This is a genomic window from Pseudomonas sp. PAGU 2196 (assembly GCF_022179005.1).
In the GTDB taxonomy this organism is placed as follows: Bacteria; Pseudomonadota; Gammaproteobacteria; order Pseudomonadales; family Pseudomonadaceae; genus Aquipseudomonas; species Aquipseudomonas kermanshahensis.
Genome location: NZ_BNTL01000017.1, coordinates 1 through 103,292, shown reverse-complemented (window position 1 = coordinate 103,292; position 103,292 = coordinate 1). Strand labels below are relative to the sequence as shown.

At 60.0% G+C, this 103,292-nt stretch carries 83 protein-coding genes, 2 tRNA genes, 1 other RNA gene and 3 pseudogenes; 51 read left to right on the top strand and 38 right to left on the bottom strand.

Annotated elements, in window-relative coordinates; translation table 11 throughout:
* The first annotated feature begins 501 nt into the window (after positions 1 to 501).
* Positions 502 to 1,902, top strand: coding sequence for a GABA permease (gene gabP / locus MFF34_RS16775; RefSeq protein WP_027595068.1), 1,401 nt, complete (start codon positions 502 to 504; stop codon positions 1,900 to 1,902).
* 99 nt (positions 1,903 to 2,001) lie between these two features.
* Here the strand turns inward: gabP and MFF34_RS16770 are convergent, their stop codons facing one another.
* Positions 2,002 to 2,862, bottom strand: a complete 861-nt coding sequence (locus MFF34_RS16770) for a LysR family transcriptional regulator (RefSeq protein WP_238215362.1) — start codon at positions 2,860 to 2,862, stop codon at positions 2,002 to 2,004.
* Between the two features lie 285 nt (positions 2,863 to 3,147).
* Here MFF34_RS16770 and MFF34_RS16765 point away from each other — a divergent pair, with 285 nt between their 5' ends.
* The 3 genes from MFF34_RS16765 (at position 3,148) to MFF34_RS16755 (ending at position 7,822) form a co-directional block, all read left to right on the top strand.
* Positions 3,148 to 4,689: an MFS transporter gene (locus MFF34_RS16765; RefSeq protein WP_238215360.1), complete on the top strand. Its 1,542-nt coding sequence runs from the start codon at positions 3,148 to 3,150 to the stop codon at positions 4,687 to 4,689.
* Between the two features lie 107 nt (positions 4,690 to 4,796).
* The gene (locus tag MFF34_RS16760; protein WP_238215358.1) at positions 4,797 to 5,264 is read left to right on the top strand and encodes a hypothetical protein; all 468 of its coding nucleotides are present in this window, start codon (positions 4,797 to 4,799) and stop codon (positions 5,262 to 5,264) included.
* Positions 5,265 to 5,428: 164 nt separating this feature from the next.
* Positions 5,429 to 7,822, top strand: coding sequence for a TonB-dependent siderophore receptor (locus tag MFF34_RS16755; RefSeq protein WP_238215356.1), 2,394 nt, complete (start codon positions 5,429 to 5,431; stop codon positions 7,820 to 7,822).
* A 94-nt stretch (positions 7,823 to 7,916) separates the two neighbouring features.
* On the opposite strand, the gene MFF34_RS16750 is transcribed toward MFF34_RS16755, so the two are convergent.
* The 3 genes and pseudogenes from MFF34_RS16750 to MFF34_RS16740 form a co-directional block, all read right to left on the bottom strand.
* The gene (locus MFF34_RS16750) at positions 7,917 to 9,770 is read right to left on the bottom strand and encodes a 3'-5' exonuclease (RefSeq protein WP_238215354.1); all 1,854 of its coding nucleotides are present in this window, start codon (positions 9,768 to 9,770) and stop codon (positions 7,917 to 7,919) included.
* Positions 9,771 to 10,223: 453 nt separating this feature from the next.
* The gene (locus tag MFF34_RS16745) at positions 10,224 to 12,092 is read right to left on the bottom strand and encodes a DUF2075 domain-containing protein (protein ID WP_238215352.1); all 1,869 of its coding nucleotides are present in this window, start codon (positions 12,090 to 12,092) and stop codon (positions 10,224 to 10,226) included.
* A gap of 24 nt (positions 12,093 to 12,116) precedes the next feature.
* Positions 12,117 to 12,499, bottom strand: a pseudogene (locus tag MFF34_RS16740) (nucleotide pyrophosphohydrolase).
* A 589-nt stretch (positions 12,500 to 13,088) separates the two neighbouring features.
* Here MFF34_RS16740 and MFF34_RS16735 point away from each other — a divergent pair.
* Positions 13,089 to 14,141, top strand: coding sequence for a DNA cytosine methyltransferase (locus MFF34_RS16735; RefSeq protein ID WP_238215350.1), 1,053 nt, complete (start codon positions 13,089 to 13,091; stop codon positions 14,139 to 14,141).
* A 410-nt stretch (positions 14,142 to 14,551) separates the two neighbouring features.
* On the opposite strand, the gene MFF34_RS16730 is transcribed toward MFF34_RS16735, so the two are convergent.
* Both MFF34_RS16730 and MFF34_RS16725 read right to left on the bottom strand, forming a co-directional pair.
* The gene (locus tag MFF34_RS16730; protein ID WP_012312617.1) at positions 14,552 to 15,289 is read right to left on the bottom strand and encodes an MAE_28990/MAE_18760 family HEPN-like nuclease; all 738 of its coding nucleotides are present in this window, start codon (positions 15,287 to 15,289) and stop codon (positions 14,552 to 14,554) included.
* The gene (locus MFF34_RS16725; RefSeq protein ID WP_238215348.1) at positions 15,276 to 16,379 is read right to left on the bottom strand and encodes a DUF262 domain-containing protein; all 1,104 of its coding nucleotides are present in this window, start codon (positions 16,377 to 16,379) and stop codon (positions 15,276 to 15,278) included. The genes MFF34_RS16730 and MFF34_RS16725 overlap by 14 nt, the downstream gene beginning before the upstream one ends.
* Before the next feature lie 714 nt (positions 16,380 to 17,093).
* Between MFF34_RS16725 and MFF34_RS16720 the strand changes: the two genes are divergently transcribed.
* Positions 17,094 to 17,342 (top strand): DNA cytosine methyltransferase, encoded by a 249-nt coding sequence (locus MFF34_RS16720; RefSeq protein ID WP_238215365.1) that lies wholly within the window; start codon positions 17,094 to 17,096, stop codon positions 17,340 to 17,342.
* On the opposite strand, the gene MFF34_RS16715 is transcribed toward MFF34_RS16720, so the two are convergent.
* A complete protein-coding gene (locus MFF34_RS16715) occupies positions 17,281 to 17,718 on the bottom strand; it encodes a very short patch repair endonuclease (protein WP_238215347.1) in 438 nt (145 codons plus the stop codon). The two genes, MFF34_RS16720 and MFF34_RS16715, sit on opposite strands and share 62 nt — an antisense overlap.
* Before the next feature lie 83 nt (positions 17,719 to 17,801).
* Between MFF34_RS16715 and MFF34_RS16710 the strand changes: the two genes are divergently transcribed.
* Positions 17,802 to 19,823 carry an ATP-binding protein gene (locus MFF34_RS16710; RefSeq protein WP_238215336.1) on the top strand — a complete coding sequence of 674 codons (2,022 nt, stop codon included), beginning with the start codon at positions 17,802 to 17,804 and terminating at the stop codon, positions 19,821 to 19,823.
* A gap of 405 nt (positions 19,824 to 20,228) precedes the next feature.
* Here MFF34_RS16710 and MFF34_RS16705 read toward each other — a convergent pair whose 3' ends face one another.
* From MFF34_RS16705 to MFF34_RS16680, 6 genes and pseudogenes are all read right to left on the bottom strand, one after another.
* Positions 20,229 to 21,353 carry an MrcB family domain-containing protein gene (locus MFF34_RS16705; RefSeq protein ID WP_238215334.1) on the bottom strand — a complete coding sequence of 375 codons (1,125 nt, stop codon included), beginning with the start codon at positions 21,351 to 21,353 and terminating at the stop codon, positions 20,229 to 20,231.
* Between the two features lie 258 nt (positions 21,354 to 21,611).
* Positions 21,612 to 21,887: a hypothetical protein gene (locus MFF34_RS16700; RefSeq protein ID WP_238215332.1), complete on the bottom strand. Its 276-nt coding sequence runs from the start codon at positions 21,885 to 21,887 to the stop codon at positions 21,612 to 21,614.
* Positions 21,884 to 22,863: pseudogene (locus MFF34_RS16695) on the bottom strand (integrase domain-containing protein). The gene MFF34_RS16700 and the pseudogene MFF34_RS16695 overlap by 4 nt, the downstream one beginning before the upstream one ends.
* A gap of 946 nt (positions 22,864 to 23,809) precedes the next feature.
* A pseudogene (locus MFF34_RS16690) lies at positions 23,810 to 25,077 on the bottom strand (integrase domain-containing protein).
* A 187-nt stretch (positions 25,078 to 25,264) separates the two neighbouring features.
* Positions 25,265 to 25,656, bottom strand: a transfer-messenger RNA (tmRNA) gene (gene ssrA, locus MFF34_RS16685).
* A gap of 97 nt (positions 25,657 to 25,753) precedes the next feature.
* Positions 25,754 to 26,035 carry a hypothetical protein gene (locus MFF34_RS16680; protein WP_027595050.1) on the bottom strand — a complete coding sequence of 94 codons (282 nt, stop codon included), beginning with the start codon at positions 26,033 to 26,035 and terminating at the stop codon, positions 25,754 to 25,756.
* Between the two features lie 420 nt (positions 26,036 to 26,455).
* Here MFF34_RS16680 and MFF34_RS16675 point away from each other — a divergent pair, with 420 nt between their 5' ends.
* Positions 26,456 to 26,704, top strand: a complete 249-nt coding sequence (locus MFF34_RS16675) for a hypothetical protein (protein ID WP_238215330.1) — start codon at positions 26,456 to 26,458, stop codon at positions 26,702 to 26,704.
* 307 nt (positions 26,705 to 27,011) lie between these two features.
* Here MFF34_RS16675 and MFF34_RS16670 read toward each other — a convergent pair whose 3' ends face one another.
* The 3 genes from MFF34_RS16670 to MFF34_RS16660 form a co-directional block, all read right to left on the bottom strand.
* Positions 27,012 to 29,822 carry an FAD-binding and (Fe-S)-binding domain-containing protein gene (locus MFF34_RS16670; RefSeq protein WP_238215328.1) on the bottom strand — a complete coding sequence of 937 codons (2,811 nt, stop codon included), beginning with the start codon at positions 29,820 to 29,822 and terminating at the stop codon, positions 27,012 to 27,014.
* 77 nt (positions 29,823 to 29,899) lie between these two features.
* Complete coding sequence (gene lldD, locus MFF34_RS16665; protein ID WP_238215326.1) at positions 29,900 to 31,045, bottom strand: FMN-dependent L-lactate dehydrogenase LldD; 1,146 nt, start codon at positions 31,043 to 31,045, stop codon at positions 29,900 to 29,902.
* A gap of 63 nt (positions 31,046 to 31,108) precedes the next feature.
* Positions 31,109 to 32,779 (bottom strand): lactate permease LctP family transporter, encoded by a 1,671-nt coding sequence (locus MFF34_RS16660; RefSeq protein WP_238215323.1) that lies wholly within the window; start codon positions 32,777 to 32,779, stop codon positions 31,109 to 31,111.
* A gap of 254 nt (positions 32,780 to 33,033) precedes the next feature.
* On the opposite strand from MFF34_RS16660, the gene MFF34_RS16655 reads away from it, so the two are divergent.
* Entirely contained in the window at positions 33,034 to 33,774 is a 741-nt protein-coding gene (locus MFF34_RS16655) for an FCD domain-containing protein (RefSeq protein WP_238215318.1), read from the top strand.
* 7 nt (positions 33,775 to 33,781) lie between these two features.
* Here MFF34_RS16655 and smpB read toward each other — a convergent pair whose 3' ends face one another.
* The gene (smpB, locus tag MFF34_RS16650; protein ID WP_012312633.1) at positions 33,782 to 34,264 is read right to left on the bottom strand and encodes an SsrA-binding protein SmpB; all 483 of its coding nucleotides are present in this window, start codon (positions 34,262 to 34,264) and stop codon (positions 33,782 to 33,784) included.
* A gap of 163 nt (positions 34,265 to 34,427) precedes the next feature.
* On the opposite strand from smpB, the gene MFF34_RS16645 reads away from it, so the two are divergent.
* Positions 34,428 to 34,862 (top strand): type II toxin-antitoxin system RatA family toxin, encoded by a 435-nt coding sequence (locus MFF34_RS16645; RefSeq protein ID WP_027595044.1) that lies wholly within the window; start codon positions 34,428 to 34,430, stop codon positions 34,860 to 34,862.
* 57 nt (positions 34,863 to 34,919) lie between these two features.
* Here MFF34_RS16645 and bamE read toward each other — a convergent pair whose 3' ends face one another.
* Positions 34,920 to 35,453: an outer membrane protein assembly factor BamE gene (gene bamE, locus MFF34_RS16640; protein ID WP_238215316.1), complete on the bottom strand. Its 534-nt coding sequence runs from the start codon at positions 35,451 to 35,453 to the stop codon at positions 34,920 to 34,922.
* 97 nt (positions 35,454 to 35,550) lie between these two features.
* On the opposite strand from bamE, the gene fur reads away from it, so the two are divergent.
* Complete coding sequence (gene fur, locus MFF34_RS16635) at positions 35,551 to 35,955, top strand: ferric iron uptake transcriptional regulator (RefSeq protein ID WP_016391775.1); 405 nt, start codon at positions 35,551 to 35,553, stop codon at positions 35,953 to 35,955.
* Between the two features lie 70 nt (positions 35,956 to 36,025).
* Here fur and recN read toward each other — a convergent pair whose 3' ends face one another.
* Positions 36,026 to 37,699, bottom strand: coding sequence for a DNA repair protein RecN (gene recN, locus MFF34_RS16630; protein ID WP_027595041.1), 1,674 nt, complete (start codon positions 37,697 to 37,699; stop codon positions 36,026 to 36,028).
* 193 nt (positions 37,700 to 37,892) lie between these two features.
* On the opposite strand from recN, the gene grpE reads away from it, so the two are divergent.
* From grpE to MFF34_RS16590, 8 genes are all read left to right on the top strand, one after another.
* A complete protein-coding gene (gene grpE, locus MFF34_RS16625) occupies positions 37,893 to 38,447 on the top strand; it encodes a nucleotide exchange factor GrpE (RefSeq protein WP_238215314.1) in 555 nt (184 codons plus the stop codon).
* A gap of 101 nt (positions 38,448 to 38,548) precedes the next feature.
* Positions 38,549 to 40,474 carry a molecular chaperone DnaK gene (gene dnaK / locus MFF34_RS16620; protein ID WP_099430482.1) on the top strand — a complete coding sequence of 642 codons (1,926 nt, stop codon included), beginning with the start codon at positions 38,549 to 38,551 and terminating at the stop codon, positions 40,472 to 40,474.
* Between the two features lie 197 nt (positions 40,475 to 40,671).
* Positions 40,672 to 41,802 carry a molecular chaperone DnaJ gene (gene dnaJ / locus MFF34_RS16615; RefSeq protein ID WP_027595038.1) on the top strand — a complete coding sequence of 377 codons (1,131 nt, stop codon included), beginning with the start codon at positions 40,672 to 40,674 and terminating at the stop codon, positions 41,800 to 41,802.
* Between the two features lie 13 nt (positions 41,803 to 41,815).
* Positions 41,816 to 42,619 (top strand): 4-hydroxy-tetrahydrodipicolinate reductase, encoded by an 804-nt coding sequence (gene dapB, locus MFF34_RS16610; RefSeq protein WP_238215313.1) that lies wholly within the window; start codon positions 41,816 to 41,818, stop codon positions 42,617 to 42,619.
* Positions 42,620 to 42,942: 323 nt separating this feature from the next.
* On the top strand, positions 42,943 to 44,079 hold the full coding sequence (gene carA / locus MFF34_RS16605; protein WP_238215309.1) for a glutamine-hydrolyzing carbamoyl-phosphate synthase small subunit: 1,137 nt from the start codon (positions 42,943 to 42,945) through the stop codon (positions 44,077 to 44,079).
* Positions 44,080 to 44,185: 106 nt separating this feature from the next.
* Positions 44,186 to 47,407, top strand: a complete 3,222-nt coding sequence (carB, locus tag MFF34_RS16600; RefSeq protein WP_099430479.1) for a carbamoyl-phosphate synthase large subunit — start codon at positions 44,186 to 44,188, stop codon at positions 47,405 to 47,407.
* Positions 47,404 to 47,886, top strand: a complete 483-nt coding sequence (gene greA / locus MFF34_RS16595; protein ID WP_008098898.1) for a transcription elongation factor GreA — start codon at positions 47,404 to 47,406, stop codon at positions 47,884 to 47,886. The genes carB and greA overlap by 4 nt, the downstream gene beginning before the upstream one ends.
* Positions 47,864 to 48,313, top strand: coding sequence for an MFS transporter (locus MFF34_RS16590; RefSeq protein WP_081717511.1), 450 nt, complete (start codon positions 47,864 to 47,866; stop codon positions 48,311 to 48,313). Before greA ends, MFF34_RS16590 begins: the two co-directional genes overlap by 23 nt.
* A gap of 12 nt (positions 48,314 to 48,325) precedes the next feature.
* On the opposite strand, the gene MFF34_RS16585 is transcribed toward MFF34_RS16590, so the two are convergent.
* On the bottom strand, positions 48,326 to 48,634 hold the full coding sequence (locus MFF34_RS16585; RefSeq protein WP_027595032.1) for a YhbY family RNA-binding protein: 309 nt from the start codon (positions 48,632 to 48,634) through the stop codon (positions 48,326 to 48,328).
* Between the two features lie 102 nt (positions 48,635 to 48,736).
* Between MFF34_RS16585 and rlmE the strand changes: the two genes are divergently transcribed.
* The 16 genes from rlmE to MFF34_RS16505 all read left to right on the top strand — a co-directional run bounded on the left by rlmE (position 48,737) and on the right by MFF34_RS16505 (position 64,696).
* Complete coding sequence (gene rlmE, locus MFF34_RS16580; RefSeq protein WP_027595031.1) at positions 48,737 to 49,363, top strand: 23S rRNA (uridine(2552)-2'-O)-methyltransferase RlmE; 627 nt, start codon at positions 48,737 to 48,739, stop codon at positions 49,361 to 49,363.
* 203 nt (positions 49,364 to 49,566) lie between these two features.
* A complete protein-coding gene (gene ftsH, locus MFF34_RS16575) occupies positions 49,567 to 51,471 on the top strand; it encodes an ATP-dependent zinc metalloprotease FtsH (RefSeq protein WP_027595030.1) in 1,905 nt (634 codons plus the stop codon).
* 8 nt (positions 51,472 to 51,479) lie between these two features.
* Complete coding sequence (gene folP / locus MFF34_RS16570) at positions 51,480 to 52,331, top strand: dihydropteroate synthase (protein ID WP_027595029.1); 852 nt, start codon at positions 51,480 to 51,482, stop codon at positions 52,329 to 52,331.
* Between the two features lie 16 nt (positions 52,332 to 52,347).
* On the top strand, positions 52,348 to 53,688 hold the full coding sequence (glmM, locus tag MFF34_RS16565; RefSeq protein ID WP_027595028.1) for a phosphoglucosamine mutase: 1,341 nt from the start codon (positions 52,348 to 52,350) through the stop codon (positions 53,686 to 53,688).
* Between the two features lie 65 nt (positions 53,689 to 53,753).
* Positions 53,754 to 54,509 (top strand): triose-phosphate isomerase, encoded by a 756-nt coding sequence (tpiA, locus tag MFF34_RS16560; protein WP_027595027.1) that lies wholly within the window; start codon positions 53,754 to 53,756, stop codon positions 54,507 to 54,509.
* Positions 54,510 to 54,513: 4 nt separating this feature from the next.
* The gene (gene secG, locus MFF34_RS16555; protein WP_238215306.1) at positions 54,514 to 54,909 is read left to right on the top strand and encodes a preprotein translocase subunit SecG; all 396 of its coding nucleotides are present in this window, start codon (positions 54,514 to 54,516) and stop codon (positions 54,907 to 54,909) included.
* A 20-nt stretch (positions 54,910 to 54,929) separates the two neighbouring features.
* A tRNA-Leu gene (locus tag MFF34_RS16550) sits at positions 54,930 to 55,015 on the top strand.
* Between the two features lie 99 nt (positions 55,016 to 55,114).
* Positions 55,115 to 55,191 (top strand) — tRNA-Met (locus MFF34_RS16545).
* Positions 55,192 to 55,321: 130 nt separating this feature from the next.
* The gene (gene rimP, locus MFF34_RS16540; protein WP_033694237.1) at positions 55,322 to 55,780 is read left to right on the top strand and encodes a ribosome maturation factor RimP; all 459 of its coding nucleotides are present in this window, start codon (positions 55,322 to 55,324) and stop codon (positions 55,778 to 55,780) included.
* Between the two features lie 59 nt (positions 55,781 to 55,839).
* Entirely contained in the window at positions 55,840 to 57,321 is a 1,482-nt protein-coding gene (nusA, locus tag MFF34_RS16535) for a transcription termination factor NusA (RefSeq protein ID WP_238215304.1), read from the top strand.
* Positions 57,322 to 57,348: 27 nt separating this feature from the next.
* Complete coding sequence (infB, locus tag MFF34_RS16530) at positions 57,349 to 59,877, top strand: translation initiation factor IF-2 (RefSeq protein ID WP_027595023.1); 2,529 nt, start codon at positions 57,349 to 57,351, stop codon at positions 59,875 to 59,877.
* Positions 59,878 to 59,993: 116 nt separating this feature from the next.
* Positions 59,994 to 60,392, top strand: a complete 399-nt coding sequence (gene rbfA, locus MFF34_RS16525; RefSeq protein ID WP_027595022.1) for a 30S ribosome-binding factor RbfA — start codon at positions 59,994 to 59,996, stop codon at positions 60,390 to 60,392.
* Positions 60,393 to 60,395: 3 nt separating this feature from the next.
* Entirely contained in the window at positions 60,396 to 61,313 is a 918-nt protein-coding gene (gene truB, locus MFF34_RS16520; RefSeq protein WP_027595021.1) for a tRNA pseudouridine(55) synthase TruB, read from the top strand.
* A 147-nt stretch (positions 61,314 to 61,460) separates the two neighbouring features.
* Positions 61,461 to 61,730, top strand: a complete 270-nt coding sequence (gene rpsO / locus MFF34_RS16515; protein WP_012274241.1) for a 30S ribosomal protein S15 — start codon at positions 61,461 to 61,463, stop codon at positions 61,728 to 61,730.
* Positions 61,731 to 61,977: 247 nt separating this feature from the next.
* Positions 61,978 to 64,083, top strand: coding sequence for a polyribonucleotide nucleotidyltransferase (gene pnp, locus MFF34_RS16510; protein ID WP_027595020.1), 2,106 nt, complete (start codon positions 61,978 to 61,980; stop codon positions 64,081 to 64,083).
* Between the two features lie 262 nt (positions 64,084 to 64,345).
* Positions 64,346 to 64,696, top strand: a complete 351-nt coding sequence (locus MFF34_RS16505) for a BON domain-containing protein (protein WP_238215364.1) — start codon at positions 64,346 to 64,348, stop codon at positions 64,694 to 64,696.
* A gap of 80 nt (positions 64,697 to 64,776) precedes the next feature.
* On the opposite strand, the gene MFF34_RS16500 is transcribed toward MFF34_RS16505, so the two are convergent.
* Positions 64,777 to 65,079 (bottom strand): putative quinol monooxygenase, encoded by a 303-nt coding sequence (locus MFF34_RS16500; RefSeq protein ID WP_027595019.1) that lies wholly within the window; start codon positions 65,077 to 65,079, stop codon positions 64,777 to 64,779.
* Positions 65,080 to 65,139: 60 nt separating this feature from the next.
* On the opposite strand from MFF34_RS16500, the gene MFF34_RS16495 reads away from it, so the two are divergent.
* Positions 65,140 to 65,553 (top strand): VOC family protein, encoded by a 414-nt coding sequence (locus MFF34_RS16495; RefSeq protein WP_027595018.1) that lies wholly within the window; start codon positions 65,140 to 65,142, stop codon positions 65,551 to 65,553.
* Positions 65,554 to 65,682: 129 nt separating this feature from the next.
* On the opposite strand, the gene MFF34_RS16490 is transcribed toward MFF34_RS16495, so the two are convergent.
* The 14 genes from MFF34_RS16490 to dksA form a co-directional block, all read right to left on the bottom strand.
* On the bottom strand, positions 65,683 to 68,613 hold the full coding sequence (locus MFF34_RS16490; protein WP_238215302.1) for a DUF748 domain-containing protein: 2,931 nt from the start codon (positions 68,611 to 68,613) through the stop codon (positions 65,683 to 65,685).
* A 78-nt stretch (positions 68,614 to 68,691) separates the two neighbouring features.
* Positions 68,692 to 69,561, bottom strand: coding sequence for an oxygenase MpaB family protein (locus tag MFF34_RS16485; RefSeq protein ID WP_238215300.1), 870 nt, complete (start codon positions 69,559 to 69,561; stop codon positions 68,692 to 68,694).
* A gap of 41 nt (positions 69,562 to 69,602) precedes the next feature.
* The gene (acs, locus tag MFF34_RS16480) at positions 69,603 to 71,537 is read right to left on the bottom strand and encodes an acetate--CoA ligase (protein ID WP_238215298.1); all 1,935 of its coding nucleotides are present in this window, start codon (positions 71,535 to 71,537) and stop codon (positions 69,603 to 69,605) included.
* Between the two features lie 131 nt (positions 71,538 to 71,668).
* Positions 71,669 to 71,998: a hypothetical protein gene (locus MFF34_RS16475; RefSeq protein ID WP_225935674.1), complete on the bottom strand. Its 330-nt coding sequence runs from the start codon at positions 71,996 to 71,998 to the stop codon at positions 71,669 to 71,671.
* Positions 71,999 to 72,162: 164 nt separating this feature from the next.
* Positions 72,163 to 73,827 carry a glucose-6-phosphate isomerase gene (gene pgi, locus MFF34_RS16470; protein ID WP_238215297.1) on the bottom strand — a complete coding sequence of 555 codons (1,665 nt, stop codon included), beginning with the start codon at positions 73,825 to 73,827 and terminating at the stop codon, positions 72,163 to 72,165.
* Positions 73,828 to 73,971: 144 nt separating this feature from the next.
* A complete protein-coding gene (gene panC, locus MFF34_RS16465; RefSeq protein ID WP_027595013.1) occupies positions 73,972 to 74,835 on the bottom strand; it encodes a pantoate--beta-alanine ligase in 864 nt (287 codons plus the stop codon).
* Positions 74,832 to 75,632, bottom strand: coding sequence for a 3-methyl-2-oxobutanoate hydroxymethyltransferase (gene panB / locus MFF34_RS16460; RefSeq protein ID WP_238215296.1), 801 nt, complete (start codon positions 75,630 to 75,632; stop codon positions 74,832 to 74,834). Before panB ends, panC begins: the two co-directional genes overlap by 4 nt.
* 250 nt (positions 75,633 to 75,882) lie before the next feature.
* A complete protein-coding gene (gene folK / locus MFF34_RS16455; protein WP_027595011.1) occupies positions 75,883 to 76,362 on the bottom strand; it encodes a 2-amino-4-hydroxy-6-hydroxymethyldihydropteridine diphosphokinase in 480 nt (159 codons plus the stop codon).
* Positions 76,359 to 77,747, bottom strand: a complete 1,389-nt coding sequence (locus MFF34_RS16450; RefSeq protein ID WP_027595010.1) for a polynucleotide adenylyltransferase PcnB — start codon at positions 77,745 to 77,747, stop codon at positions 76,359 to 76,361. Before MFF34_RS16450 ends, folK begins: the two co-directional genes overlap by 4 nt.
* A gap of 846 nt (positions 77,748 to 78,593) precedes the next feature.
* Positions 78,594 to 80,033, bottom strand: coding sequence for a sigma-54 dependent transcriptional regulator (locus tag MFF34_RS16445; protein WP_238215295.1), 1,440 nt, complete (start codon positions 80,031 to 80,033; stop codon positions 78,594 to 78,596).
* 4 nt (positions 80,034 to 80,037) lie between these two features.
* Positions 80,038 to 83,013 (bottom strand): sensor histidine kinase, encoded by a 2,976-nt coding sequence (locus MFF34_RS16440; protein WP_027595008.1) that lies wholly within the window; start codon positions 83,011 to 83,013, stop codon positions 80,038 to 80,040.
* Positions 82,997 to 83,173 (bottom strand): hypothetical protein, encoded by a 177-nt coding sequence (locus MFF34_RS16435; protein ID WP_003250005.1) that lies wholly within the window; start codon positions 83,171 to 83,173, stop codon positions 82,997 to 82,999. Before MFF34_RS16435 ends, MFF34_RS16440 begins: the two co-directional genes overlap by 17 nt.
* A 184-nt stretch (positions 83,174 to 83,357) precedes the next feature.
* Positions 83,358 to 84,245 carry a tRNA glutamyl-Q(34) synthetase GluQRS gene (gluQRS, locus tag MFF34_RS16430; RefSeq protein ID WP_238215294.1) on the bottom strand — a complete coding sequence of 296 codons (888 nt, stop codon included), beginning with the start codon at positions 84,243 to 84,245 and terminating at the stop codon, positions 83,358 to 83,360.
* Between the two features lie 63 nt (positions 84,246 to 84,308).
* Positions 84,309 to 84,755 carry an RNA polymerase-binding protein DksA gene (dksA, locus tag MFF34_RS16425; protein WP_027595006.1) on the bottom strand — a complete coding sequence of 149 codons (447 nt, stop codon included), beginning with the start codon at positions 84,753 to 84,755 and terminating at the stop codon, positions 84,309 to 84,311.
* A 210-nt stretch (positions 84,756 to 84,965) separates the two neighbouring features.
* Between dksA and MFF34_RS16420 the strand changes: the two genes are divergently transcribed.
* Together MFF34_RS16420 and sfsA are read left to right on the top strand one after the other, a co-directional pair.
* Positions 84,966 to 86,138, top strand: coding sequence for a pyridoxal phosphate-dependent aminotransferase (locus MFF34_RS16420; RefSeq protein ID WP_238215293.1), 1,173 nt, complete (start codon positions 84,966 to 84,968; stop codon positions 86,136 to 86,138).
* On the top strand, positions 86,138 to 86,851 hold the full coding sequence (gene sfsA / locus MFF34_RS16415) for a DNA/RNA nuclease SfsA (RefSeq protein ID WP_238215292.1): 714 nt from the start codon (positions 86,138 to 86,140) through the stop codon (positions 86,849 to 86,851). The genes MFF34_RS16420 and sfsA overlap by 1 nt, the downstream gene beginning before the upstream one ends.
* Here sfsA and MFF34_RS16410 read toward each other — a convergent pair.
* On the bottom strand, positions 86,841 to 87,158 hold the full coding sequence (locus tag MFF34_RS16410) for a Rieske (2Fe-2S) protein (protein WP_186683304.1): 318 nt from the start codon (positions 87,156 to 87,158) through the stop codon (positions 86,841 to 86,843). The two genes, sfsA and MFF34_RS16410, sit on opposite strands and share 11 nt — an antisense overlap.
* A gap of 149 nt (positions 87,159 to 87,307) precedes the next feature.
* On the opposite strand from MFF34_RS16410, the gene MFF34_RS16405 reads away from it, so the two are divergent.
* From MFF34_RS16405 to MFF34_RS16390, 4 genes are read left to right on the top strand one after another with little or no spacing between them, the layout of a single operon-like run.
* Positions 87,308 to 88,192 carry a hemin ABC transporter substrate-binding protein gene (locus MFF34_RS16405; protein ID WP_085274230.1) on the top strand — a complete coding sequence of 295 codons (885 nt, stop codon included), beginning with the start codon at positions 87,308 to 87,310 and terminating at the stop codon, positions 88,190 to 88,192.
* Positions 88,193 to 88,242: 50 nt separating this feature from the next.
* Positions 88,243 to 89,226, top strand: a complete 984-nt coding sequence (locus MFF34_RS16400; RefSeq protein ID WP_238215363.1) for an iron ABC transporter permease — start codon at positions 88,243 to 88,245, stop codon at positions 89,224 to 89,226.
* A complete protein-coding gene (locus tag MFF34_RS16395) occupies positions 89,226 to 89,993 on the top strand; it encodes a heme ABC transporter ATP-binding protein (protein WP_238215290.1) in 768 nt (255 codons plus the stop codon). The genes MFF34_RS16400 and MFF34_RS16395 overlap by 1 nt, the downstream gene beginning before the upstream one ends.
* Before the next feature lie 12 nt (positions 89,994 to 90,005).
* The gene (locus MFF34_RS16390; protein ID WP_238215288.1) at positions 90,006 to 90,893 is read left to right on the top strand and encodes a ChaN family lipoprotein; all 888 of its coding nucleotides are present in this window, start codon (positions 90,006 to 90,008) and stop codon (positions 90,891 to 90,893) included.
* Between the two features lie 213 nt (positions 90,894 to 91,106).
* Here the strand turns inward: MFF34_RS16390 and MFF34_RS16385 are convergent, their stop codons facing one another.
* Both MFF34_RS16385 and MFF34_RS16380 read right to left on the bottom strand, forming a co-directional pair.
* Positions 91,107 to 91,385, bottom strand: coding sequence for a TfoX/Sxy family protein (locus tag MFF34_RS16385; RefSeq protein ID WP_027594998.1), 279 nt, complete (start codon positions 91,383 to 91,385; stop codon positions 91,107 to 91,109).
* Positions 91,386 to 91,626: 241 nt separating this feature from the next.
* Positions 91,627 to 93,189, bottom strand: coding sequence for a bifunctional aminoglycoside phosphotransferase/ATP-binding protein (locus tag MFF34_RS16380; protein ID WP_027594997.1), 1,563 nt, complete (start codon positions 93,187 to 93,189; stop codon positions 91,627 to 91,629).
* A gap of 116 nt (positions 93,190 to 93,305) precedes the next feature.
* On the opposite strand from MFF34_RS16380, the gene mrcB reads away from it, so the two are divergent.
* The 9 genes from mrcB (at position 93,306) to msrQ (ending at position 103,166) form a co-directional block, all read left to right on the top strand.
* On the top strand, positions 93,306 to 95,627 hold the full coding sequence (mrcB, locus tag MFF34_RS16375) for a penicillin-binding protein 1B (protein ID WP_027594996.1): 2,322 nt from the start codon (positions 93,306 to 93,308) through the stop codon (positions 95,625 to 95,627).
* 15 nt (positions 95,628 to 95,642) lie between these two features.
* On the top strand, positions 95,643 to 96,431 hold the full coding sequence (locus tag MFF34_RS16370) for a tetratricopeptide repeat protein (RefSeq protein ID WP_283236622.1): 789 nt from the start codon (positions 95,643 to 95,645) through the stop codon (positions 96,429 to 96,431).
* On the top strand, positions 96,431 to 96,763 hold the full coding sequence (locus tag MFF34_RS16365; RefSeq protein WP_027594994.1) for a YqcC family protein: 333 nt from the start codon (positions 96,431 to 96,433) through the stop codon (positions 96,761 to 96,763). The genes MFF34_RS16370 and MFF34_RS16365 overlap by 1 nt, the downstream gene beginning before the upstream one ends.
* Positions 96,764 to 97,171: 408 nt before the next feature.
* Entirely contained in the window at positions 97,172 to 98,896 is a 1,725-nt protein-coding gene (locus MFF34_RS16360) for an acetolactate synthase 3 large subunit (RefSeq protein WP_027594993.1), read from the top strand.
* Position 98,897: 1 nt separating this feature from the next.
* A complete protein-coding gene (gene ilvN, locus MFF34_RS16355) occupies positions 98,898 to 99,389 on the top strand; it encodes an acetolactate synthase small subunit (RefSeq protein WP_003250040.1) in 492 nt (163 codons plus the stop codon).
* A gap of 55 nt (positions 99,390 to 99,444) precedes the next feature.
* A complete protein-coding gene (ilvC, locus tag MFF34_RS16350; RefSeq protein ID WP_099455328.1) occupies positions 99,445 to 100,461 on the top strand; it encodes a ketol-acid reductoisomerase in 1,017 nt (338 codons plus the stop codon).
* A gap of 149 nt (positions 100,462 to 100,610) precedes the next feature.
* Positions 100,611 to 101,462, top strand: a complete 852-nt coding sequence (gene pssA, locus MFF34_RS16345) for a CDP-diacylglycerol--serine O-phosphatidyltransferase (protein WP_027594991.1) — start codon at positions 100,611 to 100,613, stop codon at positions 101,460 to 101,462.
* A 79-nt stretch (positions 101,463 to 101,541) separates the two neighbouring features.
* Positions 101,542 to 102,555, top strand: a complete 1,014-nt coding sequence (msrP, locus tag MFF34_RS16340) for a protein-methionine-sulfoxide reductase catalytic subunit MsrP (protein WP_238215285.1) — start codon at positions 101,542 to 101,544, stop codon at positions 102,553 to 102,555.
* The gene (msrQ, locus tag MFF34_RS16335) at positions 102,555 to 103,166 is read left to right on the top strand and encodes a protein-methionine-sulfoxide reductase heme-binding subunit MsrQ (protein ID WP_238215277.1); all 612 of its coding nucleotides are present in this window, start codon (positions 102,555 to 102,557) and stop codon (positions 103,164 to 103,166) included. The genes msrP and msrQ overlap by 1 nt, the downstream gene beginning before the upstream one ends.
* Positions 103,167 to 103,292: the final 126 nt, after the last annotated feature.

Sequence of the window (103,292 nt, the reverse complement as noted above, 5' to 3'; positions counted from 1 at the left end):
TGCGCTGAGCCCTTTCTAGCGCTGCCCAAGCGCCCAACACACCCTCCCTGTAGGAGCAGCCTTGTGCTGCGAAGAGGCCGGTGAACACACAGTGAATCTCTGCTGTGTTCACCGGCCTCTTCGCAGCACAAGGCTGCTCCTACAGTGCATTAATCCAAGCCCTGACGATGCAGCAAGCGTTGCAGGGCGATGCACACCCAAATGAAAAACGATAGCTTCAGACGGCCCGATGGCGCGTTTGGACATGCCAATCGCGACATCTGGCGGGAATGGAAAAGCGTTGTCGTGATCGCACACCTGCGGGACGTTCTCGTGTAATTTTCCTACGCCTTACGGGGCTTAAATGGACCTCGAATTCTGCTGGTGCGTTGCTCTGAATGCGTGCAAAAGGCCAACAACAGCGCGTGAGTGATGTGTCATTCCGATGGACTCTCTAGGAGATAATGTTCGCCTACGCCTGCCCCCGTCCTTCCTTGTGTCAGCAAAAAGAGAACAAGATCAATGAACACCGTGGGATCTGATGGCAACCTTGCACAAGGTTTCAAGCCACGTCATGTAACGATGCTGTCCATCGCGGGCATCATCGGTGCAGGACTATTCGTAGGCTCCGGGCACGCGATTGCCGCGGCCGGGCCAGCCACCCTAATTTCTTACTTCGTGGCCGGCACCCTGGTGGTGCTGGTCATGCGCATGCTCGGCGAAATGGCCGTCGCGCACCCTGATACCGGGTCCTTCTCCACCTACGCCGACCAGGCCATTGGCCGCTGGGCTGGCTACACCATTGGCTGGTTGTACTGGTGGTTCTGGGTGTTGGTCATCCCCATCGAGGCACTGGCGGCGGGGCATGTACTGAACGCCTGGTTCCCGCAGGTGGACAGCTGGATCTTCGCACTGGCCTCGGTGCTGCTGTTGGCAGGTACCAACCTGTTCAGCGTGGCCAAGTACGGTGAGTTCGAGTTCTGGTTCGCGATTCTCAAGGTCACCGCCATCCTTGGCTTCATCGGCCTGGGCTTCGCGGCCTTGATGGGTTGGCTGCCAAACCGTGAAGTCAGCGGTTTGAGCACCTTGGTCGCCGAGCACGGCGGTTTCGCGCCCAAGGGCTGGTCTGCCGTCATCGGTGCCTTCATCACCGTGATGTTCAGCTTCATCGGTACCGAGGCCGTGACCATCGCCGCCTCCGAGTCCAGCGACCCGTCCCGCAACATCGCCAAGGCCACCCGCTCGGTGATCTGGCGGATCAGCACCTTCTACATCCTGTCGATCTTCGTGATCATCTCAGTGGTGCCTTGGAACGATCCGCAATTGGCGGTGGTGGGCTCCTACCAGCGTGCGCTGGAGATCATGAACATCCCCAACGCAGCCTTCATGGTCGACCTGGTGGTGCTGGTGGCTGTTACCAGCTGCATGAACTCGTCGATCTACATTGCCTCGCGGATGATGTATTCGCTGGCCAAGCGCGGTGACGCACCGGCCTTCCTCAACAAGACCTCCAAGGTCGGCGTGCCGCGCTCGGCGGTATTTGGCAGCACCCTGATCGGCGCGGCCATCGCCATCCTCAACTACTTCGCGCCCAAAGGCGTGTTCGAGTTCCTGCTGGCCAGCTCGGGCGCCATCGCCTTGCTGGTGTACATGGTCATCGCCATCTCCCAGCTGCGCATGCGCCGCCGCCTGGAGCGCGAGAACGCCGAACTGAAGTTCCGCATGTGGCTGTTCCCATGGCTGACCTGGGCGGTGATCATCTTCATCGCCGCGGCGCTGGCGGTGATGATGTATACGCCTGAGCACCGGGTGGAAGTGAGCTCGACACTGGGCCTGGCGATCGTGATTTCCTTCCTGGGGATAGTCACATCGCGGGGGCATACGCAGGCAGTGGCGGCGCGGTCGGTGAGGGGATCGGCTTAATCGTCCAAGCCAAAAGTCTCACCCCTGTTCACTTAAGAATGCCGGGGCCGCTCTGCGGCCCCAATACAGGCGATGGGGTGAGACTTTTACTGCGGGGGATCAGCGCATCATCTCGATGTACCTGATCACCGCAGGTGCCTTTTCGAAACGCCGATGAACCAGGCTCAGCCATGAGCTGGCCTGGCAATCGGCGATACGCCGGTAATTCACCTGCGCCAGGCTGATGCGCTGCACGACCGACTCCGGTACCACGGCGATGCCCTGGCCCAACGAAACCAAGGTGATGACCGCGACCAGGCTCCCAGGTTGCGGGCCGAGCCGTGGCACGAAACCACCTTGTGCCGAGACTTCGAGCGTGCCGGAAATCTGCTCGGGGAGGATGAAGGTCTCATTGGCCAGGCGGGATGCCGGGATCTGTGGCAACTCATTGATCCGCGAGTTGGCAGGCAGGGCGAGAACGAAACCTTCCTGGTGCAGGGCGATGGCTTCCAGTTCTTCCGGCAGCTCCATCGGCGAGCGCACGTAGGCGAGGTCGAGCAGGCCATCGCGTACCTGTCCAGGCAACTCCACCATGGGCAGCTCGCGGATGTTCAGGCGTACGTCTGGGTGGCTTTCGCTAAAGCCGGTCACCTGCCGCTGCAGCATGCCCGAATACGCGGCAGAGGCCACATAGCCCATTTCGATACGCCCGCTTTCGCCGCGCCCTGCACGCTGCGCGCCCAGTTGTGCGGCATCGAACTGGCGTACGGCCTGTTCGGCTTCGATCAGCAACGCCTGGCCTGCAGCGGTGAGGTTCACCTCGCGTTGGCTACGCTCGAACAGGCGCACGCCCAGCTCGCGTTCCATGTCCTGGATCTGCCGGCTGAGGGTAGGCGGAGCGATGCCCAACTGTTCTGCGGCACGGGTGAAATGGCCGTGCTGGGCGACGCAGAGGAAGTAGCGGAAATGGCGGATTTCCATGCGGTGTTACCTGCAAGCTAATGACGCGGGCCACTGCGGCTAACAAGCCGTGGGGCTGATGGCGTTAGGGTGAAGACAACACTACAAGGCTGGTGCCATGGCGGCAAAGGTATCGGTGCTGTGAGTGATATTGCCGGGGCCGCTGCGCGCCCCTTCGCAGCACAAGGCTGCTCCTACAGGTACAGCGCAGCACCCAAGGCATGCGCTGCACCTGTAGGAGCAGCCTTGTGCTGCGAAGGGGCGCGCAGCGGCCCCAAAGATCCAGCCCGCCTTCGGAGCCTTGCCATGCCCACGCCCGCTTCCCCGCGCTTCACCCTGCTCACCGCCTCACTGGTCTGCGCCCTGATCATTCTCGACACCAACATCGTCGCCGTCAGCCTGCCCAGCATCGCGCGCGACCTGTCCGGCGCGTTCGCCGATATCGAATGGGTGGTCAGCGCCTACCTGCTGGCCTTCGCCGCCTGCCTACTGCCAGCGGGCAGCCTGGCCGACCGCTTTGGCCGACGCCGCCTGCTGCTGATCGGCCTGGCCGTGTTCGGCATCGCCTCGCTGGCCTGCGGCGCAGCCCCCAGCTTAATGTTCCTCAACCTGGCCAGAGCGGCCAAGGGCATCGGCGCCGCCATGTTGCTGACCTCGGCACTCGCCGCCATCGGCCACCGCTTCCATGAACCCCAGGAACGCCTGCGCGCCTGGGCCTTCTGGGGTGCCTGCATGGGCGCCACCATCACCTTCGCGCCGCTGCTCGGCGGGGTGATCGCCAGCACGCTGGGCTGGCGTTGGATCTTCTACATCAACCTGCCATTGGTGGCGGTGCTGGCCGTGATGGTACTGCGCAGCGTCGAGCCGTCCCACGACAGCGCCGCAGCACGCCTCGACCCTTGGGGTAGCCTGACCTTCGCAGGCAGCCTGGGCTACCTGATCTGGGCAATGATTGACGCCAACCAAGCCGGTTGGGGCAGCGCCCAGACCCTGGCGCGGCTGCTGATCAGCGCATTCCTGTTCGGCCTGTTCATCATGGTCGAACGCAGCCAGACACGGCCGATGATCGACCTGCGGCTGATGCGCAGCGGGCGTTTCGTGGGTGCCCTGTTGGGCATGTTTGGCTATGCGGCCTGTGCCCAGGTGATGATGACCTTGCTGCCGCTCTACCTGCAAAACGGCCTGCAACTGTCGGCCCTGGCGGCGGGGGCGGGGATGCTGCCGTTCGCCGTGGCCATGCTGCTGACACCCCGCCTTGGCATGCGCCTGGCCACTCACCTGAGCCCGGCCCAGGTGTTCGCCCTTGGCCTGTTGCTGGTGGGCGCGGGCAACCTGCTGTGTGCCTGGGCCGCTGGCTACGGCGGCTACAGCGCTTTTGCCCTGGCCAGCGTGGTGCTGGGCGCGGGGGCAGGGCTGCTCAATGGCGACACGCAGAAAAACATCATGGCCTGCGTGCCCCGTGAGCGTACCGGCATGGCCTCGGGGCTGAGCACCACCACGCGCTTCGGCGCGATCGTGCTGGCCATCGGTGTGCTCGGCGGCGTGCTGGCGGCCCGTAGCGGCCAACTGCTGCACGAGGCCATGGCCGCCGTGGCGCCCGCGCATTTGGGCGAGGTTGCCACGATGGCCACGCGCGTTGCCGCGGGCGACCTGCAGGCGGCTTTAGCCGTGCTGGACCCTGGCCTGCGTGAGGCAGTGGCGCCGTTGGCCCGCCAGGCCTTCATCGGAGGGTTTGAAGCCGTGTTGCACGTGGCAGGCGTGGCGGCGCTGCTGTTCGCGGTGCTGGTCGGCGTGTTACTGAGCCGACCCCTGCCGGCCCTGCAGGATGCACGTTTAACTGAAGGCTAGTGATGAGGCCGCGGGCGCAATGCGATTGTTTCTTCTTGACGCGCAACTAATTCAATTGGCAAATGTCATTGACTGCGCGCCAATTCAGACTGAAGAAGGAGCTTCACATGCACAATGACGACGTAACTGCCCCAACCATCGAACTGCCTCCCGGCGTGTTCCCTCCGATGCCAGGTTATACGAATGCAGACCTGCTGTTTGTCATGAACCAGCCCATCGAAGCGCTGCTTGAACAACACAATGTCGACCCTGGCTTGATTCGCGAAACCAGCATAGCCCTGGTCAGCCATGTGTATGCGGTGTTTGAACGAGAAGATGTCGACTACCAAATCGCCACTTGGTATCAGAAGCCCTATGATGAGCCCTCCAAGCGTGCGCGCAGCGTCGAAATCATCTCGGAACAGTTCGGGGTATTTGCAATAAAGGCTGCCGCCGAATCCTTGAAAGGCTCGCCATTGCTGCATCTGGGTAAGGACTTTTATATGACGTTCGTCAGCTTGGCGGGTACTTCCATCAAAGCGCACATTTTGAAGTTGAATGACCGCGACGACGGGGCACAGTCAACGCAGGAATAGGGCGCACGGTAAGCCTGGACGGCGGTGTGGGAGGCTCAATAGCGCGCGTGTGACGTGTGTTGCGCAGAAACCTGAAAATAAATGAGGTGTTTTCTCATTCTCGTTCGGCCTGTAGAGAAGGCCGGAATACAGGCCAGTCTGCCAGCACTCCACGGAGCGAGAAAATGAGTTCGACCCCGGTTCCACAGCGCCACCCCTTGAATCGTGCCCTTCATGGCGCTTTCTTGGGGCTGGTTGTCAGCAGCTATGCCTTGCCGTCGCTTGCGCAACCCTTGGCCACTGATCACAACAACCAACTGCAGCAGTGGAACATCCCGGGGGGCCCGCTGGCGCCGGCGCTCGACCGCTTTGCGCGCCAGGCGGGCATCAGCCTGTCTTACGATGCGCAGAGCATCGGCAACCGCACGACCCAAGGCGTCCAAGGCACGCTCGAGACGTCGGCAGCACTGTCCTCACTGTTGCAGGGGACCGAGTTGCAGCCAGAGCTGCAAGGCCCGAATGCCTACCTGATCATTCCGCAAACCAAGCCTGCCGGCCCGCTTGAACTTGGCGCGACCGAGGACTATCGCCTGGCGCCCGTCATCATCAATGCCAAGGTCAAAGCCAATGCTGATGACGACGCCGACTCGGTGGTCGCCAAAGAGCTGTGGGTGGGTGGCAAAGTCGCGACCAGCATCCTCAACACGCCCGCGTCGGTGTCGGTGGTTACCCGCAAGGAAATGGAGCAGCGCAGCGTCAGCACCACCGAAGAGGCCCTGCTCTACACCCCAGGCGTCATTAGCGACTTCTACGGCTCGGACGACCGCAACGACTACTTCCAGATCCGCGGCTTCCAGGCCACCACCTACCGCGACGGCCTAACCTTGAGCTCGATGCGCGGTGTGCGCGAAGACCCCTACGCCTACGAGCGCATCGAAATTTTGCGCGGCGCCAACTCCACCCTGTTCGGCCCGGCCGACCCCGGTGGCTCGGTCAACTTCGTGACCAAACAGCCCCGCTTCGAGCAGTTCGGCCAGGGCTACGTCACTTACGGCTCCTACGACCATGCCGAGACTGGCATCGATGTTGGCGATGCGCTGAACGACGAAAAAACCGTCGCCGGCCGCTTCACCGCCAAGATGCAGAACAGCGACCGCGAGTACGACCACTCGCAAGACGACAACCGCTTCGTGATGGGTGGCCTGACCTGGGCGCCGACCGACTACACCTCGGCCACCGTGATCCTGGACTACCTGAAAACCGACAGCTCGCCCAACAGCGGTGGCTACCCGCTGGACAAGGAATACGACCGCAGCGATTTTTACGGTGAGCCCAGCTACAACTTCCACAACGTCGAACGCACCAGCCTCAGCGGCAACATCACCCACGACTTCGACAACGGCTTCGTGCTGCGCAGCAACCTGCGTTACAGCGAGCTGAGCGATGACTTCGGCTACGCCTACCTGAGCGACAGCCCTACGCGTGTTGGCACCACGATCCCACGCTACGTGTTTGGTACCGACAGCGATGCCGACCAACTCAACGGCAACTTGATGCTGCAATACGATGCCCAGTTCGAGCACATCGACAGCAGCACCCTGGTGGGCGTGGAGTACCTCGACTCGACCACCAAGCAAAGCTCCGTCTACGGCCTGGCGCCTTCCATCGATATCGCCAACCCAATCTTCACCGGCGTGCCGGGCGATATCTCGCCGTATACCCGCAAAAAGAATGACGCCACGACCAAGGCTGTTTTCCTGCAGCAGAACTTGTCGTTCTACGACCGCGTCATCGCTACCGCAGGTGTGCGTAACGACTCCATGGACCTGTCTAGCAAGGAGTACATCGGCGGCGCCACGAGTGAAAACGACAGCTTCTCCGAAACCTCTTACCGCGGTGCGTTGACCTACATCGTCAACGATGAAGTGTCGACCTATGTGAGCATGGTGGAATCCGTTTCGCCGCCACAGGTTGGCGTTACCCCGCAAACGGGCCGGCAGTACGAAGTGGGCGTGAAGTATTCGCCCATGGGCATGGATGCGTTGTTCTCTGCAGCCGTTTATGACCTGACGCAGGAGAACGTCACCATTGCCGTGGTGTTGCCGAGCGGCATTATCGAGCAGCAGACGGTGGGTGAGTCTCGCGTGCGCGGCCTGGACCTGGAAGCCAAGGCGCAGGTGACGCAAGACATCAGCGTGATCGGGGCTTACTCGTATATGGAGTCTGAAGTGCTGCGTGGGTCGTTGTATGACGGCTCGTCGCTGAAGGGTAAAGAGTTCACTACGGCGCCGAAGCATTCTGCCTCGCTTTGGAGCTACTACAGCATTCCTGATACTGACGTGAGCGTTGGGCTGGGGGCGCGGTATGTGGGCGGGTATTACATGGATGCGGCCAATACCAAGAAAAGCGATGGCACCACGCTGTTTGATGCGGCTTTGAATTACAAGATTGCCAAGGGGACCGACCTTGCGCTGAATGTGAGCAATCTGTTTGATGAGCAGCATGTGGTGGGGTCGGGGACTGCGAACTATTACAACCCGGGGCGGGAGGTTACGGCTAAGTTGAGTTATAGCTGGTAAGGCGATTTCTGGATTGTGAAGTGCCCGCCGTATGGCGGGCACTTACGTTGGCTCCTTCACGCATGGTGAGTGTGGTACTGATTTAAGCAGCTGCCTAAAGGCTGGCTTTTACCTGGGCCACCGCCTCCCCAAGGCGCTCGGTGAACCCCGACTGGCCTTGATGGCTCATCACAAGGCGATCAACTGCCCGTGTCATCGCCACGTACAGCAAGCGCATCTCGTCGGCCTCATCCTCACCTTTTCCTGGCATTTCATGCAGGCGCGGGATCATCACAAAACCAAACTCCAGCCCTTTGCTGGAATGCATGCTGACGACTTTTACCGAGTTTTCGGCATAGAGCTTTGTACGCTGAGAGATCACCCTGGCACTGGTGTAAGGAATACCTGCCGCTTTTAGCGCCTCCTCAACCCAGATGGCTTGACTGGTATGTCGGTAAATCACCGCCATGTCTTCCCAGGCTCTGCCGTTTTCATGTTCTGCCCTTAACCTCATCGCCAGGCACTGTGCTTCTTGTGCTGGCTGAGAGAAGCTTAAAAGCTGTGGCATCTCACCCCGACGCCCCGCACTTTGAGGTGCAAGCACCGGTACATGATCGTCTTCGGCATCACGTGCGCTTAGCAGATCCTTGGAGAATGCATGGGCCACCGAGAGTACTTCTAGGGTGTTGCGGTAATTGGTACGCAGCACCGTGGTCCGGCCAGCGGCCTTGATGCCTACGCTGGCAAAGCTGAACGCCATTTTTGCCGTGCCCGTCGTCTTGCCGCGATAGATGGCTTGAGCGTCGTCATACAGTACCAACAGGTCTTCACGCTCGCGATCCACCTGATGGACGACCAAGCGAAACCACTCGGGTTTAAAGTCGTGCCCTTCGTCAATGAGGATGGCGGCGTATTGCTCTGGGGCTAGGGCGCCGCTTTCCATGTGCCGAAGCACTTCGTCTTCCAATGCTTGAACGAACTTCGCCCCTTTCATTTCAGGAAGACTTAGCTTTGCATTGGTCAGTAAACCGTGGCACCAGGCATGGAAGCCCATGATCGTTACCTTGTGGTCCTGACGGTGCTGCTGCAGTACTTGGCTCAAACGCGCGGCAAGCGTTTTGTTGAAGCACAAGACCAAAACCGGTTTGGTAGCTACGCGAGCTAGGTACAAGCAGCGATAGACCAAGATCATGGTTTTACCGCTACCGGCGACACCGTGGATCACCCGATGGCCATCGCCCATGGAACGTGCCAGCTGCTCTTGCTGAAGGTCCATCACCTTAAGCAGGCTGGGGAGGGGAGCATCTTGTTCACTGAACAACCCGAACTGAGCACGTGCCGGGTTTAACCGAATCTCGGGAAACAGGTGGTAGCGCACTCGGTCAATTTGCTCCGGCTGCAAGTGCACCGGGAACTGATGTACGAGCATCTTGCACACCTGCTGTTCGAATACCGTGCTGTCTGCAGTTTCGTACATTTCGTCTTTGCAGATTACCCGCGTGCCTTCCATCGCTGCGCCGAGCTTCTTTGCATCGAACTCTTTGCGAGTGATCTCGGTGAGGACCACCCCCCAGCTGTACGGCATGATGAGTTTGCCAGGCCGGTAAGCCCCAGCACCTTGGGTTAAGGCGCTGTCTTTTTCCAATGCCTGGACCGTTTCAAAGGCATTTTTGCGGGCTTGGGCCAGCGGGTTGATGACGGTTTTTTCCTGGCCGTCATCGTATTTTTTTACATCGCTGGCCGTCATCGAGATCAGCGAAGTGATTTTCCAGTCTTTGACCTCAAGCACTAGCAGCCCGATTTTGGGGTGCAGGAGGACGAAATCAGGTTGCAGGCCTTTTGGCCCGACTGGCACGTTGAACCAGCACAACCAGTCGTCTGAGAGCTTTTTTTCGAGTCGTTCGGCGAGTCTTTTTTCGCCTGGGGCGTCGAAGCGGCAGGCACTGAGTGCGGGGAAGAGTTGGGCCATATCCTTAGCCTCCATATCCAAAAACGACATGCACGGTAGGATTTATAGCTGCGGGGTGCAATGAAAAAGGTGAGGGGGGCGTGGATTTTTTGGGGAGATGTGGCAGGTTCACTGGGCTAGATACCGGGAGGAAGCGGCGCGAACAAAGGGCTGGAAACACGGTGCGAAAAAGCGAGTCGTGGGGGCTCGTGTCACATCTTTCTTGAGCCGGGGTAATCTGAAACGAGTCGGTATCTATCTGTTTTGTCTAATTAATAATTGATTGGTCAACTTGCTTGGAATACCAGTTGGAACGCAGCGTGGTCTGGATTCCGATGGACGGTGCTTACGTGAGCCGCCCCCAAAAGCGAATTGGGTCCAAATCTATCAGCCAAATGGTCGTGCTGTTGATTGTCGCCCCTGTGCGTACGATGTCCCCACTCGCACGTACAGGAGCTCCTGACAACGATACCGTCAATGATTACCGTGCTGGCTAAGCCGACTCTCGAAGTACTGCGCAGTCTCTTTGTCGGTGCAGTACAGGTAGCAACCCTTCATCCCGCGAGTCATCAGGGTCCGGTACGTATTTTTGATGATCAGGTCTGTTTCACTTTTCGCGAGGGTAGGTTGCTCTTTCATCATTTTTTTCCAGCCGCGAATCGATTTATCGTGCCTGTCGCGCTCATCTGGGGATGTCACGACCTTACCGTCACGTACGACCAGATCTGGTCCGATAATCACCCCGATGTAGTCGACTTCCAAACCTTGGCAGGTATGAATGCAGCCAACCTGCTCAATGGAGTTTTCAGCGATGATCCATAGGCTGCCATCCTGATCCAGATTCCATTGGCGTTTGTAGTCACCAATCACGATATCAGCAGCGGTGGGGTCTTTCTTGCTCAACCAAGGCCAGCAATAGCCCGCGACCACACGAGCTTTGTTCCCGTGGTTTTTCTCGTTGATTGCGTCATGCATCGCCTGAGGTGAGTCGAACACCTTAAACTCGTACTCTTGGGTCTCAAGCGTAGGATTTGCCGTCGAGCGAATGCCTAGCGTGTCATCCAACCATGCCAGGTAACCGTCAGAACCACTGCAGCGAAACTGCGAAGACAGCACGTGCTCTTCAACCACAGCACCCTTGGCTTTCGCAAAGGCGCGAATCGCCTGCTTGCTGCCGATATCGCTCAAGGTTACACGCTGGTCCTCATCAATGAAGAAAATGGAGCATTTCGCTGAGTCAATCAGCTCCTTGATCTGGTTCTCCCCAAGGTTTCCATAAAGCCCGCTTTTCTCATTCAGTCGGTGAGCTTCGTCCACGATGAGCGCATCGAATGTGTTGGGCTCAGTGTCGATGAATGCCCCAGAGCCTGAAAAGAAATTCGAGAAATGGCTGCGCTTGATGGTGCCAACCAGTTTGCTTTCGTAGACCTTGCGAGGGGCAGCATTCTTGGAGACGTATTTGCTCATCAGCTTCAATTCGGTGAGCTTCACCAGCAGATTGATAGCCAGGACAGTTTTCCCGGTGCCCGGCCCACCTTCGATGATCATCACCTTGGGTGCTTGGTCCGAGGCCTCGCTTGCCGCCGCCAGCGCCGACTCAAAAATTGCTTTCTGATCGTCAATCAATACGAACTCGGGTTTGCCTTTCATCAACCCCGCGAGGGCCTCGGCTAGCGCCTTGGACGGGCGAATTTTTCCTTCGGACAGTTCGTAAAGAACCTCTTTGTTGTCGCCATGAGTTATATGCTTTTTCAGGAAGCTTCGGAGTTTACTGAGCTCTTCCGGGCCTTTCAGGAACAGTGGCGCCTTGCTGATGTGGGGCTCGTAGTGAGCCGAATCTATGATGCCGTCGCTGACATAGTTATGAAGGTAGGCACACGGACGGATTTCGATGCTTTTGTCATACACCGCCTCGTTGAAGCCTTCCAACAGCGCTGCATATGACCAAACCTGATAGGACGGGTGAATGGTCTCAATGAGGCCGCCACCCAACGTTGTTTTGACGATGGCGTCTTTGGTTGTGGCGTTGGCCTTGCTCCATTGCTTCAGCTCGATCAGTACGGCCTTTTTTGCCTGGTTTTCGTCGCGACCGGTGAGTAGAAAGTCGATTCGCTTCGACGACTGCGGAATGTGCAATTCAATGGCCAGGCCTGCATCGCTCGGGAGGCCCTCATCTCTAAGGACCTTGGCCATGTACGTCAGGGACCCTTGCCACGACCTGATTTCCGAGGAGCCTACGTTCTTGCCGGTAGCGTCCTTGTAATGCCTGAGGATTACCTCCTCAATGTCATCGTTATCGTTGTCTTTAAGAAATTGCTGTTTGGTCGCAGCGTAAACGATCACGGGTTGTCCTTAGGTGCGTGTTGGTCAGAGTCGGTCGTACTTTTTGCCGTTGCTTCTGGCTTTATCCACGGGGTACTTCTGGCCATTCGAGGCGAGTTTCTGTGTCACGGCTTCGTTGAGGTCAATGCCGAGTACACTGCTCAGGCGAACTAGGTACATCAGTACGTCTGCCAACTCATCCTTGATGGCTTGGCCGATTTCGGGATCTGTTGCGGCGGAGATCGAATCGGCATCGCTCATCCATTGGAAGATTTCGCACAGTTCGCCTACCTCGCCAGTGAGAGCCAGGATGAGATTTTTGGGGGAGTGGAACTGCTGCCAGTCGCGATCATCAGCGAAACGCTGAGGGATGCGGCAAGCTTCGTTATGTCAACCAGTGGCGCGGACGAGCTATCTGAGTCACTCACGGGGCTATCTCTTGGTTATCAGTGAGGGGCAAAGGATCTTTAGGAAATCGGGCTTCGTATTGTAAGACCTTTCGCAATTGACGCAGGCGTTTTGTTTTTTTCCCGCTCACTGTCTGCCAGCCGAATTGCTTGCCAGTATTCGCTATGTCATTTGAGGGGGGAACGTGGGCCGCCTACAGGCGGATTTTCTAGTGCTTGGCGACAGCCTCCGCCGTATCTGGCCTGGCAATTGGCGACAGGATGGTGACTGCCGTGGCGACGCACAGGATTCGTCGAAGACCTATATCGCGACTGATGGCGGCGCCCGGTCTGATTGACGCGGCATCAGGAGTCGAAATTCCGTTTAAATCATTGATTTATATGTGCTTTACATGAGCTTTTGTGGGTTGTATTTCATTGGGTACCCTGGGCTCTACGGAGGTTTTTAGCCCAGGAGATATGTGGGAAAGGGGCTTTGGGGGGCGTCGAGCCCTGCCTTCTGCGCTTCACAGGTTTAGGAGGCCAGCCAAAACCTGTATAAATTTTCAGTGTTTGTGCTCGATCTTTCGCGCCAAACCGGTTAGAATGACCTCCGTTAGGAGGCTTTCCCATGCATACTATTGACGCCGTTGACCTTTTTTGTGGTGCTGGAGGGCTGACTGCAGGTCTGCTCAAAACTGGTATCAGCGTTCGTGCTGGCTACGACATCGATCGCAATTGCGAGTATGCCTATAAGACGAACAACGGCGCAGAATTCGTGGCTGAAAGCGTTGAGTCTGCAAAGGTTGGCGATGTTGCTGCTTGGTATCGAGACGGTCGGGTCAAGCTCTTGGCGGGATGCGCTCCCTGCCAGCCCTTCTCGACCTACAATCAGGGGCGTGATACCAGCACTGATCGCAAGTGGCCGCTTCTGTATTCGTTTGAAGAGCTCATCAAAGGCATTAAGCCAGAGCTTGTCACCATGGAGAACGTCCCTGATGTTACCAAGCACAAGGTATATGTTGACTTTGTAAAGGGGCTGGAGGATGAGGGCTACCATATTTGGGCAGGGACCATCCACTGCATTGACTACGGACTTCCTCAGCAGCGTCGCCGACACGTACTGTTAGCTTCGAAATTTGGTCCAATAGCCATGATTCCGAAGACTCATGCAGGCAAGCCGGTGACAGTGGAACAGGCAATTGGACATTTTCCAAAGCTTGAAGCTGGTGGGTGTGATCCGAAGGATCCTCTGCACCGTGCGGCTACTTTAACTCCAACAAATCTTGAGCGCATCAAACGATCAACGCCAGGCGGTACATGGAAAGATTGGCCAGAGTGGCTGCGCGCACCTTGTCATCGCAAGAGTAGCGGCAAGACTTACCCGAGTGTTTATGGTCGGATGCGCCATGATGAACCCGGGCCGACTATGACGACGTTATGCTATGGATTTGGCAACGGGCGATTCGGTCACTATGATATGAAGCAAAATCGCGCAATCTCTCTTAGAGAGGCTGCAACTTTGCAATCCTTTCCTGAAACTTATCAATTTATGCCGCCTCAGGAAATCACGTTCAAAGCAGTCGGTCGCATGATAGGAAACGCCGTCCCTGTTCGACTAGGTGAAATTATCGGACTGAGTATTCAGCGCCACCTGGAAGAATTTGCTACCGATCGGAAGTAGGGGCAAATTCTCTTCTGAGTCGCAGCTTAAGTGAGCATGAACCTATCGTTTCGCACCTCCAGATGATGATTACTCGTCAGCCCAGCGTCTCAAACTGGGCTGACTTTCTACATCCCATTCTACGTTAGCGTTAAGCTTTTGTATCCAGTAGTATTGGCGAATCTTTGGGGTGGTTGCATATTTGCAGTTCTGATGGTGATGCCAAAAATACTCTTGCACGAATATTATTGATGTGTACTTCATTAGTAGTACATCCAGGCTTCCAGGAAGCGGTTTTTGTGTGGCTTGAATTGGAGTCACATATGATGAAATAAACGTATCGATTTAAGGGCGGGTGCGCGCCCGCCCAAAGTTTTCATAATTCTAGAGCATATTTGTGGGTTTTCCGTCTTTTTCAGTCGTTCTCCAAATTAGGCTGGTAGTGCAGTAGGTGCTGCATATTTCTTCTTTCTCAGATATGAAGAAATCGACCATAGCACGGATCTTAGATATACTGTAGTTTGGTAGTGGACCTTGGAGAGATACTCTGGTGAGGTATCTTGCCCGCACTGTTCAAATGATAGCCTTCCATGAGCCAAAGCATTTCTTTTATCTCTAACGTCTCGAAGTTGGCGCAGAGTTTGACGGCCGTTTAAGTTTGGGTCTGCAGTTTGGAAACCGTACTTTTTAGCTGTCGTTTTAATCTCTGCGCAATCAACATTTCCAGAGAATATTTTTTCTCTATCGTAACCAAGTCTGGTTATAGCAATTTCAATCGGGTGCGTTCTTCCATCTAAAGCTGAGCTATGACTGTCCTTGATGGCACGCTTGAAATGACTAAGTGCAATGTTTTGTAAGTTTCCGCTTAATTGGTCAAAACCCAGGTTGTCGCCATCCACAGCTTTGTGAATCGCGTCAATAGCATTTGTCATAGTCGCTTCCACCAAATTGTAAAGAAGCAAGTAGGTGTTCGCGCGTAAAGTTTTTGTTAGTTCACGCGATAGCTCGGCTCCTGCAATTGGAGCGATTTCGCCGTCAGTTTCACCGGCAAGTGATACAGAACGATTGTTCGCAATTATTTCTATGAAGTCAATGTATCTACTTACCTCGGCGCTTCTTTGCCTGAACAGGTCGTAGAGTTCGACGACAAGAACTTCACTGTTGGTCATACTGGACCTCTCGACCCAGCAGATTATCCCTGACAAAGTGGATTCGATTTACCACTTTTGGCCTGGAGTTGCTTGCATCAGAGCGAGTGAGCGTCTTGAACTCATCACTTGCCAGCCATGCCATTGAAGCCGGAACTAACCCTGGAGCTATTCTTTGAGCAAGGGCTACGCCGACTGAAATTGACTCAAATCGAATTCGAGGTACCGAAGAATTATTGGGCGCTTTCTTGAATCCATGAGGGAAAAATCTTTGAACGAAGTCAAGCATGTTTTCAAATGTTGTGAGGAGCTCCTCCCGGTCGAAATCATGGTTGTTCATATGGTCAAGATATTCATCTAGGAATTCATCGACCCGCTTGTTGAATGCTTCATATCTATGTAGGTAGGCGTAGAATCTAAGTACCATCTCCTCATAGTCGCGATGATTGATTCTTACGTCACTGATAGGGCAGAGCTGTCTGAAACGCAGGCTGGCAGCAGTGTTTCGAACAAAATCAGTGAACGGACCATCCTGTGAGCCGAATCGTTGCTCCATGTCCTTTAATTTTGTTCCGCCAGTGTTGAGGCGGTCGAAGAGCTGGCGGCGCGCCTCTTCATCGACTTCCATTAACTCGATCATTCGCATTGTTTTGCGTCTAAATCTAAGCTGGCGTGAGACTGGGAAATCTTTAAAGTAAAATCCGTTCAACATTGGCAACATTTTCAAATCGTCAAGCTTGAAATCGTTACCTAGAAAACGTACAAGTGTTCTTATTCTTTGCGAGCCGTCAACTATTTCTAAGCGGCCTTCGTTTTCGCCAGTGTGTACATCGGCGACATATAAATATGGTATTGGCAAATTAAGTAATATTGATTCAATAAATCTGCCTTGCTGTTCCTCGCTCCAGACTAGCTCACGCTGATAATCTGGAATGAATAACTCGGCCTTGTCGGTTTCCTCTAGTTTGTCTACATATTTCGATACAATTACTTCGATAGGGTATTCTCTTATGTCGAAGTCTGTTTCTTTTTGCCTCTCGATGATTTGTTTTTCAGCTTCGATTTTTTGTTCGTCGCTAATAAGTGCGAACATTTCTCCCTGCTTTGCCATTAAAATTCCTTATCTGCTGATTGTTGGCCAAGTTGTTAATTGATGTTGCGAGGTTTTTGGTTTGATCCGACTGTGCTGCACCATTGGGTTAAGCTTACACCTTTCGACGGTGTATGAGTTGATAGGGTTCGATAGAACGGTTGCAGGGGGGTGAGCATTCGCTCCTCGGGTAATTTGCTATCCCGGATGCTTCGCAAGGGGCGCCGAGGGATTTCTCGTAATGCCTGCATTCTCTGCAAAACCATCTTCTCGCTGGAAGGCATTTTGCCATTAATGGCGGTGAATGGAAGCCCTTTGCCAGCATGAAAGTCGGTATTTCCGGGGCAGCGAAAACAATTTTTATCCCGCATTCGAGAATACCCGTTACCAGCCGGTAGCGCAGTGATCACTTAAGATTGGACGCCTAAGCCGAATGTGGCATGTCAGCAACCCAGCTTGATTTAACGGCCATTCATGATCTGTCTCCTCTAGCAGTTGAGTCTCATTAATTTCCCCACGTAAGCCCGCCAAGAATGCTGAGTGTTATCAGGGATCAAGGCCCCTGGTACCTGTGGGGATGTCCTCTAACGCGGGACTAGCGGCTCCTTCCGTCCGGGAGCAAGGTAATCTCTTGATCTGGCCTCCTGAGCACCGTTGCCGGTGGGCGGGTGGAAGCTGCATTGGCTCAGGAGACCGGTGCCGCGAGATCCTGAGCCAGGTGTAAGCAGCAATGCGATGACCGGGGCATGCCTGGCTCAGTCAGGTGCGGTCCATTCCTTGAACTGCGGCACCATATCGTTAAGGGACGCGGTCACACTGCAATTGTTTCCCACGGATTACAGATTCATGTCACCGGAAGAAATCACGTTCAAATCCATAGGCCGCATGATTGGCAATGCGGTTCCCGTAAGATTGGGCGAAATCATTGGCCTGAGCATCCAGCGTCACCTTGATGAGCTGGAGCGACTAAAAACACCTTCCTGAGTCGAGCATCCAAGGACATCACGTCCTTGGTCTCACACTCCCAAACGACGACAACTCGCCAGCCCAACTCGCGCAGTTGTTCGGCTTTCCTATTGTCTCGCTCCACATTCGATGCAAATTTCGGTAGCCAGAAATCTTGGCGTGTTTTCGGCGTCGAGGCGTAACGACACCCCGGATGCCGGTGCCAATAACATCCGTGGACGAAAACCACCGTCCTTCGCTTAGGAAGGACGACGTCTGGACTGCCAGGCAGAGACTTCGAATGCAGACGGAATCGAAGCCCCATGCTATGGAGCAGGCGCCTCACGACCAATTCTGGCTGCGTGTGCTCCCGCTTGATCAAACGCATCCGATCGGACGCCGTGAACTGGTTCATAGTGGCTCTTCGCTGCTGAATTGCGGATCCACTTGTGTAACCATGCAGCCAAAGCCAAACGAACACAACAGGGAAAAACAGCAATGGATGCAATAGTCGAAGCGGTTGAGGATCAGGAGTTATTTTTGGAAATCGACCTCAACGTGTTGAATCACCTGGGGATAGGTCTATACAGCAGCACGCCCGCCGTAGTCACCGAGATCGTCGCCAACGCATGGGACGCCGACGCCCATACCGTTACGGTAGACATTCAACAAGACAAGATTATCGTTCAAGACGATGGCCACGGGATGGGGCACGGAGAGCTGCAGGCCCGATTCCTTCGTGTCGGGTATGCCCGCAGAGACCAACCGAAAGGCAATAAAAGCGACACTCTTGACCGCCCGGTGATGGGCCGGAAGGGAATTGGGAAACTGGCGATGTTCTCTCTAGCGGACCAAATCGACATTTGGTCAAAGAAAGCCGGGGGGCCACCTGTCTCCGCTCGAATCAACGTCGAACAACTCAGGAAAGACATTCAGTCAGCCAAGAAATATTCTCTCGAAAAGCTGGACACAGAATATGACTGGGGAGACAAGACCGGAACACGCATCGTTCTTTCGAAGCTAACGGCGGGAACTGATAAAACGGAGAGCTTTCTCCGGCCCCGCATAGCGAGGCGTTTCAGTGTGCTGGGAGATATCCATAAATTTAAAGTGATAATTGATGGACATGAAATCACGACCCAAGATCGCGGGTATCATGCAGACGTCCAGTTCTGGTGGGATTTGGAGGATGAAACCAGGTCAGAGCAAAAGCCTCTACTCAAGAATCTTGCGACCGACGAAGATGGCCAGGAGTGTATAAAGCGCATAAACAAAGTCGTAGTCGTCGAAAACCATGCCTATAACCTCCGAGGCTTCATCGCCACTGTCGCGAAGCCGAAGAGCCTGAAAAAGACAGATGACAACATCAATCAGATCTCACTGTTCGCCAATGGCCGGGTATTCCAAGAGGATATGCTGAAGGACATCGGCAATGCCAAGGTGTTTAACAGCTATATCGTTGGTGAGATTCATGCGGACTTTCTCGATAGGGATGGAACTGACCGGGCAACGGCAAACAGGGAATCGGTGAAAACCGGAGATCCTCTGGTAAGCGCTGTCCGTGCGTGGTTGAAGAATGCTCTTGACGATATTGCGGACCAGTGGGATGACTGGAGACGCCAGCAGAATGTCGATAGCGACGATGAGCGCACCAAGCTGGCGCTGGAAAAATGGTACGCCTCTTTGACGGACGGCCGAGATAGGAAGCTAGCTCAGAAATTGATCACCCCCATCCTGTCGGCTGAGCACTCGAATGATGACACCAAGAACAAGGACATCAAGCGAGACTTGGTACGTAGTGCGATTGTTGGCTTTGAAAAATTACGAATCCGGAAGCAGCTGGACAAACTCGAAAAAGTCACCGATGTATTATCCGTCGAGTTTCAGAGGCTGTTTCTGAATCTCGATAGCGTTGAAGCGACCCATTATCACGAAATCACCCGCTCCAGATTGCAGGTGATTGAAAAATTCGAAAAAGAAATTGCTAATACAGATGCGCTTGAGAAGGTTGCTCAGAACTATTTGTTCGACCACTTGTGGCTACTTGATCCGACATGGGGGCCGGTAGGTGAAAGTAAGGTTATGGAGCAGACTCTCACCAAAGAGTTGAAAAACATTGCGCCTGATAATCCTACCGGTGCACGGATTGATATCGCCTACAGAACTTCGACAGGGCGCCACGTAATTGTGGAGCTGAAGAAACCTGACAAAAGATCGGTAGATGTAGATGACCTTACGAAGCAAGGACGGAAATATCGAGGTGCGGTTACGGAATATCTCCGCAAGCATAGCGATATTGGAGGTCTGAGTGGCCGCAAACCAGCCATCGATGTTGTATTTGTGACCGGCGAACTCCCTAGGACCAGCGACGGAGATGTTCTGGAAATTCTAAGGGTAAACCAAATGCAATCGTTCACTTACGAGGGAATGATCGTGAATGCGCGGAGAGCATATCAGGAGTATTTGGATGCATCGCCGAGTGTTTCCATTATCGATGACATCGTGTCGAATATAACCTGATCATGCGTGCCCTGCCTATGGTCAAATAGGCAGGGTAGCTTTTTTTAGGGTGGATCTGTTTACTGTGTCACCGTCCGCTTTTGGCAGAGGTCGAAAAGGAGACAGGTTTAATTTCTGGACGTGAACGAGTCGCAGATAAATCTATCCCCTTTTTTATGGGGTGAAGTGGATTTTAACTTTGATTTGATGCCGATTAATTGATGTTCCCTTAGCAAGTGGCCTCATACGCTTCTTTTACTCAATTGACTTATCCTTGTGTCATTGTCTAGTCAGATGAGATTCCGGTGGAAACCGTGGCTCTGGGATTATTCTTGATGCCGCTGTTTACTATGATCATTTAAGATGATCAGTTGTGTTTATTTGCTGAGTAAAATTGCAGCCTTGCTCTGTTAGGGTGTTGAATTATTATCTGGGTGTTCGAGTTTGATTTCGGGCGATTGAGCCGTTGGATTTTCGTGATACCTGAAAAGCTATTGGGTCAGAAGTCCACTCATCGATATCCCAGCCGAGTAAAGCCTCAATCTCGCCGCCAGTAGCTGTTGGTTCTCCGTTATCGCGAGAAAGTCTAATTTTTGAAACGATAATTAGGCCGGTTGATCCCTTATGCGCTCGATGGAGGTTTACTTCATTTTTGGTCATTAGCACCGAATCACAGAAGTCACTGGTCGTACCTTTAACCTCGACTAAAAGCTCCTCGCCAGCTCTCTTGGCTAGTATATCAAATGACTTAGTTGCTGAAGTGTCTTGAGATTCATATCCATTTATTGACAGGTGTTTTATTGCCAGTGTCATAGCATGCCGCTCAATTACCTGTCGCTCCTTTGCTGTCAGTCCTCGGCCTTGCTTTCCTGCTCTGTTTCTTAATGGCTTGGCGATTATAGAAATCTCGTCGGCGCTTTGGTCGCCAGGAGATAGGTCTCGTTGTTCAATTTGAGCAAGATAAATTTCGTTTAGACGTTCCGCAGCTCTGAATAATAGTAGGTCAAGATCGGTAGTATTTAATTCTGAGGCGGCAATGCGCTTGGCGAATCCCGTGGCCTTCTCAAATGTTCGCGGAAGTTGTGCTTTGGCACCCAGAAAAATTTTGTCATCAAAAGGGATTAGCGACTTCCATTTCTGCTGAACGATAAGTCTAGCCCATGAGGTTCGTGTCTTAAGTTCATCATCAGATACCGGCCGGAGATCACCTCCGCGCCAGATAGTGCTTCCACACCCTACGGTAATAAAAACAGCGGAGCCGTCTGCTGCAAAGTGAATTACCAGATAGAAACCTTCTCTAGGGGTAGGGGACATTGCCTTAGAGAATATGCGTACCCACGGAGCTTCCGTCTTTCGCCCGATACCATCCGAGCCTTCAACAGCAAGATCATCGAAAACGCTATCGAATGCCTTCCGTAGAGAAGGTAAACGGCTGCGCAACTCCCCCGCAAGTACTGACCGAATGAGATGCCCCCGCTCTTGCATGTCGGGTGTGTTGGATGACGTATACTTGGGCTGCAAGCTGCAAATTTGGCCTAATGTGATTTCCACTAAGAAGCTCCCAGTCTTATGCAAACTACATTCCAGATGCGGAAATCGTGACCAATTTGTGTCCAGGTCGGTGGATTTCCATCAGGGGATAGGAAGTTATCAATTTATTGCTTTCGGTTCATCCTAATAGTGCATAGATAACGAACCGGGTCCGCTTTTACCCAATTGAGATCACCTTCTGGTGCGCATCTGCCTATGGGCTAGGTGTCTGTTCTGGGTTGATTGCTTTAGGTGCCAATTTTGGGGACCAATTCTCTTTCATGGATTGAAAGCCCATGACTTCTTTAGACGTCGAGCAAGGAGCCGGATCGTCAGTCCGTAGTAATACCGGGTTGCCTCACTGTGCTGGCTAATTCGATGTTTGAGGAACCAAGCTACGTGCTTTCTCTGCCAAGCCCAAGGCGTTTCTCGTTGCCAGCGCTCTGCGATTTCAGCCTGGATGATTTTCGCCTGGCGTACATGACGTTGCCGGGTTGCGTGCGAGCCGCTCAACACAGCAGCTAGGAACAACTCCATATCGAATGGCCTACTCATGCGCACCCTCCAATGTAAGCAGCTACAACATCAATCCGACCGTGCCCCAGCTCATAGCTGATCTGCCTCCGGGCCTCACGATCAAGCTTCCTACCTACCTGGCAAAAGTGGCCACCGTTGATAGGCGCGCGGTGTTGGGTGATTTGCTCATAGCGCTCACATGCGTAGGCCGCTCGTAACTCATGGAAACCTTTGAGGTTGTGTGTTTGCAGGATGTCCCGCGCCGGGCGGATGCTTTCTTGCAGAAGATTCAGGTAGCTTTCGTGTGGCGCAATCAGATTGCGGCTACCCGCAGGCGACACCTGCCGTGCAAACTCAAGTGCACTTCGAACATGGTCTCCACCGCAATCCAACGGGGCGCCGAGGCGCCGGCGCGGCCGCCTTTGGCGCCATCCTGGATGTTAATCCTACCTAGATTGCTAGCCTCACGGCTTAACCGTGGAAGGTCAGCCAAGATGGCCTCACGCAAGCGGATGCCTGTGGCTCGCGCCAACAGAACAATCGCGGCAGCCCGCAGCTGATGATGGCGGCAAAGCGCATCGACGATCTGCTTAACCTGTTCGCGGTCTTGGCCTTGCGGCACCGATTGGCGAACCACTGTGCGCTGCATGCCCAGAGCCTTGCTCGGGCTGGACAATTTCACGCACTGATCACCGCGAAGCGCTGCCATGGTCCTGTTAACACTGGATAGCCGATTTTGTGCGGTGCTGACGGCGAGATCACCGCGCTCAACCAAGTCACGCAGATAGGCCGCATAGTCGGCCAACACCTTTCGATCAATGTGCCGCGCATCATTGATACCGGGCCCTTGTTCGGAGCGGCACCATCTGACGAATGCCTGCCACCGATCACAGTGTGCCTTCACCGTGCCGTAGTGGCCGCCGCCGAACATGTCTTTCAACGCCTGCGGCCCTGCATAGCTCAGTTGCCTGCCGTAGCCGAAATTACGGCCATCGCGTCTACCCACCAATGCCATGTCGAATCACCTCATTGCCTGGTCTACGATCTTCGCCCCACGTCATCCCGCCAAGAATGTTGAGTGTTATCAGGGATCAAGGCCCCTGCGGCCTGTGGGGAATGTCCACTACGCGGGACTGGCGGCTCCTTACATCCGGGAGCAAGGGCATCTCATGATCTGGCCTCCCAAACACCGTTGCCGATGGGCGGGTGGAGGCAGCGCTGGCTGACTAAAGCAGCGCCTGAAGATCCTGAGCCAGGTGAACGCAGCAACGCGATGACTGGGGCATGCCTGACTGTCAGTCAGGTGCAGTCCATTCCCTGGTCTGCGGCACCATCATCTGCATGGCTGTTGCTGGTGACATCGGCGTTTGTCACGCCGATTGTCACGAGGAGGAATGCCGCAAAGCCATGTGCGATAAGGGCTGCAGCAGTGGTAGGAGTGCCCGTCTCTTTCCACGGAAAGAGACGGGCACAGGTTGGCGCAATATTCGGCCAAGCGGATAGGTTGCTGCAGGGCAGCGAGGTACGGTGTATCTGGCGCACGAGCGCTATATGTGTATAGAGCATCCATCACATGGGTAGTGACCGGGCGAGCTGCCGAATGCTAATCGCCCTTGGGGAGAACCACCGCGAGAGCGGCGTGACCTTTAAGGTTCGGGTCACCTGGGGTGCTATCATCGACAGCGTTTGCACGGCCAGTTCTACGCCTGTGGATAAACCCGGTCAAGGGACGAAATTCAGCGCTCTTGGGGACTTGAAAAGCGGTTATCCATCGGTGGAATTCCCTGTTAAATCCCGGACAACTTCGTGGCTTATAGCTCTTCAAAGTGAGGTCCATCCAAACAGGGCGGCTTTGCAGCCCTGTTTGGATGGACCCGTGTTCAAAAGCGGATAAGGGAGGCTGCCTCCCCCGAATCTTGAGCGCTCAAATGTTGCTGCTGCCATTCTTGCGCTGTACGGAGCTAGTGGATCGGCACCACGTTCTTGTCTCTGACTTGGCCGTATGCAGAGGCGAGCAGACTGCTGGTGGCGGCCTTCTGGATGTATTCACTCCACCAAGCCATCATCGGACGCCGGCGCTCGATGTAGTCGGCTCGGTTGTAGGCGCTGCGCACCTCATCCTTGTCGACATGCGCCAGTGCGACCTCAATGAGTTCCGGATCCCAGCCATGTTCATTCAAGATGGTGCTGGCCATCGAGCGCATGCCGTGGCTGACCAACCGATCCTGGAACCCCATACGTTTCAACGCCAAGTTGGCAGTCTGACTATTGGCGTGGGTGCGCGGATTTCTATCGGCCGGAAAGACGTATTCGCGATGGCCGCTGTGAGCCTTCAGTGACACCAGCAGTGCGACAGCGTGATCACTCAACGGGATGCTGTGTGGGCGGCGCTTCTTCATCCGCTCCGGTGGGATAGTCCAGACACGCCTTTCAACACGCCTTTCAAAGTCGATGTCTGCCCAGCGAGTAGTCGCCGCCTCGGCGGGGCGAGTCATCGTGTGTAACTGCCATTCGATCAGGCAGCGGGTAGTGCGTTTGAGGCTGGCGTTCGCAATCTCCAGCATGAGCTCGGGGAGCTCTTCGGGCGGAAGCGCAGCCATGTTCTCTTTCTTGGGTTTCTTGAATACTGCCCTGATCCCACTGAGCGGGTTGGCGAAGATCAGGCCAGAGTTTACGCCGTAGGTCATGATCTCGTTTAGCCGCTGGCTGAGACGCTTGACTGTCTCCAGGCTGCCTTTCGCCTCGATGGGGCGGAGCAACGCGATCACCATCGGCGCGGTGATTTTTGCGAGTGGTGTCGTTCTCAAGTCGGGGAATACATGCAGCGTGAGCGACCGCCAAATGTCCTCGGCGTAGGCCGGGGTGACCGAGTCTTTTTTGAGCTCGAACCCGGCGGTGGCCACGTTCTCGAAGGTGTGTTCCGTTTCTGCGCGCTTGGCTTCATTCAACGTATTGCGCTGCACCTTCGGATCAATGCCTTGGGCGAGCAGCTCGCGCGCTTCGACTGCCTTCTTTCGTGCGTTCGCCAGTGACAGTTCGGGATAGGTCCCGAAGCCGATGTTGATGCGCTTTTTGGTCACCGGTTCGCGGTAGTTGAAATTCCACAGCAACGAGCCGTTGCTGCGTACGCGACCTGCAAACCGTGACCGTCCGTGAGGACGTAATCCTTGGACGCGGGTTTGACTCCCTTGAGCTGTCGATCGGAGAGACGGAGGTTTTGAGCAGGCATGAGATTCTCCTCAGGCACTGATTCGGTATTCCAAAGATTAGCACCGGATGAGGTGGAATACCGTCTGGAATACCCGAACGGCTGGAACTCAAAAACTCTCAAAAGACCGCAAAAGCGCTGGAGGCCGCGTTTTTACTGGATCGCAGGCATAAAAAAAGACGTCCGTGGACGTCTTTTTTTGATCATTTGGTGGAGCCGGGGGGATTTGAACCCCCGTCCGCCAGTACTCCGCTGTCGGTACTACATGCTTAGCCGTGTCTACTGATTTAATCCGCAGCCGCCCGACGGGCAGGGTGCTTTGGATGAGTTGGGTAAGTTTTAGTCGCTTTGCCCCCAACGTGCTACACGACGATCCTGTTCTGTATGACAATCATTTCGGGTTTACAGGCATCCCCTGATGATTGCTGGAGCCGAAGCTACCAGGAGAGCGGGCTCAGCTGCTTACGCAGCGAGAGCGTAACCCTCGTAGTTTTCGTCATTGGCAACTATAGAAAGTTGCAACAGTGGATTTACGAGTTCTGTTACCAACTCGGCATGCACCTAGAGTTTCGCTACCGGCGTCGAATCCTAATCGGCCCCACACTAGCTCTAGCTAACGCACCTTACGGCACGTGAGGCGAGTATACGCCATTGCGCGGGCGACGTCGACAGCTGGTCCGGTCGCCCGCAAATGGGGTCACGTACCGCTGCCGCTGCCTTTCTCGGTTTTTTCCAGGCGCTCCAGCACTTTGCTGGTGATGGCGATGCATTCTTTGGTGTCGCCCGAGGCCTGCGCGGCCTTGGCTTTGTCGACGTGCTCGGTCAGGGCTTTGTCCAGGCCTTCGGAGGTGGCGCCGGCGGTGGCCATGCTGTCATCGATCTTTTGCAGGTTGGTGGTGCAGAGGTCGTCGGCGGCAAACACCGGCGATGCCAACAAGGTGGCGGCCGCGAACAGGGCCGATAGCGCGGTACCTTTCATGGGTGTCTCCTTCTAAGGCCTCTGGAAGGTGGGCCTGTTAAGTGGACTGCGCAGATTTGGCATGGGTTCAATCGGGATGCTGGCAGGGCGATATGATGCGGCTGTAGGGGGATTCTGAACTTGAAACTAAATGCTTCGTGGTGGATGGGTTTGGGAATTATCCTACTGGCGCTGCAGCGGTTTCTCTGTTGTCGATGATGGGCGTTGGGGCTAGTTTCCCTGGGTCGCTGAGGTTTGGCGACCGGGTGTGAGAGCCCGGCGATTACATCGTGCCTTTGTTATGGCAGCCGTTCGTGGGCAGGCTTCGGCCTGGCCGGAATCCCGATGTTCGCCGGTCTCTCACCCCGCGTTCGGCTGCCGCCTTCTGTCTGTGAGAGGAAAGAGGGTGACGGCTCCGTTTATGAGCTCGGAGAAATCACCATGAAGAAGATTGTTCCTGATCCACCTAGCCAAACGTCGCCACGTTCGTTCTATACCATCGACAACAAGGTCCCTTCACCGGAGGCGTTGCTGTACGCCATTCAGTTGATGCGCGGGATTGAAGACACGTTGGACGAATACATTTGCGGTAATGCCGGTGAGCCGGGGATCGGCATGCTGGTGAATTCGGTGCATAACGTGCAGATGAGTAGGGCGTTGGCTGAGCTGGTGTTGGGGCGCGAGCCATGATGTTAGTCAGTTGAGGCCAGTGGGGTCGCTGTGCGACCCATCGCAGGCAAGCCAGCTCCTACAGGGGGGCGTGTAGCTTTCAAGGTCAGTGTTAGCCCTGAGGTAGAGGTAATGAGCGGGGCGTTGGCTGGCGCGCGAGCCATGATGTTAGTTAGTTGAGGCCATTGGGGTCGCTGCGCGACCCATCGCAGGCAAGCCAGCTCCCACATGGATAGCACCGGTCTTGAGAGCTGCACAGCCCTGTAGGAGCTGGCTTGCCTGCGATGGGCTGCGCAGCAGCCCCCTTCTACAATGGCCGCACCCGCTTTTAGATTGTGCGCGGTCGGGTGACGCGGTCTACCAGGTACACCAGGCCGTGGTAGTCGATGCCGCTGTGGCTCGACAACCCGATTTCGCAGGTGCGGCTGGTGGAAATGCCTTCGCTGCAATACTGCACCGCATCCTTCAGGCTGCGCAGCGCGTGGGCATTGAGCTCTGGCGTGGTGAAGCCTTTATCACCGGCAAACCCGCAGCAGTGAATACCTTCCGGGATCACCACCTGGTTGCTGCAACGCCGCGCCAGGTCGATCAGCGCTTGGCTTTCGCCCAGGTGCTGGGTGCTACAGGTCACGTGCACGGCCACCGGCTCGTCTTGGGGGGTGAACTCCAGTTTGTCCAGCAGGTGGGTGCGGATGAAGCGCACGGGGTCATACAGGTCCAGGCGGGTGTCGCCCAGGTCTTGCACCAGGCGCAGGGTGCACGGGCTGGTGTCGCAGTAGATCGGGTCGAGGCCGCCGCGGCTGGCGTGCAGCAGGGCGTTGATCAGTTCCTGGCGTTTGTGCTCGGCCTGCTCTGGGTAACCTTTGGAGGCGAACGGCTGGCCGCAGCAGAGGCTGTCGGCGTTGTCGGGGAACACGACTTGGTAACCGGCTTTTTCCAGCAGGGCGCGGGTCTTGTCCAGCAGCGAGCTTTGTTCGCGGTCGGCATAGGCGGGGCCCATCACGCGCGAGACGCAGGCGGCCAAGTACACGACGCGGGGGCGGGCGTCGTTGCTCGCTGGGCCGAAGTCGATGGCGCGCAGCGGCTGGGGCATGGCGGGCGTCCACTGGGGCAGTCGGCCGTTGCTGGCGTTGCTCAGCGATGCGGTCAGGCGGCTTAGGCGTGGGGCGCCGAGCAGCTTGCGGGCGGTGTTGGCGGCGGTGAGGGTGAGGCGGGCGCCATTCAAGGCCGTGTGGAAATGGTCGGCCAGCCAGTCGGCGGTTTTCTCGTGCTCGGCGGCCTGGCTGCGCAGCTTCTTCACCAGCTCGCCGGTGTTGATGCCGACCGGGCAGCGCTGGGCGCACAGGCCGGTGGCGGCGCAGGTGTCGAGGCCTTGGTATTGGTAAGTCTTGAGCAGTGCGCGGGTATCGAGGCCGGCGCGTTTCTTGGCCTGGATATCACGCCACATGACGATGCGCTGGCGTGGGCTGAGGGTCAGGCCTTTGGAGGGGCACACGGGTTCGCAGAAGCCGCACTCGATGCACTTGTCGACGATTTCGTCGGCAGCCGGCAGGGGCTTGAGGTTTTTCAGGTGGATGTCCGGATCGGTGCTCAACACCACGTCGGGGTTGAGGATGCCGTTGGGGTCGAGCAGGCGTTTGAGTGCCCACATCAACTGGTAGGCGTCATGGCCCCACTCCAGTTCCACGAACGGCGCCATGTTGCGCCCGGTGCCGTGCTCGGCCTTCAGCGAGCCACCGAACTCCACGGCCACCAGCTGTGCCACGTCGTCCATGAAGGCTTGGTAACGCGCGACTTCTTCGGGGCTGTTGAAGCCTTGGGTGAAGACGAAGTGCAGGTTGCCCTCCAGGGCATGGCCGAAAATGATCGCCTCGTCATAGTGGTGCTTGTCGAACAGCTGGATCAGGCGGTTGACGCCCTCGGCCAGTTGCTCGACGGGGAAGGTGACGTCTTCGATGATCACTGTGGTGCCGGTCTGGCGCACAGCGCCGACGGCGGGGAAGGTGTCTTTGCGGATTTTCCACAGCTGGTTGTACACCGCTGGGTCTTCGCTGAACTCGACCTTTTGCTCCAGGGGGTAGTCGGCAATCGACGCCATCACGTGGTGCAGTTGTTCGTGCAGCAGCGTCTGGCTGGCGGCGCGGGATTCGATCAGCAGCGCGCAGGCATTGTCTGACAGGCCTTTTACCCACAGGGGCATGCCGGGCATGTTTTGCACCGAGCGCAGGCTGCGGCGGTCGAGCAGTTCGACGGCAGAAACGGGCTGGCGCTTGAGCACGGTTACCGCGCGGCAGCAGCTCTCGACGCTGGGGAACACCAGCAAGGCGCTGGCCTTGTGTGGGTGGTCTGGCACGGTGTCGTAGGTGACGGCGCTGATGAAGCCCAGCGTGCCTTCAGACCCAACCAGCAAGTGCTGCAGGATATCGAGTGGCTGGTCGTAGTCCACCAGCGCATTGAGCGACAGGCCGGTGGTGTTCTTCAGCCGGTACTTGTGGCGGATGCGGTCTGCCAGTTCGGTGTTGGCGCGGGTTTCGCGGCCCAGGCGGGCCAGGGCTTCCAGCAGGTCGGCATGGCTGTGCTCGAAGGCCGCGACGCTGGCCGGGTCTTCGCTGTCCAGGCGGGTGCCGTCGGCCAGTACCAAGCGCAGGCCGGCCAGGGTGTGATAGGTATTTTGCGCAGTGCCGCAGCACATGCCGCTGGCGTTGTTGGCGACGATGCCGCCGATTTTGCTGGCGTTGATCGAGGCGGGGTCTGGGCCGATTTTGCGGCCGTAGGGGGCCAGCCAGGCATTGGCCTGGGCGCCGATGACGCCGGGCTGCAGGCGGATCTGCTCACCCTGGCCGCGGATCTCGCGGCCGTTCCAGTTGTCGCCGAGCACAATCAGTACCGAGTCGCTGATGGCCTGCCCAGAAAGGCTGGTGCCGGCGGCGCGGAAGGTCACCGGCACGCGCTCGCGCTGGGCCAGCTGCAGCAGGCCGACCACTTCGTCTTCAGACTCGACGCGCACCACCAGCTTGGGGATCAGCCGATAGAAGCTGGCATCGGTGCCAAAGGCCAGGGTGGAGGTCGGGTCATCGAAACGGCGTTCGGCAGGTATCAGGCGCTCGACATCACGCAGGAACGCAGCGGGCAGGCTCATGCAATCTCCTCGCGGGGCCACGGCGTCTGGTGCGCCGCGTGCCCCGGTCAATCAGGCGGTGTTTCGTGGGGGCGCGTTCAGGCGCCCAGTTCGCGGACCAGCGAGTCGCGGGTGATTTCGCTGATCGACTTGGCACCGGTCAGTACCATGGCCACGCGCATTTCCTTCTCGAACAGTTCGAGCAGGTTCTTCACCCCGGCTTCGCCATGCACGGCGAGGGCCCACAGGAAGGCGCGGCCGATCAGCACGGTGTCGGCGCCCATGGCGATCATGCGCACCACGTCGAGGCCGCTGCGGATGCCGGAGTCGGCGAGGATCTTCAGGTCGCCTTTCACCGCGTCGGCAATCGCCGGCAGGGCGCGGGCGCTGGACAACACGCCGTCGAGCTGGCGGCCGCCGTGGTTGGACACGACGATGCCGTCGGCACCGAACTTGACCGCGTCGCGGGCATCGTCGGCATCCAGGATGCCCTTGATGATCATCGGGCCTTCCCAGAAGTCGCGGATCCACTCCAGGTCTTTCCAGGAGATCGACGGGTCGAAGTTGTTGCCCAGCCAGCCGATGTAGTCGGCCAGGCCCGTGGGGTTGCCACGGTATTTGGAGATGTTGCCGAGGTCGTGCGGGCGGCCCATCACGCCGACGTCCCACGCCCATTCAGGGTGAGTCATGGCTTGTAGCACGCGGCGCATCGGCCCGTTTTTGCCGCTCATGCCGGAGTGGGCGTCGCGGTAGCGGGCGCCGGGTACGGGCATGTCGACGGTGAACACCAGGGTCTTGACCCCGGCCGCCTTGGCCCGCTCCAGCGCATTGCGCATGAAGCCGCGGTCCTTGAGCACGTACAGCTGGAACCACATCGGCCGGTTGATGGCCGGGGCGACTTCCTCGATCGGGCACACCGACACCGTCGACATTGTGAACGGGATGCCATGGGCTGCGGCGGCGCGTGCGGCCTGGACTTCGCCACGGCGGGCGTACATGCCGGTCAGGCCGACCGGGGCCAGGGCCACGGGCATGCTCAGGGTTTCGTCTAACAGCTGGGTTTCCAGGCTGAGCTCGGACATGTTCTTCAACACGCGCTGGCGCAGGGCGATGCTGGCCAGGTCCGAGACGTTGTGGCGCAACGTGTGCTCGGCGTAGGCGCCGCCGTCGGCGTAGTGGAAGAGGAAGGGGGGCAGCTTGCGTTGGGCCGCGGCGCGATAGTCGGTAGAGGCGGAAATGATCATGGATTCTCGCAGCGTTGCTTGAGGGGAATGCCGGGCGCAGCGTGGCGCCCGGCCCCTTTCACTTTAGTGATGAACCAGCATGCCGGTCAGCCAGTAAGCCTGGATCAGGGTGATCAGGCCCACGATGGTGGCGAAGAACAGGCTGTGCTTGACGGTGAAGCGGAACAGGTCGGATTCCTTGCCTACCAGGCCGGTGGCGGCGCAGGCCACGGCAATGGATTGTGGCGAGATCATCTTGCCGGTCACGCCGCCGCTGGTGTTGGCGGCCACCAGCAGGGTGTCGTTGACCCCGATCTGGTGTGCGGTGGTGGCTTGCAGCGAGCTGAACAGGGCGTTGGACGAGGTGTCCGAGCCTGTCAGGAACACGCCCAGCCAGCCGAGGAACGGCGAGAAGAACGGGAACGCGGCGCCGGTGCCGGCCAGGACCAGGGCCATGGTCGAGGACATGCCCGAGTAGTTGGTGACGAAGGCGAAGGCCAGCACCATGCCGATCGACAGGATGGGCCAGCGCAGTTCCCAGAACGTCTCTTTTAAAGTGGTCAGACCAGTTTTGAAGTTGATCTTGAGCACCGCCATGGAGATCAGCGCCGAGAGGAAGATCGCGGTGCCGGTGGCGGAGATCGGGTCGAGCTTGAACACCGCTGGCATGGCGGTCGGCGCGGCAACGATCGGCGCGGTCTTGATCACCAGTTGGTCAAGGTGCGGGATGGCGAAGTTGAACACGAAGTTGTACATCGCACCGCCTGGCGCGAATGCGGCCTTGAATGGCTTCAAAGTCCAGATGGTGACCAGCACGGTGAGGATCAGGAACGGTGACCAGGCCTTGAAGATCTCGCCGAAGCTGTAAGGGCTTGGCTGGCTGCCGCCGGATTGCACGACGGCGGCGCCGACGCTGCCTTTGGCTTGTGCGAACGAACGCTTGGGCTGCCAGACTTTGAGGAACAGGGTCAGGCAGATCAGGCTGGCCAGGGCCGAGGTGATGTCCGGCAGCTCTGGGCCGATGAAGTTCGAGGTGAAGTACTGGGTAACGGCGAAGCTCAGGCCGGCGACCAGGGCGGCGGGCCAGGTTTCTTTCACGCCGCGCAGGCCGTCCATCATGAACACCAGCCAGAACGGCACGAACAGCGACAGCAGCGGCAGTTGGCGGCCGGTCATGGCGCCAATGTGGAAGGCGTCGATGCCGGTGACCTGGCCGGCCACGATGATCGGGATGCCCAGCGCGCCGAAGGCGACCGGCGCGGTGTTGGCGATCAGGCACAGGCCGGCGGCGTACAGCGGGTTGAAGCCCAGGCCCACCAGCAGTGCGGCAGTGATGGCCACCGGGGCGCCGAAGCCGGCCGCGCCTTCGAGGAAGGCACCGAAGCAGAAGCCGATCAGCAGCACTTGCAGGCGCTGGTCGTCGGTGATCGACAGCACCGAGCTGCGGATCACTTCGAACTGGCCGCTCTTGACCGTGAGTTTGTACAGGAACACCGCGGCAACGATGATCCAGGCAATCGGCCAGAGGCCGTAGAGGAAGCCATAACCCGCGGCGGCGAAGGCCATGTCGACAGGCATCTGGAAGGCGAAGATCGCCACCAGGATCGACAGCGCGAGGGTGATGCTGCCGGCGACGTGGCCTTTGAGGCGGAACACGGCGAGGGCGAGGAAGAAGAACACGATAGGGATGACCGCCGCCAGTGCGGACAGGCCAAGACTACCAAGCGGGCTATAGAGTTGTTGCCAGGTTTGCATATGGGGTGACCCCTAATTGTTGTTGGTCAGCACTGGCATTGGATAATTGGTAAGACCAATTTACAATGTCTGGGCGCTAGGTTAAAAGCGCTGTCGTGGGTGTGTCAATTTGTCCGACACAAAACTTTGGTCGCGTGCCGATGAGTGGGCGTCTGATGGCCTTGGAAAAACCCAGGGTGATGGGTGTGTGCGCGGCGCGGATCGGCGAGAATAGGGCCCCCTGAAATTTGCCGGGGGTTTGTGGAGAGCATGTGATGGTTTTTGATCAGGTCCGCCAACGGCGCCTGTCCGACGACATCGTCGATCGGTTGGAGGGGATGATTCTCGAAGGCACGCTGACCTCGGGCCAGCGCTTGCCGGCTGAGCGCGTTCTGGCCGAACAGTTCGGTGTGTCGCGCCCGTCACTGCGTGAGGCGATTCAGAAGCTGGTGGCCAAGGGGCTGCTGATTAGCCGCCAGGGCGGTGGCAACTTTGTCGCTGAATCGCTGGGGTCGACGTTCAGCGACCCACTGTTGCAGCTGCTTGAGCACAGCCCTGAAGCGCAGCGCGACCTGCTCGAATTTCGCCATACCCTCGAGGCATCCTGCGCGTATTACGCGGCCCAGCGCGCCACCGAGCCTGACCGTGCACGGCTGAAAGAGGCTTTTGACACGCTGCAGGACTGCTACACCCGCGTTGACGAAGTGACCCGGGCAGAGGAGGGTGCCGCTGACGCGCGCTTCCACCTGGCGATAGCCGAGGCCAGCCATAACGCGGTCTTGCTGCATACCATCCGCGGTTTGTTCGACCTGCTAAAGCGGAACGTGGTGACCAATATCGGTGGCATGTACCAGCAGCGGACTGAAACGCGGGACATGCTGATCAGTCAGCACCGGGAGCTGTACCTGGCGATTGTCGAGGGCAGGGCGGAGGAGGCGCGGGAGGTTTCCAGTCGGCACATTTTGTATGTGCAGGAGGTGCTGGAGGAGGCGCACGAAGAGGCCCGAACAGGCTAAAGAAGATCTAGTCTTCCTTGCCCTTGTTACGCACGGCACGCTGCAGCTCGCGGTTGGAATCGCGTTCGCGCACGGTGTCGCGCTTGTCGAATTCCTTCTTGCCCTTGCCAAGCGCGATCTCGCACTTGATCAGGTGCTTGCTCCAGTACAGCGCCAAGGCCACACAGGTGTAGCCTTTCTGCGCCACAGCCGCTTCCACCCGCTCGAGCTCGCGCTTGTTCAGCAGCAGCTTGCGTGAGCGGATAGGGTCGGCGATGACGTGGGTGCTGGCCGTGGTCAGCGGGGTGATGTGGCTGCCGAACAGCCAGGCTTCGCCATCCTTGAGCAGCACGTAGCTGTCGGTCAGGTGCGCCTTGCCGGCCCGCAGGCTCTTTACTTCCCAACCGGACAGGACCAGCCCGGCCTCGAACTTGTGTTCGATGAAGTAATCGTGTCGCGCTTTCTTGTTTTGCGCGATGGTCCCGGTCGGATGTTTCTTTTGTTTAGCCATAGGGGCGGCATTATAGGCAACTCGATGCGTGGTCGGCTATGGGATTTCGGTGTGCTTGAGCCACTGCAATGAATACCGGACAATACAGGCCCTGTCGTAGGTACAGAACCTGCTTTTGGCACGCTGCGAAGCGCCGCCACCCAGCCTTGGAAGTGACGCCTGGATGACTACCCATATTCAACGCTCCGCCCTGCTGCCGTATCCCGCCCAGGCGCTTTACGATCTGGTCAATGACGTGGCCAGCTACCCGCAATTTCTGCCGTGGTGCTCGGCATCGACGGTCATCGAGGCCAGTGACACGCACATGCGCGCCAAGCTGGAGGTTGCCAAAGGTGGCATGAGCCAGCATTTCGTTACGCGCAATGTGCTGGTGCCTGGGCAATCCATCGAAATGAACCTGGAAGAGGGGCCGTTCTCCCAGCTGCACGGTGTGTGGGTGTTCAAGCCGCTGGGCGAGAAGGCCTGCAAGATCAGCCTGGACTTGTCCTTCGATTATGCCGGGCCGTTGGTGCGGGCCACGTTGGGGCCGCTGTTCAACCAGGCCGCCAACACCTTGGTAGATGCCTTCTGCCAGCGCGCCAAGCAGCTCAATAGCTGAGCAGTGGCGCACAAAAAAGCCCGGGCCAAGGCCCGGGCTTTTTTATGATCGCCGCGCTTACTGCGGGGAGGTTTCCAGCGGTGCCGGCGTCGGGACCGGAGTGGTCTCGATGGTGTCGATCTCGCGCTGGATGGATTCTTCCACCGAACCGGGTTTGGCCGGTTTCTCTTCAGGCTGCGGCGTGGCCTGCTCTGGCTGGGCCGCCGGGCTGACCGTGGTGTCGCTGCTGCCACCGAGGATTTCCTGGTCGCGGCTCACACCTGGCATGAAGTCGCCAGACAGGCTGACCAACTGGTCGCTTTCGTTGAAGAAAATGCTCATGCGCTCTTGCTGGCGTTTTCCGCCACCAGGCTGCAGGCTGTACAGGTAGTCCCAACGGTTGGTGTTGAACGTGTCCTGAATCAGGGGGTTGCCCATGATAAACCTTACTTGCCGTCGGGTCATTCCCGGGCGTAATTGGTCTATCATGTCCTGCGTGACGACATTGCCCTGCTGGATGTCGATTTTGTAAACCCCGGGAAACGAGCAACCGGCGAGTGCGAGCAGTCCCACTAGGGTGAGGCTGGTTAGCAAGAGCTTGGTGTTTTGCATCGGTGGGCGACTTCCACTATCTTGGCTGGACAACGTAAACCCCGATCATACCCGTATTAAGAGAAGCTGCGAAGCAGCATCGGCGAGAAAGCTGACCATGGTTGAAAATAGCGAATTACGCAAAGCCGGTCTCAAGGTTACCCTGCCTCGAGTAAAGATCCTTCAGATGCTCGATTCTACCGAGCAGCGTCACATGAGTGCCGAGGATGTCTACAAGGCCTTGATGGAAGCTGGTGAGGACGTCGGCCTGGCCACCGTCTACCGCGTGCTGACCCAGTTCGAAGCGGCGGGTCTGGTGGTTCGCCACAACTTCGACGGCGGTCATGCGGTCTTCGAACTGGCGGATGGCGGTCACCACGACCACATGGTCAACGTGGAGACCAGTGAAGTCATCGAGTTCATGGATGCTGAAATCGAGCGGCGTCAGCGCGAGATCGTGGCCGAGCATGGCTACGAGCTGGTGGACCACAACCTGGTCCTCTATGTGCGTAAGAAAAAGTAACGATTTCGATCGTTATAAATAGCAAAGGCGACCTTCGGGTCGCCTTTGTGCTTTTTGTGTAGGTCAGTCACTAAGCCTTGCCGCTGACTACCATCTTGCGTGCATGTGCCAGGGATTCCTTGGTCAGGTCGATGCCGCCCAGCATGCGCGCTACTTCCTCGACCCGTTCGCGTTTACCCAGGCTGGCCACCGCCGTGTGGGTGGTGTCGCTGTGGCGCACCTTGTGCACGAACAGGTGGTGATGCCCTTGTGCCGCGACCTGCGGCAGGTGGGTTACGGTCAGTACCTGGCCGCGGTCACCCAGCCGGCGCAGCAGTTGGCCGACGATCTCCGCCGTAGGGCCGCCGATGCCGACGTCGACTTCGTCGAACACCAGGGTCGGGATGCGCGAGGTCTGTGCAGTGATCACCTGGATCGCCAGGCTGATGCGTGACAGCTCGCCACCCGAGGCGACCTTGGCCAGGCCTTTGAGTGGCTGGCCGGGGTTGGCGCTCACCAACAGTTCGATCTGCTCGAGGCCGTGGGGCGACAGGTCGTTGCCTTCGTTGGGGGTAAGCTCGATGCAGAAGCGACCACCCGGCATACCCAGGCGTTGGACTTCTTGCTCGACGGCGACCGCCAACTGTTGCGCGGCCTGCTGGCGCAAGGCGCTCAGCTCGCGAGCCCGCTCTTTATAGTGCTGGGCATAGGCGGCCAGCTCTTCGCCCAGGCGCTCGATCGATTCGTCGCTGGCGTTCAAGCCTTCCAGCTCTTCCATCAAGCGCTGCTGCAGATGCGGCAGTTCGGTGGGGTGCACGCGGTGTTTGCGGGCCAGGGTGTAGATAGTGTCGAGGCGCTCTTCCAGGGCCTGCAGGCGCATGGGGTCGGCGTCGAAGTGATCGAGGAAGCGGTTGAGCTCGCCCACGGCTTCTTCGACCTGAATCTGCGCGCTCGCAATCAAGTTGGCGGCTTCGCCCAGTGCCTTGGGTGAATTGGTGGCGGCACCCAGCCGATTGAGGCTGGAGGTGAGGGCGCTGAGCACATTACCCGAGTCGCTCTCGCTGCACTGGTCGATGACCTGGCGGCAGATGCCGAACAGGGCTTCGGCGTTGGTCAGGTTCTTATGTTCCTGCTCCAGCTGTACCAGCTCGTTTTCGCCCAGGCCGAGGTTGTCCAGCTCCTCGAGCTGATAGCTCAACAGCTGGTGGCGGGCGCGTTGCTCGTCACCGGAATTGGACAGGCGCTCCAGCTCCAGGCGGGTCTGGTTCCAGCGCTTGGCGGCCAGTTGCACCTGGCGGGCCAGGTCGATGGCGCCGGCGTATTCGTCCAGCAGGCGCCGATGGGTGTCGGTTTTGAGCAGCGACTGGTGCTCGTGCTGGCTGTGGATGTCGATCAGCAGTTCGCCAAGCGATTTGAGGTCGCTGAGCGGGCAAGGCGTGCCATTGATGTAGCCACGGCTGCGGCCTTCGGCGGTGATCACCCGGCGCAGGATGCACGGGCCGTCATTGTCCAGGTCACGCTCGGCCAGCCAGGTGCTGGCTTCGGGGATGTCTGCCAGGTCGAAGGTGGCGAGGATGTCCGCCTTGTCTGCACCGGGGCGCACCACGCCGCTGTCTGCGCGGTCGCCGAGGGCCAGGCCGAGGGCGTCGAGCATGATCGATTTGCCTGCGCCGGTCTCGCCGGTGATGACGGACATGCCGCGGGCAAGCTCAAGGTCGAGGTGTTCGACGATGGCGTAGTTGTGAATGGACAGGTGCACCAGCATGGGGGCGGCTCCCGAAGGTTCAGGTCTGGTTATTTATACAGTACTTTTTTCCACCCTGACAATGCCCGCTCAGAGATTCTCATGTGGCCCGGAAAACCACGCTGCCCCTTGAAGCTGGTTTTTCCGGCCCCATATAGCCGACAACAAAGGCGAGCCTGGCTCGTAATCCAGAAATTTGCGCAGGAGAGACCCAATGGCTGACGAACAGCTGAATGAGAAAGACCTTAACGTCGAAGAAACCGGTGCAGATGCTGTCGGCGCCCGTGTTCTGGAGCTCGAGGAACAGCTGGCCGCCGCCAAGGATCAGTCGCTGCGCGCTGTTGCCGATTTGCAGAACGTGCGCCGTCGCGCCGAGCAGGATGTCGAGAAGGCCCACAAGTTCGCCCTGGAGAAGTTCTCCAGCGACCTGCTGCCGGTGATCGACAGCCTGGAACTGGCCCTGGCCCACTCCAGCGCCGACGACGAACACGTCAAGCAGATCCGTGAAGGCGTCGAGCTGACCTTGAAGATGTTCCAGGACACCCTCAAGCGCTACAACCTCGAAGCTGTCGACCCGCACGGCCAGCCGTTCAACCCTGAACACCATCAGGCCATGGCCATGCAGGAAAACGGCGAAGTAGAGCCGAACAGCGTGTTGAACGTGTTCCAGAAAGGCTACCTGCTCAACGGCCGCCTGCTGCGCCCCGCCATGGTGGTGGTCAGCAAGGCGCCAAGTGCAGCTCAGCCTTCGATCAACGAAAAGGCTTGAAATCCGCCGGGGCAACCCCATCTAGGTGTCAAGCCTTCAAGTATTACCGCAGTTGGCCAAAGTAGTCGCTGCTACCAAATTCAAGTTTCGGGAGAGTTAACATGGGTAAAATCATCGGTATCGACCTGGGGACCACCAACTCGTGCGTCTCCATCCTGGAAAACGGTAACGTCAAAGTCATCGAAAACGCCGAGGGTGCGCGTACTACCCCTTCGATCGTGGCGTACGCCAACGATGGCGAAATCCTGGTGGGTCAGTCGGCCAAGCGCCAGGCTGTCACCAACCCGCACAACACCCTGTTCGCAGTGAAGCGCCTGATTGGCCGCCGCTTCGAAGAGCAAGTCGTGCAAAAAGACATTCAGCTGGTTCCGTACAAGATCGCCAAGGCTGACAACGGTGACGCCTGGGTTGAAGTCAACGGCCAGAAAATGGCACCGCCGCAAATCAGCGCCGAAGTGCTGAAGAAAATGAAGAAGACCGCCGAAGACTACCTCGGCGAGCCTGTCACCGAAGCGGTCATCACCGTTCCGGCCTACTTCAACGACAGCCAGCGCCAGGCTACCAAAGACGCCGGCCGCATCGCCGGTCTGGACGTCAAACGCATCATCAACGAGCCGACCGCTGCTGCACTGGCGTACGGCATGGACAAGGCCAAGGGCGACCACACTGTCATCGTTTATGACCTGGGTGGCGGTACCTTCGACGTTTCGGTCATCGAAATCGCCGAAGTCGACGGTGAGCACCAGTTCGAAGTACTGGCGACCAACGGTGACACCTTCCTGGGTGGCGAAGACTTCGACATGCTGCTGATCGACTACCTGGTCGAAGAGTTCAAGAAAGAGTCCGGCATGAACCTGAAGGGCGACCCTCTGGCCATGCAGCGTCTGAAAGAAGCCGCGGAAAAGGCCAAGATCGAGCTGTCTTCCGCTCAGTCGACCGACGTCAACCTGCCGTACATCACTGCAGACGCCACCGGTCCTAAGCACCTGAACGTGAAGATCTCCCGCGCCAAGCTGGAGTCGCTGGTAGAAGAGCTGGTGCAGCGCACCATCGAGCCTTGCCGCATCGCGCTGAAAGACGCTGGCATCGACGCCAGCAAGATCGACGACGTGATCCTGGTCGGCGGCCAGACCCGTATGCCGCTGGTACAGAAAACCGTTGCTGATTTCTTCGGCAAGGAAGCACGCAAGGACGTCAACCCGGACGAAGCCGTCGCCATGGGCGCCGCTATCCAGGGTGCCGTTCTGGCCGGTGACGTTAAAGACGTTCTGCTGCTGGACGTCAGCCCGCTGACCCTGGGTATCGAAACCATGGGTGGCGTGATGACCGCGCTGATCGAGAAAAACACCACCATCCCGACCAAGAAGTCGCAGGTGTTCTCGACGGCCGACGACAACCAGGGCGCAGTGACCATTCACGTGCTGCAGGGCGAGCGTAAGCAAGCTTCGCAGAACAAGTCGCTGGGCAAGTTCGACCTGGCTGACATTCCGCCAGCACCGCGTGGTGTTCCGCAGATCGAAGTGACCTTCGACATCGACGCCAACGGCATCCTGCACGTCGGCGCGAAAGACAAGGCCACCGGCAAGACCCAGTCGATCGTGATCAAGGCCAACTCCGGCCTGTCCGACGAAGAAATCGAGAAAATGGTGCGTGACGCCGAGGCCAACGCCGAGGAAGACCGCAAGTTCGAAGAGCTGGCCGGTGCCCGTAACCAGGGTGACGCGCTGGTTCACTCGACCCGCAAGATGGTTGCAGATGCAGGTGACAAGGTCACCGCTGAAGAAAAAACTGCCATCGAAGCTGCCGTCGTTGCCCTGGAAGCCGCTGTAAAAGGCGACGACAAGGCCGCGATCGACGCCAAGGTCGAAGAGCTGTCCAAGGTGTCGGCACCGGTTGCCCAGAAGATGTACGCCGAGCAGTCGGCCGAACAGCCTCAGGGCGGCGCGCAGCAGGCCGAGCCGGAAGCCAAGCACGATGACGTGGTTGACGCCGAGTTCGAAGAAGTAAAAGGCGACGACAAGAAGTAATCGTTGCATGTTGTCGGCCAGCTCACCGGCGGTTGTCGGTGAGCTGGTAGGATGTCGCCGCGCGGGGGCTTGCTCCCGCGTTGGCGTATCTGGAATTCGAGAATTTTTACAGCATCTGTCAGGGCCATTCGTGGTGTTTGGGCAGGTGCTGATGGCGCGGCGCAGATGCCGAACGCCCAACAAGGTGCAAATGACCTATGTCCAAGCGTGATTATTATGAGGTCCTGGGTGTCGAGCGCGGCGCCAGTGAAGCTGACCTGAAAAAGGCCTATCGCCGCCTGGCGATGAAGTTCCACCCGGACCGCAACCCAGGCGACAAAGAGTCGGAAGACAAGTTCAAGGAGGCCAACGAGGCCTACGAAGTACTGTCTGACGCCAGCAAGCGCGCGGCGTTCGACCAGTACGGCCACGCCGGCGTCGACCCAAGCATGGGCGGCGGCGGTGCAGGCTTCGGTGGCGCCAACTTCTCTGACATCTTTGGTGATGTGTTCAGTGACTTCTTCGGTGGCGGCGGCGGCCGTGGCGGTGGTCGTGGTGGTGCCCAGCGTGGCAGCGACCTGCGCTACACCCTGGAGCTGAACCTGGAAGAAGCAGTGCGTGGCACCACGGTCAGTATCCGCGTGCCGACGCTGGTCAATTGCACGCCTTGCGACGGTTCTGGCGCGAAGAAGGGCTCGACCCCGTCGACCTGCCCGACGTGCGGCGGTATTGGCCAAGTGCGTATGCAGCAAGGCTTCTTCTCGGTGCAGCAGACCTGCCCGCGCTGCCATGGCCAGGGCAAGATCATTACCGACCCTTGCAATTCGTGCCATGGCGAAGGCCGTGTCGAGGAATACAAGACGCTGTCGGTCAAGGTGCCGGCAGGTGTCGATACCGGTGACCGCATTCGCCTGTCGGGCGAAGGCGAGGCCGGTACCCACGGTGGCCCGACCGGCGACCTGTACGTGGTGATCAACGTGCGTGAGCACGAGATCTTCCAGCGTGACGGCAAGCACCTGTACTGCGAAGTGCCGATCAGCTATACCGATGCAGCGCTGGGTGGCGAGTTGGAAGTGCCAACCCTCGATGGCCGCGTGAAGCTGAAGATTCCGGAAGGTACCCAGACCGGCAAGCAGTTCCGCTTGCGTGGCAAGGGTGTTGCGCCGGTGCGCGGTGGCGGTGCCGGTGACCTGCTGTGCCGTGTGGCGGTGGAAACCCCGGTCAACCTCAGCCGTCGTCAGCGCGAGCTGCTCGAAGAGCTGCGTGATTCGCTGGAAGGCGACAGCTCCCATTCGCCCAAGGCCAGTGGCTGGTTCGACGGTGTAAAGCGCTTCTTCGGCGATCTCTGACAAGGAAATAGCGATGCGACGTATTGCAGTGATGGGTGCAGCAGGGCGGATGGGCAAGACCCTCATCGAGGCCGTGCAGCAAACGCCAGGAGCCGGGCTGACGGCGGCGATCGATCGCCCTGACAGCTCGCTGGTCGGGGCTGATGCAGGTGAGCTGGCGGCCCTCGGTCGGATCGGCGTGCTGCTGTCCGATGACCTGGCCAAGGTTGCCGACGAATTCGATGTGCTGATCGACTTCACCCACCCTTCGGTAACCCTGAAAAACCTGGCCTTCTGCCGCAAGCATGGCAAGGCAATGATTATCGGCACCACCGGTTTCAGCGTCGAAGAGAAGCAATTGCTGGCTGACGCGGGCAAGGAAATCCCGATCGTGTTCGCCGCCAACTTCAGTGTGGGCGTCAACCTCAGCCTCAAGCTGCTGGACATGGCGGCGCGGGTGCTGGGTGATGATGTCGACATCGAGATCATCGAAGCGCACCACCGTCACAAGGTCGATGCGCCGTCGGGTACTGCGCTGCGCATGGGCGAAGTGGTTGCCAATGCGTTGGGCCGTAACCTGCAGGAAGTGGCGGTGTATGGCCGTGAAGGCCAGACCGGCGCGCGTGATCGCAAGACCATCGGCTTCGCCACCGTGCGTGCCGGTGATGTGGTGGGTGACCACGCTGTGCTGTTCGCCGCTGAAGGCGAGCGCCTGGAGATCACCCACAAAGCGTCGAGCCGCATGACGTTCGCCAAGGGGGCGGTACGTGCCGCGCTGTGGCTGGACGGGCGCGAGCCGGGCCTGTACGACATGCAGGATGTTCTAGGGCTGCACTGATCCTTGCTGTGTTGCTGATGGGCCAATCGCCGGCAAGCCGGCTCCCACAGGGGGGTGCAAGCCTTCGGGTTGGTGCTGACGGGTGGGAGCCGGCTTGCCGGCGATGGGGTGCAAGGCACCCCCTGTCGCAATCATGTGTTTTAGAGGCACATATACGGTAGACCCAAAAAGCACTTTTCTGTAAGCTACAGCTTTAGTGTGTCCACTAAAAGCGCGCAGCGAATTGAATTCAGCACATGAAAGCGGGGTGACGTGTCCATACGTCACTCCGCTTTTTTGCAACCTGCGATCGCCCTTTCATGCTTGATTTACGGGAGGTCTTCTTGACAAAGCCAGCCATACTCGCCCTTGCCGACGGCAGTATTTTTCGCGGTGAAGCCATCGGTGCCGACGGTCAGACCGTTGGTGAGGTGGTGTTCAACACCGCTATGACCGGCTACCAGGAAATCCTTACAGACCCTTCCTACGCCCAGCAAATCGTTACCCTGACCTATCCGCACATCGGCAACACCGGTACTACCCCGGAAGACGCCGAGTCGAACCGTGTCTGGTCTGCCGGCCTGGTCATCCGTGACCTGCCGCTGCTGGCCAGCAACTGGCGTAACACCCAGTCGCTGCCGGACTACCTCAAGGCCAACAACGTCGTCGCCATCGCTGGCATCGACACCCGTCGCCTGACCCGTATCCTGCGTGAAAAGGGCGCTCAGAACGGCTGCATCCTCGCCGGTGACAACATCAGCGAAGAAGCCGCCATCGCCGCCGCCCGCGGCTTCCCAGGCCTCAAGGGCATGGACCTGGCCAAGGTCGTTTCCACCAAAGAGCGCTACGAGTGGCGCTCCAGCGTGTGGGAACTGAAAACCGACAGCCACCCAACCATCGAAGCCTCCGAGCTGCCGTACCACGTGGTCGCCTTCGACTACGGCGTCAAGCTGAACATCCTGCGCATGCTGGTGGCCCGTGGCTGCCGCGTGACCGTGGTGCCTGCCCAGACCCCGGCCAGCGAAGTGCTCGCGCTCAACCCCGATGGCGTGTTCCTGTCCAACGGCCCTGGCGATCCGGAGCCTTGCGACTACGCGATCCAGGCAATCAAGGAAATCCTTGAAACCGAGATCCCGGTGTTCGGCATCTGCCTCGGCCACCAACTGCTGGCCCTGGCCTCCGGCGCCAAGACCGTCAAGATGGGCCACGGCCACCACGGTGCCAACCACCCGGTCCAGGACCTGGACACCGGCGTGGTCATGATCACCAGCCAGAACCACGGTTTCGCCGTCGACGAAGCCACCCTGCCGGGCAGCGTCCGCGCCATCCACAAGTCGCTGTTCGACGGTACCCTGCAGGGCATCGAGCGCACCGACAAGAGCGCGTTCAGCTTCCAGGGCCACCCTGAAGCGAGCCCAGGCCCGACTGACGTCGCGCCACTGTTCGATCGTTTCACCGATGCCATGGCCAAGCGCCGCTGAGCATCCTGCATCAAGGCCCCGGGCCGGCTTGCGCCGCGCCCGGAAGCGCCTGACCCAGATTGTTCAAGACGGCTTGCCGACTGACCCGCGGATTTGAGTGACAACCATGCCAAAACGTACAGACATCAAAAGCATCCTGATTCTCGGCGCTGGCCCGATCGTGATCGGCCAGGCCTGCGAATTCGACTACTCCGGCGCCCAGGCTTGCAAAGCCCTGCGCGAGGAAGGTTTCCGCGTCATCCTGGTGAACTCCAACCCGGCCACCATCATGACCGACCCGGACATGGCCGACGCCACCTACATCGAGCCGATCAAATGGCAGTCGGTGGCCAAGATCATCGAAAAAGAGCGCCCAGACGCGGTGCTGCCGACCATGGGTGGCCAGACCGCGCTGAACTGCGCCCTGGACCTGGAGCGCCATGGCGTTCTGGAAAAGTTCGGCGTAGAGATGATCGGTGCCAACGCCGACACCATCGACAAGGCAGAAGACCGCTCGCGCTTTGACAAGGCGATGAAGGACATCGGCCTGGAGTGCCCGCGCTCCGGTATCGCCCACAGCATGGAAGAGGCCAATGCGGTCCTCGAGAAGCTCGGCTTCCCGTGCATCATCCGTCCGTCGTTCACCATGGGCGGCACCGGTGGTGGTATCGCCTACAACCGTGAAGAGTTCGAAGAAATCTGCGCCCGTGGTCTGGACCTGTCGCCGACCAAAGAGCTGCTGATCGACGAATCGCTGATCGGCTGGAAGGAATACGAGATGGAGGTGGTCCGTGACAAGAAGGACAACTGCATCATCGTCTGCTCGATCGAAAACTTCGACCCGATGGGCGTGCACACCGGTGACTCGATCACCGTTGCTCCAGCGCAGACCCTGACCGACAAGGAATACCAGATCATGCGCAACGCCTCGCTGGCGGTGCTGCGTGAAATCGGTGTTGAAACCGGCGGTTCCAACGTGCAGTTCGGTATCTGCCCGGACACCGGCCGCATGGTCGTGATCGAGATGAACCCGCGCGTATCGCGTTCGTCGGCCCTGGCTTCCAAGGCTACCGGCTTCCCGATCGCCAAAATCGCCGCCAAGCTGGCCGTCGGCTACACCCTCGACGAGCTGCAAAACGACATCACCGGCGGCCGCACCCCGGCGTCGTTCGAGCCGTCTATCGACTACGTCGTCACCAAGCTGCCACGCTTCGCCTTCGAGAAATTCCCGAAAGCCGACGCCCGCCTGACCACCCAGATGAAATCTGTGGGTGAAGTCATGGCCATCGGCCGTACCTTCCAGGAATCCCTGCAGAAAGCCCTGCGCGGCCTGGAAGTCGGTGCCTGCGGCCTGGACCCGAAAGTCGACCTGGCCAGCCCAGAAGCTGCCAGCATCCTCAAGCGCGAACTGACCGTGCCGGGTGCCGAGCGTATCTGGTATGTCGCCGACGCCATGCGTTCGGGCATGACCTGCGAAGAAATCTTTGCCCTGACCGGCATCGACATGTGGTTCCTGGTTCAGATGGAAGACCTGATCAAGGAAGAAGAGAAGGTCAAGACCTTGGCCCTGTCGGCCATCGACAAGAACCTGATGCTGCGCCTCAAGCGCAAAGGCTTCTCGGACCAGCGCCTGGCCGTACTGCTCGGTATCACCGACAAGAACCTGCGTCGCCACCGTCACAAGCTGGAAGTGTTCCCGGTCTACAAGCGCGTCGACACCTGCGCCGCCGAGTTCGCCACCGACACCGCCTACCTGTATTCGACCTACGAGGAAGAGTGCGAGGCCAACCCGTCGACCCGCGACAAGATCATGATCCTGGGTGGCGGCCCTAACCGTATCGGCCAAGGTATCGAGTTCGACTACTGCTGCGTACACGCGGCGCTGGCCCTGCGTGAAGACGGTTACGAGACCATCATGGTCAACTGCAACCCAGAAACCGTCTCCACCGACTACGACACTTCCGACCGCCTGTACTTCGAGCCGCTGACCCTGGAAGACGTGCTGGAAGTCTGCCGCGTCGAGAAGCCGAAAGGCGTCATCGTGCACTACGGCGGCCAAACCCCGCTGAAACTGGCCCGCGCCCTGGAAGAAGCCGGCGTACCGATCATCGGTACCAGCCCGGACGCCATCGACCGTGCCGAAGACCGTGAGCGCTTCCAGCAGATGGTTCAGCGCCTGAACCTGCTGCAGCCGCCAAACGCTACCGTGCGCAGCGAAGAAGAAGCGATCCGCGCTGCGGGCGGCATCGGTTACCCACTGGTCGTGCGCCCGTCGTACGTACTGGGTGGTCGCGCCATGGAAATCGTCTACGAACTGGACGAACTCAAGCGCTACCTGCGTGAAGCGGTACAAGTGTCCAACGACAGCCCGGTGCTGCTCGACCACTTCCTCAACTGCGCCATCGAGATGGACGTGGATGCGGTCTGCGACGGCACCGACGTGGTGATCGGCGCGATCATGCAGCACATCGAGCAGGCGGGTGTTCACTCCGGTGACTCGGCGTGCTCGCTGCCACCGTACTCGCTGCCGGCTCACGTGCAGGACGAAGTACGCGAACAGGTCAAGAAAATGGCCCTGGAGCTGGGCGTAGTCGGCCTGATGAACGTGCAGCTGGCCCTGCAGGGCGACAAGATCTACGTGATCGAAGTCAACCCGCGCGCCTCGCGTACCGTACCGTTCGTCTCCAAGTGCATCGGCACTTCGCTGGCGATGATCGCGGCCCGCGTCATGGCTGGCAAAACCCTGAAAGAGATCGGTTTCACCAAAGAAATCATCCCGAACTTCTACAGCGTCAAGGAAGCCGTCTTCCCGTTCGCCAAGTTCCCAGGGGTTGACCCGATCCTCGGCCCTGAGATGAAATCGACCGGTGAAGTCATGGGCGTCGGTGACAGCTTCGGTGAAGCCTTCGCCAAGGCCCAGATGGGTGCCAGCGAAGTGCTGCCGACCGGCGGTACTGCGTTCATCAGCGTGCGTGACGACGACAAGCCACAAGTGGCTGGCGTTGCCCGCGACCTGATCGCCCTGGGCTTCGAAGTGGTTGCCACTGCCGGCACCGCCAAGGTTATCGAGGCGGCTGGCCTGAAAGTGCGCCGTGTGAACAAGGTGACCGAAGGTCGCCCGCACGTGGTCGACATGATCAAGAACGACGAAGTGTCGCTGATCATCAACACCACCGAAGGCCGTCAGTCGATCGCTGATTCCTACTCGATTCGTCGCAATGCGCTGCAGCACAAGATTTACTGCACCACCACCATTGCGGCCGGTGAAGCCATCTGCGAAGCGTTGAAGTTTGGTCCTGAGAAGACCGTTCGTCGCTTGCAAGATCTGCATGCAGGACTTAAAGCATGAGCATTACCAAGTACCCGATGACCGTCCAGGGCGCTCGCGCCCTGGAAGAAGAGCACCTGTTCCTGAGCAAGACCGAGCGCCCGCGCCTGAGCCAGGCGATTGGTGAGGCGCGCGAGCTGGGCGATCTCAAGGAAAACGCCGAATACCATGCCGCCCGTGAGGAGCAGGGCATGGTCGAGGCGCGTATCCGCGACATCGAAGGCCGCCTGCAGAACTCGGTCGTGATCGACGTGACCACGATCCCTCACACCGGCAAGGTGATTTTCGGCACCACCGTGGTGCTGGCCAACACCGAAACCGATGATGAAGTGACCTACCAGATCGTCGGCGAGGATGAAGCCGACGTGAAACAGGGCAAGCTTTCGAGCGGCGCACCCATTGCCCGTGCCATCATCGGCAAGGAAGAAGGTGATACCGTCGTCGTCAAGACGCCAAGTGGCACGGTCGAGTACGAGATTGTCGAAGTCAAACACATCTGATCGGCGCCTGCGGGCGCCATCCCTTGAAGGGATCCTCTGGCAGCTGGCCCAGGTATTCTGGGTCGGCGGCTTGTGGGTGTTTCATGTGGGGCTGGTGCCCGCGCTCAAGGTCACTGGCCTGGCGCCCCTGCTGGTGCAGGATGTCGCTGGGCAGATTGACCGCTGGTTGATTGGCGTGGCCTTGCTAGGCTTGTTGACCCAGCTGGCGGTATTGGCGAGGGTAGAGGGGCTGTCTGCCTGGTGGCGGCAGTTCCGTGGCCAGATGCTGTTGCTCGGCTTCGGTGCTTGCGTGGGGTATTACACCTTGCGCTACGGCATTTCAGTGGGCGAGCGCTGGCAGATGTTTTGTTTCCTGGTACTGGGCTTTTCCGGCATCGTGCTGGTGGCCCAACCCGTACCGGTCAGGGCGCGCCAGGCGCGCCACTGATCGGAGCCGCTATTATTTGAAGCGGTGGATGTTGGACAGCTGTTTGTTCGGCTGTGGGTTCTTCCGGTAGATCAGCGCTTTCTTGCCGATGGTCTGCACCAGTTCGGCGCGGCCAACCTTGCACAATTCGGCAATGGCGGCGGCACGTTCTTCACGATCTTCGGAGCGAATCTCGACTTTGATCAGTTCATGATCGGCGAGTGCGCGTTCCAGTTCGGCGGCAACGCCTTCGTTAACACCGTTGCCAGCAACGATCAGGACCGGCTTCAGGTCATGACCAATGGACTTGTATTGCTTCTTCTGCTCGTTATTGAGCGGCATAATCTGACCCTTTCCGTCTGATTCTGTAAAATTGACAGGCATTTTACCCGAGGGCCCCTGGCTCCGCCCAGTCAATCACGACGCATATCATCGAGGTGCCCCGTGGTACAACGTTCCAAAAGCAGCGCTAACTGGCTGCGAGAGCATTTTAACGACCCTTTTGTGAAGCAAGCGCAGAAGGATGGCTACCGCTCGCGTGCGAGCTACAAACTGCTTGAGATCCAGGAAAAGGACCGTTTGATCCGTCCTGGCATGAGTGTGATCGACCTCGGCGCAGCCCCGGGTGGCTGGTCGCAGGTGACCAGTCGTCTGATTGGTGGCCAAGGGCGCCTGATCGCCTCCGACATCCTGGAAATGGACTCGATCCCTGACGTTACCTTCATTCAAGGCGACTTCACCCAGGATGCAGTCCTGCAGCAGATTCTCGACGCAGTCGGTGATTCTCACGTAGACCTTGTGATTTCCGACATGGCCCCCAATATGAGTGGTACGCCTGAAGTGGATATGCCGCGCGCCATGTTCCTGTGCGAATTGGCACTGGACCTGGCAACCCGCGTGCTCAAGCCTGGTGGTGACTTCCTCATCAAGATTTTCCAGGGCGAAGGCTTCGACATGTACCTGAAGGACGTGCGCACCAAGTTCGACAAGGTACAGATGCGTAAGCCATCGTCTTCGCGGGATCGTTCGCGTGAGCAGTACCTGCTGGGTAAAGGTTTCAAAGGCGTGTGAAAGGCGTGCCACGGGGTGGTCGATAGTTAATTCCAATCGGCCGCCCCGTCTGTATCGTCCGAACTTCGTGTAGTCTAGGTTTCACAAAGGGTTACAGACGGTGCCTGCGGATGCGTAGGTAATGTAGTAAGTTAGGGCGATGAATATCATGCGAGGCACGGCTGCGTCGTGCGCCGGCCTCAGAGGGTAGCGAATTGAACGACATGGCAAAGAATCTGATCCTGTGGTTGATCATCGCAGCTGTCCTGGTGACAGTGATGAACAACTTCTCCAGCCCTAACGAGCCGCAGACCCTCAACTACTCCGACTTCATCCAGCAGGTTAAAGACGGGAAAGTCGAGCGCGTAACCGTCGACGGCTACATCATTACCGGCAAGCGTGCCGACGGCGACAACTTCAAGACCGTGCGCCCGGCCATTACCGACAACGGCCTGATCGGCGACCTGGTCGACAACCACGTGGTCGTCGAAGGCAAGCAGCCTGAGCAGCAGAGCATCTGGACGCAGTTGCTGGTCGCCAGCTTCCCGATCCTGGTGATCATTGCCGTGTTCATGTTCTTCATGCGCCAGATGCAAGGTGGCGCGGGCGGCAAGGGCGGGCCGATGAGTTTCGGCAAGAGCAAGGCGCGCCTGCTGTCCGAAGACCAGGTCAAGACCACCCTGGCTGACGTCGCCGGTTGCGACGAAGCCAAGGAAGAAGTCGGCGAGCTGGTCGAATTCCTGCGCGACCCGGGCAAGTTCCAGCGCCTCGGCGGTCGTATTCCGCGCGGCGTGCTGATGGTTGGCCCACCCGGTACCGGTAAGACCCTGTTGGCCAAGGCCATCGCAGGTGAGGCGAAAGTGCCGTTCTTCACCATTTCCGGTTCGGACTTCGTCGAAATGTTCGTCGGTGTCGGTGCCAGCCGTGTGCGTGACATGTTCGAGCAGGCCAAGAAGCACGCCCCGTGCATCATCTTCATCGACGAAATCGACGCCGTTGGTCGCCACCGTGGCGCCGGCATGGGCGGTGGTCACGATGAGCGTGAGCAAACCCTCAACCAGTTGCTGGTAGAGATGGACGGCTTCGAAATGAACGATGGCATCATCGTCATTGCCGCCACCAACCGTCCGGACGTACTGGACCCTGCGCTGCTGCGTCCTGGTCGCTTCGACCGTCAGGTCGTTGTGGGCCTGCCAGACATCCGTGGCCGTGAGCAGATTCTTAAAGTACACATGCGCAAGGTGCCGATTGGCGAGAACGTCAACCCGGCGGTCATTGCCCGTGGTACCCCAGGCTTCTCCGGTGCAGACCTGGCCAACCTGGTCAACGAAGCTTCGCTGTTTGCCGCGCGCTCCAACAAGCGCCTGGTCGAAATGAAAGAGTTCGAGCTGGCCAAAGACAAGATCATGATGGGCGCCGAGCGCAAGACCATGGTCATGTCCGAGAAAGAAAAACAGAACACCGCCTACCACGAAGCTGGTCACGCCATCGTCGGTCGTCTGGTGCCTGAGCATGACCCGGTCTACAAAGTGTCGATCATCCCGCGTGGTCGTGCCCTGGGTGTCACCATGTTCCTGCCTGAGGAAGACCGTTACAGCCTGTCCAAGCGCGCGCTGATCAGCCAGATCTGCTCGTTGTACGGCGGCCGTATCGCCGAAGAAATGACCCTGGGCTTCGATGGCGTCACCACCGGTGCCTCCAACGACATCATGCGCGCCAGCCAGATTGCCCGGAACATGGTCACCAAATGGGGCCTTTCCGAGAAACTCGGCCCGCTGATGTATGCCGAAGAAGAGGGCGAGGTGTTCCTCGGCCGTAGCGCCGGCAGCCAGCACGCCAGCGTCTCGGGTGAAACCGCCAAGCTGATCGACTCGGAAGTGCGCAGCATCATCGACCAGTGCTACGCCACGGCCAAGCAACTGCTCACCGACAACCGCGACAAGCTTGATGCCATGGCTGAAGCGCTGATGAAGTACGAGACCATCGACGCCGACCAGATCGACGACATCATGTCGGGTCGCACCCCTCGCGAACCGCGGGATTGGGATGGTGACTCGGCTTCGGGCAACCCTGCAGCTCAGGGTGACCGCCCGGAATCGCCAATCGGCGGCCCAGCGGCTCAACACTAAGGGCATCTATGAGTTCAGTGCAGTACCCAACCCGGTTGCCTTGCGGCAACCGGGTTCTTGATTTGTCGCGTACCCATGTCATGGGTATTCTCAATATCACCCCCGACTCATTCTCCGATGGCGGGCGCTTCAGCCAGCGCGATGCTGCGCTGCGTCATGCCGAAGCCATGGTTGCCGCGGGCGCCACGCTGATCGACATCGGTGGCGAATCGACGCGCCCTGGCGCGCGTGCGGTGTCCGTGATCGAAGAAATCGAACGCGTGGCACCGATGGTCGAGGCGATCAACAGTCGTCTGGACGTGGTCATTTCGGTCGATACCTCCACGCCTGCGGTCATTCGTGAATCCGCACGGCTGGGGGCTGGCCTGATCAACGACGTTCGTGCCCTGGAGCGCGATGGCGCCCTGGATGCGGCTGCGGACACCGGCCTGCCGGTGTGCCTGATGCATATGCGCGGTGAGCCGGGCAATATGCAGGACGACCCGCACTACGATGATGTGACGGCCGACGTAACGCGATATCTTGAACAGCGGATGGCCGCCTGTGCTGCGGCGGGCATCCCTGCAGACAAAATCATTCTTGACCCGGGCTTCGGTTTCGCCAAGACATTGGCGCATAACCTAAGCCTGTTCAAACACATGGAAGCGCTCTATCGCCTTGGGCGCCCACTGCTGGTGGGCGTTTCACGAAAGAGCATGATCGGCCTGACGCTGGATCGTCCGGTCGGCGAGCGTCTGTACGGCAGCCTGGCGCTGGCAGCGTTGGCCATGACCAAGGGCGCGAGCATCCTTCGCGTCCATGATGTGGCCGAAACTGTCGATGTAGTGCGCATGATCGCTGCGGTACAAAACGCCGAATAAGAACATTGGAGCCGCTATGAGCAGAAAATACTTTGGTACCGACGGCATTCGTGGCCGCGTCGGCGAATACCCGATCACGCCGGACTTCATGCTGAAACTCGGCTGGGCCGCTGGCATGGCCTTCCGCAAGCAGGGCCACTGCCGTGTGCTGGTGGGCAAGGACACGCGTATTTCCGGTTACATGTTCGAGTCCGCACTCGAGGCGGGGTTGTCTGCGGCCGGTGCCGACGTGATGCTGCTCGGGCCGATGCCAACGCCGGCCATCGCCTACCTCACGCGTACGTTCCACGCCGAAGCCGGTATCGTCATCAGTGCCTCGCACAACCCGCACGACGACAACGGCATCAAGTTCTTCTCCGGGCAAGGCACCAAGCTGCCTGACGAAGTCGAGTTGATGATCGAGGAATTGCTCGATCAGCCCATGACGGTGGTGGAGTCGAGCAAGCTGGGCAAGGTTTCGCGCATCAACGACGCCGCCGGCCGCTACATCGAGTTCTGCAAGAGCAGCGTGCCCTCCAGCACCAGCTTCGAAGGCCTCAAGCTGGTGGTCGATTGTGCCCATGGTGCCACCTACAAGGTCGCGCCGAGCGTGTTCCGCGAGCTGGGTGCTGACGTTACCATTCTGCATGCTCAGCCAGATGGCCTGAACATCAACGAAGGGTGCGGTTCGACCCATATCGAGTCGCTGCAGGCGGCCGTGCTGGTCGGTCATGCTGACCTGGGCATCGCCTTTGACGGTGACGGCGATCGGGTGCTGATGGTCGACCACACCGGTGCGATCATCGATGGTGACGAACTGCTGTTCATCATCGCGCGTGATCTGCACGACCGCGGCAAGCTGCAGGGCGGGGTAGTGGGTACGCTGATGAGCAACCTGGGCCTTGAGCTTGCGCTCAAGGATCTGGATATCCCGTTTGTGCGGGCCAAGGTCGGCGACCGTTACGTCATGGCCGAACTGCTCGAGCGCGAGTGGCTGATCGGTGGCGAAAACTCCGGGCATGTGGTGTGCTGCAACCACACCACCACCGGTGATGCGATCATTGCCGCGCTGCAGGTGCTGATGGCGCTCAAGCGTCGCGGCGAGACCCTGGCCCAGGCCCGCCAGGCCCTGCGCAAGTGCCCACAGGTGCTGATCAACGTGCGCTACGGGGCAAGCAAGGTCGACCCGCTGGAGCACCCTGCAGTCAAGGAAGCCAGTGCCAAGGTGACCGAGGCGATGGCCGGTCGCGGGCGTGTGTTGCTGCGCAAGTCCGGTACCGAGCCGTTGGTGCGCGTCATGGTCGAAGGCGATGACGAAAGTCAGGTTCGCGCCCATGCCGAAGCGCTGGCGAAACTGGTCGGCGAAGTTTGTGTCTGAAGGCGCTTGCCAGCGCAGATCTGGTTGGGTAAGATCTGCGCCCACTTTGACCGACGAGGTAAAGCATGCGTCGCCCTATGGTAGCTGGTAACTGGAAGATGCACGGTACCCGCGCCAGCGTCGCTGAGCTGACCGAGGGCTTGAGCAATCTCGCCCTGCCGAGCGGAGTGGAAGTCGCGGTGTTTCCGCCGGCCTTGTTCATCAATCAAGTGATTGATGGCCTGGCAGGTAAAGAAATAACTGTCGGCGCACAGAATTCTGCTGTACAACCCGAACAGGGTGCGCTGACCGGCGAAGTTTGTCCGGAACAGCTGGCCGAAGTGGGCTGCAAGTTGGTGTTGGTTGGGCATTCGGAGCGTCGCCAGATCATTGGTGAAACCGACGAAGTGCTTAACCGCAAGTTTGCAGCCGCACAGGCTAAAGGTTTGAAGCCGGTGCTGTGCATAGGGGAAACCCTTGAAGAGCGCGAGGCTGGCAAGACACTCGAAGTTGTCGGGCGTCAACTAAGCAGTATCATCGAAGCGTTCGGTGTTAAGGCTTTTGCCAATGCAGTAATTGCTTATGAGCCTGTATGGGCCATCGGCACTGGCTTAACGGCCACGCCACAGCAGGCTCAGGATGTGCACGCCGCCATCCGTAGTCAGCTGGCGGCAGAAGATGCTGAAGTGGCTGCGAAGGTGCAGCTGCTCTACGGCGGCAGCGTGAAGGCGGCCAATGCGGCCGAACTGTTCGGCATGCCGGATATCGATGGGGGGCTCATTGGTGGAGCGTCCCTGAACGCAGACGAATTCGGTGCAATTTGTCGCGCCGCAGGAAACTGAACAAATGCTGGAAACAGTCATCGTTGTTTTTCATCTGTTGGCAGCGCTGTCGCTAGTAGTGCTGGTACTGTTACAACAGGGTAAAGGTGCGGAAGCAGGTGCATCTTTCGGCGCAGGGGCCTCAAACACTGTGTTCGGAAGCCAAGGTTCTGCAACCTTCCTAAGTAAATTCACTGCAATACTCGCTGCCACTTTCTTTTTGACAGCACTTGGGTTAGGATACTTCGCCAAGGAACAAGCTCACAAGCTGAACCAGGCGGGCCTTCCAGATCCAGCAGTATTGGAAGTGAAAGAGCAGAAGCCGGCAGTAAATGATGATGTACCGGTGCTCCAACAGCAGAAGAGCGAAACCGCCCCTACAACGGGTGATGTACCTCCTCCGGCAGAAGAGCAGAAGTAACGGGTTTCAAATGTAGTATTGCCGAGGTGGTGGAATTGGTAGACACGCAACCTTGAGGTGGTTGTGCCCATAGGGTGTAGGGGTTCGAGTCCCCTTCTCGGTACCAATTGAAGCAAGAGAGCCCGCTTTATGCGGGCTTTCTTGTAGGTGGAGGTCGGATTGACCCAGCACTGGGTTCAGTCTTATACTTTCGCCCCAGCTTTGTCGCGGGGTGGAGCAGCTTGGTAGCTCGTCGGGCTCATAACCCGAAGGTCGTTGGTTCAAATCCAGCCCCCGCAACCAGCTTCAGCGGAGCCCCTTTTCAGGGGCTTTTTGCTAGCCGAACAGTTTTCGGCGTCGTTGTCCAACGGCGCTTTCAGGGATGGGCGCTTCGCCCATTTTTTATTTGCACAGCATGCACGAGGGGGTTCAGGTGTCGAGCAAGCTAGAACAGTTGCAGGCCTTGTTGGCCCCGGTTGTCGAGGGTCTGGGCTATCAGTGCTGGGGGATCGAGTACGTTTCCCAGGGTAAGCATTCGGTACTGCGCATCTACATCGATAAGGAAGACGGGATCCTGGTTGACGACTGCGAAGCGGTCAGCCGTCAGGCCAGCGCCATTCTTGATGTGGAAGATCCGATCAGCAGTGAATATACCCTTGAAGTGTCGTCTCCAGGCATGGATCGCCCGCTGTTCACTCTGGAACAGTTTGCCTCGCATGCCGGCGAACAAGTGAAGATCAAGCTGCGCTCACCCTTCGAGGGTCGTCGTAACTTCCAGGGCCTTCTCCGCGGTGTGGAGGAGCAGGATGTGGTGGTCCAGGTGGACAATCAAGAGTTCCTGTTGCCGATCGACTCGATCGACAAGGCCAATATTATTCCCAGTTTTGACTGAGACGTGCCGGGCCCGGCGGACTATCCGGGCCCAATGGCTTGCGCAAGGCGAGGCGTACGATGAGCAAAGAAGTACTGCTGGTTGTTGAATCGGTATCCAACGAAAAAGGTGTACCGCCCGGCGTCATTTTCGAAGCGCTGGAAGTGGCCCTGGCCACTGCAACCAAAAAACGTTTTGAGGACGAAGTCGACCTGCGTGTGGAAATCAACCGCCACACCGGTAGCTACGAGACCTTCCGTCGCTGGACCGTGGTCGATGAAGCCGATCTTGATGATCCGGCGATCGAGACCTGGTTGAGCAAGATTCACGAGACCCACCCTGAAGCCAAGGTCGGTGACGTGATCGAGGAGAAGATCGAGTCTATCGAGTTCGGTCGTATCGCCGCCCAGACCGCCAAGCAGGTCATCGTGCAGAAGGTCCGTGAGGCCGAGCGCGCCCAGGTGGTCGATGCCTACCGCGAACGCGTGGGTGAGATCATCTCCGGTACCGTCAAAAAAGTTACCCGCGACAACGTCATCGTTGACCTGGGCAACAACGCCGAGGCCTTGTTGGCTCGCGAAGACATCATTCCCCGCGAGACTTTCCGTGTAGGTGTGCGCCTGCGTGCACTGCTCAAGGAAATCCGCACTGAAAACCGTGGCCCTCAGCTGATCCTGTCGCGCACTGCGCCACAGATGCTGATCGAACTGTTCCGCATCGAAGTGCCGGAAATTGCCGAGGGTCTCATTGAAGTCATGGCTGCATCCCGTGATCCGGGGTCGCGAGCCAAGATCGCCGTCCGCTCCAAGGACAAGCGTATCGACCCGCAAGGTGCCTGTATCGGCATGCGCGGTTCGCGCGTCCAAGCCGTATCCGGAGAGTTGGGTGGTGAGCGTGTGGATATCGTCCTCTGGGACGATAACCCGGCGCAGTTCGTCATCAACGCTATGTCGCCGGCTGAAGTCGCGGCGATTATCGTTGACGAGGATGCCCATGCCATGGACATCGCCGTCGCCGAAGACAACCTTGCCCAGGCCATTGGTCGTGGCGGTCAGAACGTTCGTTTGGCCAGTCAGTTGACCGGCTGGACCTTGAACGTGATGACCGAAAAGGACATCCAGGCCAAGCAGCAAGCAGAAACCGGTGACATCCTGCGCAATTTCATCGATGAACTGGAAGTCGACGAGGAGCTGGCCCAAGTGCTGGTCGACGAAGGCTTTACCAGCCTCGAAGAAATTGCCTACGTACCGTTGGAAGAAATGCTCAACATCGATGGCTTTGACGAAGAAATCGTCAATGAGCTCCGCGCTCGAGCCAAGGACCGTTTGTTGACCAAGGCCATCGCTACCGAAGAAAAACTGGCAGACGCCCATCCGGCCGAAGACCTGCTCTCCCTTGAGGGCATGGACAAGGACCTGGCGGCGGAACTGGCGGTGCGCGGCGTGGTTAACCGCGAAGACCTGGCCGAGCAGTCGATTGACGACCTGCTCGACATCGACGGCATCGACGAAGAGCGTGCCGGCAAGTTGATCATGGCCGCCCGAGCCCACTGGTTCGAGTAATTAGGCGCGGCCTGAGGAGAGAAGTGCATGACGCAAGTCACGGTGAAAGAACTGGCCCAAGAGGTCGAGGCACCGGTAGAGCGCCTGCTGCAGCAGATGCGTGAGGCAGGTCTGCCGCACACCGACGCCGGTCAGGTAGTGACCGACAATGAGAAGCAGACCCTGCTGACTCATTTGAAAAGCAGCCACAAGAGCAAGGCGGAAGAGCCGCGCAAGATTACCTTGCAGCGCAAGACCACCAGCACGCTGCGTGTCGCCGGTAGCAAAAGCATCAGCGTAGAAGTACGCAAGAAGAAAGTATTCGTTCAGCGCAGCCCGGAAGAAATTCAGGCTGAGCAAAAACGCGAGCAAGAAGAGCGCCGTGCGGCCGAAAACGCTGCGCGCGACAAGGTTGACGCCGAAGTTCGCCAGCGCAACGAAGAGCAGGCCCGTCGTCACGCTGATGCCGCCCCTGCGGCCCCAGCTGCCAAACCGGCTGCCGCTGCTAGCGCTGCTGCACCTGCCCCGGCACCTGTAGTCGCTGACGCACCTGCATCGGAAGATGCCGCCGCACGTGCCGCCGAACGCAAAAAAGACGAGACCCGTCGCAACGAAAGCCGCACTCGCGATGACGACCGTCGTCGTGGCGAAGCGCCTCGTGTGTCGATCAAGGTCAAGGTCAAGGAAAAGGAAAAGGCGCCGACTCCGCGTGCTGCTCCGCGTACCACCGACGAAGAGAGCGATGGCGCTCGTCGTGGTCGTGGTGGCAAGGGCAAGCTGAAGAAGCGTAATGCTCACGGCTTCCAGAACCCGACCGGCCCCGTCATCCGTGACGTGACCATCGGCGAGACCATCACGGTCTCGGAACTGGCCAACCAGATGTCCGTCAAGGGCGCCGAAGTGGTCAAGTTCATGTTCAAGATGGGCACCCCGGTTACCATCAACCAGGTGCTCGACCAGGAAACCGCTCAGCTGATCGCAGAAGAGCTGGGCCACAAGGTGACCCTGGTCAGCGATACCGCCCTGGAAGACTCCCTGGCCGAATCGCTGAAGTTCGAAGGCCAAACCGAATCGCGTGCCCCGGTCGTTACCGTCATGGGCCACGTTGACCACGGTAAGACCTCGCTGCTCGACTACATCCGTCGTGCCAAGGTTGCTGCTGGCGAAGCCGGCGGTATCACCCAGCACATCGGCGCCTACCACGTGGAAACCGACCGCGGCATGGTCACCTTCCTCGATACCCCGGGCCACGCTGCGTTCACTCAGATGCGTGCTCGTGGTGCCAAGGCGACCGACATCGTCATCCTGGTGGTGGCGGCGGACGACGGCGTGATGCCGCAAACCCGTGAAGCCGTTCAGCATGCCAAGGCTGCTGGCGTCCCACTGGTTGTCGCAGTGAACAAGATCGACAAGCCAGGTGCTGACCTCGACCGCATTCGCAACGAGCTGTCCGTCGAAGGCGTGACCTCCGAGGACTGGGGTGGTGACACGCCGTTCGTCAAGGTTTCGGCCAAGATGGGTACCGGTGTTGACGAACTGCTCGAAGCCGTTCTGTTGCAGGCCGAGATCCTCGAACTGACCGCTACCCCGACCGCTCCAGGTCGTGGTGTCGTCGTCGAATCGCGCCTGGACAAGGGCCGCGGCCCAGTGGCGACCATCCTGGTTCAGGACGGTACGCTGCGTCAGGGCGACATGGTCCTGTGCGGCTCCAACTATGGCCGCGTACGTGCCATGCTCGACGAGAACGGCAAGCCTGTGAAGGAAGCTGGCCCGTCGATCCCGGTCGAGATCCTTGGCCTGGACGGTACCCCGGAAGCCGGTGACGAGCTGTCGGTGGTGGCTGACGAGAAGAAAGCCCGCGAAGTTGCCCTGTTCCGTCAAGGCAAGTACCGCGAGGTCAAGCTGGCCCGTGCTCACGCTGGCAAGCTGGAAAACATCTTCGAGACCATGGGTCAAGAAGAGAAGAAGACCCTCAACATCGTCCTCAAGACCGACGTACGTGGTTCCCTGGAAGCACTGCAGGGTTCGCTCGGCGGCCTGGGCAACGACGAAGTTCAGGTTCGTGTGATCGGTGGCGGCGTAGGTGGTATCACCGAGAGCGACGCCAACCTGGCGCTGGCGTCCAACGCGGTGCTGTTCGGCTTCAACGTGCGTGCCGATGCCGGTGCGCGCAAGATCGTCGAGCAGGAAGGTCTGGATATGCGTTACTACAACGTGATCTACGACATCATCGAAGACGTCAAGAAAGCCCTGACCGGCATGCTCGGCAGCGATGTTCGCGAGAACATCCTGGGTGTCGCCGAAGTACGTGACGTGTTCCGTTCGCCGAAGTTCGGCGCCATCGCTGGCTGTATGGTCATCGAAGGTACCGTGTACCGCAACCGTCCGATCCGCGTACTGCGCGAAGACGTTGTGATCTTCGAAGGCGAGCTGGAATCGCTGCGTCGCTTCAAGGACGACGCTGCCGAAGTACGTTCGGGCATGGAGTGCGGTATTGGCGTCAAGAGCTACAACGACGTCAAGGTCGGCGACAAGATCGAAGTCTTCGAGAAAGTCCAGGTGGCTCGTACCCTCTAAGGGCGAGCTTGCCGCAAGCCCCCGCTACAGGGCGGTTGGCGGCGCCTTTATAGGTAGCGCCCGGTCAGGCATCAGCCTGACCGGGCGTTTGCCGCTTTAAGTTACAGGTAGCAAGAATGGCCAAAGAATATAGCCGTACCCAACGTATCGGTGATCAGATGCAGCGCGAGCTGGCTGAACTGATCCGCCGCGAAGTCAAGGACCCACGTGTGGGTCTGGTGACCATCACTGCCGTGGACGTCAGCCGCGACCTGGGCCATGCCAAGGTGTACATCACCGTCATGGGCGAGGAAACGCCAGACGCCGTGAAGCAGTCGCTGAAGGCGCTGAACAGCGCTGCCAGCTTCCTGCGTCTGCACCTGGGGCGTTCGATGCAACTGCGCAGCGTCCCCCAGCTGCATTTCCACTTCGATGAAAGCGTAAGCCGCGGTGTACACCTGTCGGCGCTGATCGAGCGTGCAGTGGCCGAAGACCGCCTGCACAAGGATACCGACGAGCTGGACACCAAGGAGTAAGCGGTGGCCCAGGTCAAACGTATTCGCCGCAACGTCAGCGGCATCATCCTGCTCGACAAGCCGCTCGGCTTTACCTCCAACGCGGCACTGCAGAAGGTCCGCTGGTTGCTCAATGCGGAGAAGGCTGGCCACACTGGCAGCCTCGATCCGTTGGCCACCGGCGTGCTGCCACTGTGCTTCGGTGAGGCGACCAAGTTTTCGCAGTACTTGCTCGATTCCGACAAGGGCTACGAAACCGTCATGCAGATGGGGCAGACTACCAATACTGCCGATGCTGAAGGCGAGGTTTTGCAGACCCGTGAGGTGACCGTTGGTCGTGCCGACATCGAGGCCCTGCTGCCACGTTTTCGCGGCCCGATCAGCCAGATACCGCCGATGTACTCGGCACTCAAGCGCGATGGCCAGCCGCTGTACAAACTGGCACGTGCTGGAGAGGTAGTGGAGCGCGAGGCGCGTTCTGTTACTATTAACCGCTTGGAGTTGCTCGAGTGCGAAGGCACCCGTGCACGGCTCAGTGTAGGATGCAGCAAAGGCACCTATATCCGCACCCTGGTGGAGGATATCGGCGAAGCCCTTGGCTGTGGCGCCTATGTCGCAGAGTTGCGCAGGACCCAGGCCGGGCCCTTCGCACTGGCACAGACGGTGACCCTCGAAGCACTCGAACAGGCCCATGCCGAAGGCGGCAACGAAGCGCTTGATCGCTTCCTGATGCCTTCCGACAGCGGGTTGCAGGACTGGCCAATGGTCAGCCTGTCTGAACACAGTGCGTTCTACTGGCTGCATGGGCAGGCAGTACGCGCGCCGGATGCGCCGCAGTTTGGCATGGTCCGGGTGCAAGATCACAACGCGCGCTTCATCGGTATCGGTGAAGTGAGTGAAGACGGGCGCATTGCGCCACGTCGGTTGATTCGGTCGGAATGACCGAAACCGCAGGGCGAGGCTTCGGCTGAACCCTACGGAATCAAGGGTGGCTGTCAGTAGGCACGGTCACACCTTTCTTATTAATACAGGGATTTGTCCCTGGCCTATTGGACCCCGTTCGCGGGATCCGTTATCAGGAGAAGCCAAATGGCCCTCAGCGTTGAAGAAAAAGCTCAAATCGTTACCGACTTCCAGCAAGCAGCTGGCGACACTGGTAGCCCGGAAGTTCAGGTTGCTCTGCTGACCGCGAACATCAACAAGCTGCAAGGCCACTTCAAGGCCAACGGTAAAGACCACCACTCGCGTCGTGGCCTGATCCGTATGGTTAACCAGCGTCGTAAGCTGCTGGACTACCTGAAGGGCAAAGACACCACTCGTTACAGCGCCCTGATCGGTCGCCTGGGCCTGCGTCGCTAATAGCGGCCTGGTCAGTGGTGTGCATGGCGTCTCATGCATTGGCAACGCTGCCTGGCAGCGTTGTCTTTGGGCGCGCCATGCGTATCTCCGAGGCTGGCAGCCTGGTTACGTTGTGCGATTTTCCGCGCTTCGGCCAGGCTCCCAGCCTCGTGTTGTATCTGGACGGTCAATGGGGCCGATTCCCCGTTCTGCCCAAGAATTCGCAAGAAACCAGTTCCCCCAAGAGCCACTGAAAAGGTAGGAAACCGTGAACCCGGTAATCAAGACATTCCAGTTCGGTCAATCGACCGTTACTCTCGAAACGGGCCGTATTGCCCGTCAGGCCACCGGCGCAGTGCTGGTCACTGTAGACAACGACGTCACCGTACTGGTGACCGTGGTCGGTGCCAAGCAAGCCGATCCAGGCAAGGGTTTCTTCCCTCTGTCGGTCCACTACCAGGAAAAGACCTACGCCGCCGGCAAGATCCCAGGTGGTTTCTTCAAGCGTGAAGGCCGTCCTTCCGAGAAAGAGACCCTGACCTCGCGCCTGATCGACCGTCCGATCCGTCCGCTGTTCCCTGAAGGCTTCATGAACGAAGTCCAGGTCGTCTGCACCGTGGTTTCCACCAGCAAGAAGACCGATCCGGACATCGCTGCGATGATCGGTACCTCGGCTGCCCTGGCAATCTCCGGCATTCCGTTCGAAGGCCCGATCGGCGCCGCCCGCGTTGCTTTCCACGAAAGCACCGGCTACCTGCTGAACCCGACCTACGAGCAACTGGCTGCCTCGAGCCTGGACATGGTCGTTGCCGGTACCTCCGACGCCGTTCTGATGGTTGAATCGGAAGCCCAAGAGCTGACCGAAGACCAGATGTTGGGCGCTGTTCTGTTCGCCCACGACGAATTCCAGGCTGTTATCCAGGCTGTCAAAGAGCTGGCCGCCGAAGCTGCCAAGCCGACCTGGGACTGGAAACCTGCCGTTGCCAACACCGAGCTGTTCAACGCCATCCGCGCTGAATTCGGCGAGGCTGTTTCGCAGGGCTACACCATCACCGTCAAGGCCGACCGCTACGCGCGCCTGGGCGAGCTGCGCGATCAGGCGATCGCCAAGTTCTCCGGTGAAGAAGGCCAGCCATCGGCTTCCGAAGTCAAAGAAATCTTCGGCGAAATCGAATACCGCACCGTTCGCGAGAACATCGTCAACGGCAAGCCGCGTATCGATGGCCGTGACACCAAGACCGTTCGCCCGCTGAACATCGAAGTCGGCGTCCTGCCGAAGACTCACGGTTCGGCGCTGTTCACCCGTGGCGAAACCCAGGCCCTGGTCGTTGCGACCCTGGGTACTGCACGTGACGCCCAGCTGCTGGACACTCTCGAAGGCGAGAAGAAAGACCCCTTCATGCTGCACTACAACTTCCCGCCGTTCTCGGTTGGCGAGTGTGGTCGTATGGGCGGTGCTGGCCGTCGCGAAATCGGCCACGGCCGTCTGGCCCGTCGCTCGGTCCAGGCCATGCTGCCTGCCGCTGACGTGTTCCCGTACACCATCCGTGTGGTTTCGGAAATCACCGAGTCCAACGGTTCCAGCTCGATGGCTTCGGTCTGCGGTGCTTCCCTGGCACTGATGGACGCCGGTGTGCCGATGAAGGCGCCGGTTGCCGGTATCGCCATGGGCCTGGTCAAGGAAGGCGAGAAATTCGCGGTCCTGACCGACATCCTGGGTGACGAAGACCACCTGGGCGACATGGACTTCAAGGTTGCCGGTACCGCCAAAGGCGTTACTGCACTGCAGATGGACATCAAGATCAACGGCATCACCGAAGAGATCATGGAAATCGCCCTGGGCCAAGCCCTGGAAGCGCGCCTGAACATCCTCGGTCAGATGAACCAGATCATCGGCCAGTCGCGTACCGAACTGTCGGCCAACGCTCCGACCATGATCGCGATGAAGATCGACACCGACAAGATCCGTGACGTCATCGGCAAAGGCGGCGCCACCATTCGCGCCATCTGCGAAGAGACCAAGGCTTCGATCGACATCGAAGACGACGGCTCGATCAAGATCTTCGGCGAAACCAAGGAAGCAGCTGAAGCAGCCCGTCAGCGCATCCTGGGCATCACTGCCGAGGCCGAAATCGGCAAGATCTATGTGGGTAAGGTCGAGCGCATCGTTGACTTCGGTGCCTTCGTCAACATCCTGCCTGGCAAAGATGGCCTGGTGCATATCTCCATGCTGAGCGATGCTCGCGTCGAGAAAGTCACCGACATTCTGAAAGAAGGTCAGGAAGTCGAAGTGCTGGTATTGGACGTGGACAACCGCGGCCGTATCAAGCTGTCGATCAAAGACGTTGCCGCGGCCAAGGCCTCCGGCGTCTAAGCGACTGACGCGCAATAGAAAAAGAGCCCTTCGGGGCTCTTTTTTTTCGCCTGACGGGAACCTTTTGTACAGTTGCATCTTGCACGCAGGTTTACCTCGCAGGTTGCAAAATGCACGACTCATGCAATTGGATGAAAATGCTAAGTCATTGATCTATAAGCATTTAATCGAAACGAAAAAGCTGGCACAGCACATGCAACTACCTTCATACCTGCAGCCAGGAACAACGGCGCAGACCTTTCGAAAAACAGGAGTGACTCACATGAAGAAGTTCGCCATTGCTGCCGCTACTGCTACCGCTCTGACCCTGACCATGGCTAATGCGGCATTTGCCCAACAGTCCACCCAGGCCCCTATGACGCTGGCGGCCGGTGAGATGACCAAAGCCACGGAAGCGACTTCCGATACTTGGATCACCACCAAGGTGAAGGCTGACCTGATGACCGAGAAAGGTGTACCTGGCAGCGATATCAAGGTTGAAACCAACAAGGGTGTCGTTTCGCTGTCTTCCGATGTGGCAGTGACTGATTCGCAGAAAGAGATGGCAGTTGCCATCGCCAAGAAGATCAAAGGTGTTCAGGCCGTTTCGGCTGATGGCCTGAAGTCCGAATAAGGGACGTCCCGTCGGCCAAAAGGATTTGGCCACCAACACAAAAAGCCTCGGCAACCTGCCGGGGCTTTTCTTTGGCTGCTTCAAAAGCCCGGGTTGCGGGCGATTACATCGCTTTCGAAGCAGTCCTGCTCGGCGATCAGCGGCTCAACCAGTGGGCGGCTGTCGCGAAAGTGTGCCGTCTGGGTGTGTGCTTCATAGGCGGCGTCGTCCTGGTAGATCTCGTAGAGGTAGATGACCTCGGGGTCTAGGCGGTCCTGGGATACGTCGAACACCAGGCAACCTGGCTCGTTGGCCACTGATGCAGCGGCATTGACCTTGATGGCCGTTAGAAAAGCCTCGGCGCAACCGGGCTTCACGCGTGTCTTGATAAACAGGCTATACACATGGCACTCCTTTTGTTTTACATTCTCATGTGAATTGTATACAAAAATGGAGTCGCGCCAATGTCTGAATTGCCTGAACGCCCTGGTCGCTTGAACGGCTTGCGCCACATTGCCTTGTTGGTACCCAACCTTGAGGAGTGCGAGCGCTTTTACGTCGACGTGCTGGGCATGGAGGTGCTCAACCGCGCCAATGAAGACCTGGTCTACCTGACTTGCGGTAACGACAACCTGTCATTGGGGCGCGGCGCCGGGGCCGCTAATGGCTTGCAGACGCTCGATCACTACGGCTTCATCGTCGACAGCGTGGAGGAGCTGGAGGCTTGGTATCAGTACTTCAAGGCGCACGGGGTGACCCTGCTGGACCGCCCGTTCAACCACGGTGACGGGGCGCGCAGCTTCCATTTGCTGGACCCGGCGGGGAACAAGGTGCAACCGCTGTATCACCCGGCAGTGTCGGGGCAGCGGCTGGTTTGAATGCATGGCCTTGGGTTGACTGTACTGGCCTCTTCGCGGGTAAACCCGCTCCCACCCGAACTGTGTAGCCTCCAAATCTAGCGCAGATCCTGTGGGAGCGGGTTTGCCCGCGAAGGGGCCAGCACTGGCTCATTCGGCATCCAGATGCATCGGTGTAATTACCCGGCCATCACTCTCGGCCTTGCCCAGGGTCGTGTCGATGAAGTACACCCGGTCATCTTCCAGCTTGCCTTTGTCCACCAGGTAGTCCTTGATGCTGCTGGCCCGCTCCTGGCCCAGCGTGCGTAGCAACGCGGCACTTTCGGCCCAGGACTTGATCACCGCCTCGCGCAGCTTGGCAGTGCGCTCGTCGCGGCCAAGCTGTTCCCACTCGGCCGGTGGTTGCTGCTTCAGGCGGGTGCGGTAGATGCCTTCGAGCATCGCCGGCTTGTCGCTGTCGTCGACCACCAGCATCGAAGCATTGGCAGGCACTTTGTCGCCACGACGTTGCAGGATCTTATACCAGGTGGCCTGGTATTCGCGATCCAGGCGCTGCTGGGCGATCAGCGGGCCGTCGCTGGTCTGCGCACTGGTGCCTTCGATTTCCAGACGCAGTTCCGGGCGCTCTTTGAGCGCCGAGGCCAGTTTGTCCAGGGAGGACTGGGCATCGCCCGTGAGCTCACTCGAGCCCGGGGCGAACGCGACAGTGCCAAGGTCTTCGGAACCCCCGCCAGCAATCAGCCCGCCGATAAACTTGAAGGGTGCCTGGGCCGCGCGCAGCACCAGGTTGCGCAGGGTTTGCCAGACGATCGGCATGACGCTGAACTGCGGGTTGTTGAGGTCACCGGTCACCGGCAACTCGATGGAAATCTTGCCCTCGGTGTCCTTGAGCAGCGCGACCGCCAGGCGGATCGGCAGGTCCACGGCATCTGGGCTGTCGACCTTCTCGCCCAACTGCAGTTGCTCGACCACCACTTTGTTCTCGGCCTTGAGCTGGCCGTTGGTGATCAAGTAATGCAGGTCGAGGTTGAGCCGCCCCTTGCGGATACGGAAGCCCGCAAACTTGCCGGAGTAGGGCGTCAGCGTGGTCAGCTCGACCCGCTTGAAACTGGTGGCGATATCCAGGCTGGCCAGCGGGTTGAACGGGTTGAGCGCGCCTTTGATGGTGACCGGCGCATAGCGGTCGACCTTGCCCTTGATGTCCACCTTGGCCGGGTTCGGCTTGCGGTTGTCGATGGTGCCGATCTGGCCGTTGAGTTGCTGCACGGCGGTGGCGAAGTTGGGCGTAAGGGACAGGTCGGCGAAGTTGGCCGAGCCGTCATTGATGTCGATCTGGCCAATATGGATGCCCAACGGCTTGTCGCTGCTGGCCGGTTTCGCGGCCTTGGCTGCCGGCGCATCGGCCGGCTGCGGGATTAGCAGGTCGTTGACGTTGGTGGTGCGGTCTTCGTTGATGATGAAGCGGGCATAGGGCTGCAGCAAGGTCACCTTGTCGATCGACAGGGCATCACCGTGCACATAGGACAGGCCATCGACGTTCACCTGCTGCCATTTCACGAAGTCGCGGCTCTTGATCGTGTCGAGGGTATGCAACTGGTTGACCTGGGCCTTGCCGGTGACGTTGAAGGCCAGTGGCTCGGTGCTTTTCAGGTCGACCTTGAGGTCGCTGGCAAGCATGCCGCTGCGAAGCTCCAGCAGAATGAACGGGCTGATGTAGGCCTGGGCCACACGCAGGTCGATGTCACGTGTGCTGACATCCAGCTTGGCCCAGACAGGCGCCAGATTCACTTGGCCGGCAGCCTGCAATTTGCCTTGTTTGCCCACACCGGTGTCGAGTTTGAGCGTGAAAGGCGACTGGTTGAGGCTGTCGAAGCCTTGCAGGTCGACATTGAGCGGGCCGACATCCAGTGCCACCGGTTCTTTCTGGCTACGGTCTGCCAGGTGCACGTTGTAGTTGCGCAGCTGGACGTCCTTGAGCAGCACTTGCCACGGCTTGCTCGGCGCTTGGGCGGCTTTTTCTGCAGGCGTAGGTTCGGCGGCGGCGGGCTCGGCTTTTTCTTTCGGCGTGGCCTTGGCCGGTTGGCTGGCGAACAGCTTCTGCCAGTCGAGCTGGCCGTCTTTTTCCAACGCGGCCCAGGTTTCGAGCTTGTCGCTGCGAATCTTGCCGACGATGACTTTTTGCTTGGCCAGGTCGATAGAGGTGTCACTGACCTCCAGGTTGGCCAGGCGTACCAGCTGGCGGCCATCCGGAGCCTTGATGGCGAACGGCGCCACTTTTACCGAGGTGTTGTCCAGCAGCAGCTCGGTCTCTTTGGACAGGTTGAAGGTGTAATGAGTGTCGAGGCTGATGACGCCTTCTTCCAGCACCAGTGGCACGGCGTCACGCACATACGGCCAGAACGCCTTCATCTTGCCGTCGGTGACCTTCAAGGTGCCTTCGGAAGCAATGGGCGAAAGGCTGATAGTGCCACTCCAGTCGATCTGCCCGCCGTATGGGCCCTTCGCTACCAGCGTCATGTCAGCATTGTCGTCCGGGAGCGTGCTGAGGTTTTTCAGCTCCAGGTTCATGTTGTCGTACAGAAACTCGATCGGCTCGCTCGGGCGCTCGTCCTGGAAGTGCAGGTAACCTTCCTTGAGCTTGATGCTGCCGATGCGCAGCGGGAATGGGTCGCTGGGCGGCTGCTCGGGCTTGGCTTCGCTGGGCGGCAGCTTGAACAACTGGGTCAGGTTGAGCTGCCCGCCCTTGGCGAACAGCACTTCGCTGCGCGGTTTGTCGAGCTCTACCGCCGTCAGGTGCACTGCGCCATTCCACACGCTGTCGAGCGCAAGGTTGGCATAGAGCCGCTCGAAGCCGACCTGTTCCTTGCCTGGTTCGCCAATTTGCAGGCCCCACAGCGTCAGTTCGAGGCTGAAGGGGTTGAGCTCAATGCGCTGCAGGTGAGCAGGCACGGTGGCATATTGCGCCAATTGCTGATTGGCAATGCGCAGTGCGACACCGGGGAGAATGAGGAAGCCGAGCAGGCTGTAGAGGGCTACGAGAGCCACCATGGCGCCGAGGGCGCGAATCAATCCTTTGTACATGTGTCGCTTCGTCTGTCTAAGCAGGAGTGCTTGGAGTATGGCAGGTTAAATCAGTTCCGCTGAGGCGACCGATTCGCCTCATTCGATACCCATGCGCCGTTTCGCTCGGTGCGCCGAACCATCGCGCATGGCCCAGCGCAAAACCGGCGCAGTGCGTTGCAGGCCGAGGCGGATCAGGCGCCGCTGCAATGGCCCGTGCTGCAACCCGAGCATGGCCTGGGCCCAGTCGGGCAGCAGGTCGATGCCGGCGTTCAGCATGAGCTTGCCGACAGGTTGTGCCAGGCGGCTGGGTGCTGGGGCGGCAAGCAGGATGTCGACCACCTCATGGCTGCGGGCATCGCACTGCAGCTGCGGGCGCATGTGCCTCAGGTAGTCCTCGACCTGCTGGCAGGAGCGCGGCACATCGCGCGCGCCCAGGCGTTCGGCGATCAGGGCAATCTCGTTGTAGTAGGCATCCTGCTCGGCGCGGGGCAGGTGCGGGTTGCGGTAACGCAGGTGGGCCGCGAGGAAGCTGCTGACTTCGGCCACATGCACCCAGGTCAGCAGCCCCGGGTCGCTGGCGGCATAGGGGCGGCCATCGGCGGCAGTGCCAGTGACTTGCAGGTGGATGGTGCGGACTTTTTCGATCAGCCACTCGGCGTCGCGGGTCGAGCCAAAGGTGGTGCCGGAGATGAACTGGCTGGTGCGACGCAAGCGGCCGAGCAGGTCTTGGCGAAAGTTCGAATGGTCCCACACGCCGGCCAACGCCAGCGGGTGCAGCAGTTGCAGCATGAGGGCACTGATACCGCCGACCAGCATGCTTGGGAAATCGCCGTGCACTTGCCAGCTGATGCTCTGCGGGCCAAACAGCCCAGGGTCGCCCTTGGGCGTTTCCAGGTCGAGCTGGCCGAGGGCCAGCCCGGTAAGGCTCATGACCTGGGTTTCGATGCGGCGGCGAAGGGCTTCCATGGCGACCTGTCGTTCAGGGCGGCCATGAAAGGGGCCGCCAGCTAGTGGTTGAGGCGTTTGTCGATCAAGCCCTGAACCACACTCGGGTCGGCCAGGGTCGAGGTATCGCCCAGGTTTTCCAGCTCGTTGCAGGCGATTTTGCGCAGTATACGCCGCATGATCTTGCCCGAGCGGGTTTTGGGCAGCGCCGGTGCCCACTGGATCAGTTCCGGTTTGGCGAAGCTGCCGATTTCCTTGCTGACCAAGGCCAGCAGTTCGGCCTTGAGCGCGTCGCTTGGGTCGACGCCGTTCATGGGGGTGACGAAGGCATACACTCCCTGGCCCTTGAGGTCATGGGGGTAGCCGACCACCGCGGCCTCGGCGACGCTGTCGTGCAACACCAGCGCGCTTTCCACTTCGGCGGTGCCGATGCGGTGGCCGGAGACGTTGATCACGTCGTCGATGCGCCCGGTGATCCAGTAGTCGCCGTCGGCATCGCGGCGTGCGCCGTCGCCAGTGAAGTAGTAGCCGGGCATGGGTTTGAAATAGGTTTCGACCATGCGCTGATGGTCACCATAGACGCTGCGAATCTGCCCGGGCCAGCTGGCCTTGATGGCCAGCACGCCAGCGCCAGGGCCTTCAATGGGGGTGCCTTTTTCATCCAGTAGCACCGGCTGTACGCCGAACATCGGTTGGGTCGCGCAGCCCGGTTTGAGCCGTAGCGTGCTGGGCAGGGGCGTGAGCATGATGCCGCCGGTTTCGGTCTGCCACCAGGTATCGACGATCGGGCAGCGCTTTTGGCCGACTTCTTCGAAGTACCATTCCCACGCTTCCGGGTTGATCGGTTCGCCGACGCTGCCGAGCAGGCGCAGGCTTTTGCGCGAGGTGCTCTGGAGTGGCCCGGAGCCTTCGCGCATCAGGGCGCGCAAGGCCGTTGGCGCGGTGTAGAAGATGTTGACCTGATGCTTGTCGACCACCTGCCAGAAGCGCGAGGTGTCGGGGTAATTGGGTACGCCTTCGAACATCAGCGAAATCGCGCCGTTGGCCAGCGGGCCATAGACAATGTAGCTGTGGCCGGTGACCCAGCCTACATCGGCGGTGCACCAGAACACTTCGCCCTCGTGGTAATCGAACACCACCTTGAAGGTCATGGTGGCCTGCAGCAGGTAGCCGGCAGTGGTGTGCAGGACGCCCTTGGGTTTGCCGGTGCTGCCGGAGGTGTAGAGGATGAACAGTGGGTCTTCGGCTGCCATCGGTTCAGGTGGGCAGTCGTCGCCAGCGTGTTCCGTCACCTGGTGATACCAGAGGTCGCGGCCCTCGCTCCAGGCCACATCACCCCCCGTCCGCCGGACAACGAATACGCTGCTGACATTCGGGCAACTGGCCAGGGCCTTGTCGACGTTCAGCTTCAGTGGAATGCGCTTGCCACCGCGGATGCCTTCATCGGCGGTGATCACGGTATGGCAGTCGGCATCGAGGATGCGGTCACGCAGGGCATCGGGCGAGAAGCCGCCGAACACCACCGAGTGCACGGCGCCCAGCCGGGTGCAGGCGAGCATGGCGAAGGCGGCCTCGGGAATCATCGGCATGTAGATACACACCCGGTCGCCTTTTTTCACACCGCGTGCCTTCAGGGCGTTGGCCAAGCGGCAGACGTGGCGGTGCAGTTCGCGGTAGGTGATGGCTTTGGCGTCTTGCGGGTCGTCGCCCTCCCAGAGCAGGGCAGTCTGTTCACCGCGCGTGGCCAGATGGCGGTCGATGCAGTTGTAGCTCACGTTCAACTGGCCACCGTCGAACCAGCGTGCCTGGCCGGTTTTGAGGTCGCACTGTTGCACGCTCGACCAGGGTTTTATCCAGTCCAGGCGTTTGGCCTGTTCGGCCCAGAAGGTATCGGGGTCTTCCACCGATTGGCGGTAGAGGCGGCGGTAATCGTCGTCAGTGAGGGCGGCGGACTGGCTGACGGCCAGGGCCTGAGGGTAGTCGCGGATATCGAACATGGCGGGTGGTCCTTGCGCTTGTCGGGGGCGATGGACTGCAACGGCTATTCGATGGACAAGTGTAGTCAGGCGGGGTTCGTCTGTATGAGAAAGACAAAGGGCCCACCATGACGGTGAGCCCTTTGTGGGGGTCAATTGGCGGACGGGCGACCGACCTTCCAATAAATGTAACCGAGCCCGATTGGCGCGATGAAGATGGCCAAGAACCAGCACATGAACATGGTGATGACCTTGACCAGCAGCATAAGCAGCGCGGGCACGACGAACAGGTTGTTGCCCATGATGAAGCCGACGATGCTTTCGTAAACGAAGCGCGCGTAGGGATACAGCAGCGTGCTGATGACCGCCATGCTGATTTCGCCAACGGGCAGATCGGGCGAGGCGTTGACTTTGCCGCTGATGAAAATCGCGCCGATGATGGCGCCGAACACCAGTTGACGGAAGTAATAGCCTGATTTCATGCTGCCAAAGATCGTGGCCTTCAGCCTGTCCATAAGATCCCTCTCATACTCGGATTTGTTGAAGTGGCGCACCTTAGCAAGATGTAACCGTGTGTGCCAGACCGTGAATGAGAAGGCGTGATGGGTTTCTGTGGGGGAAGGGCCGCTGAGCGGCCCCTGTGTCATCAACCGCGGTGACGGCCGCGGAAGTAGTTGATCAGGCCCTGGGTAGAGCCATCTTCGGCGCTGTCTTCCTGGCTGCCGACAAGGCGCTGGTAGACACCTTTGCCCAGCTCTTTGCCCAGCTCCACACCCCATTGGTCAAAGGCGTTGATGCCCCAGATCACGCTCTGTACGAAGACCTTGTGCTCATACATCGCCACCAGTGCGCCCAGGCGGCGTGGGCTGATGCGTTCGACCACCAGGGTGTTGCTCGGGCGGTTGCCCGGGATCACCTTGTGCGGGGCCAGCTTCTCGATGTCGGCTTCGTTCAGGCCTTTGGCGCGCAGTTCGGTCTCGGCTTCATCACGGGTTTTGCCGAGCATCAGCGCCTGGCTCTGCGACAGGCAGTTGGCGTACAGCCACTGATGGTGGTCGGCCACCGGGTTGAAGCTCACCACCGGCACGATGAAGTCAGCAGGAATAAGGTGGGTACCCTGGTGCAGCAACTGGTGGTAGGCGTGCTGGCCGTTACAGCCCACGCCACCCCAGATCACCGGGCCGGTTTCGGTATGCACCGGCGTGCCGTCCTGCAGCACGCTCTTGCCGTTGGACTCCATGTCCAGCTGTTGCAAGTGCTTGGTGATGTTGCGCAGGTAGTGGTCGTACGGCAGGATCGCGTGGCTGCGGGCGCCCCAGAAGTTGCCATACCAGACGCCCAGCAGGGCCAGCAGCACCGGCATGTTCTTGTCGAACGGCGCGGTCTGGAAGTGCTGGTCCATGGTGTAGGCACCCGACAGCAGCTCCTTGAAGTTGGCGGTGCCGATGGCCAAGGCGATCGGCAGGCCGATGGCCGACCACAGCGAATAGCGCCCACCCACCCAGTCCCACATCGGGAAGATGTTCTCTTCACGGATACCGAAGGCGACGGCGGCGGCCTTGTTGCTGGAAACGGCGATGAAGTGGCGATACAGCTCTGCTTCCGAGCCGCCCTGGGCCAGGTACCAGGTGCGCGCGGCCATGGCGTTCTTCAGTGTTTCGAGGGTGTTGAACGATTTCGACGAAACAATGAACAGGGTGGTTTCGGCGCGCAGGTTGGCCGACAGCTCGTGGAACTCACTGCCGTCGATGTTCGCCAGGTAATGGCAGCGTACGCCGCGTTGTGCGTAGGGCAGCAGCGCTTCGGAGACCAGTTCCGGGCCGAGGAACGAGCCGCCGATGCCGATGTTGACCACGTCGGTGATCGGCTTTTCGCTGTAACCGCGCCACAGGCCATCGTGAATGCGCCCGACCAGCTCGGTGATCTGGTTGAGCACCTTGTGCACTTCCGGCATCACGTTGACGCCGTTGACGCTGAGCTTGTCGCCCACTGGGCGGCGCAGGGCGGTGTGCAGCACCGGGCGGCCTTCGGAGGCGTTGATGATCTCGCCGCTGAACATCGACTTGATCGCATCCTGCAGGCCGACTTCGTTGGCCAGGTCCACCAGCAGGTCGCGGCTTTGCTCGGTGATCAGGTTTTTCGAGTAGTCGAGGAACAGGCCGCAGCTGCTCAGGGAGAACTGATCAAAGCGCTTGGCATCGGCGGCGAAGGCTTCACGCATGCTGAAGTCTTGCATGGCGTCGCGGTGTTGCTGAAGCGCCTGCCAGGCGGGCAGGGCCGTCACATCATGGGGAGTACGGTAATACGCCATTGCTCAGGGTTCCTTGGTGCGTTGTGAGGCCTTGGACATTGGCCACGGCTGTCAGTTGCAGGCAGTCATTATAGGCATTGGCGGCGCGGGGGGAATGGGGGCGTGAGAGGATATGAAAGGGGCCGCGAGGCAGCCCCCGAAGGCTTACGCGGTCTTGTCTTCCACGTGCAGGTACAGGTTGTCGATCAACCGGGTGTTACCCAGGTAAGCGGCGGCAATCACCACCAGGTCGCGATCATCGATCATGGCTGGGCGCAGGCTCACGGCATGGCGCACTTCCAGGTAGTCCGGGCGGAACCCGGCGGCGGTCAGTTGCGCCTGGCCGTCGGCCACCAGCGCGGCAAAATCACGCTGGCCACGGCCAATGGCCGCCCCGATGTGCTGCAGGGTGCGGTACAGCGCAGGTGCGGTAACACGCTGCTCGGGGGTGAGGTAACCATTGCGTGACGACAGCGCCAGGCCATCGTCGGCGCGCACGGTCGGCTCACCGATGATCTGGATGGGCATGTTCAGGTCGCGCACCATGGCGCGGATCACTGCCAGCTGCTGGAAGTCTTTTTCGCCGAACACGGCCAGGTCTGGCTGGACCATGTTGAACAGCTTGCTGACCACTGTCGCCACACCCTCGAAATGCCCTGGCCGGCTGGCGCCGCACAGGCCTTCGGAAAGGTGGGGGACGCTGACCCGGGTTTGCACGCTCATGCCGTCGGGGTACATCTCTTCGACGGTTGGTGCGAACAGCAGGTTGCAGCCGGCCTGGAGCAAGCGCTCCTGGTCGGCTGCAAGGGTGCGTGGGTAGGTGGCGAGGTCTTCGTTGGCGCCGAACTGCAGCGGGTTGACGAAGATACTGGCAACGACAAAGTCGGCCCGCTGGGCGGCCTTGGTCACCAGCGCGGCATGGCCGCTGTGCAGGTTGCCCATGGTCGGCACGAACGCGATGCGCTTGCCTTCGCCCCGCGCGCGGCCAACGGCGGCGCGCAGTTCACGGACAGTCTTGACTGTGTTCATGCGCTGAACCCGTGTTCACTGGCAGGGAAGCTTACGTCCTTGACCGCCGTCACGTAGGCGGCGAGGGCGCTTTCGATGTCCGGCTGGCCGGCCATGAAGTTTTTCACGAACTTCGGCACCCGGCCGCTCAGCGACAGGCCAAGCATGTCGTGCAGGACCAGCACCTGGCCGTCGGTGGCGCTACCGGCGCCAATGCCGATGACCGGAATGCTCACGGCCTGGGTGATTTCTGCCGCCAGTTCGCTCGGTACACACTCCAGCAGCAGCATGGCCGCGCCGGCCTGTTCCAGGGCAATGGCGTCGGCACGCATCTGCCGCGCCTGGGCTTCCTGACGGCCCTGCACCTTGTAACCGCCCAGCACATTGACGGTTTGTGGGGTCAGGCCCATGTGCGCGCACACCGGCACGCCACGTTCAGCCAGCAGGCGAATGGTCTCGGCCAGCCAGGCAGCGCCTTCGAGCTTGATCATGTGGGCGCCGGCCTGCATCAGCGTGGCGCAGTTGGCAAAGGCCTGTTCGGGGGTGGCGTGGGCCATGAACGGCAGGTCGGCCAGAATCAGTGCGCCAGCGTTGCCACGTTTGACGCAGGCAGTGTGGTAGGCCATTTCCTGGGTGGTGACAGGCAGCGTGCTGTCATGGCCCTGCAGGACCATCCCCAGCGAGTCGCCCACCAGCAACACTTCGACACCGGCCTGGCTGGCAACCTTGGCGAAGGTCGCGTCGTAGCAGGTCAGCATGGTGATTTTTTCACCCTTGGCCTTCAGGCCATGCAGGGTGGTCAGGGTTACTTCAGGCATGTAGGAAAATCCTCGTTCAGGCGCTGTTAAAACGACTGCATACAACGCGTGTAGTCATCTTCCGGAGCGGCACATCATCGCGCGTGATGTTCGGGCACAGGTCCGTCCGGGCCTAAATACGGGTATGCGGCACTTGGGTGCCACACGGGACGCCTATAGTCGTGAGCGAGGTGGGGGAAGTCAATCACCCTGTTACCGCATTGTTACGATCAGGGTGTTACTGGCGTTACCGCCGTCTGCAGCGCCCGAATTACAGGCGCTCGAGGCCGACGAACGGGCAGGCGCTGATGAGTTGGGCGAGGTCGCGGCCATCGGGCAGGCAGAAGCCTGCGGGCACCAGTTCGGCCAATGGGTAGAGCACGAAGGCGCGGGCGTGCATATGGTAGTGCGGCACCTGCAGCCGCGGCACGTCGATCAGGTGGTCGCCGAACAGCAGGATATCCAGGTCGAGCGTGCGCGGGCCCCAACGCTCTTTGCGCACACGGCCCTGGTCATTTTCGATGGCCTGCAGGGCATCGAGCAGCGCCAGCGGCTCGAGCGAGGTGTCGAGCGCAGCCACGGCATTGGTGTAGCGCGGCTGGCCAGGCAGCAGCGAGTCACTGGTGAACAGGCTCGAAGTGGCCACCAGGCGGGTGCCGGTGGCCTGGTCGAGCGCCTGGAAAGCGTTCTGCAGTTGTTCTGCAGGCTCGTCCAGGTTACTGCCCAGGCCGATGTAGGCGCGCGTGGTCACTCGAACGCCTCTTCGCCACCACGCTTACGCTTGCTGGCACTACGTTTGCGCTTGCGTGGGCCTGCGCCAGTGCCTTCGTCACGGCTGCCCAGCTCGCGAATCATCTCGCGGCGCTCGCTGTCATTGGCATCCTGGTAGTCAGTCCACCATTGGCCGAGGTCGTCGGTTTCTTCGCCCGCGCTTTCACGCAGCAGCAGGAAGTCGTAACCGGCACGGAAGCGCGGGTTGTCGAGCAACTGGTCGGCACGTTTGCCGCTGCGGCGTGGCAGGCGTTCCTGCATGTCCCAGATTTCGCGGATCGGCAGGGTGAAACGCTTCGGGATGGCAATGCGTGCACACTGTTCGGCGATCAGGTCGTGAGCCGCGCCGTTCATGGCCGGAATCGGTGGCACACCTTGGTTTTGCAGGTGCAGTACACGGGCCGGCAGGGCGGGCCAGAGCAGCGCAGCGAAGAGGAAGGCCGGCGTGACTGGCTTGCCCTGCTTCACACGCAGATCGGTGTTGTTCAGCGCCTGGCTGATCAGGGTGTGGGTGTAGGTAGGGCGCTCGTCCAGAGCGTGCGCGCTGGCCGGGAACAACGGCTCGAACAGCTGCAGGTCGACCAGCATTTCGAAGGCCATCGCACCTTGGCCGGAGAGGAACAGCTTGAGGCTTTCCTCAAACAGGCGTGCCGGGGGGATTTCGCGCAGCATCGGCGCCAGTTCGCGGATCGGCTGGACCGTGTGCTTTTCGATGCCGAAGTCGAGCTTGGCAGCGAAACGCACGGCACGCAGCATGCGCACCGGGTCTTCCTGGTAGCGATGGGTCGGGTCACCGATCAGGCGCAGCAGGCGGTTACGCACATCGTGCACGCCGTTGGCGTAATCGAGGATGCGTTCGCTGACCGGATCGTAGTAGAGGGCATTGATGGTGAAGTCGCGGCGTTGCGCGTCTTCTTCCAAGGTGCCGTACACGTTGTCACGCAGGATGCGACCACTGGCATTGTGCGACGAACGGTGGGTATCACCTTGATCGTCTTCCGAGTGGTGGGCGCGGAAGGTGGCGACTTCGATGATCTCACGGCCGAAATGCACGTGGACCAACTTGAAGCGGCGACCAATGATACGCGCGTTGCGGAACTCGGCACGGACCTGTTCAGGGGTGGCGCTGGTGGCGACGTCGAAGTCTTTTGGGGTGATGCCAAGCATCAGGTCGCGGACACAGCCACCGACCAGGTAAGCCTGGTAGCCCGCACTCTGCAGGCGCTCTACGATGTTCACCGCGTGGCGGCTGAACTGGTGGCGTTGCAGCGAGTGTTGGCTCTTGTTGATCACCTCAGGCGTGGTGCGCCTGTGGTGCTGGCCCGGTACGGGAGGGCGGAACGACTGGAACAGCTTCTTCAGCATGGGATGCACTGTTTGAAGGAATGTTCGGCCAAGAATAGGAGAATGGCCGCATGATGGGCGGGGATTCTAGCATTTACTCAAGGAATGGTGTAGGCGGGTAGCAGGATGCCTGCCAGAAGGGAGAAACGACAAGGGGAGCCTAAGCTCCCCAAGAAGTCGTTGCGTGCTCTTATTATTTTTTTGCTGGGCTTCTTGTTTTTGTTGAGTGCCCTGTCCACAAATCGCAAAGCTTGTGGACGACCCCTAATCCAGGGGTAAAGAGCAAACGGATTGCTTTGGCCGCTGATGTCACGTTGATCTGTCGATCCAACCAGTTCAGGCGCTGCTTTTTAGTGCAGTTTTTGTTGTTCTCTGCCTGGTCGTGGGGCAAGCCCCAAACACGCATCCTCTCCAAAAGAATCAGTTAGCTGCGCCTCCGCCGTCTTGTTTTTATTGTGCGTGAGCCGTTTCGTCTTGTTCTTATTCTGAGTTGCAGTGCTTGTTATTGTTTTTGTACTAAGCATATAGCAGGTGCCGTGCCAACTTTTCGAAAGCCAATGAAATCAAGGGTTTGGAGGTTTTCGGAGGTTTTTGGAAGGCTGAAAATGGCGGGGTTTCGTTACCGTACACCTCGGGAACTGTTACGCCTGAAAGCTTGGGTAACAGATTTTCGCGGGTGCTGATGTGTTACCTGGGGTGTGCGTAGTGGTTTTTGCCGGCCCTTTCGCGGGTGAACCCGCTCCCACAGGTACCGCATTGCCCTTGCGGGCAGTGAGATCCTTGTGGGAGCGGGTTCACCCGCGAAGAGGCCGGCAGCCCGAAAAAGAAATATCAAGGCAGGAAAGGCCCGCCTGCCCACGCGATCTTTTACTCGCTGGTGGCGTTGCTCTTGCGCCGCGGGATACCCAGGCGCTGGCGGCGTTCCCACAGGCATTTGCGGCTGACGCCAAGCTTGCGGGCAAGCTCGGTCTCGGTCATGTGGTCTTGGTGCTCGAGCACGAAGTGCTGGAAGTAATCCTCCAGCGACAAGTCCTCGGTAGGCTCATGGCTGGCATTGCCCGCACTGGCCACGGCCAGGGCGTTGTCGAGGATGTCGTCGTCTTCCAGGTCGCTCAGCTCGATGTCGATACCCAGCAGGTCGGCGGAAATTTCTGCGCTCTCGCTCAGAATCACCGCACGCTCCACGGCGTTTTCCAGCTCGCGCACGTTACCCGGCCAGCTGTAATGACGAATCGCTTGCTCGGCATCGGCGGAAAAATGCAGGTCATCCCGGCCAATCCGTGCGCTCTGGCGGGCCAGGAAGGCACTGGCGATCTCGTTGACGTCGCTGCCGCGCTCGCGCAGGGCTGGTAACTTCAGGGCGATCACGTGCAGGCGGTAATAAAGGTCTTCACGGAACTGGCCGGCCTTGGCCAGGTTTTTCAGGTCGCGGTGGGTGGCCGCAATCAGGCGCACATCGACCTTCTGCGATTGCACCGAGCCCACCCGGCGGATTTCGCCTTCCTGCAACACGCGCAACAGGCGCGCCTGGGCTTCGAGGGGCAATTCGCCGATCTCGTCGAGGAACAGCGTACCGCCGTCCGCCGCTTCGACCAGCCCGGCGCGCCCTGCGCTGGCGCCGGTGAAGGCGCCTTTTTCGTGGCCGAACAGCTCGGACTCGATCAGGGTCTCCGGGATGGCCGCGCAGTTCACCGAGATCATCGGTGCCTTGGCCCGGCGTGACAGGTTGTGCAGGGCACGTGCGACCAGCTCTTTACCGGTACCCGATTCGCCCTGGATCAGGACATTGGAATCGGTCGGTGCGACTTTGCGGATCTTGCTGTACATGTCCTGCATGGGCGGGCACGAGCCGATGATGCCGATCTCGCCGTTGGCAGACGCGCTATTACCTTTGTCGGCCGCGACCGCCTTGCCGTTGCCCCGCGGTTCTGCCGCCGGCGCGGCAGCAGGCGCGTTTTGCCGGTCGCGCAGGATGCGCGCCACGGCCTGGAGCATCTCGTCGTGGTCGAAGGGCTTGGCGATGTAGTCCACCGCGCCCATTTTCATCGAGTCCACCGCCGAGCGCAGGCTGGCGTAGCTGGTCATGATCAGCACTGGGGTGCCCTGGCCGAGCTTGATCAGCTCGGTGCCAGGCGCGCCGGGCAGGCGCAGGTCGCTGACGATCAGGTCGAAGGTGGCAATGCTGAAGCGTTCCTGGGCTTCCTGCACCGAGCCGGCTTCGCTGACCTGGTACTGGTTCCGCTCGAGCAGGCGACGCAGGGCCGAGCGGATGATGGTTTCGTCTTCGACGATCAGAATATGCGGCATTGATTCAATTCTCTCGACGGTCTCGAATTTCAGGGGACGTCGCTACGACATGCCGGGGCAGGGTCACGCGGATCCGGGTGCCACGTTGCCGTTCGATGTCGGCAGGGCTGTCGATGGTGATTTGCCCATAATGCTCTTCCACGATGGAATAGACCAGAGCGAGCCCCAGTCCGGTTCCTTCGCCCGGGTCTTTGGTGGTGAAGAAGGGCTCGAACAGGCGGTCCATGATGCTCTTCGGGATCCCGCTGCCTTCGTCTTCGACAATCAAATCGACGGTGTGCTCGAAGACGGAGCTGCGCACACGCACGGCACTGCCGGGCGGTGAGGCGTCGCGGGCGTTGGAGAGCAGGTTGATCAGCACCTGGGCCAGGCGCTGCGGGTCCCCTTCGGCCCAGTGTTCCGGGTCGCAGAGGTTGAAGAACTGGACTTCGAAATTGCGCCGGTTCAGTGCCAGCAGCCCAATGGCATCCTGCGCCACTTCGGCCAGGCACACCGGCTCTTCGCTGTTCTGGTGGCTGCCACCGGCATGGGCGAAGCTCATCAACGACTGGACGATGCGCGACACCCGTTTGGTCTGTTCAAGAATCTGGCTCGACAGCTCGGTGATCTCGCCATCGCCCTCGCGTTCCTCGCGCAGGTTCTGCGCCAGGCAGGCGATGCCGGTAATCGGGTTGCCGATTTCGTGGGCCACGCCGGCCGCCAGGCGGCCAATGCTGGCCAGGCGCTCGGAGTGCACCAGCTTGTCTTCCAGGGCCTGGGTTTCGGTCAGGTCCTCGACCAGCAGCACCAGGCCACTGTTACCCGGCGCCAAGGGCTCGTCGATGGCGGCCTTGTGCAGGTTCAGCCAGCGAGGCTGCCCGTCGAGGGCCAGGCGTTGCTTGTGCAGGTGTTCGTCGGGCACGTCGATGAAGCCCTGCAGCAGGCCGCGCCAAGGTTCGCCGATGGTCACCAGGCGCGAGCCGACCACGTGCTTGGCGGCGATGCCGGTCAGCTCTTCCATGGCCTTGTTCCACATCAGGATCTCTTGGTCCTTGGCCAGGGAGCAGACGCCCATGGGCAGTTCCTGCAGGGTCTGGCGGTGGTAGCGGCGCAGGGCGTCGAGTTCGGCGGCAAGGCCGGTCAGGCGCGAGTGATAGTCTTCCAGGCGGCTTTCAATGAAGTGGATGTCTTCAGTGACATAGTTTTCGTTGCCGGATTTGTAGGGCAGGAAGGTCTCGACCATGTCCTGGGCCACGCTCGGCCCCATCAGGCCCGATAGGTTGGCCTCGATGCGGTCGCGCAGGCGGCGCAACGCATAGGGGCGGCGCTCGTCGAAGGGCAGGTAGAGGTCGCGCAGGGCCTGCTCGACTTCTTTCTGCGCAGCCTTGGCGCCCAGTGGCTTGGCCAGCTGGGTGGCAAATTCCTGTGGCGAGGCCGCGTGCAGCTCGCGGCGCTGCGGGCGGCGCACGTTGTCCACCGCGCACGCTTCGGCGGCGCTGGCTTCTTCACTGCTGGCATTGGTGAACAGCGAAATCAGGGTGAACAGCAAGACGTTTGCCGCCAGCGAGGCGATGGCCGCCATGTGCCAGCTGGTGTCGTCGAGGACGTAGATCATGTCCAGCAGCGGAATGTAGAAGCCCTGCAGGTTGCCCAGCAGCGGCAGCAGCATGGTCACCAGCCACACCAGGGTGCCGGCCAGCAGGCCTGCGATGAAACCGCGGCGATTGGCGGTAGGCCAGTACAGCACCGACAACACGCCCGGCAGGAACTGCAAGGTGGCGACGAAGGCGACGATGCCCAGGTTGGCCAGGCTCTGGTGGTTGTTCTGGGTCAGGTAGAACATGAAGCCGGCGGTGATGATGGCGACGATCAGCGCGCGGCGGGTCCATTTCAGCCAGCGATAGATGTTGCCTTCGGCCGGCGGCTGGTACAGCGGCAGCACCAGGTGGTTGAGGGCCATGCCCGACAGCGCCAGGGTGGTGACGATGATCAACCCGCTGGCCGCAGACAACCCGCCGATATAGGCCAGCAGCGCCAGCGCTTTGTTGTTGGCGGCGATGCCCAGCCCCAGCGTGAAGTATTCGGGGTTGGTGCTGGCGCCCAGGCGCAGGCCGGCCCACAGCACCAGCGGTACGGCCAGGCTCATCAGCAGCAGGAACAGCGGCAGGCCCCAGCTGGCGCTGACCAGCGAGCGTGGGTTGAGGTTTTCGGTGAAGGCCATGTGGTACATGTGCGGCATGACGATGGCCGAGGCGAAGAACACCAGCAAAAGGGTGCGCCATGGCCCTTCCTGCAGCGGCGTGTGCAGCGCGGCCAGGGCGGTCTGGTTCTGCAGCAGCCACACTTCGAGCCCATGCGGGCCGCCAAACACACCGTACAAGGCGTAAAGGCCGATGCCGCCCAGCGCCAGCAGCTTGATCACCGATTCGAAGGCAATGGCGAACACCAGCCCTTCATGCTTCTCGCGCGTGGCGATGTGCCGCGAGCCGAAGAAGATGGTGAACAGAATGATCAGTGCACAGAAGGCGAATGCCACCCTGGCCTTGACCGGCTCGCCGGTCAGGATGCTGATCGAGTCCGCCACCGCCTGGATCTGCAGGGCCAGCAACGGCAGTACCCCGATCAGCATGATCAGGGTGGTCAGCGCGCCGGCCCAGGTGCTGCGGAAACGAAACGCCAGCAGGTCGGCCAGCGACGACAGCTGATAGGTGCGGGTGATCTTGAGGATTGGGTAAAGCAGCACCGGCGCCAGCAGGAAGGCCCCGGAGACCCCCAGGTAGCAGGCCAGGAAGCCATAGCCGTACTGGTAGGCCAGGCCGACCGAGCCATAGAAGGCCCAGGCACTGGCATAGACGCCCAGCGACAGGGTGTAGGTCAGCGGGTGGCGAATAATTGAGCGGGGTATCAGCCCACGCTCGCTGATCCAGGCCACGCCGAACAGCACCATGAGGTACGCGGCGCTGATCAGGATCATCTGGGTCAGGCTAAAGCTCATCGGCATCTCGTTGGCTCTGCAGGATGAAGGTGACGACGATCAGGATCAGCCAGAGCAGGTAGGGGCGGTACCAGGCTCCGGTCGGTTCGATCCACCAGTCCATGATGGCCGGGGAGAACAGGTAGATCCCCACGACCAGAAGCAGGACCAAACGATAGATGTACATGCTGGCCTCGATGGTTGGGCGCTGCGGGCTTGGACTTATTATTGGCGCAAAAGAGTGGGCGGATGCTAGCGGGAATCGGTAGGGTTAGCCAAGGGTTTGAAATTATTGGGCTTTTGTTTTTGAGAGGTAGGTTGCCTGTGCGGGGCCTCTTCGCGGGTAAGCCCGCGAAGAGGCCGAGGAGGACTCAGCGCAAATCAGCCTCTGGCACGGTCGTCCGCTGCGCAATCGCCTCGGGCCGCCACTGCTTGCGGGCTACCGCCAACACTTCAGCCGGCGTTGCCAGCAGCAACTCGGGGTTTGCTTCTTGCCCCAGCGCCCGCAATGCCCGCAACAGCAGGGGGGTAGCATGCTCCGCCTGTAAGGGCGGCGAGCGGTACGACTTGCCCAGCTTGTGCCCATCTGGCTGCACGATCAGCGGAATATGCAGGTAACGCGGCTGTGAGAACCCCAGCAGCTCTTGCAGGTACAACTGGCGCGGTGTGTTGTCGAGCAGGTCGGCCCCGCGCACGATATCGGTAACCCCTTGCCAGGCATCATCCAGCACCACCGCCAGCTGATACGCATACAGCCCGTCACGGCGCTGGATGACGAAATCACCCACCTCGCGCCCCAGGTGTTGCTGAAACTCACCCTGGACCCGGTCGGTGAACCGGTAGATCAACTCTGGCACCCGCAGACGGATCGCCGCGCCCTCGCGAGCATGCCCGGCGTTGCGGCACAAGCCTGGGTAAATGCCGTTGTGCCCTTCCAGCTGTTTGCGTGAGCAGGTGCAGGCGTAGGCCAGGCCCATGTTGAACAGGCGGTCGACCACTGCTGCATAAGCCTCATGGCGCTGGCTCTGGAACACCACCTCGCCATCCCACTCCAAGCCGTAACGCTCCAGGGTCTGCAAGATAGCGTCGCGGGCCCCGGGCATTTCCCGGGGCGGGTCGGTGTCTTCCATGCGCAGCAGCCAGCGGCCGTTGACGGCGCGGGCGTCGAGCCAGGAGGCGAGGGCGGCGACCAGCGAGCCGAAGTGCAGAAAGCCGCTGGGGGTAGGGGCGAAGCGCCCGATGTAGCTGGAGTCGTTCATGGCGGTCGTGCGTCTGAAAATGAAACGGGGCGCAAGATGCGCCCCGTTTGGGTGGGAAAAGGATCAGCCTTTGCCGACTGTTTTTTCCTTTTTCTCCGCGATTTCCTTGCAGTCGAAGCACAGGTCGGCGGTTGGGCGGGCTTCGAGGCGACGCAGGCCGATCTCGATGCCGCAGGACTCACACCAGCCGTACTCTTCGTCCTGAATCTTCTGCAGGGTCTTGTCGATCTTCTTGATCAGCTTGCGCTCGCGATCGCGGTTACGCAGCTCCAGGGCGAACTCTTCTTCCTGGCTGGCACGGTCGGCCGGGTCTGGGAAGTTGGCCGCTTCGTCCTTCATGTGGGTCACGGTCTGATCCACGCTCGTCATCAACTCAAGCTTCCAGGCACCCAGAAGTTTGGTGAAATGCTTGCGCATGGGCTCCCCCATGTACTCCTCGCCCTTGCTTTCTTTATAGGGCTCTACACCGTACATGGACTGACTGGTTTTTTGCTTTTCTACGGTGGACATGAATAGACCGCCTCTCACTCATCTGATCCAATGCGCAGGATGCTCCATCTCCGGCACCCGCCGGCCCTGCGACTGCGAGCCGCCGAACTTACCAGATAGATCGGGGGTGCGCTACCCCGCCCGATCCTGCTAATTGACAGCGGCGCGAGCCACACGTTCGGTAGCGTGCAGAGGTAGAATCTCCAGTTTAGACCCAATTGAGAGAAGGTCATGGCCCACCCTTACAGTGCGCGCAGCCGCGCCATCGAACCCTTTCACGTCATGGCGTTGCTGGCGCGGGCCAACGAGCTGCAGGCGGCCGGCCATGATGTGATCCACCTGGAAATCGGCGAACCGGACTTCACCACGGCCGCGCCGATCGTCGAGGCCGGCCAGGCCGCATTGGCCGCGGGCCACACCCGCTATACCGCCGCCCGTGGCCTGCCGGCGCTGCGCGAGGCGATCGCCGGCTTCTATGGGCAGCGATACGGCGTCAGTGTCGATCCTGAGCGCATTCTGATTACGCCGGGCGGTTCTGGCGCACTGTTGCTGGCCAGCAGCCTGTTGGTAGACCCAGGCAAGCACTGGCTGCTGGCTGACCCGGGCTACCCCTGCAATCGCCACTTCCTGCGCCTGGTCGAAGGCGGCGCGCAGTTGGTGCCGGTGGGGCCCGAGGTCAACTACCAACTCACCGCCGACCTGGTTGACCGCTATTGGGACAAAGACACGGTCGGGGCCCTGGTCGCCTCGCCAGCCAACCCGACCGGGACGGTGCTGAACCGTGACGAGCTGGCCAGCCTGTCGCGCGCTACCCGTGAGCGCCATGGCCACTTGGTGGTGGACGAGATTTACCACGGGCTGACCTACGGCATGGACGCGCCCAGCGTGCTGGATGTGGACGATGGGGCGTTTGTCCTGAATAGTTTTTCGAAGTATTTCGGCATGACCGGCTGGCGCCTGGGGTGGCTGGTGGCACCGCCCGGCGCCGTGGCAGACCTGGAAAAACTCGCACAGAACCTGTACATCAGCGCCCCCAGCATGGCCCAGCATGCTGCGCTGGCGTGCTTCCAGCCGCAAACCCTGGCGATTCTGGAAGAGCGCCGCGCCGAATTCGCCCGTCGCCGCGACTACCTGTTGCCAGCTCTGCGCGAGCTGGGCTTTGGCATCGCCGTCGAGCCCGAGGGGGCTTTCTACTTGTACGCCGACATCAGCGCCTTCGGCGGCGATGCCTTTGCGTTCTGCCGGCACTTCCTCGAAACCGAGCACGTGGCCTTTACTCCCGGCCTGGATTTTGGTCGCCACCTGGCGGGGCATCATGTGCGTTTTGCCTACACCCAGAGCCTGCCGCGCCTGGAACAGGCCGTGCAGCGTATCGCCCGCGGCTTGCGGAGCTGGCAAGGCTGATGGCGTTTTTTCCTCCACTTGAGCAGGGGCGCCTACTGCGGCGCTACAAACGGTTTTTGGCGGACATCGAGCTGGCCAATGGCGAGCAAATGACCATCCATTGCCCGAACACCGGGTCCATGCTCAATTGCATGCGCGAAGGCGGGCAGGTGTGGTTCAGCCGCACTAACGACCCCAAGCGCAAGCTGCCAGGCACCTGGGAGATCAGTGAAACGCCCCAAGGCCGCCTGGCCTGCGTGAACACCGGGCGCGCCAACGCATTGGTTGAAGAGGCGCTGCGTGCCGGGGTTATCAGTGAGCTGGCCGGTTTCACGGCGCTCAGGCGTGAAGTGGCGTATGGCGAAGAGGGCAGCCGCATCGATTTTCGCCTGGAGTTCGACACCGGCCCGGCCTATGTCGAAGTCAAGAGCGTAACCCTGGGCTACCCGGACACCGCCGTCGCGGCCTTCCCCGACGCCGTCACCCAGCGCGGTGCCAAGCACCTGCGTGAACTGGCGACGCTGGCTCGCCAAGGTGTGCGTGCGGTGCAGTTGTACTGCGTGAACCTGACCGGCGTTGACGCCGTGCGCCCGGCCGAGGAAATCGACGCGGGCTACGCCCAGGCCTTGCGCGCCGCCGTGGCTGAAGGCGTGGAGGTGCTGGCGTACGGCACCTACCTGGATGCCGAGCGTATCGTCATCGACCGCCCCTTGCCGGTACTGCTCAACCCTTGAGCCAGATGCCCTGGCTGTCTTCATGGCAGCCCAGGGCCTGCAGGCTGTCGCCCTCGCACGGCCCGGCCACGCATTCGCCGCTCTCTATCAGGAACAAAGCGCCATGATGGGCGCAGTGAATCAGGCTGGCGCTGTCATCGAGAAAGGCATCTGCAGCCCAGTTCAGTGGGATGCTGCGGTGTGGGCAGCGGTTGCGATAGAGGTACACCTGGCCCTGGCGGCGCACGCCGAACAGGTCGACGCCGTCTACGCTGAAGGCGCGGCTGTGGCCCTCGGCCAATGAGCTGGAGGTACAAAGGAAGTGCATGGCAAGGACGACTCGTGAAACACGTGATGGCTTGACGCTTCAATGCGAATAATTATCAAATTGCCCGCATTCGATGCGCCCGGCTGTCTATGGTGCGCAGTTCCGCCGCCCGCCACAAGGCGCGCGGCCCGCCTTCAGAAGGAAATCCGATGATGCGCCGTCCCGCTGCCCTGATCGCCCTGTGCGCAGGCCTTGTGCTGTCCACCCAGGCCTTGGCTGCCGAACTGCCGCAGCGATGGGTCAGCGCCGGTGGTGCGCTGAGCGAGTGGGTCACTGCGCTGGGCGGCGAATCGCGCCTGGTCGGTGTCGATACCACTAGCCAGCACCCCGCATCGCTGAAGGCGCTGCCGAGCGTCGGCTATCAGCGCCAGTTGTCTGCCGAAGGTATTCTCAGCCTGCGCCCAGATGTGTTGGTGGGCACCGAAGAAATGGGCCCGCCGCCGGTGTTGGCGCAGATTCGCAAGGCGGGTGTGCGGGTAGAGTTGTTCTCCAGCAAGGCCGAACTGGATGCGGTCGATCAGAACCTCAAGCACCTGGGCCAGTTGCTGGGTGCCGAGCCACAAGCCACCGCGTTGGCGGCGGGCTATCGCCAGCAGTTGGATGCGTTGCAGGCTCAGGTCAAACACGCCCAGGCAGGCCAGAAGGCGCCCGGGGTGTTGCTGCTGGTGGGCCATGCCGGTGCCAAGCCGCTGATTGCTGGGCAAGGCACTGCCGGCGACTGGCTGCTACGCCAGGCCGGGGCGCACAACCTGGCCGAGCATCAGGGTTACAAGAACTTCTCCAATGAGGCACTGGCGGCGCTGGACCCGGATGTAGTGGTGTTCTCCGATCGTGCGTTGGCCGACGAGCAGGCCTTGCAAGCGCTGCTGAAGGAAAACCCAGCGCTGGCGGCCTCCCGCGCCGTGCGTGAACAGCGCCTGGTGTCGCTTGACCCGACGCTGCTGGTTGGCGGCCTTGGGCCACGCCTGCCAGCGACCCTGCGCTCGTTGGCTGCCACCTTCTACCCGGCAGCCAAGGGCAGTTTCGCTCAATGAGACAACGCGTTCAGCCACGCACATTGATCATCTGCCTGAGCTTGCTGTGCCTGTTGGCGGTGTGGCTGTCCCTGGCCCTGGGGCCGGTCAGCCTGCCGCTGTTCGATACCTTGCGCGCTGGGCTGCGCTTGTTGGGGCTGCCGATCGCCGGTGATGGCCTGCAGCAGGCGGAAATGATCCTCGGCCAGATTCGCCTGCCGCGCACCTTGCTGGGGCTGGCGGTGGGGGCGGTGCTGGCGCTGTCCGGCGTGGCCATGCAGGGGCTGTTCCGCAACCCGTTGGCCGACCCAGGGCTGGTAGGCGTCGCCGCCGGGGCGGCAATGGGCGCTGCAGTGGCCATTGTCGGCGGCAGCTGGTTTGGCGGAATGCCGGAGGTGCTGGCGCCTTATCTGCTGTCGCTGTGCGCCTTCATCGGCGGGCTTGGGGTGACCGCGCTGGTCTATCGCCTGGGGCGGCGCGACGGCCAGACCAATGTCGCCACGATGCTGTTGGCCGGCGTGGCCATGACCGCGCTGGGCGGCGCGGCGGTGGGGATGTTCTCCTACCTGGCCGATGACGCCACCTTGCGCACCCTGACGTTCTGGAACCTGGGCAGCCTCAACGGTGCCAGTTACGAGCGGCTGTGGCCGCTGTTGATGGTGGCTACCGGCGTGGCGCTGTGGTTGCCGCGGCGCGCCCGGGCGCTGAATGCCTTGCTGCTGGGGGAGTCGGAGGCGCGGCACCTGGGTATCGAGGTAGAGCGGCTCAAGCGCGAATTGGTGTTCTGTACCGCGCTGGGTGTCGGCGCGGCGGTGGCGGCGGCGGGGCTGATCGGCTTCATCGGGCTGGTGGTGCCGCACTTGGTGCGCTTGCTGGCAGGGCCCGATCACCGCGTGGTGTTGCCGGCCTCGCTGTTGGCGGGCGGCGTACTGATGCTGTTTGCCGACCTGGCGGCACGGCTGGTGCTGGCGCCAGCCGAACTGCCGATCGGCATTGTCACTGCGTTTATCGGTGCGCCGTTTTTCCTGTTTCTGCTGATGCGAGGGCGCAGCTGATGTTGCAAGTCGAGGGCCTGCACCTGCGGCGGGGAAGCAACGAGGTACTCCACGACATCCACCTGCAATTGGCCCCAGGGCGGGTGGTGGGCGTGCTCGGCCCCAACGGCGCGGGCAAGAGCAGCTTGCTGGGGGTGCTGTGCGGCGAGCTGGCGCCCGGCCAGGGGCATGTGACCTTGCAGGGCCGGCCGTTGGCCGATTGGGCTGGTCAGGAGCGGGCCAGGCGCCTGGCGGTGTTGCCGCAAGTGTCCAGCCTGGGCTTCTCGTTCAGGGTCGAGGAAGTGGTGGGCATGGGGCGGATGCCGCATGGCAGTGGCCAGGTGCGCGACGCCGAGATCGTCGAAGCAGCCTTGCGTGCCGCGGATGCCTGGCACCTGCAGGGGCGCAGCTACCTGGCGCTGTCGGGCGGTGAGCGGCAGCGGGTGCACCTGGCGCGCGTGCTGGCCCAGCTGTGGCCAGGTGAGCAGGGGACTACGCTGTTGCTTGATGAGCCGACGTCGATGCTCGACCCACTCCATCAGCACACGACCCTGCAAGCGGTGCGCCGCTTTGCCGACCGAGGCGCTGCGGTGCTGGTGATCCTGCATGACCTGAACCTGGCCGCACGCTACTGTGACCGTATCCTGTTGCTTGAGCAGGGCCGCTGTCATGCCTTGGCCTCCCCCGACGAAGTGCTGACGCCTGGGGCATTGAAGGCGGTGTTCGGTATCGATGTGCTGGTACAGGCTCACCCGGAGCGTGGCCACCCGCTGATCATCACCCGCTAGGAGGCATTGCCGATGCGCCATCCACTGCTGTCCGGTTTATCGCTGTGCCTGGTGCTGGCGCTGGGCGGATGCCAGGCCAGCCTGCCGCCGTTACCGGGCTGGCAGAGTACTGAAGGGCGCGAACACGCGCAGTTGGGGCACATCAAGGATCTGGCCAGCGGCCAGCTCATCAGCCCGGAACAACTGGTCACGCAGCTGGCCGCTGCCCCGCGTGTGTTGGTAGGGGAGAAGCACGACAACCCTGACCACCACGCACTGCAGTTGTGGTTGTTGCAGGCCCTGCAGGGCCGGCGCGCTCAGGGCAGCCTGTTGATGGAGATGCTGCAGCCTGAGCAGCAGCCGCTGGTCGACAAACTTGAGGCTCAGCCACCGTTGCCCGCGGACTTGCCCAAGGCGTTAGCGTGGGAAGAAGGCTGGGACTGGCAGTTGTACGGGCCGTTGGTCACGCAGGCCTTGCAGCGCGGCATCCCGCTGCTGGCCGCCAACCTTTCACCTGGGCAGATGCGCCACGCCTATCGGCACCCGGCTTCGTTACCGGGCGCACAGTCCAATGCGCCTAGGGTCAAGGCCGCGTTGCTTGAACAGGTGCGTGCCGGGCACTGCGGCTTGCTGCCGGAAAGCCAATTGCCGGCCATGCTTGCCGTTCAACAGCAGCGCGACCGGCAGATGGCAGAGCAGTTGCTGAAGGCGCCGCAGCCAGCCCTGCTATTGGCTGGCGCATACCACGTCCGCAAGGACCTGGGTGTGCCATTGCACTTGGTTGACCTGGGCGCGCAGGGCCGTAGCGTGGTCGTGTTGTTGGCCGAGGTCGGCGAGGAAGCCGAGGCGGGCATGGCCGATTATGTGTGGTACACGGCGGCGATGCCGGAGCAGGACTACTGCGCTCAACTGCGCAAGTAACGTTACGGGTATCGGCGTTGTCACCGCGCACGCGGTGCAGAACCGTCAGGCAAAAAAAGACCCGGCAAAGAGCCGGGTCAATAACCGTGATTAGCCTGATGAGGAGATAATCTGAGAGTCCGAACCAGGGGCTTTCAGTTTATCCAACCAGTCTCGCGACCAGTTGTGATAATCATAACGATTCTCATTTCGGAGTCAATCCCCTTCGTCGGTTTATTTCGCGTTTTTTTGCGCAGGGTTCTTCGCGTCCAACTGTTGATTGAGCGCTTCCTTGCGTTCGGTCGGCAAATCGTTCCAGTGCATGTCGAGCAAGGCACCTTCAATGGCGTACAACAGCACTTTGGAGGCCCGGAACCCTCGCGTTTTCACAGCTTGGTACGCACCCACCGCACCGAGCCGGCGCAAATCCGACGCGCTGTGGATGCCGGCCGCATGCAACCATTGCGCAGAAGTCTTGCCAAGATTCTTCAGATGCTGCAATTCATCGTTCATCGAGCCTCCTTGCGATGGCTGAACGGGTGTTGGGGGATAAATCGCGAGCAGGTCAGAGAGGAGTGTAGCGGGGGTTGGAAAATGCGCGGCCTTTTGCCATCGGGTGCGACGATTGGGGAGGGGAGCCGCCTTTTACGGCCCTATCGCCGGCAAGCCAGCTCCCACAGGGACACCACTGCCCTTGAGGCTTGTGGAACTCCTGTGGGAGCCGGCTTGCCGGCGATAAGCTGCAATGCTGACCTTACAGGCCCGGCAAGCGCTGGCGGATCTGGTCGATCACCTGGTCCATGCTGGCGCTTTCCTGCGTATCGACACGGGTGGCGTGCTGCAGTTCTGTGGCATCCAGCGGCTCACGGCTGGCCTGCTGAGCCTTGACCACCTCTAGGGTAGCGTCCGACGGGTCGGTTTTTTCCGCCTGGCGCTGCGCCAGCCAACTGGCGATCACCGCCTCCGGGGCTTGGCAGTCGAGGACCAGGAACGGCACGCCGGTCGCGCTGGCGACCTCTGCCGCCGCTTGGCGTTGAGCATGTTTCAGGTAGGTGGCATCGAGCACCACCGGGAAACCGGCGCGCAGGATGGTGCCGGCCAGATCGTGCAGGCGCTGATAGGTCGCGGCGCTGGCATCCTGGTCATAGATGCCGGCATCCTGCTGCCCAGAGAGCGTTGCCTGCTGCTCGCCGAACAGGCGCTTGCGCTCTACGTCCGAACGCACACGCACGGCGCCCAGGGCTTCGACCAGGCGCATCGCCACGTGGCTCTTGCCCACCGCAGAGACGCCGTGGGTGATGGCCAGCAGGCGCGAAGGGATGGCGCTGTAGCTTTCTGCCAGGTTGGCATAGTTGCGGTAGGTGCGCAGGGTGGTGGCGCGCTGCACGCCATCGGCATTGGCGGGCATGCTGAACAGGGCGACCTTGGCGCGTACCAGGGCGCGGTAGGCCTTGTAGAAGTTGAGCACTTCCAGGCCCTCGTAGTCGCCGGTCAGCTCCAGGTACTGGCTGACGAAGCGGTGCGCCAGGCACTTGAGGCCGCGGTCTTCCAGGTCCATGGCCAGGAAGCCGGTATCGGCCCAGACATCGGTCATGCGGAACGGCTCGTTGAACTCGATGCAGTCGAAGATCACCACCTTGCCGTCGATCAGGGTGGCGTTACCCAGGTGAATGTCACCGTGGCATTCGCGGGTGAAACCGTTGGCTTTGCGCGCTTCGAACAGGCCTTTGAGGCGCTCGAAACTGCTGCGTGCCCATGCCTGGAGGTTATCCAGTTGCAGGAGGTCGGCCTTGTCGCTGAGGAACGGACGGATCTGCTCGAAGTTCTGCTCCACCGGGGCCATCACGCTTTCAGGCGAGCCATAAGGTTGCGCTGCCGGAACCTTGGGGGTCTGCAGATGGAACTCGGCGATCTGCCGGGCCATCTGGTCGATGTGCTCGGCGTTGAGCTCGCCGTTGGCTTGCAGGGTGCTGAGCATCTGCCCCTGGGGGAACTGGCGCATTTTCAGGGCGTATTCGATTGCTACACCCTCACCGCCGATTTGCGGCGCTTCGGCGCTACCGGTGATCGGCAACACGTCGAGGTACAGGCCGTCGGTCAGGCGCTGGTTCAGGCGCAATTCTTCGTTACAGAAATGCTCGCGCTGATCCAGCTGGGTGAAGTCGAGGAAGCCGAAGTTCATCGGTTTCTTGACCTTGTAGGCGTACTCGCCAGTGAGCAGGACCCAGGAGATATGCGTCTCGATGAGTTGGAACCCATCCACGGGGTGAGGGTAGAGGGCTGGGTTCTGCAACGCAGTGATAAGAGCTTGGCTCACGGGAAATCCTTCCGGGGGCAGGGAATTCGAATGCGCCATTATGGTCAATGGTGCCGTCCCTGCATACCGCTGAGGGCGCCTGCCCAGCCTTTACAAAGTGCGTATAATCCGCCGCCATGACTCGAACTCGAAACGCTCGTACCCCTCAGAAACGCCCGACCGGCCGCTCTCGCGCCTGGCTGGGCTGGGCTTTGAAGCTCAGCCTGGTCGGCCTGGTGATCCTCGCCGGCTTCGCGGTTTACCTCGATGCTGTCGTCCAGGAGAAGTTCTCTGGCAAGCGTTGGACCATCCCGGCCAAGGTATACGCCCGGCCACTGGAGCTGTTCGTCGGCCAGAAGCTGAGCAAGAACGACTTCCTCACCGAACTCGATGCCCTGGGCTATCGCCGTGAAAGCGCGGCCAATGGCCCAGGTGCGGCCGCGGTCAACGGTAATACCGTCGACCTCAACACTCGTGGCTTCCAGTTCTACGAGGGGATGGAACCCGCGCAGTTCGTCCGCGTGCGCTTCTCTGGCGATTACGTGGCGGGGCTGGCCGGTGCCAATGGCGGCAAGCTCGACGTGGTACGCCTGGAACCGCTGATGATCGGCGGTATCTACCCGAAAAACCTCGAGGACCGGATCCTGATCAAAATCGATCAGGTGCCACCGTACCTGCTCGAGACCCTGGTCGCGACCGAAGACCGCGACTTCTATAGCCACTTTGGCGTGTCGCCCAAGTCCATCGCCCGTGCCGTGTGGGTCAACACCTCGGCCGGCTCCATGCGCCAAGGCGGCAGTACCCTGACCCAGCAGTTGGTGAAGAACTTCTACCTCACCAGCGAACGCAGCCTCAGCCGCAAGCTGACCGAGGCCATGATGGCTGTGCTGCTGGAGCTGCATTACGACAAGCGTGAAATCCTCGAGGCCTACCTCAACGAGGTATTCGTCGGCCAGGACGGCCAACGCGCGGTGCATGGTTTCGGCCTGGCCAGCCAGTTCTTCTTCAGCCAGCCGCTGTCGGAGCTCAAGCTGCACCAAATCGCCTTGCTGGTGGGCATGGTCAAGGGGCCGTCCTACTACAACCCGCGGCGTTATCCTGACCGCGCCCTGGCCCGCCGTAACCTGGTGCTCGACCTGCTGGCCGAGCAGGGCGTGGCGAGCAAGGACGTGATCGAGGCAGCGAAGAAGATGCCATTGGGTGTGACCAAGCGCGGCAGCCTGGCGGACAGCTCGTTCCCAGCCTTCCTCGACTTGGTCAAACGCCAGTTGCGCCAAGACTACCGCGACGAAGACTTGACCGAAGAAGGCCTGCGCATCTTCACCAGTTTCGACCCGATCCTGCAGATGAAGGCCGAAACCTCCATGAACGAGACGTTCAAGCGCCTGGCCGGGCGCAAGGGCGCTGACGAGGTCGAGTCGGCGATGGTCGTGACCAACCCGGAAACCGGCGAGGTGCAAGCGCTGATCGGCAGCCGCCAGTCGGGCTTTGCCGGCTTCAACCGGGCCATCGACGCGGTGCGGCCGATTGGCTCGCTGGTCAAGCCGGCGGTGTACCTGACCGCGCTGGAACAGCCGAGCAAGTACACCCTGACCAGTTGGGTGCAGGACGAGCCGTTCTCGGTCAAAGGCGCCAACGGCCAGATCTGGCGCCCGCAGAACTACGACCGTCGTCCGCATGGCACCATTTACCTGTATCAAGGCCTGGCCAACTCCTACAACCTGTCGACCGCCAAGCTCGGCCTGGAAGTGGGGGTGCCCAACGTGATCAAGACCATCGGTCGGCTGGGGGTGAATGTCGACTGGCCAGCCTTCCCAGCGATGCTGCTGGGGGCAGGTGGCATGTCGCCGATGCAGGTCGCGACCATGTACCAGACCATTGCCAATGGTGGCTTCAACACGCCGATGCGCGGTATCCGCAGCGTGTTGACGGCCGAGGGTGAGCCGCTCAAGCGCTACCCGTTCCAGATCCAACAGACCTTCGACCCAGGGTCCATCTACCTGGTGCAGAACGCCATGCAGCGGGTGATGCGCGAAGGTACCGGCCGTTCGGTGTACAACGTGTTGCCGCGTTCGCTGACCCTGGCCGGCAAGACCGGTACCAGTAACGACTCGCGCGACAGCTGGTTCTCCGGCTTCAGCCAGGACCTGCTGGCCGTGGTGTGGATGGGCCGCGACGATAACGGCAAGACGCCGTTCACCGGTGCCACCGGCGCCCTGCAGGTCTGGACCAGCTTCATGAAGAAGGCCGACCCGCTGCCGCTGGACATGCCGCAACCGGACAACGTCGTGCAAGCCTGGATCGACCCGTACAGCGGCCAAGGCTCTGACGGTAGCTGTCCGGGAGCCGTGCAGATGCCGTATATTCGCGGAAGCGAACCGCCCGCCGGCGCAGCCTGTGGCGGTGAGCAGAATCCGGCAGAATCGGTCATGGACTGGGTCAAAGGCTGGATGAATTAAGCACGAGCTGCATTGATGAGGTGTGAAGTGAATAAGTGGCTGTTTCCTGCCTTGACGGCGTTGGTTGTGCTCCAGGGTTGCTCCAGCGTCCAGCGTGGCAATATCCCGGTGGTCGACTCGAGCACCCGCGTGTCCAACAGTGAACGCGTAACGGCCAACCGCTCGGCGGCTGGCATGAACAGCGGCACCTCACAAGCGCAGTCGCTGCCTGAGGATTCGGGCGTGACGGTGATGATCCCGCAGGGCGCCGGTGCCTCGAGCATCCAGACGTTCCCGGCCGGTAATGGGGCGGCGCCGATCAGCACCGCGCCGATTACCCCGGGCCCGATCTCGACCGGGCCGATGACCACCAACCCGAACCCGATCGCCGACGAGCCGTTCGATATCGCCTCGATGAACAGCACGCCGAAAGCCAGCAGTGCGCCGACCGGCATTCCGCGCAGCGGTGGCGCATCTGGCGGCCTGTCGGCCGACGAGCAGCTGGATGGGCCTGTACTGGCGCTGTTGACCACTGCCCAGCAACAGCAGGTCGGTGGTGATTTCAACGGTGCCTCGTCTAGCCTGGAGCGTGCCCAGCGTATCGCCCCGCGCGAGCCGCAAGTGCTGTTCCGCCTGGCCCAGGTGCGCTTGTCGCAGGGCGATGCAGCGCAGGCCGAGCAGTTGGCTCGCCGCGCCCTGACCTACGCCAATGGCCGCCCCGACCTGCAGGCCGAACTGTGGAACACCATTGCCCAGTGCCGTGAAAAGCAAGGTGACAGTGCCGGTGCGGCGCTGGCGCGGCAGAAGGCCCGAGTGAATTCCTGATGATCGAGCAACGCATTCTGGACATCGCCGACCACCTGCTGCTGATCGAGCGTGAGTTGAAGGTGCAAGGCTGGTGGGACGATGAGCCGCCCAGCGATGAAGCGCTGGAGAGCACCGTGCCCTTCGCGGTCGATACGATGACCCTGGAGCAGTGGCTGCAATGGATCTTCCTGCCCCGCATGAAGATCATCATCGAGCTTGGCCACCCGCTGCCCAGTGCCTCGGGCATCCTGGTGATGGCTGAAACGGTGTTCACCGATCGCCCGGAGCAGAGTCGCGAGCTACGGCGCCTGCTAGCAGAGTTCGATCAATTGATCGCTTCTGGAGCCTGATTTCTTCTCTTTTTCCTTCAAGGGCCGCAGATTGTGGCCCTTTTTTATGGAAATCTTCTTAATTCTGCTGCTGCTATCCTTTTTAGTGGTGGCAGGAATTCATCTTGAGGAAAAATTGGCAATAATTTTTCTTGACTTGTAGCCGCCAAATCACAAGAATCCAACTTCCGCTGTAGAGGGACTGCCAGAAGCAGACCCGCTAAGCAGATCATGAGGCGCACACCCGCGCCGACCTGTTACACCCCGCAACGCGTTACCTCGCGCTGGGTGGGAAAACCCCGCAACACTCTGGGGCGCTCCCAATACTTGCTCAGTCAGTGCTGACGTTCGCTCATGCTCTGCTTGGCAGTAAACCTATTAAGACCCGTCCACTAGGGACGGTATTCTGGCGTTTTAGAGGTGAACAACGTGGAGCTTTTATCTGGCGCTGAGATGGTCGTCCGCTTCTTGCGTGACGAAGGCGTTAAGCACATCTACGGGTACCCTGGCGGTGCTCTCCTTCATGTTTACGATGCCCTGTTCAAGGAACCGGAAGTCGAACACATCCTGGTTCGTCACGAACAGGCTGCAACCCATATGGCGGACGGCTACGCCCGTGCCACCGGCAAGGCCGGTGTGGTGCTGGTAACCTCCGGCCCGGGTGCGACCAATGCCATTACCGGCATTGCCACCGCCTACATGGATTCGATTCCGATGGTCATTCTGTCCGGCCAGGTGCCTAGCACCATGGTGGGTACCGATGCCTTCCAGGAAACCGACATGATTGGCATCTCGCGGCCGATCGTGAAGCACAGCTTCATGATCAAAAACGCCACCGAGATCCCAGAAGTTCTGAAAAAAGCCTTCTACCTGGCGCAATCCGGCCGTCCTGGCCCGGTCGTGGTCGACATTCCAAAAGATATGACCAACCCGGCCGAGAAGTTCGAATACGTCTACCCGAAGAAGGTCAAGCTGCGCTCCTACAGCCCGGCGGTCCGTGGCCACTCCGGCCAGATCCGCAAGGCCGCCGAGATGCTGCTGGCTGCCAAGCGCCCGATCGTTTACGCCGGCGGCGGCGTGATTCTGGGTGGCGGCTCCGAAGCCCTGACCGAAATCGCCAAATCGCTGAACCTGCCGGTTACCAATACCCTCATGGGTCTGGGTGGCTTCCCGGGTACTGACCGTCAGTTCCTCGGCATGCTCGGCATGCACGGCAGCTTCACGGCCAACATGGCCATGCACAATGCGGACGTCATCTTTGCCGTCGGTGCGCGTTTCGATGACCGTGTGGTCAACGGCCCGGCCAAGTTCTGCCCGAATGCCAAGATCATCCACATCGACATCGACCCGGCGTCGATTTCCAAGATGATCAAGGCCGACGTGCCTATCGTTGGCCCAGTCGACAGCGTCTTGACCGAGATGCTCGGCATCCTCAAGGAAATCGGCGAGCAGCCTGACAAGGCCGCCGCAGAAGCCTGGTGGAAGCAGATCGATGAATGGCGTGGCGACGGCGACCTGTTCCCTTACAACAAAGGTGATGGCAGCGTCATCAAGCCGCAGACCGTGATCGAAACCCTGTGCGAAGTGACCAAAGGCGATGCCTTTGTTACCTCCGACGTGGGCCAGCACCAGATGTTCGCGGCGCAGTACTACCGCTTCAACAAGCCGAACCGCTGGATCAACTCCGGTGGCCTGGGCACCATGGGCTTCGGTTTCCCGGCGGCGATGGGCGTCAAGCTCAACTTCCCGGACCAGGACGTGGCGTGCGTGACCGGCGAAGGCAGTATCCAGATGAACATCCAGGAACTGTCCACCTGCATGCAGTACGGCCTGCCGGTGAAAATCGTCAACCTGAACAACGGTGTGCTGGGCATGGTCCGCCAGTGGCAGGACATGGCGTACAACGGCCGTCACTCGCACTCCTATGTCGAGTCGCTGCCTGACTTCATCAAGCTGGCCGAGGCCTATGGTCATGTGGGTATCCGCATCACCAGCCTGAAAGACCTCAAGCCGAAGCTGGAAGAGGCATTCGCGATGAAAGACCGTCTGGTGTTCATCGACATCGCGGTTGACCGTACCGAGCACGTCTATCCGATGCAGATCAAGGATGGCTCGATGCGTGACATGTGGCTGAGCAAGACGGAGCGTACCTGATATGCGGCACATCATTTCCTTGCTGCTGGAAAACGAACCCGGTGCCTTGTCTCGCGTCGTTGGCCTGTTCTCCCAGCGTAACTACAACATTGAAAGCCTGACCGTGGCGCCGACCGAAGACCCGACCTTGTCGCGTCTGACGCTGACCACCGTTGGCCATGACGAAGTGATCGAACAGATCACCAAGAACCTGAACAAGCTTGTCGAAGTGGTAAAGCTTGTCGACCTGTCGGAAAGTGCTCACATCGAGCGTGAACTGATGCTGGTCAAGGTCAAGGCCACCGGAGCCCAGCGGGCCGAGATCAAGCGCACCACGGACATTTTCCGTGGCCAGATCGTCGATGTGACCGCCAGTGTGTACACCGTGCAACTGAGCGGCACCAGCGACAAACTGGACAGCTTCATCCAGGCCATCGGCACCGCATCGATTCTCGAAACCGTGCGCAGTGGCGTCACCGGCATTGCCCGTGGCGACAAAGTGCTCAGCATCTAAATTCAAAAATTAGCGATGGCTCCGCAGGGGCCGAGATATAACCAGGGGTATTTTCATGAAAGTTTTCTACGATAAAGACTGCGACCTTTCCATCATCCAGGGTAAGAAAGTCGCCATCATCGGTTACGGTTCCCAAGGCCACGCCCAGGCGTGCAACCTGAAAGACTCCGGTGTAGACGTTACCGTCGGTCTGCGTAAAGGCTCGGCCACCGTTGCCAAGGCAGAAGCCCACGGCCTGAAAGTGGCCGACGTGGCTACCGCTGTCGCTGCTGCCGACCTGGTCATGATCCTGACTCCGGACGAGTTCCAAGGCACTCTGTACAAGAACGAGATCGAGCCGAACATCAAGAAAGGCGCAACCCTGGCCTTCTCCCACGGCTTCTCGATCCACTACAACCAAGTCGTGCCACGTGCCGACCTCGACGTGATCATGATCGCGCCGAAAGCCCCGGGCCACACCGTTCGCTCCGAGTTCGTCAAAGGCGGCGGCATCCCTGACCTGATCGCTATCTACCAAGACGCTTCGGGCAACGCCAAAAACGTTGCGCTGTCCTACGCCGCAGGCGTGGGTGGCGGCCGTACCGGCATCATCGAAACCACCTTCAAGGACGAGACTGAAACCGACCTGTTCGGCGAGCAGGCTGTTCTGTGCGGCGGTACCGTCGAGCTGGTCAAAGCCGGTTTCGAAACCCTGGTTGAAGCGGGCTACGCGCCAGAAATGGCCTACTTCGAGTGCCTGCACGAGCTGAAGTTGATCGTTGACCTCATGTACGAAGGCGGTATCGCCAACATGAACTACTCGATCTCCAACAACGCCGAGTACGGTGAGTACGTCACCGGCCCAGAAGTCATCAACGAAGAATCCCGCAAGGCCATGCGCAACGCTCTGAAGCGCATCCAGGACGGCGAGTACGCGAAGATGTTCATCTCCGAAGGTGCTACCAACTACCCATCGATGACCGCCAAGCGTCGTAACAACGCTGCCCACGGCATCGAAATCATCGGCGAGCAACTGCGTTCGATGATGCCTTGGATCTCGGCGAACAAGATCGTCGACAAAGCCAAGAACTAAGTTTCTTGCAACATGAAAAACGCGGCTTCGGCCGCGTTTTTTCGTTTAGGCAGCCGGCATCTGGTATAAAGCAGACCAGTGGCCTGCCGTCAGAACCTGTTTCGCAGGCCCGTGTCGAACATATTCCACCCTGTTGCAAGGTACCCTACATGAGCGAACGTCCCGAAGAGCCGAACAAGCCCTCCGACGCCGAAAGCCTGCTACCTGTCGATGAGCACATTGAAGAGGGCCATGACGCCGAAGGGCGCAAGGTCCGGCATCGCGGCATCTATCTGCTTCCTAACCTGTTCACCACCGCCAACCTGTTCGCTGGCTTCTACTCCATCATCAACTCGATGAGCGCGCAGAGCGCGTTGAGTGCTGGCGACCCGCGCGAGGCAAGCAAGTACTTCGCCTTTGCCGCCATCGCCATCTTCGTCGCCATGGTGCTCGACGGCCTGGACGGCCGTGTGGCTCGCATGACCAATACCCAGAGCGCCTTCGGGGCCGAGTACGACTCGCTGTCGGACATGGTCGCCTTTGGTGTTGCCCCGGCGTTGCTGGCCTTTGGCTGGGCGTTGGGTGACATGGGCAAGGTCGGCTGGATGGTTGCCTTCATCTATGTGGCTGGCGCTGCTTTGCGCCTGGCGCGCTTCAATACCCAGGTGGGCACCGCCGACAAGCGTTACTTCATCGGCCTGGCCAGCCCGGCGGCTGCAGGTGTGGTCGCGGGCACCGTCTGGGCCTTCAGTGACTACGGTATCCAGGGCTCCAAGCTGTCGTTCCTGGTGGCGCTGCTGGTAGCGGCGGCTGGCATGTTGATGGTCAGCAACATCAAGTACAACAGCTTCAAGGAGCTCGACCTCAAAGGGCGTGTACCGTTCGTGGCCATCCTGGCGGTGGTCCTGGTGTTCGCGGTGGTATTCAGCGACCCGCCCCGCATCCTGCTGCTGATCTTCCTTGCCTACGCGGCTTCGGGGCCGATCCAGTTCTTGCTGCGGTCTCGCCGTCGTAAGTCGTGACAATGATTTAATGATGGAATAACCCTCCGGCTCCATAGTCTTACTGGTACATCCGTTATCCAGTGCTATGGAGCCGCCCATGCTTATCAAGCTTCCCAGGTCATCCGAGTGCAAGGCGTCGGAGATCACGCCCGAAGGTCTCTATCTTTCTCGTCGCACCGTGCTAGGTGGCTCGCTGGCGGGCCTTGCCCTGGGTGCGCTGCCGAGCCTGGGGCATGCCGCCGAGGCCAGCCGCTACGCCGATGTCGAGGCGGGCGCTGCACCCGCCTGGTTCAGTGACAAGCTTGCGGCGACGCGGTGGCAGGCGGTAACGGTCAAGGATGAGGCGATTACGCCCTTCAAGGACGCGACCCACTACAACAACTTCTATGAGTTCGGGCCCGACAAGGGTGACCCGGCTGCCAATGGCGGCAGCTTGCAGACCGAGCCTTGGTCTGTGGTGATCGATGGCGAGGTCGGCAAGCCCGGGCGCTATGCCCTGGAAGACTTCGTCAAACCTTATCAGCTCGAAGAGCGCATCTACCGGTTGCGCTGTGTCGAGGCGTGGTCGATGGTCATCCCCTGGCTTGGCTTCCCGCTGGCGCAAGTACTCAAGCAAGTGGAACCGACATCCAACGCGCGCTACGTGCGCTTCGAAACATTGAAAGACCCACAGCATATGCCAGGGCAACGCTCAGGCTTCGCCTTGATCGACTGGCCTTATAGAGAAGGGCTGCGCCTGGATGAGGCCATGCACCCGTTGGCGATTCTGGCGGTGGGTATGTATGGCCGCGAGCTGGCCAACCAGAATGGCGCGCCGTTGCGCTTGGTGGTGCCATGGAAGTACGGGTTCAAGAGCATCAAGTCGATCGTGCGGATCAGCCTGGTGGCCGAGCGCCCGCAAACGACCTGGGAGGGGCTGGCGCCAGATGAGTATGGCTTCTATGCCAACGTGAACCCCGAGGTCGATCACCCGAGGTGGACCCAAGCGCGTGAGCGGCGCCTGCCAAGTGGCCTGTTCAGCCCCAACGTACGGCCAACGCAAATGTTCAACGGCTACGCCGATGAAGTGGCGTCGCTGTATGCCGGCCTCGACCTGCGGAAGAACTATTGATGCGCTATCCCTGGTTGCGCCTGGCCATCTTTATAGTGGGGTGTGTGCTGCCACTCTGGTGGTTGTATGAGGCTGCGATGAACCTGCTGGGGCCGGACCCAGGGAAGATCCTGATGGACCGGCTGGGGTTGGGCGCGCTGACGTTCCTGCTGGTGACCTTGAGCATGACGCCGCTGCAGCGGCTGACAGGGTGGTCGGGCTGGATCGTCGTGCGCCGCCAACTAGGGTTGTGGTGTTTTGCTTACATCGTGCTGCACATCCTTTGTTACCTCTTCTTTATTCTCGGGCTGGACTGGGGGCAGTTCGCTGTCGAGCTGCGTAAGCGGCCCTACATTATTGTGGGGGCGCTTGGCTTCCTCGGGTTGTTGGCGCTGGCGGTAACCTCCAATCGGTATAGCCAGCGCCGGCTGGGTGCGCGGTGGAAGAAGCTGCATAAGCTGGTGTATGTGATTCTCGGCTTGGGGCTGCTGCATTTCCTGTGGATCGTGCGTTCGGATCTGCGTGAGTGGGCTATCTATGCCGGCATTGGTGCCGTGTTGATGGCGCTGCGTATTCCTGCAGTTGCACGGCGTGTTCCTCGGGTGATCAGCGGGCGGGGGAGGGTGGTTTGAAACATTCTTGAAATAAAGGGTTGACGGGGTTTCGAATCCACTTATAATGCGCCACACTTCCAGCGTGATTGGAACGAGAAACTCCTTGAGTATCAACGAGTTAATCGATTCAGGTAGTGCTGTAAG

Excerpts from the sequence above, each read along its gene's own strand:
- gabP (WP_027595068.1), top strand. The coding sequence starts at position 502 with ATGAACACCGTGGGATCTGATGGCAACCTTGCACAAGGTTTCAAGCCA.
- MFF34_RS16770 (WP_238215362.1), bottom strand. The coding sequence starts at position 2,862 with ATGGAAATCCGCCATTTCCGCTACTTCCTCTGCGTCGCCCAGCACGGC.
- MFF34_RS16765 (WP_238215360.1), top strand. The coding sequence starts at position 3,148 with ATGCCCACGCCCGCTTCCCCGCGCTTCACCCTGCTCACCGCCTCACTG.
- MFF34_RS16760 (WP_238215358.1), top strand. The coding sequence starts at position 4,797 with ATGCACAATGACGACGTAACTGCCCCAACCATCGAACTGCCTCCCGGC.
- MFF34_RS16755 (WP_238215356.1), top strand. The coding sequence starts at position 5,429 with ATGAGTTCGACCCCGGTTCCACAGCGCCACCCCTTGAATCGTGCCCTT.
- MFF34_RS16750 (WP_238215354.1), bottom strand. The coding sequence starts at position 9,770 with ATGGCCCAACTCTTCCCCGCACTCAGTGCCTGCCGCTTCGACGCCCCA.
- MFF34_RS16735 (WP_238215350.1), top strand. The coding sequence starts at position 13,089 with ATGCATACTATTGACGCCGTTGACCTTTTTTGTGGTGCTGGAGGGCTG.
- MFF34_RS16730 (WP_012312617.1), bottom strand. The coding sequence starts at position 15,289 with ATGACCAACAGTGAAGTTCTTGTCGTCGAACTCTACGACCTGTTCAGG.
- MFF34_RS16725 (WP_238215348.1), bottom strand. The coding sequence starts at position 16,379 with ATGGCAAAGCAGGGAGAAATGTTCGCACTTATTAGCGACGAACAAAAA.
- MFF34_RS16720 (WP_238215365.1), top strand. The coding sequence starts at position 17,094 with ATGACCGGGGCATGCCTGGCTCAGTCAGGTGCGGTCCATTCCTTGAAC.
- MFF34_RS16715 (WP_238215347.1), bottom strand. The coding sequence starts at position 17,718 with ATGAACCAGTTCACGGCGTCCGATCGGATGCGTTTGATCAAGCGGGAG.
- MFF34_RS16710 (WP_238215336.1), top strand. The coding sequence starts at position 17,802 with ATGGATGCAATAGTCGAAGCGGTTGAGGATCAGGAGTTATTTTTGGAA.
- MFF34_RS16700 (WP_238215332.1), bottom strand. The coding sequence starts at position 21,887 with ATGAGTAGGCCATTCGATATGGAGTTGTTCCTAGCTGCTGTGTTGAGC.
- MFF34_RS16680 (WP_027595050.1), bottom strand. The coding sequence starts at position 26,035 with ATGAAAGGTACCGCGCTATCGGCCCTGTTCGCGGCCGCCACCTTGTTG.
- MFF34_RS16675 (WP_238215330.1), top strand. The coding sequence starts at position 26,456 with ATGAAGAAGATTGTTCCTGATCCACCTAGCCAAACGTCGCCACGTTCG.
- MFF34_RS16670 (WP_238215328.1), bottom strand. The coding sequence starts at position 29,822 with ATGAGCCTGCCCGCTGCGTTCCTGCGTGATGTCGAGCGCCTGATACCT.
- lldD (WP_238215326.1), bottom strand. The coding sequence starts at position 31,045 with ATGATCATTTCCGCCTCTACCGACTATCGCGCCGCGGCCCAACGCAAG.
- MFF34_RS16660 (WP_238215323.1), bottom strand. The coding sequence starts at position 32,779 with ATGCAAACCTGGCAACAACTCTATAGCCCGCTTGGTAGTCTTGGCCTG.
- MFF34_RS16655 (WP_238215318.1), top strand. The coding sequence starts at position 33,034 with ATGGTTTTTGATCAGGTCCGCCAACGGCGCCTGTCCGACGACATCGTC.
- smpB (WP_012312633.1), bottom strand. The coding sequence starts at position 34,264 with ATGGCTAAACAAAAGAAACATCCGACCGGGACCATCGCGCAAAACAAG.
- MFF34_RS16645 (WP_027595044.1), top strand. The coding sequence starts at position 34,428 with ATGACTACCCATATTCAACGCTCCGCCCTGCTGCCGTATCCCGCCCAG.
- bamE (WP_238215316.1), bottom strand. The coding sequence starts at position 35,453 with ATGCAAAACACCAAGCTCTTGCTAACCAGCCTCACCCTAGTGGGACTG.
- fur (WP_016391775.1), top strand. The coding sequence starts at position 35,551 with ATGGTTGAAAATAGCGAATTACGCAAAGCCGGTCTCAAGGTTACCCTG.
- recN (WP_027595041.1), bottom strand. The coding sequence starts at position 37,699 with ATGCTGGTGCACCTGTCCATTCACAACTACGCCATCGTCGAACACCTC.
- grpE (WP_238215314.1), top strand. The coding sequence starts at position 37,893 with ATGGCTGACGAACAGCTGAATGAGAAAGACCTTAACGTCGAAGAAACC.
- dnaK (WP_099430482.1), top strand. The coding sequence starts at position 38,549 with ATGGGTAAAATCATCGGTATCGACCTGGGGACCACCAACTCGTGCGTC.
- dnaJ (WP_027595038.1), top strand. The coding sequence starts at position 40,672 with ATGTCCAAGCGTGATTATTATGAGGTCCTGGGTGTCGAGCGCGGCGCC.
- dapB (WP_238215313.1), top strand. The coding sequence starts at position 41,816 with ATGCGACGTATTGCAGTGATGGGTGCAGCAGGGCGGATGGGCAAGACC.
- carB (WP_099430479.1), top strand. The coding sequence starts at position 44,186 with ATGCCAAAACGTACAGACATCAAAAGCATCCTGATTCTCGGCGCTGGC.
- greA (WP_008098898.1), top strand. The coding sequence starts at position 47,404 with ATGAGCATTACCAAGTACCCGATGACCGTCCAGGGCGCTCGCGCCCTG.
- MFF34_RS16585 (WP_027595032.1), bottom strand. The coding sequence starts at position 48,634 with ATGCCGCTCAATAACGAGCAGAAGAAGCAATACAAGTCCATTGGTCAT.
- ftsH (WP_027595030.1), top strand. The coding sequence starts at position 49,567 with ATGGCAAAGAATCTGATCCTGTGGTTGATCATCGCAGCTGTCCTGGTG.
- folP (WP_027595029.1), top strand. The coding sequence starts at position 51,480 with ATGAGTTCAGTGCAGTACCCAACCCGGTTGCCTTGCGGCAACCGGGTT.
- glmM (WP_027595028.1), top strand. The coding sequence starts at position 52,348 with ATGAGCAGAAAATACTTTGGTACCGACGGCATTCGTGGCCGCGTCGGC.
- tpiA (WP_027595027.1), top strand. The coding sequence starts at position 53,754 with ATGCGTCGCCCTATGGTAGCTGGTAACTGGAAGATGCACGGTACCCGC.
- secG (WP_238215306.1), top strand. The coding sequence starts at position 54,514 with ATGCTGGAAACAGTCATCGTTGTTTTTCATCTGTTGGCAGCGCTGTCG.
- nusA (WP_238215304.1), top strand. The coding sequence starts at position 55,840 with ATGAGCAAAGAAGTACTGCTGGTTGTTGAATCGGTATCCAACGAAAAA.
- infB (WP_027595023.1), top strand. The coding sequence starts at position 57,349 with ATGACGCAAGTCACGGTGAAAGAACTGGCCCAAGAGGTCGAGGCACCG.
- rbfA (WP_027595022.1), top strand. The coding sequence starts at position 59,994 with ATGGCCAAAGAATATAGCCGTACCCAACGTATCGGTGATCAGATGCAG.
- rpsO (WP_012274241.1), top strand. The coding sequence starts at position 61,461 with ATGGCCCTCAGCGTTGAAGAAAAAGCTCAAATCGTTACCGACTTCCAG.
- MFF34_RS16505 (WP_238215364.1), top strand. The coding sequence starts at position 64,346 with ATGAAGAAGTTCGCCATTGCTGCCGCTACTGCTACCGCTCTGACCCTG.
- MFF34_RS16495 (WP_027595018.1), top strand. The coding sequence starts at position 65,140 with ATGTCTGAATTGCCTGAACGCCCTGGTCGCTTGAACGGCTTGCGCCAC.
- MFF34_RS16490 (WP_238215302.1), bottom strand. The coding sequence starts at position 68,613 with ATGTACAAAGGATTGATTCGCGCCCTCGGCGCCATGGTGGCTCTCGTA.
- MFF34_RS16485 (WP_238215300.1), bottom strand. The coding sequence starts at position 69,561 with ATGGAAGCCCTTCGCCGCCGCATCGAAACCCAGGTCATGAGCCTTACC.
- acs (WP_238215298.1), bottom strand. The coding sequence starts at position 71,537 with ATGTTCGATATCCGCGACTACCCTCAGGCCCTGGCCGTCAGCCAGTCC.
- MFF34_RS16475 (WP_225935674.1), bottom strand. The coding sequence starts at position 71,998 with ATGAAATCAGGCTATTACTTCCGTCAACTGGTGTTCGGCGCCATCATC.
- pgi (WP_238215297.1), bottom strand. The coding sequence starts at position 73,827 with ATGGCGTATTACCGTACTCCCCATGATGTGACGGCCCTGCCCGCCTGG.
- panC (WP_027595013.1), bottom strand. The coding sequence starts at position 74,835 with ATGAACACAGTCAAGACTGTCCGTGAACTGCGCGCCGCCGTTGGCCGC.
- panB (WP_238215296.1), bottom strand. The coding sequence starts at position 75,632 with ATGCCTGAAGTAACCCTGACCACCCTGCATGGCCTGAAGGCCAAGGGT.
- MFF34_RS16450 (WP_027595010.1), bottom strand. The coding sequence starts at position 77,747 with ATGCTGAAGAAGCTGTTCCAGTCGTTCCGCCCTCCCGTACCGGGCCAG.
- MFF34_RS16445 (WP_238215295.1), bottom strand. The coding sequence starts at position 80,033 with ATGCCGCATATTCTGATCGTCGAAGACGAAACCATCATCCGCTCGGCC.
- MFF34_RS16440 (WP_027595008.1), bottom strand. The coding sequence starts at position 83,013 with ATGCCGATGAGCTTTAGCCTGACCCAGATGATCCTGATCAGCGCCGCG.
- MFF34_RS16435 (WP_003250005.1), bottom strand. The coding sequence starts at position 83,173 with ATGTACATCTATCGTTTGGTCCTGCTTCTGGTCGTGGGGATCTACCTG.
- gluQRS (WP_238215294.1), bottom strand. The coding sequence starts at position 84,245 with ATGAACGACTCCAGCTACATCGGGCGCTTCGCCCCTACCCCCAGCGGC.
- dksA (WP_027595006.1), bottom strand. The coding sequence starts at position 84,755 with ATGTCCACCGTAGAAAAGCAAAAAACCAGTCAGTCCATGTACGGTGTA.
- MFF34_RS16420 (WP_238215293.1), top strand. The coding sequence starts at position 84,966 with ATGGCCCACCCTTACAGTGCGCGCAGCCGCGCCATCGAACCCTTTCAC.
- sfsA (WP_238215292.1), top strand. The coding sequence starts at position 86,138 with ATGGCGTTTTTTCCTCCACTTGAGCAGGGGCGCCTACTGCGGCGCTAC.
- MFF34_RS16410 (WP_186683304.1), bottom strand. The coding sequence starts at position 87,158 with ATGCACTTCCTTTGTACCTCCAGCTCATTGGCCGAGGGCCACAGCCGC.
- MFF34_RS16405 (WP_085274230.1), top strand. The coding sequence starts at position 87,308 with ATGATGCGCCGTCCCGCTGCCCTGATCGCCCTGTGCGCAGGCCTTGTG.
- MFF34_RS16395 (WP_238215290.1), top strand. The coding sequence starts at position 89,226 with ATGTTGCAAGTCGAGGGCCTGCACCTGCGGCGGGGAAGCAACGAGGTA.
- MFF34_RS16390 (WP_238215288.1), top strand. The coding sequence starts at position 90,006 with ATGCGCCATCCACTGCTGTCCGGTTTATCGCTGTGCCTGGTGCTGGCG.
- MFF34_RS16385 (WP_027594998.1), bottom strand. The coding sequence starts at position 91,385 with ATGAACGATGAATTGCAGCATCTGAAGAATCTTGGCAAGACTTCTGCG.
- mrcB (WP_027594996.1), top strand. The coding sequence starts at position 93,306 with ATGACTCGAACTCGAAACGCTCGTACCCCTCAGAAACGCCCGACCGGC.
- MFF34_RS16370 (WP_283236622.1), top strand. The coding sequence starts at position 95,643 with ATGAGGTGTGAAGTGAATAAGTGGCTGTTTCCTGCCTTGACGGCGTTG.
- MFF34_RS16365 (WP_027594994.1), top strand. The coding sequence starts at position 96,431 with ATGATCGAGCAACGCATTCTGGACATCGCCGACCACCTGCTGCTGATC.
- ilvN (WP_003250040.1), top strand. The coding sequence starts at position 98,898 with ATGCGGCACATCATTTCCTTGCTGCTGGAAAACGAACCCGGTGCCTTG.
- ilvC (WP_099455328.1), top strand. The coding sequence starts at position 99,445 with ATGAAAGTTTTCTACGATAAAGACTGCGACCTTTCCATCATCCAGGGT.
- pssA (WP_027594991.1), top strand. The coding sequence starts at position 100,611 with ATGAGCGAACGTCCCGAAGAGCCGAACAAGCCCTCCGACGCCGAAAGC.
- msrP (WP_238215285.1), top strand. The coding sequence starts at position 101,542 with ATGCTTATCAAGCTTCCCAGGTCATCCGAGTGCAAGGCGTCGGAGATC.
- msrQ (WP_238215277.1), top strand. The coding sequence starts at position 102,555 with ATGCGCTATCCCTGGTTGCGCCTGGCCATCTTTATAGTGGGGTGTGTG.